Source organism: Sphingomonas sp. R86521 (genome assembly GCF_042466235.1).
Classification (GTDB): Bacteria; Pseudomonadota; Alphaproteobacteria; order Sphingomonadales; family Sphingomonadaceae; genus Sphingomonas.
This window is the reverse complement of sequence record NZ_JAXHBY010000001.1, coordinates 820,001-935,343: the sequence shown is the minus strand read 5'-3', so window position 1 is coordinate 935,343 and position 115,343 is coordinate 820,001. Positions and strand designations below refer to the sequence as shown.

The window sequence follows — 115,343 nt, the reverse complement described above, 5'->3', positions numbered from 1 at the left end:
CGGTCGCGACCATCCTGGTCAACCGCGGTACGCTCAAGATCGGCGACATCTTCGTCGTCGGTGCCGAGAGCGGCAAGGTCCGTGCGCTGGTCGACGACAAGGGTCGGCAGATCAAGGAAGCCGGGCCGGCGATGCCGGTCGAGGTCCTGGGCCTGTCGGGCGTGCCGCTGGCGGGCGATCCGCTGTCGGTGGTCGAGAACGAGGCGCGTGCCCGCGAAGTCGCGGAATACCGCAAGGGCGTGAAGACCGACAAGCGCACGACGTCGGTTCCGGCGAGCCTGGAATCGATGTTCTCCGCGCTCAAGGAAAAGCAGGCGATCGAGTATCCGCTGGTCGTCAAGGCGGACACGCAGGGCACCGTTGAGGCGATCGTCGGGGCGATCAACAAGATCTCCACCGACCTGATCAAGGCGCGCGTGCTGCATTCGGGCGTCGGTGGCATCACCGAGTCCGACGTCACGCTGGCCGGGGCTTCGGGCGCGCCGATTATCGGCTTCAACGTCCGTCCGAACGCCAAGGCACGCGAGATCGCCGAGCGTCAGAAGGTCGCGTTCAAATATTACGACGTGATCTACGACCTGATCGACGAGATCCGCGCCGGCATGGCCGGCGAGCTTGGGCCGGAAGCGTTCGAGACGGTGGTCGGCCGTGCCGAAATCCGCGAGGTCTTCTCGGCGGGCAAGCATGGCAAGGCGGCGGGTCTGCTCGTCACCGAAGGCAACATCCGCAAGGCGCTCAAGGCACGTATCACGCGCAACGACGTCATCATCTACCAGGGCGAAATCGCATCGCTGCGTCGCTTCAAGGATGATGTCGCGGAGGTCCGTGCGGGGCTCGAGTGCGGCGTGACGTTCACGTCGAACTTCGTGGATATCAAGGCCGGCGACGTCCTCGAGACGTTCGAAGTCGAGATGCGCGAACGCACGCTGTAAGTACTGCTCCCCCTCCCGCTCGCGGGAGGGGGCTGGGGGGTGGGCACCCGCCATCCACGGCGCGAGACGCTGAGGCCGGGAGCCCACCCCCGGCCCCTCCCGCAAGCGGGAGGGGAGTTTGAGTATTATGAAAACCGACACCAACGAAACCAAGATCGTCCGCGGGCTTCGCGTCGGCGAGCAGGTGCGTCACGCGCTGTCCGATATCCTCGCGCGCGGCGACGTCCATGACCCGGTGCTGGAAAAGCACATGGTCACGATCACCGAAGTCCGGATGTCGCCAGATCTGCGCCACGCCACCGCGTTCGTGAAGCCGTTGCTCGGCAAGGACGAGGCGATCGTGCTGAAGGCGCTGCGCACCAACACCGCGTTCCTGCAGCGCGAGTGCGCACAGCGGGTCCAGGCGCGGTTCGCCGCCAAGCTGAAGTTCATCGCCGACGAGAGCTTCGACGAGGGCACGCATATCGACCAGCTGCTCAAGCAGCCGGAGATCGCGCGCGACCTGACCGCCGACGAGGGCTAGGCGACCATCAGGCGCCGACCCCGTGCGATCAGCGCCCCGCAACTCGCCCAGAGGATAAGCGCACACGGGATGCCGGTCGCGGCATAGCGATCGACGGGGGGCAGCAGCAACGCGAGCGCCCCGACTGCGATCATCGCCAGCCCGGTCGCGTAATAGACTTGCACCGGGATCCCGCGCGCGAGCGGCAGGAAGTGCAGGCCGACGATGATCGCGAGGATCGGCACCGCGGCGTCGGGGATGCCAAGCTTGGGGCACAGCGTGAACGTCGCGAATATCGCGACCCCCTGGATGCTGCTCCAGATCGCGATAAGGCGCCCGATGCGTCGGCCTTCGGCCGCGGTTCGCTCGGGCAAGTCGATGCGGCTGGCCCAGCCGATCAAGCCCGCGGAGATCGCGATCGGTATCGCCATGGCCGGGAGTCCAAGCGGACTAAAACCGATCGCCCCCCATATCGCCGCAAAGACACCCAAAACCCAGATCGCGCCGCGCATATGTCATCCCCCTGAAAGACCCGGGCACGCTAGCGAAGGACGGGGCGCTGTCCAGCAGCGTCGATTGACTCGGCCATCGGTAAGACGCATCTTACCGACATGGGTATCGCCATCACCATGTCGTCCAAGGGCCAGATCGTCATACCCAAGGACGTGCGCGATGCGCTCGGCCTGAAGGCCGGCGAACGGCTCAGCCTCGAGCGCGTCGGCCGCCGACTGATCCTTGAGGTACCCGAAGAGACACGTGAATCGATCAGCTACGAGGAGTTTCGCCGGCGTATGCCGCGTTACGACGGGCCACCGATCGCGGTAGAGGACATGACGATCGACTGGAATTACGTTGCCGAACACGAAGGACCGGCCGAACGCGAAGAACGGGCTGAACGCGAAGAACGGCTCGACGGGGAGTGATCGCCGTCGACACGAATATCGTCCTGCGACTGATCTTGAACGATGATGCCGGACAGATCGAGGCCATCAGGGCGCTGATGAAACGCAACCGGCTGTTCGTGTCGTTGACCGTGTTGCTGGAGACCGGCTGGGTCCTGGAAAGCCGCTACCGGATGCCGCGACACGACGTGGCGGCGGCATTGGACGGTGTTGTTGCGCTGGAAGGGGTCGCGATCGGCCGACCGGCGCTCGCGGCCTGGGCGGTGGACCGTTATCGTGCCGGCGGCGATTGGGCGGACATGATCCACCTCGCCGCCGCGGCAAAGACCGACGGCTTCGCAACGCTCGACCGCCGCGTCATGCGCCACGCGGGTCCCGACTCCCCCATTCCCATCGAGACGCTCGCCTGATGGCCAAACTCTATTTCTACTACGCCTCGATGAACGCGGGGAAGTCGACCAACCTGTTGCAGGCGGACTTCAACTACCGCGAGCGGGGGATGGCGACGATGCTGTTCACCGCCGGCGTCGACGACCGCTTCGAGCACGGCACGATCACGTCGCGGATCGGGCTGTCGGAGGCGTCGATCGCGTTCGATGCGACTACCGATCTCGGCAAGTGCGTGGCGGATCGGTTGCGCCACGAACCGATCGCGTGCGTGCTGGTCGACGAGGCGCAGTTCCTGTCGGCGGCGCAGGTCGATCAGCTCGCGCATATCTGCGACGTGCTGGGCGTCCCGGTGCTGGCATACGGGCTGCGCACCGATTTCCAGGGCGCGCTGTTCCCCGGGTCGGCGCGGTTGCTGGCGATCGCCGACTCACTGGTCGAGATCAAGTCGGTGTGCGTGTGCGGGCGGAAAGCGACGATGAACCTGCGCGTCGATGCGCAGGGCCACGCGATTGCCGAAGGGCGGCAGACGGAGATCGGCGGGAACGATCGCTATGTCGCGCTGTGTCGGCGGCATTTCACCGAGGCTCTGGGGTAGCGCGAGTCCTACCCGCGTCATCCTGACGAAAGTCAGGACCCAGGGTACCGAACACCGTCTTTCCGGGCTCTGGGTCCTGACTTTCGTCAGGATGACGGACGGAGTCGGATTTGCTCTCGCCTCAATCAAACCGCTAGGGCCGGCGGATGCATGGATGGATCATTCTCGACAAGCCGCTGGGCCTGGGATCGACGCAGGGCGTCTCGGCGGTGAAGCGCGCGCTGCGGGCCGGCGAGTACGGCAAGTTCAAGGTCGGGCATGGCGGGACGCTCGATCCGCTCGCGACGGGCGTGCTGCCGATCGCGGTCGGCGAGGCGACCAAGCTTGCGGGGCGGATGCTCGACAGCGACAAGGTGTATGATTTCACGGTGATGTTCGGGGTGCAGACCGACACGCTGGATGCGGAGGGGGTGCCGGTAGCGACGTCGGATGTGCTGCCGACGCTGGCGGCGGTCGAGGCGGTGCTGGCGCAGTTTACCGGGCCGATCGCGCAGGTACCGCCGGCGTATTCCGCGCTGAAGGTGAATGGGGCTCGGGCGTATGACCTGGCGCGGGCGGGGGAAGAGGTGGTGCTCGCGAGCAGGAACGTGACGGTGCATTCGCTTCTCCGTCACCCCGGACTTGGTCCGGGGTCCACCGTTCCACGAGCGCCGGAGCATGCGGAGGAGTGGACCCCGGACCAAGTCCGGGGTGACGGAGTGGAGCGGGATGGGCCCCTGCCCCACTCCCCCCTGGACGAGGTCACCCTCACCGCGCATGTCTCGAAAGGCACCTACATCCGCAGCCTCGCGCGCGACATCGCGCTGGCGCTCGGCACCGTCGGCCACGTCACGATGTTGCGGCGGACCAAGGCCGGTCCGTTCGACCTCTCGTCGGCGATATCGCTGGACAAACTGGCCGAACTCGGGCATTCGCGCGCCCTAGACGACATACTTCTGCCCTTGAGGGTGGCGCTGGACGACATCCCGGCTCTCTCCCTCACCCCCGATCAGGCAGGAGCGCTCCGGCAGGGGCGCGTCTTGGTCGGGATCGCCGCAGACGATGGCCAATACTTCGCCGAACTGGAGCATGTTCCGGTCGCGCTGGTGGAGGTCGAGGACGGCAACGTCCGCATTGTCCGCGGTTTCAATCTATGATGTCGAGGACGAAGAATTCATGACGATTACCGCAGAACGCAAGACCGAACTGGTCAAGATCCACGCACGCGCCGAGGGCGACACGGGTTCGCCCGAGGTCCAGGTCGCGATCCTGACCGAGCGGATCAAGAACCTGACCGAGCATTTCAAGGGCCACAAGAAGGACAACCACTCGCGTCGTGGTCTTCTCATGATGGTCAACAAGCGCCGGTCGCTGCTGGATTATCTCCGTCACAAGGACGGCCAGCGGTACCTGGACCTGATCGCCGCACTCGGCCTTCGCAAGTAATTCGGACGGCTCCCCTCGGGGGGCCGTTTTCGTATATAGGGTTGTTCTCCCGCGAAGGCGGGAGTCCAGACTGGGCCCCCGCCTTCGCGGGAGAACAGGAAGTGCCAGGACACAATTCGGTGGACTGGTCAGAAGCGACAACTCGCTTCGAACCGCCGCGGGCCGGCTAAGCCCGCACATAGGCCCCAAACGCATCTGGCGTTTGGAGTGAAGGAAAAAGAATGTTCGATACCAAGACCGTAAGCGCCCAGTGGGGCGGCAAGACGCTGACGCTCGAGACCGGCCGCGTTGCTCGCCAGGCTAACGGCGCAGTCCTCGCCACCCTCGGCGAGACCGTCGTTCTGTGCGCCGTGACGGCTGCACGGACCGTCAAGGAAGGGCAGGATTTCTTCCCGCTCACCGTCCATTACCAGGAGAAGTTCTCCGCGAGCGGCCGCATCCCCGGCGGCTTCTTCAAGCGTGAGCGCGGCGCGACCGAAAAGGAGACGCTGACCAGCCGTCTCATCGATCGCCCGATCCGTCCCCTCTTCCCCGAGGGTTTCTACAACGAGATCAACGTGATCTGCCAGGTTCTGTCGTATGACGGCGAGAACGAGCCGGACGTCCTCGCGATGGTCGCCGCCTCCGCAGCCCTGACGATCTCGGGCGTGCCGTTCATGGGCCCGATCGGCGCAGCCCGCGTCGGTTACGTCGATGGCGCGTACATCCTCAACCCGACCCTGGAAGAAGCCAAGGCTGGCGATCTCGACCTCGTCGTCGCCGCCACCGGCCAGGCCGTGATGATGGTCGAATCGGAAGCCAAGGAGCTTTCGGAAGAGATCATGCTCGGCGCCGTGCAGTTCGCCCACAAGGCCTGCCGCGAAGCCGCCAATTTGATCATCGATCTGGCCGAGAAGGCTGCCAAGGATCCTTGGGAAATGGCCGAGCAGGCTGATCTCTCGACCGCCAAGGACAAGTTGAAGAAGCTGATCGGCAAGGACATCGCCGCCGCCTACAAGGTGACCGACAAGTCCAAGCGGTCCGACCTGCTGAATGCCGCTCGTGCGAAGGGCAAGACGGCATTTGCCGATGCGTCCCCGCAGGACCAGATGGCAGCCGGCAAGCTGATGAAGAAGCTGGAAGCAGAGATCGTCCGCGGCGCCATCCTCAAGGACGGCACCCGCATCGACGGCCGCACCACCACGCAGATCCGTCCGATCGAGGCGATGGTGCACTTCCTCCCGCGCACGCACGGCTCGGCGCTGTTCACGCGCGGCGAAACGCAGTCGATCTGCACCACCACGCTCGGTACGCGCGATGCGGAGCAGATGATCGACGGCCTCAACGGGCTGTCGTACGAAAACTTCATGCTGCACTACAACTTCCCTCCCTATTCGGTCGGTGAAGTCGGTCGCTTCGGTGCGCCGGGTCGTCGCGAAGTCGGTCACGGCAAGCTCGCATGGCGCGCGCTGCACCCGGTGCTGCCGACCAAGGAAGAGTTCCCGTACACGATCCGCGTCCTGTCGGACATCACCGAGAGCAACGGCTCGTCGTCGATGGCGACGGTTTGCGGCGGATCGCTGAGCATGATGGATGCGGGCGTTCCGCTGAAGCGTCCGGTGTCGGGCATCGCGATGGGCCTGATCCTCGAGGGCAAGAACTTCGCGGTTCTGTCGGATATCCTCGGCGACGAGGATCACCTCGGCGACATGGACTTCAAGGTGGCTGGCACGTCCGAGGGCATCACCACGATGCAGATGGACATCAAGATCGCTGGCATCACCGAGGAGATCATGGGCAAGGCGCTGGCGCAGGCCAAGGAAGGCCGCGCGCACATCCTGGGCGAGATGGCCAAGGCACTCGACCACACCCGTGAGGAACTGTCGGCGCACGCACCGCGCATCGAGAGCTTCCAGATCGACAAGTCGAAGATCCGTGAAGTCATCGGCACCGGCGGCAAGGTGATCCGCGAGATCGTCGCGCAGACCGGCGCCAAGGTGGACATCGACGACGAGGGCGTGATCAAGGTGTCGTCGTCCGACCCCGCGCAGATCGAAGCTGCGATCAAGTGGATCAAGGGCCTCGTCGAGGAAGCCGAAGTCGGCAAGGTCTATGACGGCAAGGTCGTCAACCTGGTCGATTTCGGGGCGTTCGTGAACTTCATGGGTGGCAAGGACGGTCTCGTCCACGTGTCCGAAATCAAGAACGAGCGCGTCGAGAAGGTGTCCGACGCCCTGACCGAAGGCCAGGAGGTCAAGGTCAAGGTGCTAGAGATCGATCCGCGCGGCAAGGTTCGCCTGTCGATGCGTGTCGTCGACCAGACGACCGGCGAAGAGCTGGAGGACACGCGTCCTGCACGTGAGCCCCGCGAGGGTGGTGACCGTGGTCCGCGCGGCCCGCGTCGTGACGGCGATGGCGGTCGTGATGGCGGCGGCAATGGCGGCGGCGGCGGTGGCCGTGGTCCTCGCGGCGAAGGCGGCGGCGGTGATCGCGGCTCGCGTGGCCCGCGTCGTGACGGCGACGGTGGCCGTGATGCGGCCGGCGGCGGTCGCGAAGGCGGCGGTCGCGGCCCGCGCCGTGACGGTGGCGGCGACCGCGCCCCCCGTCCCGAGCGTGCGGAAGGCGGCGAGAGTTCGGGTTCCGAGCTGCCGGCCTTCCTGACCAGCGATCGCGACTAAGCCATCGCCGCACGGCGGTAATGGTAAGAGGGGCTCGGGAAACCGGGCCCCTTTTTCGTGGCAGGCTCGCTTTGCCGCGATCCGGTCCGATACGCTGATTGATATCGGAGCTAAGTTGCATGCCCGACCTTCGAACCGATAGGGCGCCCATTCGCAAATCTGTCGTACGCGTAGCGCAGGCCGGAGCAGGCTGGATAATCAGGGCCGATGCTTAACCTTTACATCATGCTCGCATCCTAGACGTGGTCGCTGGCAACGGGTGAGGCGCAGTGGCGCGAGGCGACGACGACAATTATATTCCGCAACTCAGTGGTATTCCTGCTGCCGGTCGGGACCGGACGTGGCGGGCTTCCTTAGGCAAGATGGCGTTCGCCATAGCGGTATTCGCGGTCGTCTTCGGTGGCGGGACCTTCCTCATGCAGTCCCGTGCCGCGATGCGCGCGGCGTCTGCGACTTTGCCTGGCCGCGGCGTCGTCGACCGCTGTAGCGTCTGGTTCATCGGCAGTTCGTCGATCCACAAATGGGCGACATTGGCGAGCGACATGGCACCGCTGGCGGTGCGCAATCGCGGCGTCAACGGGGCGATGATGCCCGAGTTGATCCAGATGGCCCGCAACGAACCACGCGAGGTCCCCCCGCGTGCAATCGTGTTCTACGCGGGCGAGAACGATATCGCCAACGGCGCCCGCGCAGTCGACGATCTGGCCAGCCTGCGCGCGTTTCTGGCCCTGAAGGCGCGCCGCTGGGGTACGATCCCGGTGATCGTCGTCGCCTTGAAACCAACCCCGACGCGGTGGGGCAATCTTCCCGAGCAGACCGTTTTCAATGACGCGGTGGGTACCCTCGCGGCGCAGACGCGGGGATTGACCTTCGTCGACATCGTCCCGCTATTCCTGGTGGATCACCGTCCAGGCGCCTTCTACGTCGACGACGGCATTCACCTCAATCCGGCTGGGTACGCGCGATTGACCGCGGCGATCCGCCCCGCGCTGGATGCCGTACTTCGGGATGCTCCGATGCCGGGCTGCGACCGCGCGGTGCTCGCCGCTCAATCCAGCGCGTGGCGGTGACGGTAAGCGGCTCCGCAATGATAGCGCCGATCCTGCCACCCATGGGTGGCAGGATCGAAGGCCTGGCATTCTGGCGGGCGGTTTTGATGCTGGCCGGTGTCGTACTGCATGCGGTGATGGGCCTCGAGAATATTCCAATCCTGTGGGCGATACCCCTGATATCGCATGCCTTCAGAATGGGCAGCTTCATGCTGATATCCGGGCTGCTCTGTGGTCACGCGCTTGCACGCCGGTCTTCGCCGCTCGTGTGGCTGGGGCGACGGAGCGTACAGATCGGCGTGCCCTTGCTGGTCGGCCTGCTGACGGTTTGCCCGCTGCTCGGCATGATGTTCGGTAATCCGCCGGATAGGCCGGGCTGGCCCTTCCCGGTGGCGCATGACTGGTACCATTTGTGGTTTCTCGTCGCCTTGCTCGCCTATGCGCCCCTGAGCTACGCACTCCACCAGCTTGACCGCCGGCAGGACATCGTGGGCGCGATCGACCGTGTCCTGAACGAGGACCGACTTGGCAGCTCGCGCTGGGTGCAGACGGCAATCCTGTTCGGCACGGCGGCCGCCTGTTACACGCTGATGGCCATCACGCGCACGATGCTGGCGGGCTATATCGATTCGCCCTATGGGCCGGCGCTGGCGCAGGTCTCGCTGATGACGGGGTACGCACCCTTCTATCTGCTGGGGTTCCTGCTGGCGCGCTCACGCAACCTATGCCGCGCCATGACCCGTTCCGCGTACGCGCCCATCGTCATCCTGTTCGCCGTGGGTGGCCTGTACGCAATCTGGTTCGGGGCGATCGGCGCGACGGTCGATCCGACGCGACGGATCATGATCGACGACTTGGTCGAGATGATCGGAATGTCCGTGTGTCCGGTCGCGGCGTCGGTCCTCATCCTGCGGTCGGCGATCGCGATGCCCGCCGTGCCGCCGCTCGTAAAGCGCCTGTCCGCGGCGTCGTTCACGATCTACATCTTACATTTTCCGATAATCGTCGCGACGAAGATCGTGCTGCTCGATATGGCCTGGAACCCCTATACGAAGTTCGCCATCGCGATCGCGTCGGGTACCGTCATCGCGTATGCGGTGCATGTCATGCTGATCGAACGGTTTCCCGTGATGGCGTTCCTGGTCAACGGGCGACTTCCCGATACCGTCAAACCTGCGTTGCCGATTGTAGTCTAGAACTTCGGCGGCTGATACCGACGATGGAGCATCGCTCGTGTCCGTTCGGGTTCGGTAGCGCGACAGCAACGCCGCAACCGTGTCGACGCGCCGAATTCGTGAGGCTGGTGGGGAGCTTCTGTTGCTCGGTGCTCCCCGTACCGCCGGTGTCCACTTCTGTTGCCCGGTGTGGCCCGAACCGCGCTTTCGTCCGTATAACCTAGGTCGTTAGACCGTCAGTTATGCGGCAATTGCGAGTGCTTCGTTATCGTTGGCACTTGTGTATGGGCCGTTGCGGTGGTCCCATTCCGAGCGAAACATAGCGTCGTTGAACACACGTCGATCCTAGTTCGACCCCGTCATCGTCCCCCTCTTGCGAAGGGGGCGGTGGTGGAGTCGCCGGGTACTGCCCCCGGGTCCGCTGTGTCTATGACACGCCACGGTTTATCGCCATAGCCGGCGGAGGAAGTTTCCCCCATCGGCATGACCGATATAGGCACGCACCGCGCAGATGAAAAGCCCGCCTTTCGCTCGCCATAAAGGCCGTGCATAGCGCCGGTCATCATGTTGACCCAGCGATCCCGTTACGCGCTCCGCGCGATGATATTCCTGGGCGGTGCGCCGGCCGGAAGCCCACCGATCCCGATGACGCGGATCGCCGCCGAGGCGAACGTCCCGCGCAAGTTCCTGGAACTGATTCTAGCCGACCTGCGCGAGGCGGGGCTGCTGCACAGCCACCGCGGCAAGATGGGCGGATACTGCCTGTCGCGGCCGAGCCACCTGATCTCGTTGGGCGAGATCATCCGCGTGATCGAGGGTCCGCTGGCGCTGGTGCCGTGCGTCAGCCGGACCGCCTATCGCTCGTGCGGCGACTGCAAGAGCGAAGCCGATTGCGCGATCCGCCACGCGATGATGCGGGTGCGCGACGAGACTGCACGGATCCTCGACGGCACCAGCCTGGCGGACGCGAACGCCGACGAGCTGGTCGCGGCCTGAGACAAAAGTTCGTCACCCCAGCGAAGGCTGGGGTCTCCCGTTACGCGCGCGCACCCTGGCCGCACGAGACCCCAGCCTTCGCTGGGGTGACGGATCGATCAGGGGCGCGACTTCAGTTCGTCGCGGATCTCGCGGAGCAGGGCGATCTCGACCGGCTCGGGGGCCGGCGGCGTCGCCACTTCTTCCTCGCGCCGCAGCCTGGCCGTCTCGCGCTCGATGATCGCCGACGCGCGGTTCACGACGCGCAGGATCATGAAGATGATGAACGCAACGATCAGGAAATTGACCAGCTGCGTCACGAACGCGCCGTAGCCGATCAGCGGGACACCGGCCTTTTTCAGCGCGACGTAATCGGTCGACCCGCTCAGCGCCGCCGGGATTGGCCCCATCACGAGGTAATAGCTGGAGAAATCGAGCCCGCCGAAGATCTTGCCGATGATCGGCATCAGGATGTCGTCGGTCAGCGAACTGACGATCTTGCCGAATGCAGCGCCGATGATCACCGCGATCGCCAGATCGAGCACGTTGCCGCGCATCACGAACGCCTTGAATTCCTTGAGCATGCCCGCCCTCCCCGATGACGCCCCGACGCTAGCCGCCGATTTCGGTTTCGCCAAGCCGCCCGGCTGTCCTATGATGCTAGTACAGGCAGTCTGGAGAGCCCCAATGCACAAGTCCCTCGTTCGGTTCGGTGTCGTCATCGCAGCGTCGGCGGCCCTGGGCGGCTGCGGCATCAACAGCATCCCGACCTCCGAAGAGACCGCCAAGGCGCGCTGGGCGGACGTGCAGAACGAGTATCAGCGCCGCAGCGACCTGATCCCCAACCTGGTGGCGACCGTGAAGGGCTATGCCGCGCAGGAGAGCAAGGTGCTGATCGGCGTCAGCGAGGCGCGGGCGCGGGCCGGATCGGTGCGGCTGAGCGGCGACGACCTGACCGACCCCGCCAAGGTGCAGAACTATGCCAATGCGCAGAACGGGTTGACCGTCGCGCTGAGCCAGCTGCGGCCGTTGCAGGAACAATATCCGGACCTCAAGTCGAATGCGAACTTCCTCGCGCTGCAGAGCCAGCTGGAGGGGACCGAGAACCGCATCACGATCGCGCGGCGCGACTACAACAGCGCGGTGCAGAGCTACAACACCACGATCCGCACCTTCCCCGCGGCGGTCGGCGCGAAGATCTTCTACGGCGCGAAGCCGATGGTGCCGTTCCAGGCGACCACGCCCGGCGCCGAGACCGCGCCCAGCGTCAGCTTCGGCAACGCGAGCTGACGCCGATGTGGCGGTTCGCCCTGCTGCTGGTCGCGACCGTCGGCGGGATCGGCACGGCGGACGCACAGACCTTCCCGAAATTCACCGGGCTGGTGGTCGATGCGGCGAACGTCATTCCCGACGATCAGGAAGCCGCGCTCAACACCCGGCTGCAGGAGCTGCAGAAGACCACCGGCAACCAGCTGGTGGTTGCGACGATCCCGAGCCTAGAGGGCTATGCGATCGAGGATTACGGCTATCGCCTCGGGCGCGCCTGGGGTGCCGGGCTGAAGGACCTCAACAACGGCGCGATCCTGATCGTCGCGCCGAACGACCAGAAAGTGCGGATCGAGGTCGGCTATGGCCTGGAGCCGGTGCTGACCGATGCGGTTTCGAGCGTGGTGATCAACCAGCAGATCCTGCCGCGGTTCAAGGCGGGCGACATGGCGGGCGGGATCGTCGCGGGCGCCAACGCGGTCGCCGACCAGCTCGCACTGCCCGACGCCGAAGCGCGTGCGAAGGCGACCGCGGCGGCAGCGCAGTATGACAAGACGCATCGCACCCAGGCGCAAAGTGGCGGCGGAGTACCGTTCGGGCTGATCTTCTGGCTGATCGTGCTCGCGGTCATCGTCGTGCCGATGATCGGACGACGCGCGCGGGGACGCCGGTACGGCGGAGGCGGCGGCGGCAGCAGCTGGCCGATCGTGCTGTGGAGCGTCGCCAACGAGATCGGTCGATCCGGCGGAGGCGGTAGTGGCTGGAGCGGTGGCGGCGGCGGTAGCGATAGCGGCGGAGGAGGCTGGATGGGCGGCGGCTTCACCGGCGGTGGCGGCGGATCGTTCGGCGGCGGCGGCGCATCGGGGAGCTGGTGACATGCGACTGAGCAATCTCGATCACGACCGCGTCACCGCCGCGGTACGTGCGGCCGAGCGCGACACCGACGGCGAGATCGTCACGATCGTCGCGGCCGGGTCCGACCCCTATCACGACGTCTCGCTGCATTATGCGGTACTGGCGATGCTGCTGGTGCCGGCGTTGCTCGCGTTCCGGCCGGCGATCGCCGAGGCGGTCTATGCGCGTGTAGACCCCTGGGAGCAGCCGCCGGCGGGCGCGCTGTTCGGGATCGTGCTGATCCTAATGGTGCTGGTGTTCCTGCTGGTACGGCTGGTGCTCGCGCATGCTCCGCTCAGGATCGCGGTGACCCCCGGCCCGACCAAGACCCGGCGGGTGCGACGCCGCGCGCTGATGCTGTTCCGCGCCGGCGCCGAGAAGCGCACCAAGGGCGCCACCGGCGTGCTGTTGTACCTCTCGATCGCCGAGCGCCGTGCGGAAATCGTCGCGGACGACGCGATCCACAGCCGCGTGCCGGCGGAAACCTGGGGCGAAGCGATGGCGGCGGTGCTCGCCGGCGTCCGCGACGACCGCCCCGGCGACGGCATGGCGGATGCGGTGGCGCGGATCGGCCTGGTCCTGACCGAACATTTCCCGAGGAGCGGCAAACCCGTGAACGAACTTCCCGACCGATTGATCGAACTGTGAGCGAGACCGTCTGGCAGGGCCGCTATCTGACCGTCCAGAAGGAAGGGTCGTGGGAATATGCCGCGCGTGCCGGGGACATCGCGGCCGCGGTGATCGTCGCGATCGACGACGGCCATGTCCTGCTGGTCGAGCAGTACCGCGTCCCGATCGGCCGCAACTGCCTCGAACTGCCGGCGGGGCTGGTCGGCGACGAGACCGCGGGCGAGAGCGTCACGGTCGCGGCCGGGCGCGAGCTGGAGGAAGAGACCGGCTACCGTGCCGAGCGGATCGAGGATCTTGGGGTGTTTTATTCCTCGCCGGGGATGACGTCGGAGTCGTTCATGCTGGTGCGGGCTTCGGGGCTGACCAGGGTCGGGGCTGGCGGCGGGGACGCGCAGGAGAATATAACGGTGCACCGGGTCGCGCTGGGGGATGTGCCGGCGTTCGTGGCAGCGAAGCGCGCTGCGGGGGTGGCGGTGGATGCGAAGATGGTGCTGATTTTGGCGGGGTCGATTCTGTAGGGGCCACCCTTGATCACGTCCCCCTTGGCACCACCCCGGCGGCGGCCGGGGCCCAGTTGGGAAGGCCGCTGTAACAGCGCGCTTTCCTTCACCACATACGTCCCCCAACTGGGCCCCGGCCTCCGCCGGGGTGGTGTTGGGGTTTGGGGGTTCGGTCGTTCGGTCGTTCGGGTTAGCGCGCGACCCAAACCTTGTTCCCCCGCGAAGGCGGGGGCCCAGGCTGGGCCCCCGCCTTCGCGGGGGAACAAGCTTACTGTGGGGCAGTCGGGGCGGTTTGGTCAGAGCCCGCTCACCCCTTCCGCCGCGTCTCCCAACCCTTCTTCGCAGCAGCAGACCGATCCGCCGCACTCCGCGCGCCGGCCTTCCGCCCGCCCCGCTCAGCGGAAGCATGCGTATCCGGCCTCCCACGACCCGAGCCGGACTTGTTGCCGCCCCCAGAATCCTTGTTGACCGTCGCCCAGGCGCGCGCTTCCGCCTCGTCCTTGGGAACGCCGCGCTCCTCATAGCCTTGCTCGATATGCTCGGCCTTGCGCTTCTGCTTGTCGGTGTACGCGCTTTTGTCACCCTGCGGCATCATGGCTCTCCCGTCTGGAGCAGCCACAACGCGCGAGGGTTAGCGGCCGATCCAGTCCGCGAGTTCGGTCGCGACCTGGTTCGCGGCCTGGTTGATCCCGGTCGCCGCCGATGCCGCATCGATCGTCGTGATCGGCACCCGCGCCTCGAAGCGGTGCTTCTCGACCGTGGTCTTGCCGGCACGGGTCAGGGAGGCATCAAACGTCACCACCGCTTCGCGGGTGGTCGCGTCGAGGCCGAAGTTGCGGAGTTCGCCGGCCAGCTGCGCGCTGGGATCGCCGACCGACTGGATCGTCGACAGCACCACCAGCCCGGTACGCGCCGCGATCGTGTCGGACGACAGCCGCGCGAACAGCCGCGCCGGCGGTTCGGCCCATTGCGCGTTCGGGACGTAGGCGATGCTGGTCGGCGTCGCCTGTACCGGCACGCGCGCGGTCGCCAGCGCCATCGGCGTGGTCGGGACCTGGATGGTGATCGACTTCGCGACCGCCGAATCCTGGTTCTGGCCGACCGGCAGCACCGACTGGCTGGTCAGTGTCAACAGCGTGGGCGGCGGTTTCGCGCCGAAGCTGATGCAGCCGGCCAGCGGGAGCATGGCGATCAGGATGAGTGGTGTCTTCATGGCGTGCCTCACTTACCCTTGTAGTCCGGGAGCTTCTGCTGACCGATCAGCGAACTCGCCCCCTGCTGGTCGACCTTTTCCGCGACCGACGACAGCGCCGCCGCAGTGGTGCGCAGGTCGTGGACAAGACGGTTGGCCTCGGGGATCGTCGTCTTCGAGAACGCCTGCAGCCCCGGCCGCGCATCGCCGATCGCGGCGTTGAGGGTATCCGCGCTGGTCTGCGCCGACACGATCGCCTTGTTGAGGTTCGCCATCGCCGGCTTGACGTCCTCGGAGAGCACGCCGTTGGTGGTCTTTGCCAGCACCCCGAACTGCTGCGCCGCGTCGCCCGCCTGCTGGATCGCGACGCGGGTCTGCGCCAGCGTCGCCGCGATCTCGGGTCCGCGATCGGCCAACGCGTTGGTCAGCCGGTTGGTGTTGTCGAGGATGCCGGCGATAGACGCCTGGTTGCGGTCGGTCAGCAGGCCGGTCAGCCGCTCGGTCAGCGTCGACAGCCGCTCGAGCAGCTGCGGCGCGGAATTGAGGATCGCGCCGAGACCGCCGAGCTTGGTCGGGATCACGGGAACGCCGTACGGGCACTCGGTCGGCGTGCGGACATCGGGGCAGCCGATCGCGGGCGCACCCTTGCGCGCGCCGTCCAGCGAGATTTGGCTGACCCCGGTGAAACCAACGCCGGAGATCGATGCGGTGGTACCCTGCAACACCGGCGTGTCTTCATTCACGCTGATGCGGACGCGGACGAACTGGGGATCGTTCTTCCACAGCGAGATCGCCTTGACCTGCCCCGAGGGCACGCCGGAGAACGTCACAGCAGAACCCCGCGCGAGACCGTCGACCGACTGGCGGAAGAAGATGTCGTATTCCTTCTCCGCGGTGCCGCCGAGCCGCGCGATCCACACGGTGAAGAGCGCCAGCACCGCGAGCAGGATCAACACGATCGCTCCGACGAGGACATGGTTCGAACGGGTTTCCATCAGCGTGCCTCAGACTTGATCGACGCCTGTTCGGCGGCGTGATGTTCCTGCGTCGCGACCGCGGCGCGACCGCGCGGTCCCTTGAAATATTCCTCGATCCACGGATGGTCGAGCGCGATGAGTTCGTCGATCGTCCCGACTGCGATGACCTTCTTGTCGGCCAGCACGGCGACGCGGTCGCAGATCGCGTACAGCGTATCGAGGTCGTGCGTGATCAGGAACACCGTCAGGCCCAGCGTCTTCTGCAGCGACTGGGTCAGCGTATCGAACGCCGCCGCACCGATCGGGTCCAGGCCCGCGGTCGGTTCGTCGAGGAACAGCAGTTCGGGATCGAGCGCGAGCGCGCGCGCTAGGCCGGCACGCTTGCGCATGCCGCCCGACAGCTCGGCGGGATATTTCGGCGCGGCGTCCGCCGGCAGCCCGGTCATCACGACCTTGTACCCGGCGATCTCATCGAGCAGCGCCTGGTTGAGATCGGGGTAGAACTCCCGCAGCGGCACTTCGACGTTCTCGGCGACGGTCAGCGTCGAGAACAGCGCGCCGCCCTGGAACAGCACGCCCCAGCGCTTGCGGATCTCGACCGCCTCGGTCTCGTCGCGGTCGATGTTGGATTCGCCGAACACGATCACATCGCCCTCGTCGGGACGCTGCAACCCGATGATCGAGCGCATCAGCACCGACTTGCCGGTGCCCGAGCCGCCGACCACGCCGAGAATCTCGCCGCGCCGCACTTCGAGGTCGAGGCCTTCATGGACCACCGAGTCACCGAAGCTGTTGCGCAGCCCCTTCACCGAGATGACGATGTCGCGGTCGTCTTTCACGTCCTGTTGCGCCATCAGTTCCACCCCAGCCAGGTGAAGAACACCGCGAAGAACGCGTCGAGCACGATCACCAGGAAGATCGCCTGGACCACCGCAGAGGTGGTGCGCTTGCCGACCTGCTCCGAATCGCTCTCGACCAGCATGCCCTGGAAGCACCCGGCGACCGCGATGATCGCACCGAACACCGGCGCCTTGATCAGGCCGACATACAGGTCGGTAATCGGGACGACCTCGCGGATGCGCTGGACGAAGGTGATGGGCGGCACGCCGATCGTGACCCACACCAGCAGGCCGCCGCCGATCAGCGCGATCATCGATGCGTAGAAGCCGAGCAGCGGCATCAGCAGCACTGCGGCGAGCGTACGTGGCAGGACCAGCGCCTCTAGCGGCGAGACCCCGATCGTGCGCATCGCGTCGATTTCCTCGGTCAGCTTCATCGTGCCGATCTGCGCGGCGAACGCCGAACCCGATCGCCCTGCGACCATGATCGCGGTCATCAGCACGCCCATCTCGCGCAGCGTCAGGCGGCCGACCAGGTTGATCGTGAACACCTCCGCGCCGAACTGGCGAAGCTGCACCGCGCCCTGCTGTGCGATCACGACGCCGATCAGGAAGCTCATCAGGCCGATGATCGCCAGCGCCTGGACGCCGACCGATTCGAATTGCTGCACCACCGCATCGAAGCGGAACCGGCGTGGATGACGGATGACCGCCAACAGCGCGAGTGTGGTCGCGCCCATGAAGCCGACCAGTCCGTACATCGTGCGGAAGGTAAGGACGACAGCATCGCCGATCTCGCCAAGCACGCGGTTGAACGCGTTGGTCTTGACCGGGCGCAGCGCGATCGGCTGATCCGCGGCGACGACCTGGTCGAACAGGTGCTGGTCGTTCTCGTCCAGGCCTTCGATAGTGGCGTCGTTGCGGGCGGCGAAGCGGTGGACGACCCAGGCGCCGATGGTGTCGATGCGGTCGACCCCGCTCAGGTCGACGCGCTTGACGGCGCCGCCATCGACGGCCTCGAGTCTATCAGGCAGATTGCCAAGGCGGGCCAGCGACAAATTGCCGGTGAACCGCAACGTTCCGCCATCGGCGGTGTCCTGCTGGAAATCGGCCATAGCGCTCATCGCGGGCACCTTTGCGGCAAAGTCGCTGGATCGGCAAGGCGAATGCGGCGTAAGTTGAAGCGATGACCACACGCCTAGCCATCTACGACATGGACAAGACGATCACGCACGCGCCGACCTGGACGCCGTTCCTGATCCACACCGCCAAAAACCGTGCGCCGTGGCGCCTTGCGCTGATCCCGTTCGCCGGGTTTGCCGCCGCCGGCTATGTCGCGCGGCTGATCAGTCGGGGACGGCTGAAATACGTGATGCAGCGGATGATGCTGGGTAAGCAGATGACCGAGGCGGAGGAACGCCGCGCGGCCGATGCGTTTGCCGACCGGGTGATGGCGGACCGGGTGTTCGCAGGCGCGCTGGCGCGGATCGCCGCGGATCGCGCCGCGGGATACCGGCTGGTGATGGCGACCGCGTCGTACCGATTCTATGTCGAGGCGATCGCCAAGCGTCTGGGTTTCGACGCGGTGATCGGCACCGAGAGTTTGCGCGGACCGGATGGGCAACTGCTTGCAGGGATCGATGGCGAGAATTGCTACGGGCCGGCGAAACTGCGGATGATCGAGGCTTGGATGGCGCGCGAGGGGATTTCGCGGGAGGAGGCGCATGTGCGGTTTTACTCCGACCATGTGTCCGATGCGCCGACCTTTGCGTGGGCGGACGAGCCGTTCGCGGTTAATGCGCATGGGCCGCTGAAGCTGCTTGCCGCCGCGAAGGGGTGGCCTATGCCGGATTGGGAGCGGTAGTTCATCGGCACCGTGGTCGGAACTACCTAACTCCTTCGTCGCCCCGGACCTGGTCCGGGGTCCATCGTTCCGCGAACTCGGTGGTCCGGGGTTTGCGGAACCATGGATGCCGGAACAAGTCCGGCATGACGAAATCGGGGTTACATCGTGACGTCGATCGCGTGGATCACGACGCCGACCAGTCCGCCGACCAGCGTGCCGTTGACGCGGATATATTGCAGGTCGCGGCCGACTGCGTTCTCCAGCCGGCGGGTGATGGTGTCGGCGTCCCAGCCGCGGACGGTTTCCGACACCAGCCGGACGATGCCGTCGCCGTAATCCGCCGCCACGCCGACGATCGAGCGCCGCACGAAGCGGTTGATGGTGTGGGACAGCCGGGGGTCGTGCTGCAGCGTCTCGCCCAGCTGGCGCAGGATGTCGCCGAGCTTGCCGTTCATCGCCCGCTCGGGCTCGCGCGCGATGTTCAGCAGTGCACCGCGGGCCTGTTCCCACAGTCCGTCGAGCCAGCGCTGCATCGCGGGATTGTCGAGCAGCTCGCTTTTCATCGCCTCGACCCGGGCACGGACGCGGCGGTCGTGCTGGAGGTCCCAGGCGAGGCGGTCGAGCCCTTCCTCCAGCTTTAGTCGCAAGGGATGCTCGGGGTTGTCGATCATCTCGGTCAGCAACTTGTCGAGCCCGTCGATCAGCTTGTCCGCGACCGTGGTGTCGAGGCCGGTCCAGCGCAGGATCGAACCCGCACGGTCCTTGACCATCGCGCGGATCAGGTGATCGTTCGACGCCAGCGCCTTGGCCGACCAGCGGATGCCGCCTTCCAGCAACGGCGTATGGCGCCCCTCGGCGATCGCGGCGTTGAGCAGCTGGCCGAGGATCGGTGACACCTCGGTCTGGCGCAGCCGCGCGCCGATGCCGGCCTTGACCATGCCGCCGAGCCGTGCGGGATCGAGGCCTTCGAGGACCTGCGCGACCATCTTCGAGGCGCCCTGGCGGAAGCGCCCCCCTGCCCCCTCCGGCGGATCGGTCAGCCAGCGCGCGATCGCGCCGGCAACGTCTAGGCGCCGCATCCGCCGTGCGATGACGACGGGGATCAGGAAGTTGTCGCGGAGGAACTGCGCCAGCGTGTCGCCGATCCGGTCCTTGTTGCGCGGCACGATCGCGGTGTGGGGAATCGGCAGGCCGAGCGGATGCCGGAACAGCGCGGTCACCGCGAACCAGTCGGCGAGCCCGCCGACCATTGCCGCCTCGGCAAACGCGCGGACGAAGCCCCAGCCGGGATGCACCGGCACGAGCGACCGGCTGACGAGGAATACCACCGCCATCAGCAACAGCAGGGCGGTGGCGACGATCCGCATCCTGACGAGTGCGGGCGGAGCGGCTTCGGCGGCCGGGCGCGCGCGGGGGAGTATCATAGCTTCAACAATCCCCGAGCGCGGGGATTGTTCAAGCTTGATCATTCGGCGGGCTGGGTCGAGTCGCCGAGCTTTGGCGTCGCAGGCGCGAGCGCCGGGCGCGCTGGGGGGCCTTCGATCACGGCGCCGCCGTCGCCGGGGCGATAGGTGATCAGGCGGCTGCCGAGACGGCGCCCGATCGCGCGTTCGACGCCGACCGCCAGGCTGAACCCCGCCGGGACGATCAGGAGCGTCAGCAGCGTCGACAGCGTCAGCCCGCCGATCACGGTCACGCTCATCGGCGCGCGGAACGATCCGTCGCCGGTGATCGACAGCGCGGTCGGGATCATCCCCGCGACCATCGCGACCGTGGTCATCACGATCGGCAGCGCACGTTTGTGCCCGGCGTCAATGATCGCCTCGGTCTTGGGCATCCCCTTGCCCATCTGCTCGAGCGCGAAATCGACCAGCAGGATCGAGTTCTTGGCGACGATGCCGAGCAGCATCAGCAACCCGATATACACCGCCAGCGACACCGACATCCCCGCGATCCACAGCGCCAGGCACGCGCCCAGCGGTGCGAGGAACAGCGAGCCGAGGTTGACGAACGGCGGCAGGAAGCGGCGGTACAGCAGCACCAGCACCGCAAACAGCAGGAAGAAGCCCGACGTCACCGCGAGGATGATGTTGGTGACCAGCTCGGCCTGCATCTTCGACTGGCCGACGCTCAGCCGGCTGACGCCCATCGGCAGATGCTGCACCGAATAAAGCGCATCGATCTGCTTCTGCGCATTGCCCTGCTTGACCCCCGGCGACAGGTCGGCGCCGATCGTCAGCTTGCGCTGCTGTGCGTTGCGGTCGATCTGCGTCGGGCCAGCGCCGAAGCCGATTTCAGCGACGACCTTCAACGGCACCGACCCCCCGGTCGAGGTCGTCACCGGCAGGTTCTCGATCGTCGACAGCCGCTCGCGCGCGGTCGCGGCGAGCGCGACGCGGATCGGAATCTGCCGGTCGTTGAGCGAGAAGCGCGCGCTGTTCTGGTCGATGTCGCCCAACGTTGCGATGCGGATCGCGTTGGACAGCGCGCTGGTGGTCACGCCCAGATCGGCGGCGAGGTCCATCCGCGGCCGGATGACGATCTCGGGCCGTTGCAACCCGCCTTCGGTGCGCGGCGCCTGCAGCGAGCGCAGCTTCGACATCTCCTCGACGATGCCGTCGGCGGTCTTCGCCAGCAGCACGGGGTCATCGCCACCCAACGTCAGGCTGATGTCGCGCGAGCTGCCGCCCCAGCCATTCTGGTTCTGGAACGAAACCCGGGCGTCCGGGATCAGCGCGAGCTGCGGCGCCAGCCCACGTTCGAACTGCACGCTGGTCTGCTTGCGATCGTCGGCGAGCTGCGCGGTTACCCGACCACGGCCGACGAACGCGCGCTGATAGACCGAGGTCACGATCGGCTTCTGCCGCGCGAGCAGATTGGCGACGCGCGTCGTGACGGCCTCGCTCTGTTCGAGAGTCGAACCCGGCGGCATGTCGATCGTCACCGTGCTGCGGTCGTTGTCCTGCTGCGGCTGGAACTCCTGCGGCAGCTGCATGAAGATCGCGACCGTGGCGACCAGCGCGCCGAGGCTGATCAGCACGATGTAGAAGCGATGATCGAACATCCGCGCGAAGACCCGCCGGATGCCGCCCTTCGCCCGCGCACGCTCAACACCCGTTTCATCGAGCGTCCAGTGCAACACGCGCATATAGGCGCGCATGACCCGCCCGTCGGGCGCATCGCCGTGGCCGAAGGGTTTCAGGAAATAGGCCGCGATCATCGGCGTGATCAGTCGCGCGACCGCGAGGCTCATCAGCACCGATGCGACCACGGTCAGGCCGAAATTCTTGAAGAACTGGCCCGAAATGCCGGGCATCACCGACACCGGCAGGAACACCGCGACGATCGACATCGTCGTCGCCAGCACCGCGAGGCCGATCTCGTCGGCGGCGTCGATCGATGCCTGATAGGCGGTCTTGCCCATCTTCATGTGCCTGACGATGTTCTCGATCTCGACGATCGCATCGTCGACCAGCACGCCTGCGACCAGGCTGAGCGCCAGCAGCGTCATGCCGTTGAGGCTGAACCCCATCAGGTCCATGAACCAGAAGGTAGGGATCGCCGACAGCGGGATTGCCAGCGCAGAGATCGCGGTGGTCCGCCAGTCGCGCAGGAACAGCCACACCACGATCACCGCGAGCACCGCGCCCTCGATCATCGCGTGGATCGCGGTCTCATATTCCTGTTCGGTATATTTGACGCTGGTCGACAGCAGCTGGAAATGCACGCTCGGGTTGCGGACCTCGAGCTCCTTGAGCTTCTTCTCGGCCTCGCGGAACACGGTGACGTCCGACGCGCCCTTCGAGCGCTTGAAGTCGAAACTGACGACCTGGTGGCCGTTGAACGCCGACCGCGACGTCTGCTCGGCGTAAAGATCGCGGACGTCGGCGATGTCGGCGATACGGATCGTGCGACCGGCACCGACGCTGATCTGGGTCTGGCCGAGCTGATAGGCGTTCTTCGCGTTGCCGAGCACGCGGACCGCCTGTTGCGATCCGGCGATCTCGGCCTTGCCGCCGGTCGCGTTGACGTTGACCGCGCGCAGCACCGCGTTGATCGCGTTGGCGGTCAGCCCCTGCGCCTGCAGCTTGACCGGATCGAGGATCACGCGGATCTCGCGGCTGACGCCGCCGTTGCGCTCGACCCCGCCCATACCGGGGATCGAGAGCAGTTCCTTGCTGACGGTGTCGTCGATGTACCAGCTGAGTTGCTCGACGGTCATGTCGCTGGTGATCGCGGAGAAATTGGCGATGTCGTTGTCGGTGGTGTCGACCCGGCCGATCTGCGGCTCGAGGATACCGTCCGGCAGGTCGCTGCGAATCTGGGTGATGGCGTCGCGAAGGTCGTTGACCGCGCGGTCGATCGGTGCGCCGATCTTGAGCTGGACGACGGTCTGCGAGCTGCCCTCGGTAACGGTCGAGCGGATCTCGTCGATGCCCTGCAGCGTGCGCGCGGCGGCCTCGACGCGCTTGGTGACCTGAGTCTCCAGCTCGCTCGGCGCAGCGCCGGGCTGGCTGATCTGGACATAGGCGACGGGGAAATCGATGTCGGGGTCGTTGTTGACGTCCATCCGCATGAAGCTGACGATCCCCGCCAGCGTCAGCGCGATGAACAGCACGATCGGCGGGACCGGATTGCGGATCGACCAGGCGGAGATGTTGCGGAAGTTCATCGGCCTAGCTTTCCATCTTGCGGACGATCGGCTTGACCTTCTGACCGGGTGTCAGGAAGGCGGCCGCGGCCATCACCACGCGCTCGGTACCGGCGAGCCCGCTCTTTACCGAAACGCCGGCATCGGTCGTCTGCCCGACGACGATGTCGCGGCGCACCGCCTTGTTCGCGGCGTCGAGGACGTACACGAAATTGCCGCGGGTGTCGCTCTGCACCGCCGATTCGGGGAGCAGTGGCGCAGCACTCGACCCGCTCTGGATCGAGGCGGCCGCAAAGCCGCCGGGGCGGAGCGCCGCGTCGTAGGTCAGCGCGACGCGTGCAATGCCCTGACGGGTCGTCGGATCGATGATCGGCGAGACCTGCCACACTTCGCCGGCAAAGCTCCGCACCGAGCCGACCGGTGTCACGGTGGCACGCGCGCCGGTTTTCAGCCCGGCGAGATCGCTCTCGCTCATCATGGCGCGCAGCTCCATCTGTCCGCCCATCGCCATCCGGAACAGCACGCCGGACCCCGAACTGACGATCTGGCCCGGCTCGACGCCGCGGGTAAGCACCAAGCCGGCGGCGGGGGCGCGGATATCGAGGCGACCGTTGCGCGCACGCGCCTCGGCCAGCGTCGCCTGCGCGACCTTCACGCGCGCCGATGCGGCGTCGCGAGTCGCGGCCTTGCGTTGCAGGTCGGCCTTCGAGATGAAACCGCGGTCGACGAGCTGCTGGGCGCGATCGAGTTCGGCCTGCGCGATCGATTCGTCGGAGCGTGCGACGTTGACCGATGCCGCGAGACTCGCCGCGGTCTGCGTCTGCACCGAGCGATCGACCGTGGCCAGCACCTGGCCGGCGGCGACCCACTGGCCGGGTTCGACCAGCACGCGCGTGACCATGCCGCCCTCGCCCGCCACGCCGACCGGCATTTCGCGGCGCGCGGCCAGCGTTCCGGTGGTCGAGATGGTGCGATCGATGGTCTGGCGACCGGGCACGACGACGGTGACGCTGGGGACGCTTTCGGTGACCGGGCCGGTGGGCGCGGCCTTCTTGTGGCCGAAGACATAGGCCGCGATCGCGATCGCCAGCACGACGACGATCACCGCGATGATGATGTTGCGGCGGCGGTTCGACGGTGGCGGCGTCAGATCGCTCAGCAGCACCTGCTCGTCACTGCCACTGATCGTCTGGGTCTCGTAATTCATGCGCGTCGCCATCCCCGTCCGAATCGCGGCGTTCGACACCCGTCGTCGCCTAGATCCCAAGCTGTGTTATCTGAATAGGTCACCGCGCTCAAGCCCCGGTGCGCGGCCGCCGAAGTCATGCAACGAATTTGGATATCCCACAACGTTCAGCTTGCGTTGACCTGCCGTCGCCCAAGACCGCATGTACTGTGTTACCGGGAGAGCAAAATGAAGACTGTATCCATTATCGGCGCACTTGCCGCACTGCCCCTCGCGGTTGCCGCGACTGCACAGACCACGCCCAGCGTCGCGCCGATGGTACCGGCGACCGGCACCGTACTCGACGTGACCGCCGAGGGCCGCACCACGCGGGTGCCTGACGTCGCGACGATTCGCGCCGGCGTGGTCAGCCAGTCGGCGACCGCCGCGGCCGCGCTCAGCGACAATGCGCAACGCATGACCAAGGTGCTGGCCGCCCTGAAGCGCGCCGGCGTCGCCCCGCGCGACATCGCCACCGCGACGGTCGGGCTGAGCCCGCAATACCGCTATGCCGACAACCAGCCGCCGGTGATCACCGGATACCAGGCGACCAACAGCGTCAGCGTGCGCTTTCGCGACGTCGCGAAATCGGGCGCGATCCTCGACGCGCTGGTCGGCGAGGGCGCGAACCAGATCGACGGGCCGAACCTGTCGATCGACCAGCCCGATGCCGCGCTGGACGAGGCACGGGCGGATGCGATCAAGCGCGCCAAGGCGCGCGCGGACCTGTACGCGAAGGCGGCGGGTATGCGCGTGACGCGGATCGTGTCGATCGCGGAGAATGGCGAGAACGCCGGCGGATCGCCGCCGCCGATGGTCTTCATGGCCCGCGCGGCAATGGCCAAGGACAGCACGCAGATCGCCGCGGGCGAGAAGGACGTCACGGTCACGCTGTCGGTGCGGTTCCTGCTCGACTGAGCTGTAAGTAGCGGTCCTGCAGGGACGTCGGAGCGCTGGTTCGCTGGCGGCCTTCGTCTCTTGCGGGACCGCGTAGACTGAAGTTTCCAATGCCGAGTGCGATTGCTCCAAGGTGCGGTGGCAATCGCAGGTTGCCCGCCCTGGTACCGGCGTGATCGTCATGATGGTCGATTCGTCCTGGGGCAAGGTCCCAGCGCGTTGCACCAAGTAACCCATTCGTCGGGTGCTGACGAATGACGGTCATCGATGATCGGGCAAAAGTAGATAAAGGGTTGGCGGGCGGGCCGGAACGCGGCAACACACTGCGGCCGCAACTGGAAGGCGCTTGCCGCCGACCGGAATCGTCAGGGGGAAACAGCTTGAACACGATCACCGAAAGCGAACAGTCGAACGTCGAGCGTATCGCGCCGCCAAACGTTGATATCCGCGCGACCGTCGATCAGATGGAGAAGATCGCGCAGTACACGCCGCTGGCGATCCTGGCTTTGCTGGTCGGATTTCCGGTCATCAGCGGCATCCTGCACGGCTCGATCGGCGGGGCGTTGTTCATCGGCTTCATCATGTTCATCGTCGCCGGGTTCGTCATCAAGATCGTCAATGCGGTCGTGATCGGACCGATGCAGACGGTCCGCTACAAGCGCGCCGCGACGACGCTAGCAGGACAGGTGCAGGCGTTGCCGACCCCGACCAGCCTGTGGCGGTCCTGGTGGACGGGGGCGCCGGGCGCGCTGGCGATCACCCGCGATGGTCATGTCGTCATCGTCGATCGCTCGACCGACTATTCGCAGCTGTGGCTGGGCCAGGGCCAGATCGTGAACGTCAGCGTCGAGCGCGAGGCGACCCAGATTACCAACACCAAGCATGGCGGCCGCTTCACCTTCGGCGGCGCGTCGAGTGGTGGCCTGTTCGGCGGGTACACCACCGGGGGCCGGTCGAAGTCGACCACCACCACCGTCGAGACCGCATTCCTGGAAATCCGCTATCAGCTGGAACGCAACGGATCGGTCTACACCTCGGTCATCCCGTTCAGCGCGGATCGCCGCGGCGCCGACGAACTGTGCGCGGCGATCACCCGGATCGAGCATGGTAACTGATATCGCTACGCTGACCTTCGGCCGTACGATCCCGGCCGGTGGGCGGATCGGGTCGTGACGATCTCGCGACGCGAGGCGTTGGCCGGAGCACTGGCCGGCGGGACGATCGCGTTGTCGCCCGACATCGCGGTTGCACAAACGCCGGCCGCGCGCGTGCCTGCCCTGCCCGCGGCCCCGCCGTATCGCCGCGGGTTCGACGGGCAGCGGGTGTCGGATCTCGGCGATGGCCGGTTCCTCAACCCGCTGCTCGCCGGCGACCGACCGGATCCCGCGATCCTGAAGGACGGCGCCGACTATTACATGACGTTCAGCAGCTTCGACAGCTATCCGGGGCTGACGATCTGGCACAGCCGCGACCTGGTCAACTGGAGCCCGCGCACCGCGGCGCTGACCCGTAACATCGGGTCGGTCTGGGCGGTCAGCCTCGAGAAGCACCAGGGCCGCTATTACCTCTATATCCCGGTCAAGGCGCGGCCCAACGCGATATACGTCATCCACGCCGACTCGATCGACGGGCCGTGGAGCGACCCGATCGACCTGAAGCTGCCCAACCATATCGATCCCTGCCACGCGGTCGGCGAGGATGGCAGCCGCTGGCTGTTCCTGTCGGGCGGCGACCGCATCCGGCTCGCCGCCGACGGGCTGTCGACGGTCGGCGCGGTCGAGCACGTCTATGACGCATGGCATTACCCCGAGGACTGGGACGTCGAGGGTTTCGCCGTCGAGGGTCCCAAAATCCACCGCCACGGCGGCTGGTTCTACATGGTGACCGCGGTCGGGGGCACCGCGGGGCCCCCGACCGGGCACATGGTGATCGCGGCGCGATCGCGGTCGATCAACGGGCCGTGGGAACAGCATCCCGGCAACCCGCTGGTCCGCACCGTCTCCACCGACGAGAAATGGTGGTCGCGCGGCCATGCGAGCCTGGTCGAGGCGCCCGATGGCAGCTGGTGGTCGGTCTATCACGGCTATGAGAACGGCTTCTGGACACTAGGTCGCCAGGCGCTGCTCGATCCGATCGAATGGACCGCCGACGGCTGGTTCCGGATGAAGGGCGGCGACCTGTCGCAGCCATTGCCCAAGCCAAAGGGCGGCCGCGCCGGCCCGCACGGCCAGCCGCTATCTGACGCCTTCCATACTCTGGCGCTGGGTTCGAAATGGAATTTCTTCCGCCCCGCCCCCGACGAATCGACACGTGCTCGGGTCGAGGGCGGTGCGCTGATCCTGCAGGGCCGCGGCACCGCGCCGGTAGACAGTTCGCCGTTGCTGCTGACCGCTGGCGACCAGGCCTATGAATTCGCGTGCGACATCGAGATCGCGCCCGGCGGCACCGCGGGGCTGGTGCTGTTCTACGACGACAAGCTGTATTGCGGACTGGGTTTCGACGAGAAGGCGTTCGTCACGCACCAATACGGCATCGAACGCGGCCGCCCGGCCAATCCCAACGGTCGCCGCATGACAATCCGGATCGCCAACAAGCGGCACATCGTCGCGATCCACACCAGCGGCGATGACGGCGCGACCTGGAAACGGTTCGATCGCGGGATGGAGGTGTCGGGCTATCACCACAATGTCCGCGGTGGGTTCCTGATGCTCAGGCCGGGCCTTTACGCAGCCGGCCCCGGCGAGGCGAAGTTCCGCAACTTCCGGTTCCGCGCGCTGCCCGACGCGACGTAGCGGCGCGGGATCGGATTGGGGCGAGTTCGTCCGCCTTCCCGAACGATCGACGTACAACAGGTGACAGCGGTTCGCTTTGGCCTGACACTGCGTGCGCCCACCGGGAGAGCGACGATGATCCGACATTGCCATCACAGCCTGCGCCGTCCCGTCCGGTCGCTGCTCGCGGGCAGTGTCGCGCTCGTTTCGCTGGTAGCCGCACCCGCGCTGGCCGCGCCGCTCGCGAGCCTCGATCGCAACGGCAGCGTGGTGTCGATCGAGCCCTATGCGCCAAACATCGTCCGCGTGACGATCGCGCTCGATCGCGCGCTGGCCGATGCCCCGCCCGGAGATGGCCCCAACGCCAAGCCCGATGCCACCGGCTGGACGCATCGCAGCGATATCGGCGGCGACGTATTCGCCTCGGCCGCGTTGAGCCTGACCGTCGCGGCCCAGCCCTGGCCGAAGGCGCCGAGCCAGATGGAGCGGTATTTCGTGCCGTCGCTGCCCCCCGTCTCGCTGTCGATCAAGGCGCGCGACGGTCGCGAGATTGCGCGGATGACCGGCTGGGAACTCGCACCGCACACCGTCAACGGCGAGAAGACGTTCCGCGTCGGCGCCAGTTTCGCGGTGCAGCCGGACGAGCATTATTACGGGCTTGGCCAGAACCAGGAGGGTATGCTCGACCTCAAGGGCCGCACGATCGACTGCCGCCACAATTACGACGCGCCCGCGGGCGAGACCGTCTGCGTACCGTTCATGGTCACCAACAAGGGCTATGGCATCGTCTGGGACAATCCGTCCGCGACCATCGTCTCGCCGGGCCTGCACAATGCGACGCACTGGCAGTCGAACGTCGGCGAACGCGTCTCGTTCTTCGTCATCACCGGCGACACCACCGACGATATCTATTCGGGCTATGCCAGGCTGACGGGGGCTACCCCGCTGCCCCCAAAGGCGGCGTTCGGGCTGATCCAGTCCAAGGCGCGGTACGAAACGCAGGCCGAGCTGCTCGCCGTCGCACAGGGCTATCGCAAGCGCGGGTTGCCGCTCGACGTGATGGTGCTCGACTGGTTCTACTGGTCGCGGATGGGGCAGCTGGACATCGACCACAGCTATTTCCCCGATCCCAAGGCGATGAACGCCGTGCTGAAGTCGATGGGGATGCATTCGATCATCAGCGTGTGGCCACGCTTCGAACGCGAATCGCGCTATTACGACATGCTAGGCGCGAAGGGCTGGCTGCTCCACGACAAGGACGGCAGTGTCGTCGACGGCCTGCCGATCCGATCCGACCGCGCGGGCGCGCTGCTCGATTCGACCAATCCCGACGCGCGTGCCTGGTACTGGGACCGGCTGCGCGACAATATCGCCAGCCAGGGCTTCGACTGGTTCTGGCTCGACGAGACCGAGCCCGACCTGGTTCCGGACGGCCATTTCTTCTCGATCGGCTCGGGCGATCGCTACCACAACCTGTACCCGCTAGTGCACACGACCGGGGTCGCGGAAGGGTCGGCGCGCGACCGCCCCGATTTTCGCAACCTGATCCTGTCGCGCGCCGCCTATCTCGGCACGCAGCGCAACGGTGCGCTGTTCTGGTCGTCGGACGTCCAGTCGACCTGGGAGGCGCTGCGCCGTCAGGTCCCGGCGGGCCTTGGCTTCACCGCGACCGGCATGGCGTATTGGAGCAGCGACACCGGCGGCTGGCAGTGGCCGAACGGGCCGAAGGCGGTGCATCCGGTGTTGATCGATCCGGCCGGCGCGACCGCGATGGCGCCGAGCTATGCCGACTATCCCGAACTGTTCACGCGTTGGTTCGCATACAACAGCTTCACGCCGACGCTGCGGATCCACGGCCAGCGCCCGGGAACGGCGATTTGGGAGTATGGCGCTGCCGCCGAACCCGTGCTGACGAAGTTCCTCAAACTGCGCTACGCTTTAACCCCGTACATCTATTCGCTCGGGCGCCAGACCTATGAGACCGGGCGGCCGTTCATGCGCGCGCTGTTCATGGACTTCCCCAACGACCCGAAGGTCGCCGAGATGGGCGACGAATACATGTTCGGCCCGGCCTTCCTGGTGGCGCCGGTCGTCGAACAGGGCGCGACCAGCCGCAAGGTATATCTGCCCGCTGGCGCCGACTGGTATGACTATTGGACGGACAAGCACTTCACTGGCGGCCAAACGATCGACGTCGCCGCCCCGATCGACCAGATCCCGCTGTTCGTCCGCGCCGGATCGATCGTGCCGATCGGCGTGCAGGTCCCGAGCACGGCTACCCGCCAGCCCCTGGAGAGCATCCGCGTCTATCCCGGCCGCAGCACCAGCTTCGCGCTGTACGACGATGACGGTGTCACCAATGCCTACACGCGAGGCGGCGGGACGACGGCGACGCTGCGCTGGGATGACGGCGCCAAACGGCTCAGCAGTTCCGCCGCGCTCCCGACCCGGCAGGATCCCGGCAAGCTGATGCACCTGGTCACGGCTCGGTAGCGGCGCTGCACGGGTACGCAGGGACTGTCGGTGGCTCGCGGATATTCGCCGAGGGTCGACGTGCGACCTTCCGCCGGTCGCGCAACGATGCTCTAATCATCCGATGATCATCACCCGTGTACCCACGCTGCTCATCGTGTTCGCCGCGTTCTCGGCGGCGCCGCTCGGCGCGCAATCGACGTTCGACCAGGTCGATCCGATGATCGGCACAGGGGGCGAGGGCCACACCTTTCCCGGCGCCGTCGCCCCGTTCGGCATGGTGCAGCTCAGCCCCGACACCGATACCGACCACGTCATCCGCGACAGCTACAAATGGGCGGCGGGATACCGCTATTCCGATCCGACGATCGAAGGCTTTTCCAGCACGCACTTCTCGGGCGCGGGGCATTCCGATCTTGGCGATTTCCTGGTGATGCCGGTGTCGGGCAATGTCGTCCCGCTCGAACCCGGCGATGCAGCCAAGCCCCGGTCGGGATACCGCTCGCGCTTCAGTCACGCGAGCGAGGTCGCCGCGCCCGGGTACTACGCCGTCACGCTGGACGATCCCGGCGTTCGCGCCGAGATGACCGCGGGGACGCGCATCGGCGTGCATCGCTATACCTTCGCAGCCGGCAAGGCGGCGCATCTGGTGCTGGATATGCGATCGTCGCTGTACAATTATCCGGGCAAGGTGTTGTGGTCGTCGCTCCGGTTGATGCCGGACGGCACGCTGGTCGGCGGCCGCGAGACGCGCGGCTGGGCGCCGGATCGGAAACTCTATTTTGCGATGCGCTTCTCGATGCCGCTCGCCGGGCACGCGTTCGTCAGCACCGAGAAGGATGTCGTCTATCGCGGGTTCCAGGGTCCGGGACGCGGCACCGACGAGGTCGCCGAACGATCGGGACGCGCGCTGGTCGCACGGCTCGATTTCGGCACGCTTGCCCGGCCGCTCGAGGTGACGGTCGCGATCTCGTCGGTCGACGAAGCCGGTGCGGTCGCCAACCTCGCCAGCGAACCCGGCAATTTCGACGCCGTCCGCACCCGGACCACCGCGGCATGGCGCAGCGCGCTGGATGTGCTCAAGCTGCGCGGCGCACCCGCGATGCAGAAGAGCGTCGCCACAGCGCTGTACCACAGCCTGCTTGCGCCTTCGGTCGCGGGCGATGCCGATGGCCGGTATCGCGGGCCGGACAATCAGGTGCACCAGGCGACCGGCTACGTGTTCCGATCGACCTTCTCGCTATGGGATACGTTCCGCGCCGAGCACCCGCTGCTGACCCTGGTCCAGCCCGCCAGCACCACGACCGACGTCGTGCGATCGCTGGTCGCGAGCCGCGAGGACAGCCCCGACGGCATCCTGCCGGTATGGCAGTTCCAAGGGCGCGAGACCTGGACGATGATCGGCTATCACGCCGCGCCGGTGATCGCCGATGCCTATCTGAAGGGGATCCGCGGGTTCGATGCCAACGCCGCGCTCGACGCAATGATCGCGAGCGCGACCTACGCGCCGTACGGGGGCCTCGGCGACTATATGAAGTTCGGTTACGTCCCGATCGACCGCGAACCCGAAGCGGCGTCGAAGACGGTCGAATATGCCTATGACGACTGGACGATCGCCCGGATGGCGAAGGCGATGGGGCGCAACGACGTTGCCGCGACGTTCGAGAAACGCGCGCGCAACTGGCGGAACAGCTTCGATGCGAAGACCGGCTTCGTCCGCGCACGCAAGGCGGACGGCAGCTTCCGCACCCCGTTCGATCCGACCGCGATCAATTACGGATCCGACTATACCGAGGGCAACGCGTGGCAATATAGCTGGTTCGTACCCCAGGACCAGGCGGCGCTGACCACCGCGCTGGGGGGCGATGCGGCCACCGTCGCCAAGCTCGACTCGATGTTCGACTACGACAATTCGAAACTGGACTATAGTCACGCCGAGGACATCGCCGGGCTGATCGGCCAGTACATCCATGGCAACGAGCCGAGCCATCATGTCGCGTATCTCTACAATTATGCCGGCGCGCCGTGGCGCACCCAGTCCCGGCTGAAACAGATCGTCGAGAGCCAATATCATCCGACACCGGACGGCCTGGCCGGCAACGACGACCTGGGCCAGATGTCGGCGTGGCTCGTCTTCACGGCGATGGGCTTCTACCCGGTGACGCCGGGCAGCCTGGAATATGTCATCGGCCGGCCGTTCCTCGACCGCGCGGACCTGACGCTGCCCAACGGCAAGCATCTGGTCATCGTCGCGGACCGGCTCGACGACCGCCATCCGTATGTCGGATCGGTCAGCCTGAACGGCAGCGCCGTCACGAACGGGTATCTGCGTCACGACCAGATCATGGCCGGCGGCGAGTTGCGGTTCGCCATGCAGGCGGCGCCGAACAAGACCTGGGCTGCTCGACCGGCGGATCGACCGTTTTCGAGCAGCGAGCGGCGATAGGTCTCAATCCGGGAGTTCGGCCGCAAAGTCCGGGACGCCGCGAGCGCGGCATTCCGCCATCACGTCCCTTCAGCAAGGGGATGAAGCACATGGCGTTCCGTATCCAGGGTCTCGATCCGCACCAGTTCAGCCATCTGGTCGGGCTCTCCGACACGGCGCTGACCGAGTATGGCGCCAGGCGCTGCGTGGTCGACGCCAAACCCGGCTTTCCCGACCGCATCGAGGTCCGCGATCTCGACATCGGCGAGACCGCGATCCTGCTCAATTTCGAGCACCAGCCTGCGGATACGCCGTATCGGTCGCGGCATGCGATCTTCGTCCGTGAAGGCGCGGCGCACGCGCTGGACGTGGTCGACATCGTGCCCGAGGTGCTGCGTATCCGGACGATCTCGCTGCGCGCGTTCGATGCCGAGGGCACGATGATCGACGCAGATCTCGCGAAGGGTACCGCGCTCGTACCGCTAATCGCGCGGCTGTTCGACAATGCCGACACGGCGTATTTGCACGCCCATTATGCCAAGCGCGGCTGCTACGCGGCACGCATCGTCCGATCGTGATGCGCGGCGTAGCAATCGACGCTAACGCGTGTACGCTCTGGCAGGTCAAGACCAACGCCGGTTAGCGTTCCGCATTCGGCGGCGCATGATGCCTGCTCGAAAAGGAAATTCCGATGCCGGCCCTGGACGGAAAAGTCGCGCTCGTGATCGGTGGCGCCCGCGGCATCGGCGCCGCCGTCAGCCGCAGGATGGTCGCCGACGGCGCGGCAGTTGCGATCGTCTATCTCAGCCGGTCGGAAGACGCCGAGGCCCTTGCCGGCACGCTGACGGTAGCCGGCGGCTCGGTCCTCGCCATCCAGGCCGACGTCAGCGATGCGGCCGCGCTTGCGGATGCGATGGACCGGGCGTTCGCGCATTTCGGCCGGCTCGACGTCCTGGTCTGCGTCGCGGGCACGGCGATCGTCGGGCCACTCGACGCCTACGCCGACGATGCGTTCGATCGGATCTTCGCGTTGAACGTGCGTGCGCCGTTCGACGCCGCGAGGAAGGCCGCGACGATGATGGTCGACGGGGGGCGGATCATCACGATCGGCAGCATCGTCGCGGATCGCATGCCGGGCGCCGGCGGCACGCTGTACGCGGCCAGCAAGTCGGCGCTGGGTGGCTTGACCCGCGGACTGGCGCGCGACCTTGGCGAACGCGGGATCACCGCCAACCTGATCCAGCCCGGCCCGATCGACACCGAACGCAATCCCGCGGATGGCCCCAACGCCGAGGCGAACCGCTCGCCGCTCGCGATCAAGCGGCACGGGACGCCGGACGAAGTGGCCGCGCTGGTCGCCTATCTCGCGTCATCCGAAGCCGCGTTCGTCACCGGTGCGGTCTATAATATCGACGGTGGCTGGAGCGCCTGATCGTCGCGGCTTGGCGGAAAGCGCATCGACAGCTTACGGGTAGCAGCCTGTAACAGTTGCCGAACGGACCAGGATGCCCCTTACGATCTTCAGACCCATCCTGGCCGGCGCGCTCCTTCCCGAACGGCTGCTCGGCTGTCTCGGCGCCGTCGCCTGCATCGCGCTGACGATGGTGGTTTGCGGGCAGTTCCTGCCGGTGTCCGACATGCCCGTCATCGTCGCGCCGCTGGGCGCGTCGGCGGTGCTGATCTTCGCGGTGCCGTCGAGCCCGCTGGCACAACCCTGGTCGGTGATCGGCGGCAACACGATCTCCGCGCTGGTGGGCGTCGCGGCCTATCATGCGATCCCCGACCTCTTCGTCGCGGCCGGCGTTGCGGTGGGCGGCGCCATCCTCGTGATGTCGCTGCTCCGCTGCCTGCACCCGCCCGGTGGCGCCGCCGCACTGACCGCGGTGATCGGGAGCGCGGGCATCCACGCGGCCGGCTATGCGTTCGCGCTGGCGCCCGTCGCGATCAACTCGGTCGCCCTCGTCCTGCTCGCGATACTGTTCCACCGCGCGACCGGGCGATCCTATCCGCACCGTGCCGCGCTGGCGCCGGCCGCGATCGCAGCGGAACGGACCGCCGCCGGGTTCCATCCCGACGATATCGACGCCGCGCTGGCCGACATGCACGAAAGCTTCGATATCAGCCGCGAGGATCTCGAGGTGCTACTCTCCCGGGCCGAGTTGCACGCCCGCGCACGCGGTACCGGCGGGCCCGCCTGACCAGGTCCTGTGGCCCTTCGGCGCGCAATGTGGTGAAAGGCGCGGATGAGAGCATTCGACGACCTTTCGGAACGCGAGATCCTCGCGCTGGCAATCGCCAACGAGGAGGAGGACGGGCGCATCTATGCGGATTATGCCGAGCATCTGCGCGAGCATTATCCCGATAGCGCACGGCTTTTCGACGATATGGCCGCGGAGGAGGATGAGCATCGTCGCACGCTTATCGACCTGTATGTCGAGCGGTTCGGGCGGCATATCGCCTATATCACGCGACGGGATGTGCGCGGCGCGCCGGCGCCCGCATCGCCGCGCACCACCATGCTGAAGGGCATCGACGCGGTGCGCGCCGAGACCACGCGGATGGAGCGCAACGCCAGCCGCTTCTACCGCGAGGCCGCCGATCGCAGCACCGACGCACCGATCCGCAAGCTGCTGGGCGACCTCACCTCGGCCGAGCTCGACCATCTGCGCACCGCCGGCGAGATCGAGGCGGAGCGGCTGCCCGGCGACCGCCGTGCCCGCGAGGACGAGGAGGCGCATCGCCGGTTCGTGCTGCAGATCGTCCAGCCCGGACTGGTCGGGCTGATGGACGGATCGGTCTCGACGCTGGCGCCGGTATTTGCAGCGGCATTCGCGACGCACCTGCCGTGGAACGCGTTCCTGGTCGGGATGGCGGCGAGCATCGGCGCGGGGATCAGCATGGGCTTCGCGGAGGCGCTGGCGGACGACGGCAAGCTGTCGGGACGCGGCGCGCCGCTGTTGCGCGGGCTGGTCTGCGGCGCGATGACAACGGCGGGGGGCATCGGCCATACGCTGCCGTTCCTGATCGCCGATTTCTGGACCGCGATCGTCGTTGCCGCGGTCGTGGTGGTCGTCGAGTTGAGCGCGATCGCCTGGATTCAGTACCGCTACATGGATACGCCGCCGCTGTCGGCGGCGGCGAAGGTTATGCTGGGCGGTGCGCTGGTGCTCGCCGCGGGGATCCTGATCGGGAGCGGCTAACCAGGGAAGGTCACAGGCCGATCGCGAGCCGGAGCGTAATCGTCCGCGGGCGCACCGGCACGGTCTGCGTCGTGCTGTCGAGCGTGAACGGATTGCCGAAGCCGAAGCTGTTGCCGCGGCTGTCGAGCAGGTTGGTGACGTCGATCGACCAGCGCCGCGTCCCCGCCTCGATCGAGGCACCGGTGTCGACCGTCGCGTAATGGCCCGCCGGGCGATCGAGCAGCGGATCGAAGCTCAACCGCGTGCGGCCGATATAACGGGTCGCGGCATAGACCTGCGCGGGCCGGCCGCGGACATCGAAACTACGCGACGCCGCCAGCCGTAGGGAGAGGTCGGGCACCACTGGCAACCGGCGATCGTCGTCGACCGGCGTCGTGGCCCCCGAGGTCAGGCGGATCGAGTTCAGGCGGGCGCGCTGCAGCGTGGTGCCGAAGTCGATCGTGACCGGCGCAAGGTCGAGCCGACCGCCGAATTCCACACCGTAATTGGTCGCGTTGCCGGCATCGACGGTGCCCAGCAGGCCGTCGGCGCCGACGGTATCGCTGCGCAAATGCTCCCATGTCGACCCAAAGATCGCGCCGTTCAGGGCAAGACGGTCGCCGGCAGCGCGAATCCGCCATCCCAGTTCGAGGCTCTGCAGTTCATCGCCGGGAATCCGGCGATCGCCGACCGGCGCCGCGCGGCTGACTCCCGCGGGGCGGACCGCGCTCGCATAGCGCAACCAGACCAGGCCGAGGTCGTCACGGTGCCAGCTGAGCGTACCGCTGGGCGTCACCCCCAGGCGATACGCCCGCTCGCGGTCGGGACCCTGTTGCTCGAGATGGCTGGTGGTCGAGAAGGCGCGCAGCCCGAGCTTGAAGTCGAGCCGTTCGCTCAGCCGCTGGGTGCCCTCGGCGAACAGCGCGGCGTCGGTGACGTCCTCCTCGTCCTGGCGCGCGGCGATGGCGGCGCTGCCGACCGAGGCGAACCGACCATCGAGCCGGCTGGTCGAATGCAGGATCGTCGCGCCGACGATCCACGGATGGCGCGCGGTCTGGTCGCTGACCCGGATTTCCTGCGACAGCAACTGCGCCGAGCGGTCCTCGATATAGGCGAGCGGCGCCGGAACCCCGCGCGCCGGCGCGAGCACGCTCGCGTCATAGGTGCTGCCGAATTGCTGGTCGACGAACGCCGTCGTCGCCTGCGCGTTGAGCCTGCCGATCGGTCCCTCGACGGTCAGCGTCGCGGACACGAAGTCGTTGTCCTGCGGCTCGGCGATCCGGGTCGCGCGCGACAGGCCGCTGGTTGCATATTGGCTGTCGCGCGCGTCGATCCACTGCGCGACACCGCCCAGCGTCGCATGCCAGTCGCCGACTTCCCAGCGCAGCGCGGCGCGGCCGCCGGTCCGGTGTATCCGGTTGACGTCGCGGCGGCCGCGCCCGGTGTCGTCGATCCAGCCGGGCATCGTCTCGCTCCAGGTCGAGGCGCGCAGGCCCAGCGTTCCCGGCACGATGGGCACGTTGACGATTCCCTCGACCGCACCGCCCAGCGCGCCGTTGGTGATGCCGGTACCCTCGATTGCCGCGCTGCCGGTGAAGCGATCGAGATCGGGCGCGACCGTGACGATGCGGACGACGCCGCCCAGCGCACCGGTGCCGTACAGCGTGCCCTGCGGCCCGCGCAGCACCTCGACCCGGTCGATATCGACCAGCCGCAGGTCGGGATCGGGCGCGGCATAGCCGATCCGCGCGTCGTCGAGATACAGGCTGACCAGCGACTGGCTGGTGCCGTTGAACGCGCTGTCGGCGACGCCGCGCAGGAAGATGCGGTCGCGGCCCGGCCCGAGATTGGTCGAGAACGCGCCATCGGTGGTCGCCATCACGTCGACCAGCCCGCGCCGCCCCGCCAGTCGGTCGAGCACCGGCCCGCCGGCGACGCTGATCGAGGCGGGCAGGTCGGAGAGGCGTTCGTCGCGCTTGCTGGCGGTGACGATGATGTCGCCAACGGCGAGGTCCGGCATCGTCGGGACACGGCGGAAGAGCGACCGCCGGGGCTTCTGCGGAACCGGCTCGATCCGCCAGGTGGTCGCGTCGATCCTGACCGCGTGCAGCTGGCTGTGCTGGAGCATCTGTCGCAACGCATCGCCGACGCCGCGCGCGCGGTCGATCTGCCGGATACGCAGATCGGGGAGCGCACCCGCCATCCCGATCGAAATGCCACTTTGCCGCGCGAGCGAATCAAGCGCCGATCGCAGCGTGCCGGCGGGGATCGTCAGCCGCGGCCGTGCCTGCTCAGCGTGGGCCGTCTCAGCGTGGGCGGGCGTCCAGGTGCACCACGCCGCCGACGTTACGAGCGCGTATCGGCAGCACCGCGCGAAGCTGATCGACGAGCCGCGATCCATCACCAATCGTCAATACCCCGGAGAAACGCAGATCCGCCGCCGACGGATCGACCATCAGCGGGGCGTCGGCATACCGCGATATGTCGGCGGCAACCAGCGTCAGCGGCGCGCCGTCGTAATCGAGCCGTCCGTCGGTCCAGTCCGACACGCGCGCCGGATCGACCGTGCGCCGTTCGGCGATCTGCTTCGACGGTGTGATATCCAGGCTTTGTCCGGCGTGCAGCGTCGTCGTGTCCGCCGCCGACCCGCCGACCGGGGTGACGCCGACCGCGCCCTCCGCAACCGTGACTGCGACGCGGCCCTGCGCGCTGACGACATCGAACCGCGTGCCGATATCGCGGACTTCATAGCCGCCGGCGCGCACCATCAGCAGCCGTGACGGATCGTGGCGCACCGCAAAACTCGCCGCGCCGTCGGCGATCTCGATCACCGGGCTGGTCCCGCCGCTGACCGAGACGCGCGATCCCCGGTCGATCTGCATGTGGCTGCCATCGGCGAGGGTGACCGCGCGCGTTTCACTGCGCCCGGTGGTGTAGAGTTGCTCCGCGGTTTCGGCCGAAGGCACCGCGAGCAGCACCGCGAGCCCCGCCGCCAGTGCGCCGCCGGTGCCGAGCGCGGCCCAACGCCAGCGGCCGGATCGTGCCGGGATTGCCATCTCGGAGACCGTATCGTCGTTCGCCGGCATCGCCGCGGCAATCGCGGGCGCGGCCTCGCCGATCTCGGCGTCGAGCAGCGCAATCCGGTCATAGGCCGAGCGATGCGAGGGGTTGGCATCGAGCCAGGCGCCGAACGACTCCCAGTCCATATCAAGCGAATCGAGCCGCGCATGCCAGGAGGCCGCGTCGTCGATCGCGATGCGTGCGTCACTCATGCTGCCCTCCTTTCCCTGCTCGGTTGATATCCGCCCGATGCATAGACGCCGCCACGGTCGGCGCACCGCAGTTGCTTGTGCCGATCAATCATCGAGCGCCTTTCTAAGGTGCCGGAGCGCGACCGCGACGTGCTTTTCGACGGCACTGCGCGATATGCCCAGTTCGGCGGCGATCTCGGCATGCGAGGCGCCGTCGATCCGATGCCGCCGGAATACGCGCATCGCGCCTTCGGGTGGGCCCGACAGCACCGCGGCCAGCCGCGCGATGCGCTCGCGCCCGACGACCGCATCGAACGCCGAGGGTGCGTCGTCGACCGCCTCTCCGCCGGCGACGGAGGTCGTCACCTCGACATAGCCGGCGTCGCGCCGCTGCCGGCGCCCGCCTGCGCGGACCCGGTCGAGCACAATGTTCATGCCGACGCGGTGCAGATAGGCGAGCGGGTTGGCGATCGGACCCGGCGCAGGCTCGGCGACGTGCAACCAGATCTCCTGGACGACATCCTCGGCCTCCGCGACGCTGCCGGTTCGTCCGGTGAAGAACCGGACGAGCTGCGCGCGGTTGGCCGCGAGCACCGCGGACAGGCCGGCGGGCGGTATCGTATCGGCGTCGGCTACGTCACGGCTCCGCGGTTCAAGTGCAGCGCCTTGGCCGCTTGGGCATAATGCCCTTGTGCGAACGGTAAGTCGCCCCTGAAATCTATCGCGTCAGGCGGCGCGCCGATCGGCGGGACGCAGCGGCCAGATCAGGATCAGCACGACGATCGCGACCGCCAGCACGCCCGAGGCATTCGGGCGGCTGAACGCCAAGCCGCCATGATCGAGCGGCTTGTCGAGGAAATCGCCGACCGCGGCACCGAGCGGCCGGGTCAGGATGAACGCGGCCCAGAACAGCAGCACGCGGTCGACCGCGGTCCACAAATACAGCGCGGCTATGATCGCCAGCATCGCCCCGAACACGATCGCGGCGCCGCCATAACCGAGCCCGCCGGTATCCGCGGTCCAGTCCCCGAGCGCGGTGCCCAGGGTCTGTGAGAAGGTGATCGTGATCCAGTAGAACAGTTCCGCGCGCGGCTCGTGCACGGTCGCGACCGACACCGATCCCAGCACGCGGTGCCACAGCAGCAGCGACGCCGCGACGCACGCCAGCAGGATCAGCGATCCGCCCGGATAGCCGATCCCGAGCGACCGCGTCGCGAAGTCGGCCATCGTCGTGCCCGCCGTGGTCGATGCGATGATCGTCGCCCAATAGAGGAACGGGCGATAGCGCGATGCCGCGACCTGCCGCCATACCAGCACCACGAGGATCGCGGCGAAGATCGCGGTGCCGACGAGATAACCGAGGTTCATCGACATGCTGACGGTGTCGCCCGCGGTCTCGCCGAGCGTGGTCGCCAGGATCTTGATGATCCAGAACACCAGAGTGACCGCCGGAACCTTCGACAGCATCGCGCGGTCTCGTTCGCTCACCGGGTCGATCGTCCCAGCAAGCCGCAGAGGCGGACGATCAGGACTGCGAGACACAGCAGCGCGCAGGCGGGGATGGCGAGATAGAAGCTCGGACAGGCCAGCGCGGACCGGTCCCCTGCCCGGCACCGTCGGCCGTCGCCGCTGAAATCGCAGGCCTTGGGCTCGCCCGGCTCTACCGTCGGGTGCGGATCGGCGAGCACGGCGGCGGGGATGGCAAAGGCGATCGCGGTCATCGGCATGATCCTTCTCTCCTCGTGGCGGCACCGCTGGCATAGAGCGCGAGCAGTGCGTCGAAATGGTCGTCCATGGTGCGGACCTTGGGGAAGTGTGGCGCGATCGGACGCGCCCGGGCGACCGCCAGGATCGCGTCCGCGGCACTCTGCGCGTCGCCCGAGCGATAGGTCACGCCACCGCCACCGCGCGCGAGGTCGGCGGCACCGCCGCGATCGGGCGCGATCAGCGGGCGGCCGGAGGCGATCGCCTCTGCCGCGACGAAGCAGAAGGTCTCAGCCTCGCAGCCGTGGATCACCGCGTCGGCGCTCGCCATCATCCGCGCCAGTGCGGCGCGATCGGTGGTAGGCTCGATCAGGCGGACATGCGGATTGCCGTCGATCGCCTCGACCACCGGGCGCTGGCGCGATCCGCCGCCGACGATCACCAGCCCGACCGGCACCTGCGCACCCGCCAGCGTCGCGGCCTGCGCGACCATCGGCCAGCGCTTCTCGGGCGCGTGGCGTCCCACCCCGATCAGCAGCAGCGCATCTTCGGGCAGGTCGCACAGCGCGAGCATCGCGCGCCGCGCCTCGGCATCGCGCAGGCTCGGCGAGAATTGCCCGGGTTCGACCCCCATCGGATCCGTGACGACTTTCCGCAGGCCGCCATCGCGCAGCCGCTGGGTCAGGCTGTCGCTGGCGCTCACCACCACGTCGAAGCGCTGGTCGAGCCGGCGCAGGTGACGCCAATACCAGTCGAACGCGCGGTCGATCGTCCGCGTCGACGCCACCCCCTCGAACCAGCGATAGGCATAGGCCGACAGCGGATCGGCATGCGCGACCAGCGACAGTCGCGCGCTGCTGCGGCGTTCGCCGCGCCAGTCTGCCACCATCGACGCGCTCCGCCACGGCGACGACACCTCGATCAGGTCGGCGTCCTCCTCGTCGAGCACCGCATGCAGCGCGGAGCGGTCGGCGAAATAGCGATACGAGCGATCGAGCGGAAACCGCGGCGACCGCACCCAGCGGATCTTCGCATGCGGGCCGCGACGTTCCTCGCCGTCATGCTCGCCGGGCGCGACGACGACGACCTCGTGGCCGCGCTCGGCAAACGCGATCAGCTTGCGATCGACATAGGTGCGCACCCCGCCGCCGCTGGGCGTGTAGAAGGCGCAGACATCGACGATCTTCATGATGCGCGCCCCCCCTCGGGCAGCAGATCGGCATAGCGCCCGACGGTGCGCCGTGCCGACAGCGATCGGATGGTCCGGTCGATAGACTTCATCAGCGACTCCTTGGTGACGTCGCCGGGATGCACCGCGACCCGAAGCGTCGGCAGCCAGTCGGGCAGCGCGCGGGCGGCGGCGGCGACCGCTAGCGAGCTGGCAGTCCGCGCGGTCGACCGGCTGGCCCAAGTCACCACCGGCCCCTTGGCGACGACCGCGCCGCTGGCGGGTTGCCAGACCCGGAAATGATCCTCGGCGAGCGCGAAATCGCAGGCCTTCAACGCTTGGTGGGCGCCGGCACCATAGAGCCAGGCGGGGGCGATGAAGCCCGCGACCGGACGCTCGATCGCATCCTCGACCAGATCACGCCCGCGCCGCATGCGGTCTTCGGCTTCGTCCGCGCTGAGCCCCAGGAACTCGCCCTCGCCCGCGGTCATGTAGCGTGCCTTGATCGCCGCGGCGGCGCCGGCATGCGCGCTGGTATCGCGGTGGAACCAGCCGTGCAGGAACATCTCGACGCCGGCATCGGCCCAGCCGCGCAGCCGCCGGGCGAACGCCGGCGCGCGATCCAGCGGCGCCGCGCCCCAGTGATCGGGTACCACCAGCATTGCGAACCGCGGCCCGCCCAGGATCGCGCCGATGGTCTCCGCCAGTCGCTCGATCGGATCGGCAAACGCCGGCGAGACATCGTGGATCGACACGATAAGGCGCCGGTCGGGCAGGCGCCGGACGGGCGGCGCCTGCGATGCGCGGTCGTTGGAATCTGTCATGTATCGTCCCGAAAGCCGCATGCCCCTGCATGCCTCGGTGACGGCACTGCGGGGGCCGATCCGCAGTCCGGGCGAATTTTTTCTTCGCCGTCCGCGCCCGGGCTGCGGATGCCGCGGCGCGGCGGCGTCGAAGGGCCATGACAAAATCGGGTTCGTTTGCTGCCGCGACCCTGCGGCACCATCTCTACCGGACGATGGCAAGGATCGGCGCCGCATGAGCGACGCGCTGAACCGGACCATGCCGTCCGCCGTCGCGCTCCCGCTGAAGCCAATGGCGATCCACAAGGGTCTGGTCGCCCGCTGGCTGACGCCGTTGCTGTCCGCCGCGATCCTGATTGCCGCGCTGTGGCAGCTGCGCCACCTGGACGTCCGTGGCGTGATCGCGATGGTGCCGCGGTCGCCGCTGTTCTGGCTGGTGTTCGCCGCCGGCTATCTGGCGATGCCCGCGAGCGAGTGGGTGATCTATCGCCGGTTGTGGAGCCTGCCCGGCAAGGGCTTCCTCGCGCTACTGCGCAAGCGGATCAGCAACGAGATCGTCGCGGGCTATTCGGGCGAACTCTATTTCTATGCCTGGGCGCGACGCCACGCGACGATGGTCGGCACGCCGTTCGGGGCGATCAAGGACGTTTCGATCCTGTCCGCGGTGGTCGCCAATGTCTGCACGCTGGCGCTTGCCGCCTTGAGCTGGCGCGCGCTGGTCGCCCTGAACCTAGGTACCGATGCCCGGGTGATGATCCTGTCGGCCGCCAGCATCGCGCTGCCGTCGCTGGTCGCGCTGGGCCTGCGCAAGCGGCTCTTCAGCCTGCCGCGCGCCGAGCTCGGCCGGATTGCGGTGATCCATCTGCTGCGGATCGTCGCGACCACGGTGCTCGCCGCCGCGCTGTGGGCGGTGACGCTGCCCGCTGCGCCGCTCGCCTGGTGGCTGGTGCTCGCGACGCTCAGGATGCTGGTGTCGCGCCTGCCGCTGATCCCCAACAAGGATATCGTCTTCGCCGGTCTGGTCGCCTTCACTGTCGGGCAATCGTCGCAGGTGACGGCGTTGCTGACGATGATCGCCGCGCTCTGGCTGATCACCCATCTGCTGCTCGGTGCGATCCTGGCCGCCGTCGAAATCCTCCATCCGGAGCGTACGCAGTGATCCTGCCCCTGATCGGCATGCTTGCCGCCACCCTGCCCTCCACGCCGACGCTCGGGACCGAAGCGGCGCGGTGTCGACCGCACGAGACCGGACCCGCGATCGTCGTGACGGTCGCCGGCCTGAAGGACCGGGTCGGCCGCGTGCGGGCGGAAATCTATCCAGCGGTCGAGGGCGATTTCCTTGCCGATGACAACGTCCTGATCGCGCAAGGCAAGACCTTCCGCCGCGCGGTGATCGCGGTACCGTCGTCCGGCGCGACGCAATTGTGCCTGCGCGTGCCCGGCGAGGGCGCCTATGCGCTCAGCGTCGTCCACAGCCGTACCGGCGGCCATGGTTTCAGCCTGCTCCACGACGGCATCGGCTTTGCCGGCAATCCGCGGCTCGGCCACTCGAAGCCCGACGTCGCGCAGGCGCGCATCGTCGCGCATGCCGGCCTGACCGCGACGACGGTGGTCATGAACTATCGCAGCGGACTGTTTTCGTTCGCACCCCTCAAGCACTGATCCGGCCAGGCGTCGAAAGAGCGCCCGCAGCGTCAGTTACAGGTGCGGTTCGTGCTGCACCGCGGCGTCTGCACAGATATCCCGGTAACAGGAGCGCGGACGGTGTCGGTACGGATCGGAAATGTCGGGCTTTGCGCGATCGCGCTGGTTGCCTGTGCGGCGCCTGCGATCGCCAGCGATCCCCAGCGGACGGTGTCGGTGCTGACCTACAATGTCCACGGCCTGCCCTGGCCGGTCGCCGAGGATCGCTCGGTGTCGCTATCCGCGATCGCGGCGCAGTTCCGCGCGATGCGGGCCGCACACCGCCAGCCCGATATCGTTGCGTTGCAGGAAGCGTTCGTGCCCGATGCCAAGGCGATCGGGATCGCGGCAGGGTATCGCTACATCGCGTTCGGCGCCCCCGCCGAGGCCGCCGCGGACGCCACCACCGCGAACGACCGGCGCTTCGTGGCCGAGGGCAGCATGTTCCGCGGCGAGCGCGTCGGCAAGCATGTCGGGAGCGGTCTGGCGATCTTTTCCGACTACCCGATCCTGGCGGTCCGCCGGGTCAGCTATCCGGTCTGCGCGGGCTATGACTGCCTCGCCAACAAGGGCGCGATGGCGGCCCTGATCGCGATCCCCGGCGTGGCCCGGCCGGTCACCGTGATCAATACGCACCTGAACTCCAACGGCGCGACCGGGGTGTCGCAACCGCGCGCGCTCTATGCCTATCGGCGGCAGATCGACCTGCTCAGCAGCTTCATCGGATCAGTCGCGCGGCCCGAGACCAGCATCCTGGTGGCTGGCGATTTCAACGTCGGAAAGGACATCGCACGCCGCCGCTATTTCGCCGAGCACATGTTCGGTGGCCCGGTCGCGCTGACCGGCGGATCGCTGCAATGCCGGATGTCGCGAGCCTGCCTGGTCAGCCAGCCCGCCGATATCGCGATATCGACCGGCCGCGCCAAGGACTGGCTGATGTACCACGCCTCGAACGCGCTCTCGATCCGCCCGCTCGGCCTCAGCGCCCCGTTCGGCCGCGATGCCGCGAACGCGATGCTGTCGGATCATATCGGCGTCATGCTCACCTATGCGCTGGGCAACGTCGGCATTCGAGCCAAACCGTTGCTCGCCCTCGCGGCCCGCTGATCTGCAGCAGCCTTTGGTCATCCATCCAGTGCACTGGCCGTCATCCGGCTAGGCGCTCCGCCAGGAAGTCGACGAACGCTCGGACTCTAGCGGGAGTCTGGGTGCCACCGACGAACACCGCGTGGATCAGTTCGACGTCGCCGGGATTATAGTCCTCCAGGATCGGTACCAGCCGTCCGGCGGCGATGTCGTCGACCACGCTGAACGCGCCGACGCGCGCGATGCCGACGCCGGCGGCGGCGAGCTGGCCGAGTGTGTCGCCGTTGTTGGCTTCGACATTCCCCTTCACCTGCAACACGGTGTCCTGACCGCCGCGGCGGAACGGCCAGATCGGTTCGGCACGGCGAAAGTTGAAGTTGAGGCAATTGTGAGCGTGGAGGTCCTCGGGAACCGCCGGAATACCGTGGCGCGCGAGATAGTCCGGGGCGGCGACGATCACGCGGCCGCTCTCGCCGAGCTTGCGCGCGGTCAGCAGGCTGTCGGCGAGCGCGCCGAACCGGATCGCGACGTCCGCCTGCCCGGCGGCGATATCGACGATGCCGTCGCTCAGCGCGATGTCGATCAGGATGTGCGGGTAGAGCGCGGCGAACGCGCCGAGCAGCGGCACGACGCACAATCGCCCATGCGACAGCGCCGCGCTGATCCGCAACCGGCCGCGCGGCGCGCCCTGGTCGGCAATTTGCCGTTCGGCATCGTCGAGGTCGGCAAGGATACGACGCGCGGTCTGCAGATAGGCCTGCCCCTCCGCCGTCGGCGCCAGCGCCCGCGTCGACCGCAACAGCAGGCGCACGCCGAGCCGCGCCTCGATCCGATCGATCGACCGAGCGACTGCGGACGGCGTCAGGCCCAGCATGCGCCCGGCGGCGGAAAAACTGCCCTCGCGCATCACCGCCGCGAAGATCTCCAGCGACCTGGCACGATCGGCGCCCATCGCCACCTTTGCGTCCATATCAAAAGTCCTTGGCGGCACCGCCTGGTTATCGGCGCTGCCGATATGGACCATCTATGCTTCAGGACAGCAGTTAGGAAGCGCGCATGGACTATCGGCAACTGGGATCGTCGGGACTGCGCGTTCCGGCGTTGAGCTTCGGCACCGCGACCTTCGGCGGCACGGGCCCGTTGTTCGGCGCCTGGGGCCGGAGCGACGAGACCGAGGCACGACGGCTGGTCGACGTCTGCCTCGAGGCGGGCGTCACGATGTTCGATACCGCCGACGTCTATTCCAACGGCGCCTCCGAAGCGGTGCTGGGCGCGGCGATCAAGGGTAGGCGGGATGCCGTGCTGATCTCGACCAAGACCGGGTTGCCGATGGGCGACGGGCCGCAGGACTGGGGCGCGTCGCGGGCGCGGCTGATCGGCGCGGTCGAGGCGTCGTTGCGCCGGCTCGGGACCGATCATGTCGATCTGCTCCAGCTTCATGCGTTCGATGCATTCACGCCAGCTGAAGAGGTGATGGGGACGCTCGACACGCTGATCGTCGCGGGGAAGGTGCGCTATGCCGGGGTCTCGAACTATCCCGGCTGGCAGCTGATGAAGGCGCAGGGCATCGCCGATCGCAATGGCTGGCCGCGGCTGGTCGCGCACCAGGTCTATTATTCGCTGATCGGCCGCGCCTATGAGGCCGACCTGATGCCGCTCGGCGCCGACCAGGGCGTCGGCGCATTGGTGTGGAGCCCGCTCGGCTGGGGTCGACTGACCGGCAGGATCGGACGCGACCGCCCAATCCCTGCGGGCAGCCGGCTGCACGATACCGAACAGTTCGCGCCGCCGGTCGAGGCCGAGCAGCTGTACCGCGTGATCGATGCGCTGGAAGCCGTCGCGGCCGAGACGCGCAAGAGCGTGCCACAGGTCGCGATCAACTGGCTGCTGCGCCGGCCGACGGTCGCATCGGTGATCATCGGGGCACGCAACGAGGCGCAGTTGCGTGACAATCTGGGCGCGGTCGGCTGGGCTTTGTCGCCCGAACAGGTTGCGGTACTCGATGCAGCCAGCGCAATACTGCCACCCTACCCCCATACCCCGTATCACCAGCAGGAGGGCTTTGCCCGCCTGAACCCGCCGTTGGTCTGAGGACGCCCATGTTGAAATTCAATCCAGGCCTGCTGGCGCTCGCGATCGGCGCGTTCGGTATCGGCGTCACCGAATTCGCACCGATGGGGCTGTTGCCCGTCATCGCCAGCGATCTCGGCGTATCGATCCCGAGCGCGGGGCTGCTGATCAGCGCATATGCGCTTGGCGTCGTGATCGGTGCGCCGCTGATGACGCTGACGACCGGACGCGTTCCCCGGCGGATGCTGCTGATCCTGCTGGCCGGCATCTTCACCGCGGGCAACGTGCTGGCGGCGTTGTCGGGCAGTTACGGCATGTTGCTCGCCGCGCGCGTCCTGACCTCGTTCAATCACGGCGCCTTCTTCGGGGTCGGCTCGGTCGTCGCCGCCAGCCTGGTCCCGGCCGAACGCCGCGCGGGTGCGGTGGCGGCGATGTTCATGGGGCTGACGATCGCCAATGTCGTCGGAGTACCGCTTGCGACCTGGGCGGGCGAGCATCTCGGCTGGCGGGCTTCGTTCTGGGGCGTTTCCGCGCTCGGCGTCGCGACGATGGTCGCGCTCAGGCTGACCCTGCCGCCGCTGCCGGCGCCGACGGACAGCAATGCTATGGCGGAGTTGCGGGTGCTTACGCGTGGCCCGGTGCTCGGCGCGCTCGGCCTGACCGCGGTCGGGGCGAGCGCGATGTTCACCGTGTTCACCTACATCACGCCGATCCTGCGCGAGGCGACGCATGCCTCGCTCGGCTTCGTGACCGCGATGCTGGTGACCTATGGAGTCGGGCTGACCGTGGGCAACTGGCTGGGCGGCCGCTATGCCGATCGCTCGGTCGACCGCACGCTGATCGTCACGCTGACGCTGCTCGCGGTGATCCTGGTCGCGTTCGCGGCGCTGATGCCGTTCAAAGTGCCGACCGCGATCCTGGTCTTCCTGTGGGGCGTCGCCAGCTTCGCCCTGATCCCGCCGCTCCAGGTTCGCGTCATGCATGCGGCCGCGGACGCGCCCAACCTGGCGTCGGCGATGAATATCGGGGCGTTCAACCTGGGCAATGCGATCGGTGCCGCGCTGGGCGGCGGGGTGATCGCGGCTGGCCTGGGCTATCCCGCCGTGGCGCTGGCGGGTGCTGGGGCCTCGGTACTGGGCCTGGTCGCGGTCATCGTCAGCGTCCGCAGCCAGTCCAGGCGCGATGGCACAGAGACGCCGATCGGCGAACGAGTCGCAGGCAAAACGGCCTAGCGCACGACGCACCGGGTGATGCGTAAGCTGGGACAAGGCAGAATGGAATGCAGCGCTGGCACCAACTGTTCCGACGGTCACGTACCTTGGCTTTCGTTCAATTCGGTAATTTCAACCGCGTATTCGCCCAGCCGCTTTGCCGAACGGCCTGGACCGCGGCGGCTCTCCACGGGTCGCACCCTGTGCTAAGGGCACTGCCTTCAAGCAGCGGACGTCGACCAACAGAGGCGGGAGCGACGATACGACGACGGGGTACGGGTTCAGTTCGGCCGTGCTTGTAAACAGTTGCCGCATCGCCAGAAGCCACGGATTCGTAAACGTCAGGTCGCCAACGCCGGTACGATCAACGGTACCATCAACTTCGGCTCGACGAGCACGGCGAGTATGCCATGCGACTGCTTCATCGGTCGCGGCGGCGCGGCGAATGGTGACGTTCGCATGGGCGGCGGCGATGTCCGCGGCACCTATATCGCGCAATCGTCGGCGGTGTTGCCGGCGCAACCGGGACGTTTTCGGCTTCGAAACCTTCCGGTATCGAACCAGCGTCAATGCGTAGGGCACGAACGCGCCGCGTGCGAACTTCGAAGCTGTGGGCTAAGAGGTTGCGAGCGGCACGGGTTCGCGTCGACCAGCCCGGTGCGGCCACCGTACCGTTGAGCTTCTCGGGCACCGGAACGATCGACTTGGCCACCAATGTCGCCGTGGCCGACTAGCCGTTGATTGATGCCTCGACACTAGCTAGCCGCAATGGTCTGGTCTGGTAGACCATGTTCGCGTCAACGCCCGCACGAGCGCCAGCCGCGGAACGTCGACATCCGGCGGGGTGGCCAGCGAAAACTTAGCTCGTGCTCGGCACCGGCACCCCCACGTCCAACGTTAAGAATTCGGCCACGATCAGCGGCGGCGCCAAACCGATGGCGAGACCGATCAGATGACGCGGCGTCGCACCGTCCGCTACGCCAGTTCTACAAGAGTGTAGACAAAGACCGTCGGTGAACTGGTATGGGCGATGTTGCCGAACGGTACGTGGGCTGACGTTTATGTTATATGGGCGTTGTCGTGATAACAGATTCACCTTGATCCAATGTCGGCACCCAACAACTCCACTCGACGTGTGGAATCAGATCGTATTGCTATTTTTATCCTTTTTGTTTCGATTCAATCGCTAACCTCTCTATAAACTGAAGATATATACTATTTCTTGATTGATCGTCGTTGAGATGACTTTGTATATTGAAATGGCGGTGCGCGTCGGGACGGACTTAGGCAAACTTACGCAGCATTTGTATTCGCATGCGTTGGAATATAGATCGCTTCCTTCGATGGTATCTGAGCGGCTGTTTTTGCATCGCTTGATGCGCCTACCAACTACCGGTATTTGCCATCGACGACCAAGGCTCAGCAGGATCTAGACGACCGTCCTGCAGCAGTTCGATCGAGATGCCGTCGGGGGTGCGGACGAAGGCCATGAAACCGTCGCGCGGCGGGCGGTTGATCGTCACGCCTGCATCCATCAGCCGCTGACAGGTCTCGTAGATATTGTCGACGCGGTAGGCGAGGTGGCCGAAATTGCGGCCGCCGGTATAGTCCTCCGGATCCCAGTTGTGGGTGAGTTCGACCTCAGCCTGTTCATCGCTGGGCGCCGCCAGATATATTAGCGTGAACCGCCCTTTTTCGCTCGTCATGCGTCGGGTCTCCTTCAAGCCGAGCAGCTCGAAGAAGCGGATGGTGGCGTCGGGGTCGGTCACCCGGACCATGGCATGGAGATATTTCATGCCCCATTCCTAACCCCGTACGCAGGCAGGCAGAACCTCCGAAAAAATCATGGCGCGATGCGGCGTACGCTCAGTTCACCGCTGGCGGCGAGACGCCGGGACGCTGCATGTCAGCGGTGGTCTCGCGGCCGTTACCGTACAACCGACGCCATTCCTCCGCGGTGTGACAGATCTTTTGGACCCGGGCGAGCGTACCCGTATCGACCTGTCGACGGCATTTCATCGTTGGTTTCGCAACTTCGGTCGGGGGTGTCACCGGTGTTGCCTGCAGCAGCATCGCCGCCATCGCCATGCCTATCACGAGCACCTCCTATTCGCCGAAATCGGTCTTGAAACCATGGCCGCGCAGCCTGTCGGTGGTCGCGAAGAACGTCGCGACCATCGCGCGCTCATCGTCGCAGAGATGCGGGTTCCAGGCATCGAAGATCAGGATCGCGCGGACTTCGTCGCTGTCGTTCCAGGCCTCATGCTCGATGGTGTCGTCGAAGACGAACGCGCGACCGACCTCCCATTCGCGCGTCTCGCCGCCGACGCGAAAGCCGCAACCCGGCGGTACGACCAGCGGCAGGTGCACGGTCGCGCGCATGTTCGAGACACCGGTGTGCGGCGGGATGCGCGTATGCGGACGCAGGACCGAGAACAGCGCGGTCGGCGCGCGTCCCGGCAATTGCGGCAAGGGCGACGCCGCCAACGCGGCGGCGGTCGCCGGGCAACGCGCGCAAACCGCCTCGTCCCGTACCCCGTGTCGATACAGATGCAACGCGCTCCAGTCCGAAGACCCGTCGAGCGGCGACCAGCGGTTGTCGGGCGTGCCCGATGGCATTTCGACATAGGGGCGAAACGCGGCGGCGGTGCCGTCCTGTGCGTACAGCCGCAGGAATTCGTCGCGGATCGCCGACGTCTGCGCCTCGATGTCGGCCAGCCACGGAAATTGATCGCGGGCGAAGAATTCGTCGGCGGGGAGGAAGGGAATGTGCAGCCCCGAGCATTCGTTGACGTAGATTCGTCGCCCGCCCAGCATCGCGTCGATCCCGGTCGCCACCCGGCGTCGTGCGGTCGCGTCGTGGTCGACCGCCAGCGCGGTGCCGACCGCGTCCGCCAAATGCCGGGTCCGCGCCGCGACATAGGCAGCGGCCTTTGCGAGGATCGGCCCTAGCGCGACGGGCTTGTCGGTCATCATATGGCCGACCGCCAATACCGCGGACCAGCGTGCGGCAGCCTCGGCATCCTCGCCGCATCGTTCATGCAGTTCGGCGAGCCGCACCAGCGCCATCAGGTGGCGTTGATCGCAGTCGAGTGCCGCAAGCAGCGCGGTTCGCTCCAGCACCCGATCGCCCACCGCGCGCGCTGCGGTGGCGAGATTGATCCGCAACGCTGGCGCCTGGGGATCCGCCTCCGCAGCGCGACGGAAGAACCCGATCGCAGCATTCGGGTCGTCGGCGAGCGCGACCATGCCGCGGCCGTTTAGCGCGATGGCATGGTTCGGCTCGACCGCCAGGATCCGGTCGAACAACGCCGCCGCGACATCGCCCCGCGCCCGTTTCGCCGCATCGAGCAGGCCGGCCACGTCGGTTGAGGAAACATCCATCGGCGGAGCATATCCACAAAAGGGCCGGGCGGCGTATCGAAACGCCGCCCGGTATCAGCTTGGTGGCTTAGAACGTCAGTCGCGCGCCGAACGAGAAGCGCCGACCGAGCGAGTCGTAGGTCGAGGGATAGGTATTGCCGCTGTTGTATTCGACCACGCCGATGCTGCCACCGACGAAAGGAGGCTGCTTGTCGAAGACGTTGTTGACGGTGACGGTGAATTCGAAGCTCGGCTGGACGCGGAAGCGGATCGAGGTATCGAAGTAGTTGTAGGCCGGGATCTTGCCGTAATCGGCAAAGGCGTTCCCGTTGGCGACGACGTCGAGCGGCTCCTGCTTGACGGCGTCGATGTGGCGCCACTGCACGGAGAGATCTGCGGCCCCGTAGGTGAAGGTCGTACGCTGGTTCCAGTAGAATTCGGGCTGGATCGACCCGCTATAGCCGCAGTTCGCGCTGTAATAGCCGACGCACTGGCGGTTGACCGAGGTCGGAGTCGCCTGGAACTCCTGCTTGTGCGTCCAGTTGCCCAGGAACGACAGGTTGATGATCGCCTCGCCGATGCTGTGGCGATAGTTGACGCCCAGATCGATACCGTCGGTCTTCAGGCGGCCGAGGTTCGACAGGCCCAGGAACAGGCCACCGGTGGTGCCCGCATCGCCGTCCAGCGCGCCGGTCTCCGGATTACGCCGGATCTGCGTGCAGACGCTGCTTGCGGCGCTCGCCGCAGTGAGGCCCGCGAAGCAGTTGTCGATCGCGTCCTGCGCGGTCGGCGAGGTGATCGCGTCGCGGATCTTGATGTTGTAGTAATCGACCGTGACCGTCAGCGACGGAATGATCGGCGGCTGGAGGACGACACCCAGCGTATAGGTGGTCGCCTTTTCCGGCTGGACCTGCAGGTTACCGCCGCTGGTGGTGTTCGGCTGGCCCGACGATGGATCCTGGATGCTGCCGATGGTGAACGCCGGCGCCCCCTGCCCCAGGCAGACCGCGGTCAGCGCGGCATTGCCGACCGGCTTGCGGCCCGAGCACGGATCGATCGCGAGCGAACCGAGCCCGGTCGAATTGGGTTCGAACAGTTCGTTGATGTTGGGCGCGCGGACGGCGCGCTGGTAGACGCCGCGCAGCTTGATCGCGTCGATCGGCGTCCAGCTGCCGCCGACCTTCCACGACGTGGTGTTGTACGACGGCGAGTTGGGTGCCGTGATCGAGTAATGCGACTGGCGGATGCCGGTCTCGAGCGTCAGGTCCTGGATGCCAGGCTTGTTCTGGACCAACGGCGCGATGATTTCGCCGAAGCCCTCGACGACCTTGTAGCCGCCCTCGAACGGGGTGATCGCACCGCCTGCGCCGCCCAGTTCGCTGGGGTTCTGCGCCAGCGAATCCGCCTCCTGTGCCGCCTTGTACTTGCGGTATTCGGCGCCCGCCGCGAAGCTGATGGGCTTTGCGGCCATCGGTACGGCAAAGCCGAAGTCGCCGTTGATCTGGCCGCGCGCCTGCGCGAGCGAGGTCGTGATCCGGCTGGTCGCGGGCACGCGGAGGTAGGCGGCCTGCGCTTCGGTGATGGCGCCGCTCGAGCCGAATACGTTCAAGGGGACGCAACCGGTCGCGCCGCTGAGGCAGGTGTTGGGATTGGTCGAGAGCAGGGCGTCGCGAACCCGCGACAGGCTCACATAGTTCTGTTGCGCGTGGTAATTCTCGCTCTCGCCGTAACTGCCGGCGATGTCGTAGCTGACGTGATCGGTGATATCGCCGCGGACGCCGCCGCGGAAGTCGAACACCTGCGTCTCGTAGCGATCGACGCGCGGGCCGACATCGGTGGTGCGGATGCGCAGCTGCGTGCTGAACGTCCGGTAGTTGGGATCGCTGGCGTTGGTGGCCACAGCGCCCGCCGCGCACTGTGCCGCGGTGATCGTCTGGATCCCGGCAAGCGCCGCGTTGAAATCGTTGTTGGCGCAGAAGGTCGCGCGGGCCGCCGCTGGCAGATACGGGTTCGATAGCGGGATCGCGACGTTGGCGGCGAACACCCCGGACGGTGCGACGATGGTCTGGACGACGTTCTTCGAATACATTGCGCGGCCGTAGACTTCGATGTCGTCGGCGACGTCGTAATGCGCCGCCGCATAGGCGTTGTAACGTTCGAACGGCGTCTGGAAGATGTTGTATGGATTGTAGTTGAACGGCTGATACGGCGCGACCAGCGCACCGGTGGTCGGCTGCAGCTGGCGCGTGCCGAGCGAGCCGACGCTGAACGACGCCGGGAGCGAGGTGCCCGAACCGCCCTGTGCGCCGCTGTACGAATCAATCTGCGTGCTCGAGAAGCCGCGCGCGCCCTGATAGACCGGATCGGCCTTTTGATAGCCAAACGAGAGGACTGCATTGCCCTTGTCGTCGGCGAAGTTGCCTCCCATCGTGACGTCGCCGCGGAAATAGCGTCCGTCGCCGCGATCGTTGAGCTGGTAAGAGGCAGCAGCCTCCAGCCCGGAGAAATCGGAGCGGGTGACGAAGTTGACCACGCCGGTGATCGCGTCCGCGCCGTACGTCGTCGACGCGCCGCCGGTCAGCGTGTCGACGCGCTCGACCAGCGCGAGCGGGATGTTGTTGAGATCGACGCGCCCGAACAGATCAGCCGGCGCGATACGGTTGCCATCGAGCAGCACGACGTTGCGGAAGTTGCCGAGCCCGCGAAGGTCGACATAGAAGGAGCCGGCGCCGCCGTTATTGACCGCCGAGCCGATGCTGGGCACCGCGCCGGGAAGCGTGCGCAGGATTTCCTCTGCGGTGTTTGCCTGCCGCAGCCGAATTTCTTCCTTGCCGACGATCGATACCGGTGCCGAGCTGGCGATGCTGGGATCGCGCATCAGCGTACCGGTGACGACGACATCGCCGCTGCTGCTGGCCTCGTTCGGTGCGCTTTCCTGCGACTGGATGCCGGGGGCGGGCGAGCCGGGCTCGGTCGAACCGACGTCTGCCGCCGGTGACGTCTGGGCCAAGGCCGGTGCGCTCGCACCGATGATCCCGACAAGGGTGGTGGCCAGTAGATAACGACGGATACGAGCAGACATGCGAACCCCCTTAGTGGTTTTGCGAAGCAACGGTCTCAGCTTGCCCTCCCAGGCCGGTCATCCGATCTTCGTCGGAATGTAACGCAAGCGTAACTTGCATCAGGCAGAATCGGAAACGGTGAGTCTGTTCCGCGCAGACCAAAAGAATCTCCCGATCATGAGTTTTACGCACGGCTGTTGCAGCGCGGCATTATCCATTGCGGCGCGCGCGCAATCCTTCGCCGAGCACGTTGACGGCGATCATCGTCAGGAAGATCATCACGCCCGGCGGGATCGACATCCACGGCGCGCTGACCAGCCAGGGTGCGGCCTGATTGAGCAGATTGCCCCAGGTCGGCATCGGCGGCTGGATGCCGAAACCGAGGAACGACAGCGCGGATTCGAGCATGATCGCGCCGCCGACGGCGATCGTCGCGGACACCGCAATGGCGCCGACCGCATTGGGCAGGACATGGCGGACGATGATCCGCGCCGGCCCGGCGCCCAGCGTACGTGCGGCGGCGATATAGTCGGCGGTGCGGATCGACCGGACGTGCGCGCGCACCAGCCGCGCGGCGCTGGTCCAGATCAGTGCGGCGATCAACAGGATGAGCAGGACCGGGCTTGGCCGGATCAGCCCTGCGACGACCAGCACCAGCGGCAGCGCGGGAACCGAGAGCATGACGTCGGTGAAGCGCATCAGGACCTGGTCGACCCAACCTCCGAAATAGCCCGACAGCGCCCCGAACACGGTCCCGATCCCGGTCGCGACCGCCGCACCGGCAAGGCCGACCGCGAGCGAGATGCGGCCGCCGTACAGCAACCGGGTCAGCACATCGCGACCCAGTTCGTCCGTCCCCAGCCAATGCGCCAGCGATGGCGCGCGCGGTTCGCCGAGCAGCGCGAGCGACTGTTCGTCATACGCATAGGGCGAAAGCCACGGCCCGAGGACCACGGCCGCGGCGATCAGCGCGAGCAGGACAAACCCGGTCGTCAGCGCGCCGGGCCTGGAAAACCGCGGGCCGATCCGGCGGGCGCGCACTTCGTCGGCGGCGATCAGGGCGACATCAACCATTGCGCAACCTCGGGTCCAGTGCCGCCTGCAGCAGGTCGCCGACGATGTTGGCCAGGATCACGGCGGCGGACCCCATCATCAGCACGCCCATCAGGACCGGATAGTCGCGGCCGTCCATGCTCTGGACGAACAGGCTCCCAATCCCCGGCCACGCGAACACCGCTTCGGTGATCACCGCGCCCGAGATCAGGCTGGCGAGATCGAGTGCGATGATGCTGATCGCGGGGACGATGGCGTTGCGCAGCGCGTGGCGGACCAGCACTTCGCGCTCGCTCAGGCCCTTGGCATAGGCGGTGCGGATATAGTCGCGCGACAGCACGTCGATCATCCCGGCGCGAATATAGCGCGTCCAGCCTGCGGTGGTGACGATCGCCAATACCGTCGCCGGCATCACGATGTGCGCAACTCCGTCGACGAACGAGGTTTCGCCGATCGTCTCCATCCCCGCAGACGGCAGCCAGCCGAGCCGGACCGAGAAGAAATACTGCAGGACCAGCGCCAGCCAGAAGGCCGGCATCGACAGCCCGCTGAGCGTCGCGGCATCGATCGTGCGGTCGATCCAGCTGCCAGCGCGCGCCGCGGCGAGCGTCCCGAGCGCGAGCGACGCGACCAGCGCCACCGCCATCGCCGCAGCACCGAGCTCGATCGTCGGCCCGAGCCGTTCGACCAGTTCGGTTAGCACCGGGCGGCCGGTGCGGATCGAGAAGCCCCAGTCGCCGGTCAGCATCGCCTTCAGCCACAGGCCATATTGCACCGGCAACGGCTGATCGAGACCATAAGCCGCGGACAGCCGTGCGAGTGCGGCGGGCGTCACCGAGGGGTTGTCGGCATAGACGTCGAGCGGACCGCCCGGCGCCAGATGGACGACGAGGAACAACAGCAGCGAGATCCCCAGCAGCAGCGGGATCGCCGACGCCAGCCGGGTCAGCAGCACGCGCGCGCTCATGCCGTCCACCGCCAGAACGCGCTGCCGACGAACGGCGTCATGTTGGTCGGGTTGGGCGTGAAGCCGGCGAGTGCGCGGCGCTTGGTCACGACCGCGACGTTGCTGGTGAGCGGGACGCTGGGCAGGTCGTGAAGCAGGATCCGCTGCATCGCGAACGCCGCGCGCTTGCGTTCGCCGGGGTCGAGCGTCCCCTCCATCCGGGCGAGCACGCGGTCGAGCGCGGGGTTGCTGTAGCCCTGCCCGTTGTTCGATCCCCTGGTCGCATAGAACCGGCTGTAGATCGGGTCGGCGCCCGTCACCCAGGTCGCGTAGTTGATGTCGTATTGCCCGGTGTAGCGGGCCTGGCGGTACGAGACGCCGGTCTTGTTGTCGGCATAGGCGTCGATCCCGACCGCCTTGAGCTGCGCGATGATCACCTGTTGTGCGAGTTCGTCGTTGCCCTTGCCGGCCTGCGCCAGGAAGCGGAAGCGCAGCGGCTTGCCGTCGCGTCTGCGTACGCGGGTACCGACATAGCCGGCGGCCTCGAGCAGCGCGCGGGCCTTGGCCGGGTCATAGGCGATCTCGGTCGCGTCGGGATCGTAGAAGTCGAACACCGGGACGACCGGCGACTTGATCGGCGCGGGGAAGCCGCCTTGCGCCCGCACCAGCGGTTCGCGGTTGATCGCATGCGCGATGGCGAGCCTGACCTGGCGATCGGCGAGCATCGGGTTGCGGAAGTTGAAGTCGAGATGCTGCCACGACAGCAGCGGCGCGCGGAGCAGTTCGACCCCGGGCAGGCCGCGCATCTGCTTGGCCTGATCATACGGCGTCTGCGTCACGAGATCGAGTTCGCCGGACCGGATCTGCGTCAGCAGGGTGTTCGAATTGGGGATGATCTTGAAGATCAGCTTGTCGAGATAAGGCAGCCGCCGCCCGCTTGCGTCGTGACGCCAATAGCCGGGGAAGCGTTCGGTCAGCACGTACTGCCCGCGCTTGAACGCGGTGACCATGAACGGACCGGTGCCGATCGGTCGTTCGTTATACGATGCGGTGTTGAGGTCGACCCCTTCGAGCAGATGATGCGGCAGGATGCCGAAGGTGAACAACGTGGTCGCGAACGTCGGGCTGACCGCGGCGTAGCGGCAGATCACGGTGAGCGGATCGGGCGTTTCGATCGCGGCGATCTCTTCGGTGCCGTCCTTGGACTCGGCGATGAAGGCGGGGTTCTTGACCGCGCGCCAGGTGAAGGCGACGTCGGCGGAGGTGAACGGGTGGCCGTCATGCCACAGCACGCCGGGCCTGAGCTTGTAGGTGATCGTCATGCCGGCACCGTCGCGGACGATGCCGCCATTCTCGAGCGTCGGAACCTCGGTGGCGAGCACGGGGACGTAGCGGGCATGTTCGTCGGGTGCGAGCAACCCCTCGACCACCGCGGCCTCGACATCGCCGAGGAAGCCGGTCGAATAGACGTTGAGTGTGTCGAGGTCATAGGTGAGCCCGACCACCAGCGTGTTCGACGCACGGCCGCTGCGCACCCGGCCGCAGCCGGCGAGCGCGGTCGCCCCCGCGCCTGCCAGCAGCGCGCGGCGCGTCCAGGTGGCGGGGTCGTTCACGCGATCAATAGCCGCGGTCGAGGTCGACGACATGCGCCGGGGTCTCGCCACGCTCCCATGCCCGGACGCTGTCGGCCATCACCGAGACCGCGGTGGCGACGTGCGTGGGTGCGGCGACGTGCGGTGAGACGAGGACGTCGTCGCGCTGCCAATAGGGATCCTCGGCAGGCAGCGGTTCGGTGCGGAACACGTCGAGCGCGGCGCCGCTGAGTTGCCCGGCGTCGAGCGCGGCGAGCAAATCGGCATCGACGATCGCCGCACCGCGCCCGCCATTGACCAGGAACGCGCCTCGCGCGAGCCGGGCGAGCAGCGCGGCGTCGATCAGGTCGGTGGTGCCGGCGGTCGCGGGCAGCAGGCTGACGAGGAAATCCGCGCCTGTGACCGCGTCGGCCAGCGCGTCGGCGCCGGCGAAGGTGGCGATGCCGGGCAGGTCGCGCGGCGTGCGGCTCCAGGCGCGCACGGAAAAGCCAAGCGTCGCGAGCATCGTCGCGACCGGGCCGCCGAGTGCGCCGGCGCCCAGAACCGTGACGATGCGCTCGTGCGCGAGCTTTTCCGCGGCGGGCTCCCAGACGGTGCGCTGCTGCTTGCCGCGATAGGCGAACAGGTTGCGGTGCCACGCCAGCACCTGCGCGGCGACCCATTCGACCATGCCGTCGACCAGCCCGGGATCGACCATGCGGACGATCGGCACGCCGGCGGGGACTTCGCCGGATGCGATCAGATGCTCGACCCCGGCGTTGAGGCTGAGCACGAGTTCAAGTCCGGGAAGCGAGGCTAGCAACCCCGGCAGCGGACGGCCGACGACCGCATAGGCGACCGGCGATCCGTCCTCGGGGATCGAAGTGACGATACGGTGATCGGGCAGTTCGGCGCGGAAACGCTCCGCAAAGGCGTCGGCATTGGCGCGCGCGGCGACCAGCATGGTTTTCATCAGGGGTTCCGTGGTCATGAGAGCGTCAGTTCGTGCTGGCGGATGCAGGCGGCGCGGTGGCCCTCGACCGGTCCTTCCAGTGGCGGGATGGCGTCGGCGCAGGCGTCGATCGCGTACGGGCAGCGGGTGCGGAAGACGCAGCCCGACGGTGGCGCCATCGGGCTGGGCAGTTCACCGGCGAGGACGGTGACGGCGCGGCGCTGCGATGGATCGACCTCCGGCGCGGCATCGAGCAATGCCCGCGTGTAGGGGTGCCGTGGCGCGGCGAAGATGTCGGCGACGCGGCCGACCTCCATCACCCGGCCGAGATAGAGCACCATCACGCGGTCGCAGAAATAGCCGACCAGCGCTAGATCATGCGAAACGAACAGCATGGCCAGCCCGAGGTCGGCGCGCAGGTCCGAGAGCAGGTTGATGATCCCGGCCTGCACCGAGACGTCGAGCGCGGAGACCGCCTCGTCCGCGACGATCAGCTCGGGGCCGACCGCGAGCGCACGCGCGATGCCGACGCGCTGGCGCTGGCCACCCGACAGCGCACGCGGGTATTTCGCGGCCGCCGAAGCCGGCAGGCCGACGCGGTCGAGCAACGCCGCGACGCGGTCGGCGCGATCGGCGCGGGTACCGATCGCGTGAAGCTGCAGCGCCTCGCCGATCGCCGCGCCGATCGTCATCGCCGGGTTGAGGCTGGAGGTCGGATCCTGGAACACCGCCTGAAGACGCCGGCGGATCGCGCGCATCCGCCTCGGCGTCGCGCCGACCAGCGGCTCGCCGTCGAAATGGATCGCGCCCGTCGTCGGCGCGGTGAGGCCGAGGATGGCGCGGCCGAGCGTGGTCTTGCCCGATCCGGATTCGCCGACGATGCCGAGCACTTCGCCTGAATCGATGTGGAGCGAGACATCACTCAGCGCCTGCACCACCGGCGTCCGCCGCCAGCCGCGCCGCGAGCCCGGAAAATGCACCGACAGATCGGCGACGTCGAGCAGCCGGGTCACAACTCGTTCCAGCGCAGGCAGCGCGATGCGCGGTCGGGCGGGATCGGGAAGAACGGCACCGGTCCACCGCGGCAGTCGTCAATGCGCAGCGCACAGCGTGGCTCGAATGCGCAACCGGGGGGCGGATTGCCGGGATCGATCACCTGCCCCGGTATCGCGCGTAGCCGCCCCCCGCGCGACGGTTGCGGAAGGCTGTCAAGCAGGCCGCGCGCATAGGGGTGGCGGGGCCGCGCGAATAGCGCCCCTGCCCGCGCCTGTTCGACGATCCGGCCGCCGTACATCACGCCGACACGGTCGGCGATCTCGGCGACTACCGCCAGGCTGTGCGTGATGAACAGTACCGCCATGCCGCGTTCGCGCTGCAGCTTCGCCAGCAGCCGCAGGATCTGCGCCTGCACCGTGACGTCGAGCGCGGTGGTCGGTTCGTCTGCGATCAGCAGGCGCGGACGGCAGGCGAGCGCCATCGCGATCAGCACGCGCTGGCGCATGCCGCCAGAAAGTTCGTGCGGATAGGCGGCGGCACGGGCACGCGGGTCGGGGATCTCGACTTCCGCCAGCGCCGCGATCACCGCGGTGTCGATCTCCGCGCGCGACCCGCCGACGTGACGGCGCAGCGCCTCCGCGATCTGCGCGCCGACAGTCTGCACCGGGTTGAGGCAGCTCATCGGTTCCTGGAAGATCATCGCGATCTCACGCCCGCGGATCGCCGCCAGCGCCTTTGTCGGCAGCGTGAGCAGGTCGCCCGCGCCATCGAGCGTCACCGAACCGCCGACGCGCGCGCGCCGTGCGTCGAGCAGCCGCATGATCGCCAGGCTGGTTACCGACTTGCCCGATCCGCTTTCGCCGACCAGCGCATAGGTTTCGCCCGCGGTGATCGTCAGGTCGATACCGTGCAACGCGCGGATCGTGCGACCGTCGCTCGCGACGAAATCGACCGTCAGCCCGCGAACGTCGAGTATCGGCGTGTCGCGGACGCGCTCGTTCATTTCAACAACCCTGCGCGCGCCATCTCCTCGCCGGCCCAGGCGACGGGGATATGGCCATAGCCGATCAGCGTGTCGTGGAACGCGCGGGTGTCGCCGGTCCAGCGACGGCGCAGGTCGAGGATCTGTTCGGTGCCGAGCCAGTACATCAGTCGGGTGCCTGGCAGCATGACGTTGCGGGTGACTTCGCCGGCGACGCGCGCGGGGGCGAAACCGGCACGGTCGCGGTAGAAGGCGGCGGCTTCGTCGGGCGACCATTCGCCGGTGTGGAGCCGGATGTCGACCAGCACGCTGGCGGCATTGCGGCGTTGTTGCTGGAGCAGGAACAGGCGTTCGACCGGCGAGTAGAAGCCGGGCGCTTCGTCGATCAGGTCCTGGACGTAGCAGGCCCAGCCCTCGACCATCGTGCCCGCCGACAGGAACGCGAGGCCCAGCGCGCAATCGGTGCCGGCGACGCGGGCCAGCTTCGAATGCGCCGCGCGGGCGCGTGCATTCTGGGTGTGGTGGCCGATGCTGCCGTGATGGACGGCATGGATAAGCTTGACGTTGATCGTCGAATTGGCGCGGAGATAGGCGGCGCTGTCATCGCCCGGCGGTGCGATCCAATAGGTGCTGCCGTTGCCTGCGGCCAATGCCGGCGGCGAGCGATAGGGCAGGAAATACAGCGGACCGGCGACGTCGCGCCATTCGGGCGCGAGCCAGCGATAGTCGAGCGCATAGTCCCGCGCGGGCGTGACCAGTGCGGCGCCGTCGTCCATCGCACGCGCATCCAGCGCGCGGACGAGGTCGAGCACCGCTTCGGGAGACGCCGGCCCGATCTCGGCAAGCCCGGCGACCTGCTCTTCCCAGGTCTTCGACGGATCGATCCGCGCCGCCATCTCGACGAGTTGCACACCGAGGTCGTCGAACGCGGCGTCGGCGCGGCGGAGCGCCTCGTCGACGCCGAAGTCGAGGCCATGCGCCTCGCGCATCAGCGTCTCGATATACTGCCGGCCGGCAGCCGCGGGGCGGTCGGCGACGTTGTCGAGCGTCGCGGCGAACGCTTCGAGCGCCAACGCGGCGCGGGCAGCCGGAGCATTCCAGGACGGATCGTGATCGGGATGCAGCGGCAGGCCGTCGCGCAGGAACTTGGCGGTCGCGACCGCTTCGCTTCGCGCGCGCGCGGTTACGGCGGCAGGCGCCGCGGCATCGGCGAGCCGGGCGCGCGCGTCGGACAGGAAATTGGGCAATGCGGCCAGCCGCGCCTGCACCGCGGACCGCGGCGTCGGGCGGCCGCTCGGCAACAACAGGCCGATGATCGCGAACGCCGCCTCACCGGTGTACCAGGCTGGATTGTCGAACCGCGGCAGGTGATCGAGCCCCGCCCCGGTCACGCGCAACTGCGCAGTCGCCAACCGCCGGTCGAGCCGCTCGCCCAGATCATCCGGGTCCGTAGGCGTCGCGCCGATCAGCGCATAGAGCCGCGCGATCCCGGCCCGCTCGGCATCCGCAGCACCGGCCGATGCATCGGGCAGGCGATCGTCATACCCGGCCAGCCCCATGAAACTGGCATCGACCGGGCGGAACGTCGCGTGGTGCGCGAGATAGGCGTCGGCGATCGTTTGCGTCACGCCTCGCCGACCTTCACCCAGCGGCGCTCGGTATGCGCGCGGACGATCGCGTCGACGATCTCCTGGCTCTTGGCGCCATCGTAGAAGGTGCATTCCTCGGGACGGTCCTCGAGAATCTCGTCGGTGAAATAGCGGATCAGGTTGCGGTAATAGAGTTCGGGCCACGGCGTCGCGAGCGTGGTGCCAGGCGGCAGTACGTCATCACCGAGCTCAACCTTCGCGAACTCGACCGAGTTCGGCGCCGCGCGGTGCAGCGTCTCGGCCACCCCGTATTCGGAGATCAGCCGCGCGACCGCGGCGCCCTTCGATCCATAGACGCGGATTTCGACGCCCGGATAATTGCCGACCGCGACATAGCTGGTCTGCAGCATGCCCTGTGTGCCGCCGGCATATTCGACCAAGGCGACAGTGCCGTCCTCGACCTGGAACCGCTGTCGTCCTTCGAGCCCGCGGATCAGCCGTTCGGGGACGTAGTTGCTCATCGTGCTGACGACAGAATCGAACTCACCGCCGATCCAGCGCATCAGGTCGATCAGGTGCGAGCCATAGCCGACGATCGACGCCGGGATCAGCCGGTCGCGTGGCGAATTCACATCGAACTGGCGCAGCTCGAAATCGGGGTCGAGGAACTGCGAATTCTGTTCGAAGCCGTGAATGTGGAAGATCTCGCCCAGCTCGCCGCTCGCTACCCATTCCTGCAACCGCCGGATCGCGGGCGAATAGCGAAAGGTGAAGCCAAGCTTGGTGCGGACGCCGTTCGCCTTGGCGCGCGCCGCCGCCTCGAACGCGGGTGCGGCCTGGGTATGGAGCGGTTTCTCCGACAGCACATGCTTGCCGGCGTCGATCGCCGCGAGGCTGAGCGGCAGGTGCGTCGCGGTCGGCGTGCAGACGTCGATCATCTCGATCGTCGGATCGGCGAGCATCTCGCGGTAGTCGGTATAGACCGCGCCGGCACCGAACTTCGCCGCCGCCGCCTCGGCACGCGCGCGATCGGTGTCGCAGATCGCGACCAGCTCGACGCCGTCATGCGCGACGAGCCCCGGCAGATGCGCCTTGTCGGCCCAGGCGTGCGCGCCGATCAGGCCGACCTTGAGTTTGCGCGTCATGCCGCTGCACCCTCGATCTCGAACATTTCAAGGCTCTCGGGGCTGTGGACCTGGCCATAGAGATAGGCGTGGAACGCGGTGCGATCGCCGGTGCCGACGCGTTCGCGAACGCGGCGGACGCTCTCGTTGCCAGCGAAATAGGAGGGGACGAACGGTCCGCGGAACGGGTGGCTCGCCATCCGCAGCCGGCCCTGGACCCAGGCTTCCTGGCCGCAACCGACGGTGCGCATGTACTCGCCGACGCTGTCGGCGGCCTCGCCTTCTTCCATCAAACGCCAGGCGGCGGTGGTCTGCACCGCGCTTTTCAGCGAGCGGAGCGCGAGATGGATTTCGTCGTCGCGATCCTCGATCCAGTCGATCAGTTCGACCGCCTGATCGCCGATCCCTTCCTGGACGCAGCCGGTGACGCCGTTGGTCGTGCACAGCAGCGCGTCGGCGGGCGAGCGTCCGGCATCCACTTCGGCGCGGGTATAGAGCAACTGCGTCGAGTGGCCGGGGAACACCTCGTGTGCGACCAGATGCTTCAAGGCTGCCCGCGTGAAGGCGTTGTCGACGTTGAGGTCCATGCGCTTGTCGATGAAACCGCATCGCGCCGTGAACGGCACGTTGCGCAAGGGGTTCAGCTGCATGTCGTAATCGCCGGTGTCGAAGATCATCGTCGCGGTGCGCGCCTTGGCGATGCCCATCAGTTCGCGGAACGTCGCCTCGAGCTGCTCCGACGGGATCGCGCGCGCTTCTTCCCAAGCCTCGACACGCTGGCGCAGGTCGCCGCGGACGAAGCCGGAATCGGTCAGCGCGCGATCGAGCTGATCCGATAGTTCGGCGACGCGCGCCTCGGCGGTCGGCGCGGGCTCGGCGCCGACCAGATCGCGGACCTTTTCGGCATAGCTCATCTGCTCGCCCGAGAAGAGCCGGGCTGCGGTCTTCACCGACTTCACCATGCTGGTCAGGAACACGCCGCGCGCATCGGTCGCGGTCACGTCGGGCCGCGCGGCAAGCGCGTCGAGGTCGGCGAAGATGTCCTCCCACGCCGAATAGGCGCGCGGTGGCACGACGTCGTCGCCGATGTAGATCGGAACCAGCCCCTCGCCGTCGAGCAGGCTGTCGCCCTGCGCCCGCTCCCGCTCGAATTGATCGATTCCCATAGTGACGGCGGTCAATTCGAAGCCGGTATCGCTGGTTTTGGCCGTCATGTCGCAAGATTCCGAATGGCTGTGGTTGTTCGGAGTCTATGGTGCGTTGCGGCAATCGAACAGCGGAAATTGCAGTTTGATGACGGCGTAAAACTCATGTCCCGGCGATATTTGAGCACTGGCGCGATCGCGGGCGCACACCGCATGATGGACCATGACCAGCACAGACCCCGCCGCCCGCTACCTCCGCGACCCAGGCCCCAAGACCAGCGTCCGCGGCGTGTCCGCCGCGTGCAGCACCGACAACGCGATCGTGACCGAGACCATCCTGGACACGATGCGCGCCGGTGGCAACGCCATCGATGCCGCGATCGCCGGGTGCATGGTGCAGGCGGCGGTCGAGCCGTTCATGACCAACCACACCGGCACCGTCAGCCTGCTCTATCGCGAGGCTGCGACCGGGCAGTTCCACCAGCTGCACAGCGCCGGCACTTTCCCGGAAGGCCTTGCCCCGTTCCGCCCAATCCCCAAGATGGCGAGCGGCTATGCGCGGCTGCCGCCATCGGCCTGCATCCCCGGCTTCATGCCCGCGATGAAGGCAATGCATGCCCGGTTCGGGACGCGCGACTGGGCAAGCCTGGTCGAACCCGCGATCCGCTGGGCGGAGGACGGCCATGTGGTGTCGTCGTTCGAATATGCGGTGACGGTGTCCGAACAGGATTTCATCACCTATTTCCCGGAAGGCCGGCGCTTCTATCTGCCCGGCGGCTATTACCCCACGGTCGGCGAGCGTTTCCGCAACCCGGCGCTGGCGCGGACGCTACGCGGTGTTGCGGCCGATGGGCCCGATCACATGATTACTGGCGAATGGGCGTCGGAGTTCGTTGCGCATGCCAATCGGATGGGCTGGCCGATCACGCGCGCGCACATGACGCAGAACCCGCCGCGCTGGATCGAGCCACTGCGGCTTGCTCATGGCGAGCATGAGATCGTTACGCTCGCCCCACCCGAACAACAGGGTGTGTTCCTGTCGATGGTGCTGGGAATCCTCGCCGATCTGGGCATCGCGAACATGACGCCGGGCTCGGCGGAGCATCTGTTCGCGATGGCGCATGCGCTGCGGCTCGGGCTATATTTTTGCGGCTTCACCGGGGATCCGATCGTCGCGCGCTACGACATGGCGCAGCTGCTCGACGGCGATTTCCACCGCTCGCTGGCACGGCTGGTCCGCGGGATGCGGCCGAACGTCGACCTGACCGAGCATCTGCGGCTGGTGCGCGCGCCGGGGCTACGCGCGGACGAGCACGGCCTTGCCGGCATCCCGTCGCATGACGCGCAGACCAAGCAGCCGTCGGGGAGCTGCGAACTGAGCATTGTCGATGCGCAGGGCAATTGGGTGCAGATGATGAACACGCTGCAGTCCGGCGGCATCCCCGGCGCGGTGGTCGGCGGCGTGCCGATGGTCGGATCGCATGTGACCTTCGCGGGCGTCACCGGGCATTTCGACATCAAGCTAGTGCCGGGTGCGCGGCTACGGACGATCGTCGGCAATACCTTCGTCACCAAAAACGGCGAGCCGGTATTCGGGCTTGGCACGCCGGGCAACGTGTTCTGCACGGTGCCGCAGGTGCTGACGAACCTGCTCGATTTCGGAATGGACCCGTATGAGGCGATCGCCGCGCCGCGAATGCTGCAGCTCGGTGAGGATGGCGGGTTGGTGATCGAGGACCGGATCGCGCCGGACGCGCTCGACGGGCTGGCGCGGATGGGCGTGCCGGTGTCGGTGATGCCGCCCTATGACTGGCACATGGGGTCGTTCCAGATGTGCTACCGCGACGCCGACGGCGCGCTGTGTGCGACAGTCGATCCGCGGCGGTGCGGCGAGGCCGGCGGGTTCTGATCTATCCTCCCCCGCCAGGGGGAGGACAGGAAGTCTAGACCTGCTCCGGCGCGGTCGGCGACTGGCTTTCCTCGAGCAGCCAGTCGCGGAACGCGCGGTTCTTGCTGAGGTCGCGGCGCGCGGTCGGGCAGATCAGGTAATAACCGCCATCGTAGATTGTGTTGCGCGCGAACGGCACCATCAGCGCACCGGTGCGCAGCTCGTCGTCGATGAGGAAGCGCGGCAGCAACGCGACGCCCAGCCCCGCCACCGCTGCCTGGATCAACATGAAGAAATGTTCGAAGCTCGGTCCGTCGGGATCGAGATCGGCGAGCCCGGCGTCACGCAGCCACTGCGCCCAGGCCAGCGGCCGCGTGGTATGCTGGAGCAGCACATGATCGCGCAGGCTCGCCGGATCCTCGGGGACGATCCCCCGCGTGAGCAGTTCGGGGCTGCACACCACCACCATGTCCTCGCGCAGGCCGAGCCGGTACGACACCGCGTCGGGCCAGTTGCCGTCGCCGAACCGGATCGCGAGATCGATCCCCTGCGCGCTGAAATCGACACTGCCGTCGCCCGCGGTCAGGTTCAGCGTGATCTTCGGATGCGCCTTGGCGAAGCGCGACAGTCGCGGGATCAGCCAGCGCGTTCCGAACGTCGGCAGCACGCCGACCCGCAACACGCCGCCGCCGCGCTCGAACGCCATCGCCTGCAGCGTCGCCAGCTCCATGCGATCGAGCGCGTCTTTCAGCTCGGCGGCATAGACGCGCCCTTCCTCGGTGAGCTCAAGGCGCCCGCGCGTGCGCATGAACAGCGGGCCGCCGACATATTCCTCCAGGATCCTGACCTGCCGACTCGCCGCGCTCTGCGTGACGTTCAGTTCGCCCGCCGCATCGGTGAAGCTCATGCACCGCGCGACCGCCTCGAAGGTGCGCAGCGCGGTCAGGGACGGAAGCAGACGCCGTCGCATCTCAGTGCAAATAACTCATGATGGGCGTACTTTAGAGCGACTGTTTCGGCCGTGGCAATTGGTTAAACGCAAGCATCAGGATTTCTTCTCAAGGTCACCATGACGCCCTTCCATCTAGCTTTTCGTATCGATGACATCGAATCGACACGCGCCTTCTACGGCGGGTTGCTGGACTGCCAGACGGGCCGCGAGACCGGAAACTGGATCGACTTCGATTTCTTCGGGCACCAGATCTCCGCGCATATCGGCCCGCGACCCGACACCATCCTACAGACGCTGGTCGGGGGCATCGAAGTGCCGCTGGCGCATTTCGGTGCGGTACTGCCATGGGAGACGTGGCAGGCGTTGGCCGAGCGGCTGACGGATCGGGGGGCAGAGTTCGTGATCACGCCGCAGGTTCGCTTTGCCGGCGAACCCGGTGAGCAGGGCACGTTCTTTGTCCGCGACCCATCGGGCAATGCACTGGAGTTCAAGGCTTTCCGCAACGCGGCGAGCATGTTCGACGCGACGACCACGGCAGGAGCGCAATCATGAAGGTCACGATCATCGGCGCCGGCGCGATCGGCGGCCTCGCAGGGGCTTTCATGGCCAACGCCGGACACGACGTCGTCCTAGTGGATCGCTGGGCCGAGCATATCGACGCGATCAAGCGCGACGGCCTGTTCATCGACGGCATCCGCGGCGAGATGCGCATCCCCGTCCCCGCCGCGCACCCGCACGAGCTGACCGGCCCGCTGGAAGCGGTGCTGATCGCGACCAAGTCGCAGCACACGATCGAGGCGCTACAGCAGCTGTTCCCGCTGTTCGGCCCCGACACCTTCGTGGTGTCGTTCCAGAACGGCTTCAACGAACCCGGCATCGCCGATGCGCTGACCGCAGCCGGTCTTGGCGGGCGCGAGCAGGTGATCGGATCGATCCCGAATTACGGCGGCGCGCTGGTCGATCCGGGGCATCTCGAATTCGTCCATGAAGGCCCGATCCAGCTTGGCGAGATGGATGGCAGCGACCGCGAACGATTAAAGACGCTGGCTGGCATGCTCTCGGCGCTGACCGATGTGCAGCTGTCGTCGAACATCTGGGGGCAGATCTGGGCGAAGGAGGTGTATTCGGCGCAGGTCGTGTTCTCCGCGCTCGCCGATGCCCGCATTCACGAGACGCTCGGCAACCCGCGCTATGCCCGCACCGCCGGCGCCGTGGTGCGCGAGGCGCTGGAGATCGCGGACGCCAACGGCATCGTCGTCGAAGCGTTCGATTTCTTCGACCCCGCCAATTACCGCCCGACGACGCCGGCCGACACGCAGAAGCTGCTCGCCAACGTCGACCACGCGATCTGGCTGCTCAAGAAGGACCAGAAGCCCGGCGGCCATGCCTTCCGCAAGAAGGGGTCGGGGATCTGGTGGGACATCGTCTATCGCAAGCGCCAGTCCGAAGTCCGCTCGTCGAACGGCAAGCTGATCGATCTGGGCAAGGCAGTGGGCGCCGACACACGGCTGAACGAACGGCTCTGCACGATGATCTACGAGATCGAAGACGGCAAACGCAGGCTCGGGTTCCATAATTTCGATGAGCTGGAAGAGTATGCGGCGAGCATCGGCAAGACCCTTCCCTGATGGACGGGCGAACCTCGATCAAGCGATCCTTGCGGACGCTATCGGCGTAGAGCCAAAGAGCCGTTGGCCTGCAGGGTACTCAGATGTCAGCGGTGCCACGCCGAGAGGACCGCTGGCGCAAGCTCTTGGTCAAGGGACTCAAGGCCGGCGCCGTTGCGGACAGCGCACGCGCCAGGCTTGCCACTAACACGACCGTGGCCATTACGAGGTGCCGCCTGACACCGCTCGAATCGAGCGAACTGAGTCCAAACTTTAGAAATCAATTTCAAACTATGACGCGGCCATCTGGACCAGCCAGAACGGGACCTGAGCGCATAGCCATCGTTGACTCAACGCCGTCCATATATATTACTTTATGCAAAGGCTGGATGAACCGGTCGGCATGCTGGCAGGGGATGAGCGATGAGCAAGCTTGGGACGTTCAAGGCTGGGGTTCTGGCGCTGCTGGTATCGAGTGGATTGACAATGCCGGCCGCCGCGCTCGCGCAGGCGAGCTATGACAAGGACGACAGGATTTTCCGGCTGGACGGCGGCGATGTCACCTATGCCTTCAAGATCAACATCCTAGGCATTCTCCAATCGGTGTATTGGGGCAAGCGGCTGCCGGATCGCGCGCCGCTGGCTGCTCCCGAACTGTCGGGGTTGAGCGGGTTCGACGTGACTACCAACGTCGTGCCGCAGGAATATGCCGGGCAAGGCGGCGGGCTGTACGCCGAGCCGGCGTTGAAAGTGACCTATCCGGACGGCAACCGCGATCTGGTGCTGCATTACCGTAGCCACACTGTTTCGGGCGATACCATCCAGGTGACGCTCAGCGATCTCGATCGGCCGCTGTTCGTGACGCTGAGCTATGCGATCGACCGTGCCACCGGGGTGGTCGCGCGGTCCGCGGTGATCGAGAACCGCGGCGTCGGCGATGTCCGCGTCGACCAGGCGGCGGCGGCCGGGCTGACGCTGCCGGTCGCCTATGACTATCGCCTGCACTATTCGACCGGGCGCTGGGCGGCGGAATGGACGCTGCAGAACCGTCCGCTCACCGCCGGATCGACGGTATTGGAAAGCCGTCGTGGCTCGACCGGCAGCCAGAACAATCCGTGGTTCGCGATTACCCGCGCGACCACGACGGAGGAGGATGGCCCTGCCTGGATCGGTGCGCTGGCGTGGAGCGGGTCGTGGCGACTGAGTTTCGATCAGGACGTCACCGGGCGGATCCGCATCGTCGGCGGCTATAATCCGTTCGATTTCGCCTATCGGTTGAAACCGGGAGGCACGCTGTCGACGCCGACCTTCTATGTCGGTTTTTCCGATCAGGGCCGCGGCGGTGCGTCGCGGTTGTTCCATGCGTTCCAGCGCGACCGGATCCTGCCACGGCACGGCGGCAAGGTGCCGTTGCGCAAGGTGCTCTACAATAGCTGGGAAGCGACCGAATTCGACGTCAACGAGGCCGGACAGATCGCGCTGGCCGAACGCGCCGCGACGTTGGGCGTGGAGCGGTTCGTGATGGACGACGGCTGGTTCGGCGCCCGCAACAACGACCGTGCGGGACTGGGCGACTGGACCGTCAACCCGACCAAATTCCCCAACGGCCTCACCCCCCTGATCAACCGCGTCAAAGCGTTGAAGATGGATTTCGGGCTGTGGGTCGAACCGGAAATGATCAACGAGGACAGCGACCTGTTCCGCGCGCATCCCGACTGGGCGATGCAGTTCAAGGGTCGCCCGAGAACGCAGGGGCGCAACCAGCTGGTCCTCAATCTGGCGCGCACCGATGTCCGCGACCATGTCCTGGCCGCGCTCGACGACCTGCTGACCAAGAACGACATCGCGTTCCTCAAATGGGATTATAACCGCAACTGGTCGGAGCCGGGCTGGCCCGATGCCGACGTCAACGACCAGCAGACCATCTATGTCGCGTATGTCCGCAACCTGTACTGGATCATCGACGAACTGCGGAAGCGTCATCCCGGGGTCGAGATCGAAAGCTGTTCGGGCGGCGGCGGACGGGTCGACCTCGGCATCATGGCGCGCACCGACCAGGTCTGGCCGTCGGACAATACCGACCCGCTCGACCGCCTCTCGATCCAGGACGGCTACACCCAGGCCTATGCGCCGGGCGCGATGATGGCGTGGGTGACCGACAGCCCGAACTGGGTGAACAAGCGGCAGACGCCGCTGTCGTTCCGGTTCCTGTCGGCGATGCAGGGTGGCCTGGGGATCGGCACCAACCTGAACAAATGGCAGGATTGGGAATACCTGATCGCACGGCGCTACGTCGAATCGTACAAGCGCATTCGGGCGACGGTGCAGCAGGGCCAGCTGTACCGCTTGAACCGCGCCAGCGACGCGGACCGGCGCTGGACCAACCTGTATGTCGCGGCGGATCGCAGCCAGGCCGCGCTGTTCACGCTGATCGGTTCGACGCAAAAGCTGGATGTCATGCCGACGATCGCGCTGCGGGGCCTGGATCCGACCGCGCAATACCGTGTCGAAACGATGGACGGCGCCGCGCTGCCCGCGACGATCCCGGCGAGCGCCAGCGGCGCCTATTGGATGAACCACGGCCTGGACGTCACGCTGCAGGGCGATTTCCAGGGGGTGGGGTTCATCCTGACCCGCACGCACTGAACGCGAAAGAACACGATCCTGGTAAAGTTTCGGTTCACCGTAAAATTTCGCTAGACACCCCATAATGTCATATTTATTCATCGAGGCACAAAAATAAGCATAGGGGAGAGTCGTTGTGAAAAAGCTGCGTCGACCAATCGTTGCTCTGTTGTCCGGAGTAGCCCTCGGCATCCTGGCCTTGCCCGCCGCAGCCCAATCCGGCGCCCCCACCCCGCAGCCAGGCGGCGCGCAGATCGATCCCGCCGCCGCGACGACTGCCGTCGCAACTGACGAGGGTGGCGACGTCGTCGTCACCGGCATCCGCGCCAGCCTGGCCAATGCGCTGGAGCTCAAGCGCAACACCATCGGCGTCGTCGACGCGATCTCGGCGAAGGACATCGGCAACTTCCCCGACGCCAACATCGCGGAATCGCTGCAGCGCATCACCGGCGTCTCGGTCGATCGCGTCAACGGCGAAGGGCGCGGCATCACGGTTCGCGGCCTGGGGCCGGAATTCAACACCGTGCTGCTCAACAACCGCCTGTTGTCGACCGAAGCGGGCGGACGATCCTTCTCGTTCGACATCCTGTCGTCGGAGCTGATCACCGGCGCCGAAGTCTATAAGTCATCCGAAGCCCGGTTGCAGGAAGGTGGCATCGGATCGACCGTCATCCTGCGCACCGCGCGCCCGACCGATCGCGCCGGCATGCACTTCGCGGGCACCGTCGCCGGCCGCCACGACAATACCTCGGACAAGGTCACGCCGTTCGCGTCGGGCGTGCTCAGCGGATCCAACGCCGACCGGACGTTCGGCGCACTGTTCAGCTTCGTCTACGACAAGCGCAAGTTCGCGCTGACCAACATCAGCACCGATGGCTGGATCACCGGCCAGACCATCGACACCAATGGCGACGGGATCAAGGACCGCAGCGGCGTGGCGCTGCCGCGCACCACCAACTTCACCGCGACCAACAGCACGCGCGAACGGATCGGCGGAACCTTCGCGGCCGACTGGAACGTGTCCGATACGCTGAAACTGAAGCTCGACGCGCTCTACACGCAGCAAAAGGTGCAGAGCCGCACCAACCAGCTCGGCTATTATACGGATCCGGACCGCATCACGTCGGCGACGGTCAACGCCAACGGCACCGCGACGCAGTTCGTCGTGCTGCCGGCCACCGCAACGGCGGGGCTGGCGTCGGACAACATCGTATCGACCTCGCCACAGGACGCGCGGACCTATCAGATCGGCGTCAATGCGGAGTGGAAGCCGACCGCCGACCTGACGCTGGTGTTCGATGCCGCCCATTCCAACTCGCGCGATGCGGCGGATCAGCTGTTCTACGTCGTCGGCACGCGCCAGGTCGGCGTCACCCCGACCTTCACGCTCGATGGCCCCAACGGGCTGCCGTCGATCACCAACACCCTCGCCACCAACGACCGCACCGCGCCGCGTCTGCATTGTTGTTCGGAGCGCGGCGGGCGCAATGGCGACACCGTCAACCAGGCGACTTTCGACGCGACCTGGGACTTTGACGGGCTGCTCGACAAACTGCAGGGCGGCGCGCTGTTCACCAATCGCAAGAAGATCACGGTGTCGCGGGAATCGCCGGAACCGCTCGGCTGCTTCTATTGCGGCTATCAGGCGGTGGCGCCGGGCAGCCTGTTCACCGACTTCAGCGCCAACGTGCAAGGCCGCGACCTGACCTGGCTCGATTACGATGCCGCCGCGCTCGCGCAATATTACGGGTCGGCGGCGGCGGTGAACCAGGTCGGCGGCAATTCGCAGGCGGCGATCGACGCGCGCAATCGCTTCCTCGCGGTCTATGCCGGGAACAACAACAGCCTGGACCCGATCGATCGCGACCGGGGATCCGGCACGGTGCGGGAAAACACCTATGCCGGGTACCTGCAGGCGGCGTTCGGCGGTGACATCGGTACCAACCGTCGCTGGTCGGCGATGGCGGGCGCGCGGCTGGTCCACACCGATCTCTATGCCACCGGCTATTCGGTCACGCTGACCAACATCATCAAGAACCCGGCCGATCCAACCTCCGCGGTCCCGGTCTACAGTCCGACGGTGCCGGTCGATGCGCGCAACAACTACACCTACCTGCTGCCGACGCTGAACTTCCGGCTCGACATGAGCGATGCGCTGGTGCTGCGACTGGCGGGGTCGCGCACGCTGACGCGGCCGACGCTCAGCCGGCTGGGCCTGTCGCAGGACTTCACGTTCCGGCCGCCCAACTCGAACACGATCAGCGGTGGCAATCCGTATCTCAAGCCGTTCCTGGCATGGAACGCCGACGCATCGGTCGATTATTATCTGAGCCGGACCAGCTATTTCAGCCTCGCCGGGTTCTACAAGAAGCTCGAGAACTTCATCATCTCCGGGCAGCAACCGGAGGAATATTTCGGCCTGACGTTCCTCGCCAACCGCCCGTTCAATTCGCAGAAGGGCGAGGTCTACGGGCTGGAAGCGGCGGTGCAGAGCACGTTCGACTTCCTGCCGGCGCCGTTCAACGGGCTAGGCGTGACCGCGAACTACACGCTGGTGAAGAGCTCGATCCGGTTCGACCCGTCACTCAGCAACCAGACCTTCAACGTCGAGGGCCTGTCGGATACCGCCAATTTCGTGATGTTCTATGAAAACGACCTGCTGCAGGTCCGCGGTGCATACAACTGGCGTGCGCCGTTCCTGCGCCAGACCTTCGGTCCGCAGAGCGAGCCGGAGAACATCTTCGGCTACAGCCAGATCGATCTCAGCGGATCGATCAAGCTGAACTCGAATATCTCCTTCTATGCCGAAGCACTGAACGTCACGAACGAGAAGTTCCGCAGCTATTCGCGCTTCAAGGAGCGGTTGATCACGGTATCCGATCAGGGCCGCCGCATCACCGCCGGCTTCCGCGTCAACTTCTGATGCCGGCGACACCACCCCGCATTCGTGCCGGACGTGCGAATGCGGGGTGGTTACAGCATTTTATGATGCCCGATGCCGCAATGACTGACCGCGCGCGCCGCGATATGACCGTGCTGACGCTCCGCGCGCCGAACGGGATTACCGTGCGGCTGACCAATCTGGGTGCGACGCTGATGGGGATCGAGACACCCGATCGCGCGGGGCGGTTCGCCAACATCATGCTCGGCTATGCGGACCCGGCCGACTATCCGGCGGCAGGAGGGCCGGACCCCGATGCCTATCTCGGCGCGACGTGCGGTCGCTATGCCAATCGCATTGCCGGCGCGACATTCATGCTCGATGGCGTGCGATACCAGCTGAGCGCCAACGAGGCGCCGAACCACCTTCATGGCGGCGAGCGTAATTTCCACGAGGTGATCTGGCAGATCGTCGTGGCGGACGATCGTCGCGTCGTGCTGTCGCATCACAGCCCGGACGGCGACCAGGGCTATCCCGGTGCGCTCGACGCGGTCGCCACTTTCACGCTCGGCGACGACGGCGAACTTGCCATCGTCTACACCGCCACGACGACGCGACCGACCCATGTCAACCTGGTGTCGCACGGCTATTTCAACCTGTCGGGCGATCCGCGCACATCGACCCTGGACCATCGCCTATGGATCGATGCCGCCGAGATCCTGCCGATCGATGCGGCCGGATTGCCGACCGGAGAACGACGCGCGATCGCCGGATCGGCGTTCGACTTCACCGTTCCGCGGATGATTGGATCGCGGATCGACGACGACCCGCAGGCGCAAGGCGGGCAAGGCTACAACCACAATTATGTCCTTGGTGGCGCGGGAGTCCGAGAGGTCGCGCGGCTCGAGCATCCGATCAGCGGCCGCAGTCTGGCGGTTTCGACCGATCAGCCCGGGCTGCAGCTGTACAGCGGCGATTTCCTGGGCGGCAGCTTTGCGCCGCGGTCGGGAATATGCCTTGAGGCGCAGCACTGGCCCGACAGCCCCAACCGGGCGGATTTCCCGAGCACGCGGCTAGACCCCGGCGCGACCTATCGCAGCGAGACGCGGTTGCGCTTCGGGCTGTCCTAGAGCCGCGCCATCCGGCCGGCATCCGCCACCATTTCGCTGCCGCTAATGAACCGCGCGTCGTCGGAGGCGAGGAAACGCGCCAGCGCGGCGATATCCTCGGGCCGACCGATATCGGCCGGATCGATGACTTCCGCGCCGGACCGGATGTTGGGGCTGTCGCGGAGCATCGCGGTATCGATCGCGCCGGGCAGGATCGCGTTGCAGCGGATACCGCGATCCCGGCCCTCGATCGCGGTCGATCGGGTCAGGCTGACCAGCGCGGCCTTGGACGCCGCATAGGACGCCACCATCGGCGAGGTGCGGATGGCGTGGACCGAAGCGATGTTCACGATCGCGCCGCCCCGCGGCATGTGCCGCAGCGCGTGGCCGGTCAGCAGCGCCGGCGCGACCAGGTTGACCGCCATCAGCTGCTGCCAGTCGGCGGCGTCGTGCGCCTCGATCGGCTTGAAGATCATCATGCCGGCGACGTTCACCAGCATGTCCCAGCGGCCGAAGCGTTCGAGCGTGGCGTCGACTGCGGCGGCGAGCGCGGCGGGATCACCGACGTCGCAGCCGATCGGCAGCGCGTCACCGAGGCCATCGAGCGCCATGCCGTCCGCAGCGCGGTCGACCAGCGCCAGCGCGGCGCCGGCGTCCGCGAACGCCCGCGCCACGGCGAGGCCGATGCCGCCCGCGGCACCGGTGATCAGCGCGACCTTGCCGGCGAAGGGCGTTACCATTCGCGGAGCGACCCATCGCGTCCGCGCCACACCGGATTGCGCCAGCGATGCGGCACGCGCGCCGCATCGCGGACCCGGGCTTCGTCGATCGTGACGCCCAGCCCCGGCCCTTCCAGCACGGCGACGCTGCCGGCGGTGACCTGCAGCACCTCGGGGTTGGTGATATAGGTCAGCAGGTCGGCATCCGGCTGGTTGTAGTGGATGCCGAGCGACATCTCCTGGATCACGAAATTGGGCGTCGCGGCGGCAAGCTGGAGGCAGGAGGCCAGCGCTAGCGGGCCGAGCGGGCAATGCGGGGCGATTGCGATATCATACGCCTCTGCCATCGCGGCGATCCGTCGCCCCTCCGAGATACCGCCGGCATGGCTGAGATCGGGTTGCGCGATATCGATCGAGGCCGCCTCGAAAAACGGCTTGAAGTCCCAGCGCGAGAACAGCCGTTCGCCCAGCGCTAGCGGGACGCTGGTCTGCGCCGCGACCTGTGCGATCGCTTCGGGCTGCTCGCTCAGCAGGACCTCCTCGATGAACAGCGGCGACAGCGGTTCGAGCGCCTTGACGATGCGGCGCGCCATCGGCTTGTGGACGCGGCCGTGGAAATCGACGCCGACGTCCATCCCGGTGTCGCGCACCAGCCCGAGGCGTTCGACCGCCGCGTCGACCGCCGCCGGACCCGACAGCCAGTCGATATCCTCGGTCCCGTTCATCTTGACCGCATCGAACCCCTGTTCGCGCCGGGCGAGCGCCGCTGCGGCGACATCGCTCGGCCGATCGCCGCCGATCCACGCATAGACGCGGATCCGGTCGCGCACCCGCCCCCCCAGCAGATCCGCGACCGGCACGCCGAGCGATCGGCCGCGCAGGTCCCACAGCGCCTGGTCGACGCCGGAGATCGCCGACATGAACACCGGTCCGCCGCGGTAGAAGCCGAGCCGGTACAGCATCTGCCAGGCGTCCTCGATCCGGTTGGCGTCGGCCCCGATCAGCCGGTCGCGGACGACTTCGAACGCGCCGACTACGGCTTCGGCATGGCCCTCGAGGCTGGCTTCGCCCCAGCCCACCGCGCCGTCGCTCGTTTCGATCCGCACGAACAGCCATCGCGGCGGCACAAGGAAGGTTTCGATCGCAACAATCTTAGACATTCTGGGTATCGCTCCGGTCGGTCTCTTTGAAACGCAGGCGGAGCCGTGGCAGCCGCCCATCCTGCCGCAGGCGATCGGCGACGACTGCAAGCAGCAATATCCCCCCGCGCACGACATATTGATAGAAAGTCGGGACGTTGAGCAGGTTGAGCGCGTTCTGCGCCGCCCCCATGATGAACACGCCGATGATCACCCCGCCCATCGTGGCGAGGCCGCCGGACAGCGAAACGCCGCCCAGCACGCACGCCGAGATCACCGCGAGTTCCAGCCCGACGCTGGTGTTGGGCTGGCCGCTGGTGATCCGCGCCGCCAGAATGATCCCGGCGAGCCCTGCGACCAGTCCCTGCAGGGTGAACACGATGATCCGGACGCGGGTGATCGGCACGCCCGCAAGCCGCGCGGCCTCGGGATTGCCGCCGATCGCAAGGATGTTGCGGCCGAACACGGTCGCCTTCAGGATTACGCCGAACACCGCGAAGCTGACGATCATCGACCAGATCGGCCAACTCAGCCCGAACACCCCGCCCGATCCAAGCTCGTAGAATCCCTGCAACCCGATCGCGACGCTTTCGCCGCCCGACGCCAGGAAGGCGAGGCCGCGCACCACCTCCATCATCGCCAGCGTCACGATCAGCGAATTGACCCTGAAGCCCGCCACCAGCACGCCGTTGACGAACCCGACCATCGCGCCGCCCGCGAGCCCGGCCAGCACGCCGATCGCGATGCTCCCGGTCGCGCTCATCCCGACCGCGGCCAGCACGCCCGACAGCGCGACGATCGACCCCACCGACAGGTCGACCTCGCGCATCGCCAGCACCAGCATCATCGTCGCGGCGATCGTACCGACCAGCGTCACCGACAGCAGCAGCCCGCGCAGATTGCGCAGGCCGAGGAAGTCGGGGACCAGCAGCGACAGCAGGCCGACCAGCACCGCAAGCAGCACCAGCGGCCCGAAACGTTTCAAGAGCGTGCGCGAGGTCATGCCTGGATCGTGTCCTGATTGTGCGGGGATTGCGTGGCGGGGTCCGAACCGGGGGCCTGTGGCAGAGCGAGCCGGAGCAGCCCGCCGGGCGTCGCGTCGGCGCGCGACACGAGCCCCGCCAGCACGCCTTCGCGCATCACCGCGATGCGGTCCGCAACGCCCAGCACTTCGGCCATGTCGCTCGATGCGAACAGCACCGTCCCGCCGTCCTCGGCGAACCGATAGATGAGATCGTAGATTTCGCTGCGCGCGCCGACATCGATCCCGCGGGTCGGTTCGTCGAGCAGCAGCACGCGCGCCCCGGCCCACAGCCAACGTGCGATCACCGCCTTTTGCTGGTTGCCGCCCGACAGCGACGCGATCGTCGTCTCGGCACCGGGGGTCTTGATCCGCAGCCGCGCGATGAAGTCGTCCGCCCCGTCGCGCTCCTCTCGGGTGCGCAACCAAGGCGTCGCCCCGGTCAGGTTGCGCCAGGCCAGCGCCAGGTTCTCGCGGACCGATGCCAACGGCACGATGCCCTCTTCCTTGCGGTCCTCGGGACATAACGCGACGCCCGCCGCGATCGCCGCACGCGGGTCGCCGGCGCGAACCATGTCACCGTCGATCCGGACCGTGCCGGCATCGGGCGTAACCGCACCATAGATCAGCCGGAACAGTTCCGAGCGCCCCGCCCCGACCAGACCGAACAGCCCCAGGATCTCGCCCCGCGCGACATCCAGATCGACCGGTGCAGCGATGCCGTGCCCGGCGAGCGCGCGGACCTCGACCATCGGCGATCCCAGCGCGCGCGGCCGATAGCCATAGACGTCGCTGATCGTGCGGCCCGCCATCGCTCCGACGAGGCGATCGGCGTCGTCCGCGGTGACCGGCGCCAAGTCGAGGACATTGACGCCGTCGCGCAGCACGGTCGCGCTGTCGGCGAGCGCGTACACTTCCTCCATGCGGTGGCTGACATAGATGATCGCGCAGCCGCCGGCTTTCAGGTCGGCGATGATCGCCATCAGCCGTTCGGTCTCGCGGACGCTCAGCGAACTGGTCGGTTCGTCGAACGCGATGACCTTGGCGTCGCGAAGCAGCGCACGCCCGATCTCGACCATCTGCCGGCGTCCTATCGAGAGGTCGCCGAGCCGCGTATCGGGATCGATCGCCTCGCCGAGCCGGTCGAGCACCGCGATCGCCCGCGCGCGCAACGCGGCACAGTCGACGAACCCGGCGCGCGCCGGCAGCATCCCGAGCATCAGGTTCTCGGCCACGCTCAGCTCGGGAAAGAGCTGCAGTTCCTGATGGATGATCGCGATACCAGCATTCTGGCTGTCGCGGGGCGAGGCGAACCGGCGCGCCACGCCGTCGATCCGCAGTTCGCCGCGATCGGGCACGTATTGGCCCGCCATGATCTTGAGCAAGGTCGACTTGCCGGCGCCGTTTTCGCCGATCAGCGCGCGGACTTCCCCGGCGGCAACCGTGAAGCTCACCGCGTCTAGCGCCACCACGCCGGGAAAGATCTTGCCGACATCGTGGAAGGCGATCGCCGCGGTCATGCCATCGTCTCACGTGCCAGCACGGCGCGGAAGTTGTCCCGGTTCATCAGCGTCCCACTGGTCAGCACGGTTTCGGGCGGGCGACGGCCCGTGACGATCCAGCGATACATCGCCGCGCTGGTGTCGTAGCCATGACGCCGCGGGCTGAGCAGCACGGTCGCGAAGAACCCGGTCGGACGCGCCTTGGCGAGTTCGGCGATGGCGGCTTCCGACCCGCCGATGCCGATCCCGATCAGGCTGGATTGCGGCAGCGACAGTCCTTCGGCAGCGCGCACGCCGCCCACCACGGTCTCGTCGTTCAATCCGATGATGATCCAGCGATCGATCTGCGCGCGCGCCGTCAGGACCGGTGCCGCCGCGGTGAACGCGCCTTCGGTGTCGGTGGTGCGCTGGGGCGCGTCGAAGACTTGGGTGTAGCCCTCGCGACGCAGCGCGGTGACCGCCCCTGCGGTTCGCTCGCGCCCGGTCTCGAGGCTGTCATAGGCGATCCGCAGGATACCGGTGGCCGCAGGCGCCCAGCCGCGGCGACGCGCTTCCCGGGCCGCGGCGGTGCCGGCGACGTCGCCGATCGCGAGTGCCGAGATGCCGACATGCGGGATGCCCGCGATCGGCGCACCGCCGGGGCCGGACAGCCGATCGTCGACCGACATCGCCTTCATGCCCGTATCGCGCGCGAAATTGGCGATCGCCGGTCCGAGCCGCGGGTCGGGCGCGCAGATCACGAAGCCGCTGGCATAGCGGGCGTACAGTGTGTTCAGCGCCGACAGCACGCGGTCGCCGTCCTCGGCCCCGATCTCGATCAGCGAGAAGCCATAGGTCCGCGCGGCGGCGCGGGCGAACCGCCACTCGTCCTGGAACCATTGCTCCTGCGGCATCTTGACGATGAAGCCGATGCGCACGTCCTGCGGGCGCGACGCGCATCCCGCGACCGCAAGTCCACCCGCGGCTGCCGTGCCGCCCAGCATGGATCTGCGCGTAATCCGCATTGGCCGTCGTGCCCCTCGCTCTTCGCCAAATTGACGTCATTCCGATCGAAGCTATTTAAGTCATATATATTAGATGGGAAGCAGAATTTGCATGGCATCTTGCAAACATCGGCCACGCGGGGGCTGCCCGGGCAATGCATCGATCGGGTGAACACCACTCCGCCTGTCCAGCTACGACGTCGCGGCGCATGGCGCTTTGGGCGCGATGGGGATAATCACGACCGTATGTTGAAGAGCGACAAGACCCTCACCGGCGCAGGCGACCGGCCGTCGATCGCGGACGACGTGCGCCAGCTCGACGATGGCCGCAACCTGACCGCGAGCATCGTCAACGACCTGGGGCTTGCCATCGTCACGCAGACCTATCGCCCCGGCGCACCCTTTCCGACCGAAGCCGAGCTGTGCCTGAGTTATGCCGCGAGCCGGCCGGTGCTGCGCGAAGCCGTCAAGATGCTGACCGCGAAGGGACTGTTGCTGGCGCGCAAGCGGGCCGGCACGCTGGTCCAGCCCGAGGCCAGCTGGAACCTGCTCGACCCCGATGTGCTTCGCTGGATGCTGCAGCGCGCGTTTTCGATCGACCTGCTGATCGATTTCACCGAAATCCGCATGTCGATCGAGCCGCGCGCCGCATCGTTGGCGGCGCATTCCGCCAGCGGTCCGCAACGCCGCGCGATCCTCGACGCGATCGAACGCATGTTCGCGGCGGACCGCGGCGAGGAGGATGCGCTGGAAGCGGATATCGCGTTCCACATCGCCGTGCTGGAGGCGAGCAACAACCGCTTCATGCGACAGTTCACCGGGCTGGCCGAAACGACCCTGCGGTTCTCGATCCGGCGTACCAACGAGTACAAGGGCGTGCCGCGGGCGAGTGCGCTCGACCACAAGAAAGTTGCTGACGCGATCGTCGGTGGGCGCGCGCAGCTGGCGGGAACGCTGATGAGCAACCTGATCCGCGGTGCGCTAGATCTGTTGCTCGTCGCCGGCAATCATCCGCTGCGCCCCTGATCCATCGGCGGGTCACGGGACGCCGCATGGCGTGCCCGGATGCGGTGCGGTTCGCGCAGCGACGGTCGGGCGCGCCTCGCCCGGGTGATAGGGTCGTCCGGCCGCGCTGGCATCGAGGATGATCGGTCGCAGCTCGCCGCTGGCGTACCGCCCGACCTGATCGTCGAAATGCACCGAGGCCGGATCGCCGCTCTCGCCGCCCGCGGACACCGCCCAGGCACGCACGACGGGACCGAATTCGACGACGGCGACGAAGCTGTTCCCGCTGGTGCCGTACAGGCAGCGCTGCCCCGACTGGCGCTCCACGCCGAATGACGCGAGCGAGCCGAAATTGCCCGATGTGAAGCCGATCGGTTCGCTGGGCGCGCGGTCGTCGAACCGCGGCGTGACGCCGCCGTCGAGGCGCTGGAAGCGATTGATCCGCCCCCATGCGACGCGCCAGCTGCCGAGATCGCGTTGCATCCGCGCGATCGCCGCATCGAGCGCCGCGACCCGGTCGCGGTTGGCGGTGCGGGTCGCGAGATAGGCGAAGATCGGCATGTTCGCGGCGGCGGCCTTTGGTCCTTCGCTCGCCCACAACGCCTCGCCCCAATGCACTGCCAGCGTAGTCGGTTCGGACGCGGTGCCCCAGCGGCGATCCCATCCGGTCAGCATCGCCACCGGTGCCGCCAATCGCGTCCGCAACGCGTCGCCGGTCGGCAGGGCGTCGAACCCGGCCTTGAGCAACGGGATCTGCTGGTCGAACAACGGCAGGAAGCTGTCGAACGCGGTGCGGGTCAGCGTCTGCGGCGAATACAGCGTACCCTTCGACAGCAGCGCCGTCGCATGTTGGCCGCGCGGATTTTCGCCGAGCTTGTCCATGTAGCGCGGGAAATTCGCCGCCTTGGGGCTGTCGGCGCCCGCCGCGGTCCAGGGCGCGTTATTGGTGTTGACCACCCAGCCCGTTGCGGGGCGAATCACGGTGGGCAGGTCGCGCAGCGCATGCAGACCGTGCCGGTCGGTCGCCGGATCGCTGCCGTCGACCGGACGCGTGTAGTCGAACCGATCGTCGCGGATCGGCACGAACTGCGGATGCAGATAGGCGATCGTCCCGTCCGCCGCGGCGAGGATGGTGTTGTTCGAACTGTTGGCCTTGCGATCGGACACCGCCAGATACGCCGCGAGCGTGGTGGCGCGCGTCCTGAGATAACTCTGTTCGAGCGCAGCACGCGGCGCGTTGAGCATCGCGACCGCGATCCAGCGCCCCTTGTCCTGCCGGATGATCGGCCCGTGATGCGTCGCCAGCACGGTAAAGCGCCGAGTGGCGACGACGCCGTCGGGCTGGCGCACGCCGATCGCCACGAAGCGCTGCCGGATCGGCCGCCAATCGGTGCCATAGCGATAGGACAGCCGTCCGCCGCGCCGCGCCACCTCCACCGCGAACTCGTCGATGTTGTCGACGCCGCTCGACGTGTGCATCCAGCCGAGCCGCCGGTTGAACCCCTGATAGACGAAGAACTGCCCCCAGGTTGAGGCGCCATAGACGTCGAGACCCTGCGCGCTCGTCACCTGCTGTTCGGCGCGGAAGAAGAACGAGGTGTGCGGATTGATCCACAGCAACGGGTGCCCGTTGGCGCTGCGCGACGGGCCGATCGCGATGCCATTCGAGCCCCTGGGCTCGATCAGACGCCCGGCACCTGCCAGCCGGGCCGCCAGCCTGACCGGCGGCGGGGCTGCCCCCTGCCCGCCGTAAAAGGATTCGAGCGCGGCAAGGTCGACGCCGGTCTCGATATCGCCACCGATGCTGCCTTCCGAAAAGGCGAGCGCCATCCAGGGTTCGAAGTGCGTGATCCGCCGCGGATGCACCGCGGGATGCGTGGCGAGATACTGGTTCAGCCCGGCGGCCCAGGCATCCATCAACGCGCGCAGCCACGCCGGACTGCGCCGGTATTCACCCGGCAACGCATCGAGATCGAGAAACAGCCGCTGCCGCAGATCGGCCCACAGCGCAGGACTACCCTCGGTCTCGGCAAGCCGGCCCATCGCCGCGAGGTAATTGTGTTCGATGCGCGGGAAGTCGTCTTCGGCCTGCGCGTACATCATCCCGAACACCGCATCGGCATCGCTGGTGCCGCGGATGTGCGCGATGCCGTACGCATCGCGTGCGATCGTCACGTTCGATGCGTATGCCGGGGTACGTCCGGACGCCGATGTCGCCGACGTCGCCGACGCCAAGTACAGAGTCGCGACCAGACCGAGTGCTGCGGCTGTCTTACCCATGAATGCTCCCCTTTGACACATTCATAAGTCATATATATTCTTGTCGGCAAGACCATCATCGTGGAAGCCGACCAACATGACCATCGCTCTTCGCCAGGTTGCCATTCCCGACTTCGGTCCGATCGCGGCGCCGCCGGCCTTGCCCCCGGAGACCTACGCCGCGCGGTGCGACGCTGCGCTTTCCGCGGTCGGCACCGACTGGCTGGCGGTCTATGCCGATCGCGAGCATCTGGCGAACGTGATGTTCCTGGCCGGCTTCGAACCGCGGTTCGAGGAGGCGCTGCTGCTGCTCGGCCCGGACGGGCGTCGCGTGCTGATCACCGGCAACGAATGCGAATCCTATGCCGCCTTGTCGACGCTGCCGGACCTGGACGTGCTGCTGTCGCAGACGATGAGCCTGCTCGGGCAGGATCGCAGCAAGGCGCCGCGCCTGACCGACGTGCTCCGCAGCGCCGGGCTTGGTCGCGGCGACCGGGTCGGCGTCGTCGGCTGGAAATATCTCGACAGCGATGAATGGGAGGAGGGCGAGGCGCCGAGCTTCGTACCGGCGATCTACATCGCGGCGCTGCGTAGCGTCGTCGGGGCAGCCCTCGTCAACGACGTCACACCGGTGATGCTGCATCCCGAACACGGCCAGCGATCGATCATCGATGCAGACCAGATCGTGATCTTCGAGGCGGCGGCCGCGCGCGCGTCGGAGATGGTCTGGAACGTCGTGAAGGGCACGCGGCCAGGCGACCTCGAACGCGATGCCGCGCTGAACTTCGGCTATCGCGGCGAGCCGATGAACGTCCATCCGATGCTCGCGACGGGTAATGCCGCGGGGGGTGCGGTGATCGGGCTGGCGAGCCCGGGGTGGCGGCGGATCGCGCAGGGCGACGGCGCCTCGACCGCGGTGGGTCTATGGGGCGGACTGACCGCCCGCGCCGGGCTGGTCGACGATGCCAACGACGATTTCGTCGCGACGGCTGCGGCGTATTTCGCCGGGCTGGTGCGCTGGTATGCGCTGGCCGACATCGGCGTTGCGGGCGGCGATATCTACGCCGGTGTCAGCGCGACGCTGGCGGAGGGCGGATTGCGCTCGCTGCTCAATCCGGGTCATCTGACCGGCCACGAGGAATGGTCGCACACCCCGATCCGCCCGGGGTCGACCGATCGCATCCGATCGGGGATGCATATGCAGGTCGACATCATCCCGACGCCAATGCGCGATGGCTGGGCGCTCAACTGCGAGGATAGCGTGGTGTTCGCCGATGCCGCGCTGCGCGCCGATATCGCCGCGCGCTATCCGGCAATGTGGGCACGGATCGAAGCGCGTCGAGCGTTCGTCCGGACCGAACTGGGAGTCGCGATGGCGGAGTCGGTGTTGCCGTTGTCGTCGATCCCGCTGTGCCTCGCGCCGCTGTGGTTGCGAAGCGATCACCTGCTGGTCCAGACCTGACCCGGCCGCAGCCTAGAACCGCTTCACCAGCGTCGTCTGCCCCGTCTTGATGCGGTATTCCACCGGACGCGCCGGGTCGACGGTCTGCGACCATGTCGCCCCCGAGTACAGCCGTTTGGGTGGCAGCGCGCGGCAATCCTTGCCGCTCGAATCGCATTGCTTGCCCTCGTACAGCTCGACGTTGGTGGTGCCGGCATTCGTCAGCGCGATGCTCGTACTTGAGCGGATACCGTTGACGGTGCCATCGAGGACACTGGGCCGGACCATCACCAGCACATCGTACCCGACCAGCAGTTTCAGCGCCGTGGTCTGCGCGACGACGTCGCCGGCGACGGGCTTGATCGTTACCCGGTAGATTCGTTCGTGCATCGTCCGCGGCGCGATTGCGGCGATGCGGATCAGTTTGCGTTCGCCGGGCTCCAGGATCATGCGTTGCGGCGTGACGAGCAACCCGAGGACGGCGGGATCGGGACTGGCGACGCGGCGTTCACCGGGCTTGCCGGGATCGACGATCTCTGCGGGATCGGCAACGACGTAGATCCGTTCGGAGCCGGTGTTCGATGCCTCGACGTCAACCCTGGGCGGCGCACCGGGCGGCAGGTCGACCACCATCTGGCTCAGTACGAGATCGGCCGAGGCTGGCCCCGCAAGCATCGTCGCGCCGAGTATCGCTGCCAGCGTCTTTACCGCATTACGCATGTCTGTCCTTTCGACCGTGTCATCGTGCCGCATCGGCCATCATCGTACCGGAAACCGCGCGCGGGCAAACCAGGGTCCCGAGCGCGCGATAGCCGTTGGTGTCCGCACCGCCCGCGGTCGGTGCAAGCGGCAGGCGGCAGGTCCTGCCGTCGGCCGCTTGGACTTTCGCGACCGCGTTGGCGCCTGCCTCGATCTGGAAATAGCCGTTTTCGTCGGTGTTGCCGATCGCGCCGGTGACATACACCGCGGCATTCGCCACCGCGGTGCCGTCGGGCCAGACGATCCTGCCGAACGTCGCCACCACCCGCTGCGCCGACCATGTCACCCGCGCGACGTTGCCGGGATAGAGGCTGACCTGGCGCGCGTCGCCGTCGACGCGGACGATGTCGGTGCCGGCGGGGCGAAGCCGCACGGTGTACCGGCGATAGGCGGGCATCGCGATCGACAGTTGCGCGCCGGCGTGGACGGTCCCGCGCGGCGCATTGTCGACCAGGACCTCGAACGGCGTACCCTTTGCAGCGCCATCGACGGACACGACGATGATGCTGTCGTTCTGGTCGCGGCCCTGCAGCGCGAAATGCCCGCGCATCACCGCGGCGGTGGTCTGGAAATTGAAGCTGTATTGCGTGGCGCCGTTGTCGCCCGCGATCGGCTGCGCGACATCGACGGATACGGCGGCCTTCGCCGTGCGCAGGTCGGCGCGGCCACGCACCAGGGTCCCCTCGACCTCGCGCTCGACGCTCCCCGCAACCGCGGCGTCGCCGCCAAGGACATGATCGTGCTGCCAGGACGCGGCTACCCCGCCGACGAAGGCGGTACCGTCGTTGTAGCCGGTCCCCGAGATACTGCGCGCGCCCGCGGTTGCCGACACCGACGTGTGCGACCGCAGCCTCTGGAAACTCAGGCCGATCGAGGCCGCCTTGCCCTGGTTGGACAGCGTCATGTCGCCGCGCAGCGACATCTGGATGTCGCCGCGCGCAATCAACGGCCAGAACACGCTCGGGCCGATCGCATAGCTGCGCCCGGTACGCCGATCACGGCGATAGGATCCGGTCAGCCCGATCTGCCCGGGCTTCAGGTCGTAGCTGATCGTCCCATTGAGCTGCGCAAACGACCCGGTGTCCAGCTGCGCTGTGCGATCGATCGGCGCGATCGCCGACGGATAGCGATCATAGCCAAGCGGGATCAGCGGCTTGTCGCCGCGGCTCCAGATCCGACGCGCGTCGATGCTGTAGTTGAGGCGTGCCGCTCCCGACGAGCTCGCCTGCAGCAGCACGCCGGTATCGCCGCGGACCGAACCGAGCCCGGCCAGACGCACCTGCGCCGCCGAGGTGAGCCAATACCCGCCGAGCTCGAGTATCGCGGTCTTGTCGGTGCCGATCAGCGTCGCATCCAGCGCGAGATGCGCGGTGAAACGCTTCGCTAGACCCGCCTGGTAGAACGGCGTCCGCGTGACCGCGATCGGCGTGCCGCGGCGATCCTCGCCCAGTAGGCCGGCATAGGCAAAGAAGACCGGTTCGCCGATCGCCGCGACCGCGGCATTCTTCGTAAAGAACCGGCGTTCGTCGCGCTGATTGCCGCCCGATTCCTGGATATGCAGCACGACCTCATAGGCGCCATCGGGCAGACCCGACGTGTCGAGCGTCTGGTTGCCGGCGACATAGTTGCGCGAGGTCAGCAGCCGGCCATCGCGCAAGATGTCGACGCGCGCCGGGATCGCGAGCGAGACTACCAGCGGCGTACCGGCGATCATGGTTCGATCGAGGCGGGTGTCGACCTGGCTCTGCACCCCTGCCCCGACCAGCCGGCGCCGCCCGATCAGGTCGATGCCCGGCACCCACAGCGCGCCCGCCGAATAGCGCAACCCTGGCCGGTCGAGTTCGCCGACGAGCGAATCGACGGATAGCCCATAGGCCGAGGAATAGGACAGGTCGTTGCGGATCCGCCCGGCGCCGAGGCCGAGGATCGCACGGTTCGAAAAGCCGTAATCGGCGTCGCCACCGGCACCGGCGACGGTGCCGCCAAACTGATCGACCAGCGACACGCCGGCATCGGGCGCCGGCAGATATTCGCGGGTCGCCGCCGCATGCACGACCATCAACCGCGGATTGACGAACAGGTCGATCCTGAAGCGCCGTTCGTCGAAGATAATGCCGGCGACTACAGGCTGCAAAATGCCACATGCGCTGTGATCGCCCCCCCCGTCACCACCGCCATCGGCGGGACAGGCGAGGCGAGCGTGGGTATCGAGATCGGGTGCCGCGAGCGCCGCACGCACGGCAACCTGATCGGTCAGGTCGGGGATCAGCGCAACGACCGCGTCGGGATCGAGGAAGGTCAGCCCCCCCGACAGATAGCGCACTCGCGCCTGGCCGACCGCGCGCCCCCCGACATAGATATCGGCGACCGCGAGTTGCGGTTGGAGCAGCGCGTCGAACCCGACCGGCTGGCCGACGGTCACGCGTGGCGCCGCATTGTTCGCCTTCGCCACCGCATGCGACGTGGAACTCAGCAGGCCGGTCAGCGACGCTGCGACCAAGGTCGCTCGCCGGCCCCGACCCGACCGCCTTTGAAGGACACCGGGCTGATCCATCGACGCTGCTATTCGGCGGCGATGACGAGCGTGAGCGTACCGGTATAGCTGCCCGCGGTCGCCTTGCCGAGCTCGGTAGCCCGCACCAGCACGATCAGGCTTGCCGACGAGGTGATCAACAGCGAACAGGTCTCGTCCACCGTCACCGCGGTCAGCCCGGTCAGCGCCTGGCCCGGAACCAGCGCGGAGCCGCTGCTCTGGTTGGCCGATCCATTCCACTGCACCTCGTACGGCAGCGGCGCGCCGCTACCCGCAAGAGTGAACGCACCGCCTGAGCCGCTGCCGGTCGCCCGGACGTTGTAGTGGCCGCTGAGACTCTGGACATAGGCACACACGGTCTGCGCGCGCGACAGGTCGCTGGTCGTCGTCGACAGCGCGCCGAAATCTACATCGGACAGCTTGGTCAGGCGTACCCGCTGCGCCCCCGCCGGGGATAGGCTACATAACCCGGCCAAGGCTAAACCGAAGGCTGTCTTAACCATCCCGGCAGGAAGCGCGCGCATCGCCAGAACCCGTCGCCGAGTCTCGTCCTGTGCTTTAAGCCGGCGACACGAGGAGCGTCAGCGTGCCCGTATAGGTCGTCAGCGACGCCATGGTTGCGAGCTGCGTGGGCGCGATCGTGACGATCAGGCTCGACGTCGTCGTCGGGCCGGTCAGGCACGTCGGTACCGTCGCGGTCGAAACGAAGCCGGTCGAAACGGCCGCCGGTGCCAGCGCGGTACCCGATGACTGCCCCGTCGTCTGGTTCCACTGCACGGCATAGGACACTGGGGCGAGCACGCCGGATGTCAGTGTGAAGGCGCCGGCGGTGCCGCTGCCCGACGCGGTGATGGTATACCCCTTGGTCGCGGTGTTGCTCCACACGCAGTTGCTCTGCGAGCTGACAGCCTGGGCGTTGGGCTCGACACTGCCGAAAGCGACGTCGGTCAGCCCGGTGATCTGCACGCGACTCGGAACTTGAACGGTGATCGTGACGGTGCCGGTCGAGGTAGCGCCGAGCGTTCCCTGCGTCGGCGCAGCGAGCGCAGGCGCCGCGACCAGCGTCGATGCTGCGCCCAACGCCAGCAGACCAAACCGGACCGGGGGGATCGCGGACTGAGTTCTGCCAGCAACGTTCATGGTCCGGCCTGTCCGGCCGAGTGTCAGCATCAGCAGATCGACAACATTATACATCGAAATGGTTTTTCCTGAAACAAGACGCATGGCAACCTCTCCGCTCGAATACATCAAGCTACAGGCCCGTGCCCACAGCTGATCATCAACGCGAAATATGAACAAGACGCGGTTGATCGGAACAATACTCCCACGTGCAGGTTAACGAATCCTATACTCCTACTGCGTCTGTTCCCACTTTTTGATACATCTGATAACAGTTGCAATAGTATTCATTGTGGTTGTTTTTACTGGGTGTGCACTTCTCAAATATATTCTTACTCCAAATTTTGTGTATCCTGTGGTCGCCCATGTGCGTTACGCGGTCGAACCCTACCGGCCGACGCATAGCTACGCTGGATATGACGAGATTGATCTTAACCCCTCGCCGCACGATGCAGTTTATACGTTGAGTAGTTGAGGCCAGTGAACGGAAGGCCCAGCCATGCTACAAGCGCAGCGGGAGTATCTTTTTGTCAATCTGACGGGTCGACTAAGTGACGCTCAAATTGAAATAATTGTCGACAACAGCGTAGCCGGACGCGAACTTTTGGCGCGTCTTCCTTCGCCTGAACCACGGCATCGCTTCTCTCCGCCCTCAGAGCCTAAGTGGCTGACTTTCGCTCGGTCGAGCAAAATTCTTTTTTTTGGAACTTGGGCGGCGCACGTCGCCGACAGAGCCGGTCCGCGTAGCGATCGGTCTGGCAGACGGTCACCAGAAGCCGACGCTTGCCACTAGGCCCTAGGGCCCATCAAAACCACGCAACGGCCGACGTGTCTACGTACTTCACGTCGGTTCTCCCGCACCGGCGAAAGTCGCAAGCTGCCTCCTTGGGAGCGTTGGCGCGTCCCTACTATCGGGAGCGGACGGTGAACCGACGACAGCTGCTGGTTGGTGCGGGGGCGACCGTCCTGGTTGGCGGCGAGGCGGCCTATCTTCTCTACCGGGAGGCGAAGGCCGCGTCCGACTACGCAGCCCGGGCCGCCGCCCTTCGCGCGCCTTTGGCCGATACGCCGGGTGCGCATGATCTCATTCGCTATGCGACTCTCGCGCCGAACGGCCACAACACGCAACCTTGGCGCTTTCGTATCGGCGAACGGCGGATCAATATACTGCCCGACTATTCGAGACGGACCGCGGCGGTCGATCCGGACGACCACCATCTTTTCGTGAGTCTTGGCGCGGCGGCGGAGACCTTGTCGTTGGCGTCGGCGGCGCGGGGTCTGCCCGGCATGGTCGCGTTCGATCCGGGGAGCCGGGGTTCGGTCGCGGTCCACTTCGACAGGGCGCGGCCGAGTCCCTCTCCACTGTTCGACGCCATCGCCAGGCGGCAATCGACGCGTGCGGCGTATGACGGTCGGCCAGTCCCGACGCGCGACCTCGATATGCTGGTGAGGGCTGCGGCGGTTCCGGGTGTGGATCTGGTCCTGCTTACCGATCGGCATCGGATCGATCGCCTGAGCGACCTCGTCCTCGCCGGCAATACTGTGCAGCGGACCGATGCCGCGTTCGTCCGCGAGCTGAAATCATGGCTGCGGTTCAATCCGCGACAGGCGCTGCGGAGCGGCGATGGGCTCTACAGTGTTGCAAGCGGCAATCCCGCGCTGCCCGGCTGGCTAGGGCCGCGAGCGTTCGACTGGGTCTCGACGGTGCGATCGGAAAACCGGGCTTATGCCGGCCAGCTGCGATCGTCGGCGGGGGTGGCTGTGTTCGTCGGGGCGGGCGAAACCGCGGCGGACTGGGTTGCGGTAGGGCGCGCGTGCCAGCGCTTCGCGCTCCAGGCCACCGCGCTGGGACTGAAGCACGCCTTCGTCAACCAGCCGGTCGAGGTCGCTACGCTGCGGCCCGATCTGGCGGCGCTGATCGGCGCGCGCGGCCGGCGGCCGGATATCGTGATGCGGTTCGGCTATGGTCCGACGCTGCCCTGGTCGCTGCGGCGATCGGTGGATGCGGTGATCGTGGCATGAGCCGGGCCGCCCCCCTGCCCGCTGCCGTGATCGATCTCGCGATGCGCCTGGGCGTGCAGCCGGCGGACCATCCGCCCCGCGTCCGCCTGACCCAGACCGGGCGGATGAAACGATCGCTCGAGTCCGAGTCCTGGATGGCGTTCAAGGCCTCGCAGACCATCGCGACGCACCGATGTGGGTTCGACTGGCACGCGAAAGTCGGGCCGTTCGGGCTTTTCTCCGGACGCGATGCGCTGGAGGATGGCGACGGCCGGTTCGACATTACCGCGCTCGGCATCATTCCGCTCGCGCGCGCGCGAAATACGCCGGCGCTCGTGCGCGGCGAGTTGATGCGCTACCTCGCCGAAATCGCGTGGGCGCCGCATGCCATACTCCACAATCCTGAACTGCATTGGCGCGTCGACGGCCCGTACACGCTGGCGGTCAGCGCTGGTGACGCGGAAACGGCGTCCGAAGTGATCCTAGGCCTGGATACTGACGGACGGATAGCGACCGCCTTCGCGCCCGATCGCCCGCGCTCGGCGACTGCTCCGATCCTGCCGACGCCGTGGCATGGTCGGTTCTCCGACTATCGGCTGGTCGACACGATCTGGCTTCCGATGGCGGCCGAGGTCGCGTGGACCCTCCCGGCGAAGGATGTCGTCTATTGGCGGTGTCGCGTGGAGAGCTGGCGCGCGGACGCCGAACGATCGCAGCATCACGAGACGTCAGGAACACAATGAGCCGCATTGCGAACCACAGCCTGCGCGACAGGATCATGAGCGCCGACGACGCCGCGTCGCTGATCGCGTCGGGATCGACGGTCGGGCTCAGCGGGTTCACCGGTTCCGGCTATCCCAAGGCGGTGCCGATGGCGCTCGCCGCGCGGATCGAGGCGGAGCATGCCGCCGGCAACCCGTTCCGGATCCGGGTCTGGACCGGCGCCTCGACCGGGCCCGAACTCGACGGTGCGCTGGCCAAGGCGGACGGCATCGAATTCCGCCTGCCCTATAATTCCGATCCGATCGCGCGCGAGAAGATCAACCGCGGCGAGATGGAGTATTTCGACATGCATTTGAGCCAAGTCGCGCCGATGGCGTGGCAGGGCTTTCTCGGGCCGCTAAATACCGCGGTGGTGGAGGTGTCGGGCATCCGCGCCGACGGATCGCTGATCCCGTCGTCGTCGGTCGGCAACAACAAGACCTGGCTCGACCGTGCCGACCAGATCATCCTCGAGGTCAATCGCTGGCAGAATCCCGCGCTGGAGGGGATGCACGACATCTATTACGGCACCGCGCTGCCGCCGCACCGCGTACCGATCCCGCTGGTGCGACCCGACGACCGGATCGGCGACGCCTATTTCCGCGTCGATCCCGCCAGGATCGTCGCGATCGTCGAGACCGAGGCGCCCGACCGCAACCTGCCGTTCGCCGCGCCCGATGCGTCTGCCCACGCGATCGCCGGCCACCTGATCGAGTTCTTCGCCCACGAAGTCGCGCGAGGGCGCCTGCCCGCCTCGCTGCTGCCGTTGCAGTCGGGCGTCGGCAACATCGCCAACGCGGTACTGACCGGCCTCGTCAACGGGCCGTTCGACGCGATGACCTCCTATACCGAGGTGATCCAGGACGGGATGCTCGACCTGCTCGATTCCGGCAAGCTGCGGATGGCGTCAGCAACCGCGTTCTCGCTCAGCCCCGAGGCGGCGGCGCGGTTGAATGCCGACATGGGTGCCTATCGCGACCGCATGATCCTGCGCCCGCAGGAGATCAGCAACCATCCCGAACTGATCCGGCGGCTCGGCTGCCTGGCGATGAACGGGCTGATCGAGGCGGATATCTATGGCAACGTCAATTCGACGCACGTCATGGGCTCGCGAATCCAGAACGGCATCGGCGGATCGGGCGATTTCGCGCGCAACGCCTATGTCTCGATCTTCATGACGCCGTCGACCGCGAAGAACGGCAATATCTCCGCGATCGTGCCTCAGGCGAGCCATGTCGATCATATCAGCCAGGACGTCCAGGTGCTGGTCACCGAGCAAGGCCTGGCCGACCTGCGCGGGCTGAGTCCGAAACAGCGCGCTGCGGTGATCATCGAGAACTGCGCGCATCCCGATTATCGCCCGGCCCTCGCGGATTATTACCGGCGGGCGCGCGAAGGTTCGTACGGACAGCAGACCCCGACACTCCCGGGCGAGGCGTTGTCGTGGCACCAGCGGTTTCTCGATACCGGCACGATGCGGATGTGACGCGCCTGCGCCGTCATCGCAGGCGGTCGCGGAACTCCGCGAGGCGCGTCCGATAGCCATCCGCGTCGCCATATTCGAGGAACTCGTAATAGCGGTGGAGCGGATCGCTGACGCGGAGTGCGTGCTTGATCGGGCACCAATATTGCTCGGTCCGGCTGCTGACTTCGCGGACGAACCCGACCAAGCCGTTGGCATAGGCGCAGAACGCGCAGTTGAGCGCCTCGATGCGGTTCAGATACCCGAGGTGCGCGCGGTCGAACAGGATGTAGTCGCGCCGCCGCACCCGCGCGATGCCGTATGCCCGGAAGCAGATCGCCTGATACAGGCTGACCCACGCATCGACGATCAGCAGCGGCACGATCAGCGAATAGATCACCGGCGCGGTGACGATCGAGACCAGATCGGAGCGCGCGACGAAGCGCAGCACCGACATCTTCAGCCGCCGCTGCGCATCGAGCACGCCGTGTTCGAATCCGACGATCCGCCCGGTGATCTCGACGCCGAGCGCGCGCCGCCGGCGCTCGATCTCGCGGTCGAGTTCGCCCTGCAGCCGGACGATCTCGTGCGCCAGATCCTGCATCCGCTGGATGTCGATCGTCATGCGGTCTCCTCGACGGGCGGAGATCGCCCTTTGCAGCCAGCCTAGCCCGCGCCGACCGGCGCGATAGCGTCGGAAACTACGTGTTTCCCGACGCTGCGACGGCGCGGGCTTTGTCGGTAGGCCCGAGGTACAATCGCAAAGGATATCAGGATGGTCGACCTCGTCATGGAGCATGCAGGCGTCACGCCCACGGCACCGAGCGTGTCGTGGAGCGCCGACCTGACGACGCGCGACGGCTATGTGTTCCACGTCCGCCCCGCCTCGCCCGCCGACGAACCCGCGCTCGGCGCGTTCTTCGACCATGTCGACAAGGAGGACCTGCGGTTCCGTTTTCTCAGCGCGATCAACACGGTCGGCCACGACCAGCTTCGCGCGCTGGTCACGGTCGATCACGAGCATACCGAGAATTTCCTCGCCTTCGATCCTGCCACCGACCGGATCGTCGCGACGGCAATGCTGGCCGCCGACGAGAGCCGGATCCACGCCGAAGTCGCGATCGCGATCCGCACCGATTTCAAGCGCCGCGGGATCAGCTGGACGCTGCTCGATCACATCGCGGCGTTCGCCCGCGCGAAGGGGATCACGACGCTCGAATCGATCGAGAGCCGCGACAATCACCAAGCGATCGACCTGGAACGCGAACGCGGCTGGATCGCGTCGGCCTGCCCGGGCGACCCGGCGTCGATGATGCTGCGGCTGACGCTGTCAGCCTGACATCCCCCGCGCTTGGGTCAGCGCCTCGGCATAGGTCGAGGTGCTGACGATCGGGCCGAGTCGGGCGCGGGCGAGCATCGCGGTAGGTTGCGCGGCCATCCCACACAGGATCACGCGCGTATGCGTGGTCGCGGCTCGCCGCAGCAGTTCGGCAATCGCGGCCACACCGCTCGCATCGAGCATAGGTACGCGCTCCAGCCGCAGGATCAGGACGCGGGGGACGCTGCCCAACCGGCGATAGGTGTCCATCAGTCCGGCGGCGACACCGAAGAAGAACGGTCCGTCGATCCGGAACATCTCGACGCCGTCGGGCAGCGCACCGCGGTCGGTGAGCGCATCGTCATCGGGGCCTGTGATCGCGACCGTCTCGCTCATCCGCGCCATGAACAGCAGCGCGGCGAGCGTCACGCCGACGCCGATCGCGACCGTCAGGTCGACGAGTACCGTGAGGCCGAACGTCAGGAGCAACACCGCGCGGTCGCCGTTGGGCATCCGCAACAGGCCGACGAAGCGCTCCTGCTCGCTCATGCCCCAGGCGACGACGAACAGGATCGCCGCCAGCGCCGCCATCGGCACGAACGCCATCAGCCGCCCGCCGAACACCACGAACAGCAGGACGAACACCGCGTGGAGCATGCCCGCGACCGGGGTCCGCGCGCCGGCCTTGATCGTGGTCGCGGTGCGCGCAATCGCACCGGTCGCGGGCAGCCCGCCGAACAGCGCGGAGGCGATATTGGCGATGCCTTGCGCGACCAGTTCCTGGTTCGATCGGTGGCGCGATCCGATCATCCCGTCGGCGACGACCGCGGAGAGCAGCGCCTCGACACCCGCAAGAAACGCGATCGTGAACGCCGATGGCAGCACCACCTGGATCCTGGCCAGCGTCCAGATGGGGAATGCTGGCATCGCGATCCCGCTTGGCATATCCGGAAAGCGCGAACCGATCGTCGCGACGTGCGCGCCGCTGGCGATGACGACGACCGAGGTGAGCAGGACCGCGACGAGGAACCCGGGCACGCGTGGTGCGACGCGCTTGAGAATCAGGATGACGGCAAGTGCGCCCATGCCGACTGCGACGGTCGGGCCGTCGATGGTGCGGATCGCGCCGGCATAGGCCAGCCATTTCGGGATGAAGTCGGCTGGAACCGCGGCCATGCCGAGCCCGAGGAAATCGCGGACCTGGCTCGACGCGATGATTACCGCGATACCCGCGGTGAAGCCGGTGACGACGGTGTAGGGGATGAACCGGATCAACGCCCCGAGCCGCGCATAACCTGCGACGATCAGGATGATGCCGGCGAGCAATGTCGCCAGGATCAGGCCGTCATAGCCGTGCCGTGCGATGACGGTGAACACCACGACCACGAACGCGCCGGTGGGTCCGCCGATCTGGACGCGCGATCCGCCGAGCGCCGACACCAGGAAGCCTGCGACGATCGCAGTGACGAGTCCCTTGTCGGGTGACGCGCCACTGGCGATGCCAAGCGCCATCGCCAAGGGCAGCGCGACGACCGCGACCGTCGCGCCGGCGATCGCATCGGCGCGCAACGTCGCGAGCGAATAACCTTCGCGCAGCGTCGTGACGATCTTCGGGACGAAGGCGGTCATTGGCGCCGCTGCCAGACCGCGCCCGCATGCTTGATCGCTTCGGTGGCGAACACGATCCCGACTACGGCGACGAACATCGGTACCAGCGCAAGGCTGCACGTCGGACGGCGAGTCGTCATGGCGGGAGTCCGATCAGCTTTCCGAAGGCTGCGGTCGAGCCATGACGAGTCCGCGCCAGATGACAGCGCGTCCATTCAGGCGATTTCGAGCATGTTCTCGACCTTCACCGCGCCCGGTGCCGCCCAGGCGGTGCGTTCGGCGACGCTCCGGTCGTGCGGGGAATCGACCGAGCCGGTGAGCCGGACCGTGCCGCCGTCGACCGACACCTTGATGGTGTCGCCGTCGAAGAACCACGAGCGGTGCAGCGCGGTGCGGATGTCGTTGCTGACATCGGTGACATCGACCCGCGGCTTCAGCGTAATGTGGCTGACCACGCCGACGACGCCCGCGAGCGGCCGCACCGCTGCTTCGGCTGCATCCTTCTGGAAATGCCAGCGCACTTCGCCGCGCAGGCTGACCCAGCCGTCCTCGACCTGCGCCGTGATGCTGTCGTGCGGGACGGTGGTGTCCCAGGACAGTCGCTCGACGATCGCACCGGCGATCGCTTCGTCGCCGCGCCTGAAGCGCTCGTCGAGGTGCACTTCGATCTCTTCCGCGACCGCCTTGACGCCCTCGACGCGCGCGGCGGCGCGTTCGGCAGCGAATTTCGCGGCATAGCTGCCGGCGTGGCCGCTGAGCGTGACGACGCCGTTGTTCGCGGTGACGCCGATATGCCCGGCCGGGACGCTGGGGTCCCAGTTGAGTTCGGCGAGCACGGCTTTCTGCAATCTGGCGTCGTGGGGCATGACACTCTCCTCAAGCGACGCGGGGAGGCCCGGCCGATGATCGCAAGCCTATCGCCTCGCCCGATCGCGGACAGCGTCGGGAACTACGCAGCCGGCGCTTATGCGTAATTCCCGATCCTTTCCCGCCCCCGCCCGAACGCCGACAGATCGGGAAAGAGGGAGACCGCGCGTGACCTATTCGACCCTGATGGTGCATCTGGATGGCGGCCGCGCCAACGCTGCGTTGCTCGACGTTACCGCAACGCTTGCCGACCAGTACGGCGCCGCGGTGATCGGTATCGCCGCATGCCAGCCGGTCCAGATCGGCACGTTCGATGGCTATCTCGGCGGCGACTATGCGGTGATCGAGCGCGATATCGTCGACGGCGAACTGGCCCGAGCCAAGACCGAATTTCACGCCCATGACCGGCTGGCGCACCATGTGCTCGAATGGCGATCGATCCCGACGCTCGTCAACATCGCGCACGTCGTCGCGGAGAATGCGCGCTCAGCCGATCTGGTCGTCACCAGCGCGGGGCCGGGCTTCGCCGATCTCGCCACGCACGCCGACACCGGCGACCTCATCCTGCGCGCGGGCCGGCCGGTGCTGGTGGTTCCCGAAGGCGCCGCCACCGCGACCTTCGCGACCGTGATGGTCGCGTGGACCGACACCCGAGAATGCCGTCGCGCGATCAGCGATGCGCTGCCGATGCTGAAGGCGGCCGACCGCGTCGTGATCGTCGAAGTCGCGATCGACGCGATCGATGCGCGCAAACCGATCGACGACATCGCCGCCTGGCTCGCGCGCCACGGCGTCGATGCGGACAAGATCGTCGCGCGAATGAAGGGCACCAGCATCGACACGCTCGCGGGAATCGCAGACGATATCCAGGCCGATCTGGTCGTCGCGGGCGCGTATGGGCATAGCCGGATCCGCGAATGGACGTTCGGCGGGATCACCCGCGACCTGCTGTTGCGCAACCGCCGCTGCGCGTTGCTGTCGCACTGAGCCATGACCGCGTTCGCACGCCACAAGTATCTCGGCCCGGTCATTGCCGCGAACCGAAGACTAGTCGTCGGCGCTACGATCCTGTCGGCGATCGCGATCATCGAAGGACTATTAGCATTTGGCGGGCGCTTCGCTTAACATGCGTCAGGTTTTGCACGAGGGCGTCGTATCCGTGCCCCGAGGCGAACCGGATCAGTGTGTCGAACAAGGCCCGCGTCTCAATGACTTGCCTCTGCGCTCCCCGAGCTACCGCACCGCCCGCATGATCGCGTCGTCGTCTCCGCACGATCCCGGATCCCACGCTGTGGCGCGCGGCGATGCGGCGTTGGCGGAGGAACTGGGGCTGCTGATCGACGGCGCCACCACCTATGCGATCTACATGCTCGATCCCCGCGGCCGCGTGACGATCTGGAACCGCGGTGCCGAACGGATCAAGGGTTGGGCCGAAGCGGAGATCATCGGCCGCGATTTCGCGATCTTCTATCCCGCCGACGATATCGCCGCGGGCAAACCCGCATCCGACCTCGCCCGCGCGCACGCCGACGGCCGGGTCGAGGAAGAAAGCTGGCGGGTCCGCAAGGACGGCTCCGAATTCCTCGCGCACGTCACCATCACCGCGCTCCACGACGACGCCGGCGCGCTACGCGGGTTCGGCAAGGTGATCCGCGACATCACGCACGAAAAGGCCGCCGAGGCCGCGATCGTCCGCCGCGAACATCATCTCCGCTCGATCCTCAGCACCGTCCCCGACGCGATGATCGTGATGAACGAGAATGGCATTGTCGCGTCTTTCAGCGCCGCCGCCGAGCTGGTCTTCGGCTATGGGGCGCACGAGGTGATCGGCCAGAACGTCGCGATGCTGATGCCGCAGACCGAGGCCCGCGACCACGACGCGCACCTGCGGAAGTACCGGCATACCGGCGAGCGCCACGTGATCGGCAACGTCCGCCTCGAACGCGCGATGCGCAAAGGGGGCGAGACGTTTCCGATCGAACTCGCGGTCGGCGAGGCATCGATCGCAGGCGAACGCATCTTCACCGGCTTCATCCGCGACCTCACCAACCGCCACGCGACCGAACGCCGGTTGCAGGAGCTCCAGTCCGAACTCGTCCACGTCTCCCGCGTCAGCGCGATGGGCACGATGGCCTCGACGTTGGCGCACGAGATCAACCAGCCGCTGACCGCGATCGCCAATTATCTCGAGGCGACGCGGGCGATGATCGCGGACAACGACGATCCGCTTTTGGTGGATGTGGCCGAGGCGCTGGAGCTGGCGGCGGCGCAGTCGCTGCGGGCGGGCACGATCGTCCGGCGGCTGCGCGCGTTCGTCGATGGCGGCGATACCGGGTTCCGCGACGAACCGCTCGACCTGCTCGTCGAGGAAGCGACTAGCCTCGGGCTGCTCGGCGCGCGCGAGGCGGGGATCGCGGTCGTCACCACCGCGCCGCCGGGTCCGGTGATGGTCCGCGTCGATCGCATCCAGATCCAGCAGGTGCTGGTCAACCTGATCCGCAACGCGATCCAGTCGATGGCGACATCGCCCAGCCGGACGCTGGCGATCGCCACCGCCCCCGAGCGTGAGGGCTGGATCGAGATCACCGTCGCCGACACCGGCACCGGCATCGACGCGGCGGTCCGCGCGCGCCTGTTCGAGGCGTTCGCGACCACCAAGGAGGACGGCATGGGGCTGGGCCTGTCGATCTGCCGGACCATCGTCGAGGCGCATGGCGGGCGGATCTGGGCGGACGGCGTCGCGAGCGGCGGCACCGCATTCCATTTCACCGTCCCGCTCGCCGTCGTCCCGGACTCAGGCGCCAACCATGACTGACACCTTGAGGACGGTGCACATCGTCGACGACGACGAGGCGATCCGCCAGTCGGTCGGCTTCCTGCTGCGCAAGGCGGGGTATGCGGTCGAGAGCTATCCTGCCGGCACGCAGTTCCTGAAAGCCGTCACGCGCGAGTCGCGGGGGTGCGTGCTGCTCGACGTCCGGATGCCCGATCTCGACGGGTTCGCGGTGCAGGCGCGCCTCGCGCAGACCGGCATCGCGCTGCCCGTGATCATGCTGACCGGGCACGGCGACGTCACGCTGGCGGTCCGCGCGATCAAGGCCGGTGCGATCGAATTCCTCGAAAAGCCGTTCGAGCGCAGCGCCTTGCTCGCCGCGATCGAGACCGCGCTGGCGCATGCCGCACGATCGGACCGCGAACATCTCGCCGCCGCCGATGCGCTCGTCAGGCTCGCCGCGCTGACCCCGCGCGAACGCGACGTGCTCGACGGCATGGTGCTCGGCCGGCCCAACAAGCTGATCGCCTACGACCTCGACATCGCCACGCGCACGGTCGAGGTCCACCGCGCCAACCTGATGGAGAAACTCGCGGCGCGCAGCCTGTCCGACGTCCTCCGCATCGCGTTTTCGGCGGGGTTGGGGGAAACCACCGAACCGGTCTGAGCCCCCCCCTCACGCCCCTCGCCTTCTACGTACAGACGCGACGACGTGCGCGTGTCATCGAGGGTCGAGAAGGACCGCTTGATGACCGACCAGTTTCCCCAATCGCATGACGGCATCGGCATTTCGCTGGTCGATGGCGACCCCGCGATCCGTCGCGCGCGCCAGATCATGCTGATGTCGGAACGCTACGACGTGCGTGCCTACGCGACCGGCGCGGCGCTGCTCGCAGACCCGAGATCCCGCGACGTCCCTTGCATCGTCGTCGATATCGACGGCGGCGGCGGCATGGACACGCTGCACGCGATGCGCGCGGCGGGATGGCGCGGCAAGGCGATTCTGCTCGATGGCGGCCTCTCGCCCCCCGCCCTGGTCCACGCCGCCGAACGCCACGGCGACCGCATCCTCGACCGCACCACCGGCGACGCCCCCTCCTCTCCGCAATCGCCGCCTCCATCGACCGCGGCTGGTCCGGCTGGAACGCGGAAGGGTAAGCGCGGCGGTAGGTAGTTCCCGATTCTGGCTCCACGGCTACCGGATCGTACGGTTGGCCACGCTCCCTTACCGAGGATCACGACATGAAATTCAGCCATTCGATCGTCGCCGTGTTCGACGAGCACGCCCAGGCCGATGCCGCGGTGAAGGCGCTGGCGGCGTCGGGGTTCGGGCTGCGGCGGTTGAGCATCGTCGGCAAAGGCTATCACAGCGACCAGGTCGCGACGGGGTTCTACAACAGCGGCGACCGGATCCGCTTCTGGGGCTCGCGCGGTGCGCTATGGGGCGGCCTATGGGGGCTGTTCATGGGCGGGCTCTACGCAACCGTTCCCGTGGTCGGCGGGGTCGTGCTGCTCGGGCATCTCGCCGCCACGGTGATCACCGCGATCGAGGGTGCTGTGATGCTCGGCGGCACCGGCGCGCTGGTCGCGGCGCTCGTCAGTCTCGGCATTCCCGAGGATTCAATCGTCACCTACGAGACCGATATCGCCGCCGATGGCTTCCTAGTCATGGCGCACGGCAGCGCGGCGGAGATGGAGCGCGCCAAGCTGGTGCTCGATCCGCTCAACCCACGTCGGATCAATGTCCATCATGACCACAGCAATGCCTCGCCGCATGCGCAGCTGACCGGCGAGTTGCCGATCGCCGAGCCGGTCGTCTGACGCAGGACACGGCATCGTTCTGGACCCGGTCGGCCGATGCGCTGCTGGCCGATCTCGGGACGTCGCGTGACGGCCTGACTGCGGCGGAGGCGACGCAGCGTCTCGCACGCTATGGTCCGAACAGCGACAGCGCGGAGACGCATACCGGCCCTGTACGGGCAATTGCGCGGCGGCTGCTCGAGCCGTTGTCGCTGATCCTGCTCGCCGCCGGTCTGGTGTCGGCGGCGACCGGCGATGCGGTCGGCGGGTCGATCATCGTCGTGATCCTCGGCTTCTCGGTGCTGCTCGACACCTATCAGGAGGGGCAGGCGGTCCATGCCGCGGCGATCCTGCGCCAGTCGGTTGCCGTTTCCGCACGCGTCCGCCGCGACGGCGCATTCGTCGCGGTTGCGATCGAGGCGGTGGTGCCCGGCGACATCGTCGAGGTTCGCGCCGGCGACATCATCCCCGCCGATGCGCTGATCCTCGACAGCACCGCATTCACCGCGAACGAGGCCGCGCTGACCGGCGAGCCGTATCCGGTCGACAAGCGCGCCGGTAGCATCACCGCGACGAACGCGGCGGAAGCGTCGAACGCGCTGTTCCGCGGGGCGATCGCGCAGACCGGCGCCGCGACCGCTCTGGTCGTCGGCACGGGCCGCGCGACGCTGTTCGGGTCGGCCGCCGCCGCGCTGGCGACCGCCGCCGCGCCCTCGCCGTTCGAGCGTGATCTCCATGCGTATGGCTTGTTGACGACGCGGCTGACGCTGGCGCTGGTGGTGATCGTGCTGACGGCCAGCATCTTCCTCGGCCGGCCACTGCTCCAGTCGCTACTGTTCGCGGTCGCGCTCGCGGTGGGGCTGACGCCCGAACTGCTGCCGATGATCACCACCGTGACGCTGTCGCGCGGCGCGCTGCGGATGGCGAAGCGCAAGGTGATCGTGAAGCGGCTCGCGTCGATCCACGATCTCGGTGCGATGACCATATTGTGCACCGACAAGACCGGCACGCTGACGTCGGCGCAGATCAGCCTCGCGCGGAGCATCGGCGCCGCGGGTACGGACGATCCGGAAGCCGCACGGCTGGGGGCGATCGCCGCGGCGCTCGGCGGCGATCGCGGCGCGCTCGATACCGCGTTGGTGATCGCATCGCCGGATGCGGCGAAAGGCTGGACGCTGGCCGCACAGAGCGTGTTCGACTTCGACCGCCGGCTTGGGACGGTGCTCGCGACGGGTGCAGGCGGTACGATCCTGATCACCAAGGGCGCGCCGGAGGCTGTGCTTGCCGGATGCGCTGTGAGCGAAGCCGACCGCGCCGCCGTCCTCGCACAGGTCCGCGCGCTCGCCGAACAAGGCCAGCGCGCCATCGCGATCGCCTCCCGCCCATGGACCGGTCACACGCATGCACCGACTCCGGACGACGAAACCAACCTCGTCTATGCCGGGCTCTGCGCGTTTGCCGACCCACCGAAGGCAACCGCCCCCGCCGCCGTCGCACGTTTGCAAGCCGCGGGGATCCGGCTGAAGATCCTGTCGGGCGACGACCCCGTGGTGGTCGGTCGCCTCGCCGGACTGGTCGGCCTCGCCACCTCGCGCGTGCTGTCCGGCGCGGACATCGCCAAGCTGAGCGACGACGCGCTCGCCGTGCAGGTCCGCGACATCGACGCCTATGGCCGACTCGCCCCCGACCAGAAGGCACGGCTGGTCCGCGCACTCCAGGCCGGCGGCGCGATCGTCGGCTATCTCGGCGACGGGATCAACGACGCGCCCGCGCTGAAACTCGCCGATATCGGCCTGTCGGTCGCCGGCGCGGCCAGCGTCGCGCAGGCGTCGGCGGACATGATCATGCTCGACAGCGATCTGGGCGTGGTCGCGGACGGCGTCGAGGAGGGGCGGCGGACGTTCGCTAACATCCTGAAATACGTCCGGATGGGGGCGAGTTCGAACTTCGGCAACATGCTGTCGATGGCGGCGGCATCGCTGTTCCTGCCCTTCCTGCCGATGCTGCCGACACAGATCTTGCTCAACAACCTGCTCTACGACGTGTCGGAGATCGGCATCCCGTTCGACGGCGTCCGCGCCGAGGCGGTCGCGCGGCCACAGGTGTGGAGCATGCCCGCACTGATCCGCTTCGCCGCCGTCATGGGCCCGCTGTCGTCGGCGTTCGACCTGCTGACGTTCGCGGGGCTCTCGCTCGTCTTCCACGTTGCGGCGCCCGAGTTCCGCACCGCCTGGTTCCTCGAATCGATGGCGACGCAGATCCTGGTGATCTTCGTGATCCGCACCAACGGACGGCCATGGGCGGACCTGCCGCGGCCGGCGCTCGCGCTGTCGTCGCTGGGCGCGCTGCTGGTGGCGATGGTGCTGCCGTTCACGCCGGTCGGCGGCTGGTTCGGCTTCGTCGCGCCGCCGCTCGTGGTGGTGGCGAGCATCGGCGGCGTCACGCTCGCCTATCTGGTGCTGGCCGAATTGCTAAAGACATTCCTGTTCGAGCACCGTCCCACCACGCTCGCCCGGCGCTGAATGAGCCTGGAGAGCCTCTGGCGCGGTGCGTTGCGCCATATCGGCTGGGTGCTGGGTCTCGCCGTGATCGCGATCGTGGTCGGCGCGGTGCTGCGGATCGGCGATCTGCACGCGTTCGCTTCGATGCTCGAAGATGCACATCCCGGCTGGCTGCTGGTCGCGCTGGGCTTGCAGGCAACCACCTATGCGAGCGTCGCGGCGGGTTGGAAGATCGTGCTCGCCCAGACCGACACGCCGCAACCGCTGCGGCGGCTCTATCCGATCGCGGTCGGCAAGCTGTTCGCGGACCAAGTCATCCCGGTCGCCGGCATGGGCGGCAACATGTTCCTGGTCGACCAGCTGGTCGCGCTCGGCGTGAAGCGCGGCAATGCCGTCGCGACGCTGCTGGTGGCGATGATCGGCTTCTACGCGGTGTACGGGGTCTGCGCGCTGGCGATGCTGGCAGTGCTGTGGATCAAGGGGCTGGCGTCGATCTGGATCGCGGGGTTCGTGCTCGTATTCCTGGTCATCGCGACCGTGATTCCCGGGCTGGCGCTTTGGATCCGCCGGCGCGGGCGGCGCCCCGTCTCCCCGAGCCTTGTCCGGTTCGCGAGTATCCGCGCGCTGGTCGGTATCGTCGGCGAGGCTCCGAAAAGGTTGCTGGTCGACCGCCGACTGATCGTCCGGGTCGCGGGTGCGAACGGCGTGGTCTTCCTCGCCGATGCGGCCAGCCTGATGGTGTGCTTCCTCGCGCTTGGCCAGCCGGTCGGCTTCCCGGTCGCGTTCGTCGCGGTGATGACCGCATCGATGATCGCGACGCTCGGCCCGATCCCGCTCGGCCTCGGCACGTTCGAGGCGGGCGCGACCGGCATGCTGGCGCTGATGGGGGTGCCGGTCGAGGCGGCGCTCGCCGCGACGTTGCTGCTGCGCGTGTTTACGCTGTGGCTGCCGCTAATCCCCGGCTTCGGGCTGATCCGAGGCGCCCTGCGGACCAAGGCCGAACAACATCGCGCCTAGCAGGCGAGCTTGAGCGTCAGGCGCGAGCGCGGCATTGCCGGACGCAAGACGCGCAAGCCGACCGACCGGTCCGACCGAGGCGCCCGCGATGCGAATGTGAGCGGCGGCTCCGCGATCAGGCACTCCAGCTGCGCAGCGAGCGTCGCCAGCGTATCGGCATAGAGCCCTGCGAGCGTCTCGTGCGCGACTCGCGCGCACGGTCCCGCGGCGGCGGCGGCCATGACCTGCGTGGCGGCCAGGCGGCGCTGGAAATACAGCATCTCGGTGTGGATAGCGTTCATCACCAACTCCCCCGTCCGCCCCCATGCCGCACGATGCAGACATGGTCCGGGCCGATCGATGGTGGGATCGTAGCGCGCGGTCGGCGCGACGTCGGGACTCGGAAAGCACGTAGGCGCGGGCTCGATCAGGCCAGCGCGGCGGCGTGGCCCGCGATCTGCGCGTCCTCCTGCGACGGGAAAATCCGGATTTCGAGCCCCGGGAACCAGGCGAGACCTGCACGGATTGCCTGAGCGGTCGGCGCATCGTTCTCGCCGATTCCGCCGGTCAGCACGAGCATGTCAGCGCCACCGAGCGAGGCGATCATCGCCGCGATCTGCTTGCACACCGAGCGCTCGAACATGCGGAGCGCGAGGTCGGCGTCATCGGTCGCGGCAGCGCGGAGGATGCGCATGTCGCCGGACAGGCCGGAGACGCCTGTCATCCCCGATGCGTGATCGACGAGCGCCGCCAGCGCATCCGCCGCCAGCCCCTTCTCGCGCAGTAGGTACAGCAGCACGCCCGGATCGAGATCGCCCGCCCGCGTCGCCATCATCACGCCGCCGGACGGAGTCAGCCCCATGCTGGTGTCGATCGATCGACCGTCGCGTACCGCGGTCACGCTCGCGCCGTTGCCAAGATGCGCGATCACCAGCCGGCCGGGCAGGTGATCGCCGAGCTGGCTGACGATCGACTCGCAGGACAGGCCGTGGAAGCCATAGCGCCGCACGCCGCTCGCCCGATACGCGCGCGGAATCGGCAGCGTCTGCGCAACATCAGGCATCCCCGCATGGAACGCGGTATCGAAACACGCCACCTGCGGCAGGCCCGGATAGCGCGCCTGCGCCACGCGGATCAGTGCCAGCGACGCCGGCCCGTGCAGCGGCGCGAACGCGCACGCCGCCTCCAGGTCCGTCATCACCGGATCGTCGATCCGGCAATGCGCATCGCGGTGTGGACCGCCGTGGACGATGCGGTGGCCGATCACCGTAGGCGCGGGCCACCCTCGCAACGCCGCCTCGATCGTGTCGAAGAAGCGCGCGTGATCGTCGGTCCCTTCAATGGTGCCGCCGACCAGCAGGACGGGCGCCGTCTCCACCGCATACAGCCCGTACTTCAGCGATGACGACCCGCTGTTGAGCGCGAGAACTACGACCATTGCCAATCACGGACCTCCGGCAGGTCGTCGCCCTGCTCGGCGATGTAGAGCTTGTGGCGCTCCATCGTCGTCCAGTAGCGCGCGGTCTCGCGCGGCACCCGGTCCCGCAACCGCGGAACCCGCTCGATCGCGTCGAGCGCCAGCCGGTACCGATCGAGATCGTTCAGCACGACCATATCGAACGGCGTCGTGGTCGTCCCCATCTCCTTGTACCCGCGGACGTGGATATTGGCGTGGTTCCCGCGCCGATAGGTCAGCTTGTGGATCATCGCCGGATAGCCGTGGAACGCGAAGATCACCGGCTTGTCCGCCGTGAACAGCGCATCGAACTCGCGCTCGTCGAGCCCGTGGAGATGTTCGGAGCGCGGCTGCAGGCTCATCAGGTCGACGACGTTCACCACCCGAATCCGGATATCGGGCACGTACGCACGCAGCATCGTGACCGCCGCCAGCGTCTCCAGCGTCGGCACGTCGCCCGCGCACGCCATCACCACGTCGGGTTCGGGATCATCCCCCGCCCAAGCCCATATCCCGGCACCCGCGGTGCAATGCCGCACCGCCGCGTCGATCCCTAGCCATTGCCACTCGGGCTGCTTCCCCGCGACGATCACGTTCACATAGCCGCGACTGCGCAGGCAGTGATCGCCGACCGACAACAGGCAGTTTGCGTCGGGCGGCAGATAGATCCGCGCGACGTCCGCGGTCTTGTTCGCGACGTGATCGATGAACCCCGGATCCTGGTGCGACAGACCGTTGTGATCCTGCCGCCAGACATGCGAGGTCAGCAAGTAATTAAGCGACGCGATCGGCCGCCGCCACGGGATCGTCCTGGTCGTCTTCAGCCACTTGGCATGCTGGTTGACCATCGAATCGACGATGTGGACGAACGCCTCGTAGCACGAGAACAGCCCGTGCCGCCCGGTCAGCAGGTACCCCTCGAGCCAGCCCTGGCAGAGATGCTCGCTCAGCACCTCCATCACCCGACCGTCCGGCCCGAGATGCTCGTCGACCGCCTCGACCTCCGCCATCCAGACCTTCCCAGACACGTCGTACACGTCCGCCAGCCGGTTCGACGCGGTCTCGTCGGGGCCGAACAGCCTGAAGTTCACCGTTGCCAGATTGAGCTTCATCACGTCGCGCAGATACCGCCCGAGCACCCGCGTCGCCTCCGCCTTGACCCTGCCCGGCGTCTCCACCGGTACCGCGAACTCACGGAAATCGGGCAGCGACAGCGGCACCATCAGCTCGCCGCCATTGGCATGCGGGTTCGATCCCATCCGCCGATGCCCGGTCGGTGCGAGCGACGCATACTCGTCGAGGAACTTGCCGGTCGCGTCGAACAGCTCCTCGGGCCGGTAACTCCGCATCCACGCCTCGAGCTGGCGCAGATGCTCGGGATCCTTGAAGTCCGCGATCGGTACCTGGTGCGCGCGCCACGTCCCCTCGACCGGCTTGCCGTCGACGAATTTGGGCCCGGTCCAGCCCTTTGGCGTGCGGAACACGATCATCGGCCAGCGCGGTCGCTCCGGCGTCACACCCTCGATCCGTGCCGCCGCCTGGATCGCCTGGATCTTTGCCAGCGCCTTGTCGAGTGCCGCGGCGAGTTGCTGGTGGACCGCCGCAGGATCGCTGCCGCCGACATAATAGGGCTCATGCCCATAGCCGCGCAGCAACGCGTCGAGCTCATGCCCGTCGATCCGCGCAAGGATCGTCGGGTTGGCGATCTTGAAGCCGTTGAGATGCAGGATCGGCAGCACCGCACCGTCTCGCGCAGGGTTGAGGAACTTGTTCGAGTGCCAGCTCGCCGCCAGCGCACCCGTCTCCGCCTCGCCGTCGCCGACCACGCACGCGACGATCAGGTCCGGATTGTCGAACGCTGCGCCATAGGCATGCGCCAACGAATAGCCGAGCTCGCCACCTTCGTGGATCGATCCCGGCGTCTCGGGTGCGACATGGCTCGGGATTCCGCCGGGCCACGAGAATTGCCGGAACAGCCGGTGCATGCCGCTGCGGCTCCGCTCGATCGCCGGATAGCGTTCGGTGTACGAGCCCTCCAGATATGTGTTGGCCACCAGCCCCGGCCCGCCATGCCCGGGCCCGATGACGTTGATCATGTCGAGGTCATGCTCGACGATCAGCCGGTTGAGGTGGACGTACAGGAAGTTCAGCCCCGGCGTCGTCCCCCAATGCCCGAGCAGCCGCGGCTTGACGTCGGCGATCGTCAGTGGCCGATCGAGCAACGCATTGTCGCGCAGGTAGATCTGCCCGACCGACAGGTAATTCGCCGCCCGCCAATACGCGTCCATCCGGCGCAGCGTGTCGGGCGACAGCGGGTGCGCCTTGGTGGGCATGGGCGTTGCAAGATCGACCATCTTCAGCTCCCGAAATCGAGGACGACGCGCGAGGCGACCTGGCCATGCTCGAGGCGGTCGAAGATGGCGTTGATCGCGGACAGCGGCTGCAGTTCGATATCCGCCTTCACCTTGCCATCGGCGGCAAAGGCGAGCGCCTCGGCCATGTCTTTCCGCGTCCCGACGAACGATCCGCGCACGGTGATGCACTTCGCGACCACGTCGAACAGCGGCATCGGAAAGTCGCCCGGCGGCAGGCCGACGAGCACGCACGTCCCCCGGCGTCGCGTCATCGCTACGCCCTGACTGAACGCGGTCAAGGAAGGTGCGGTGATTAGCAGGCCGTGTGCGCCGCCCCCCGTCCCGTCCTTCAGCGCCGCGATCGCATCGGGCTTGCGGGCGTCGATCAACAGTTCAGCGCCCAGCGTCTTGGCATGCGCTAGCTTGCCGTCGTCGACATCGACCGCGGCAACGCGCAACCCCATCGCCTTGGCGTACTGCACCGCCAAATGCCCCAGACCACCGACGCCCGAGATCGCGACCCACTCGCCCGGCTTCGCGCCGGTTTCCTTGATACCCTTGTAGGTGGTAATGCCCGCGCAGATGATCGGCGCAGCCTCGACCGCGGACAGGCCGGCGGGAATATGCGCGACGTAATTTGGGTCAGCGATGATATATTCCGCGAACCCGCCATTGCGCGTGTAGCCGCCGAACTCCGCGTCGGCACACACGGTCTCCCATGCAGACAGGCAGTATTCGCAATGCCCGCACGCGGAGTACAGCCACGGCACGCCGACCCGATCGCCCAGCTTGACGATCGTCACGCCCACGCCGACCTCGACGACGACGCCGATCCCCTCATGCCCAGGAATGAACGGTGGTATCGGCCTGACAGGCCAGTCGCCCCGCGCCGCGTGGAGGTCTGTGTGGCACACCCCGCACGCCTCGGTCTTGACGACGATCTGCCCCGGCCCGGCGACCGGCACCGGCATCTCGCGCAGGGTAAGTGGCGCGCCGAACGCCTCTACGACGGCGGCTTGCATCATACGGGTCATGGACGGTCCTTGAAGATGCGGGAGTCTATGCGCCATCACTTGAGCAAGGAAACAGACCCAGACAACGTGCAGGTCATGTACACCCGATGCCCCCACGCGAACCGCGTCATAAAGGGCCCCGCAATGGTATATTGAAAACCTGGACGGATCGGTCGAAACAGGATCACTGCCTGCCACCTCCCCGTCGCAACTCGGTCGCCAAAAACCATCCTTCCTTCTTCGCCAAGGGGCGAGAGTATCTGCAAAGCCGCAACGGGAAGCGGCATCATCAAACAAGTATCAGGTGAGGAAGGCTTATTCCTCGATTGCGATGAGAGTGACCCTCGGGAATTACGTAGTACGCACCCGTAACGGCGTCTTTCGGCGAGTATCTCCGCACCGACCCACGGAACACAGGCTCGCGAAATTTGGGCACCGTCAGCCAGCAATGGCGATGTTCGAGGTCTGCTTGCATCCCAAATGCAACAAAGCCCCGGGAGCGTGAGCTCACGAGGCTATGTATGTTGTGTGTTGGGTGAAGTTTGGTTGCGGGGACAGGATTTGAACCTGTGACCTTCAGGTTATGAGCCTGACGAGCTACCGGGCTGCTCCACCCCGCGACACTTCGCTGTGGCGAAGGAGGGTAAGAGACGTTGTGAATGGGTTCAGATGATGTGCTTTGCATGTCGCACGGGCTTCAATGCCTGGCGACGACCTACTCTTCCATCGCTTGAGCGATAGTACCATTGGCGCAGGCGGGTTTCACGGCCGAGTTCGGAATGGGATCGGGTGGGACACCGACGCTATAGCCACCAGGCAATGGAGCCGGTGCGACATGCGTGCACGTTATATCTGGGGTACCCCGTCTTTGCCTTTCGGCTGTGACGGGGCTCTTAAAATCGACGACCGTGCATGGTTGTAGTGGTATTTGCACCAATCCCTCGACGGCGAGGGGATTGGGAATCTGGCGTTCGACTTGATTATCATCCGCACCGTAATGCTTCGCTGGTTGCCCAGTGTTGTCATTGATGGTGGAACTCTCAAGCGCGAATAGAGCAATTAGTATCGGTTAGCTCCATGCGTTACCGCACTTCTACATCCGATCTATCAACGTCGTGGTCTCCGACGGCTCTATGAAATCTTATCTCGAGGGAGGCTTCCCGCTTAGATGCTTTCAGCGGTTATCCCGTCCATACATAGCTACCCTGCTGCGCTCTTGGCAGAACGACAGGTACACCAGAGGTATGTTCAACCCGGTCCTCTCGTACTAGGGTCAACTCCTCTCAAATTTCGACGCCCACGGCAGATAGGGACCAAACTGTCTCGCGACGTTCTGAACCCAGCTCACGTACCACTTTAATTGGCGAACAGCCAAACCCTTGGGACCTGCTCCAGCCCCAGGATGTGATGAGCCGACATCGAGGTGCCAAACAACCCCGTCGATATGAGCTCTTGGGGGTTATCAGCCTGTTATCCCCGGCGTACCTTTTATCCGTTGAGCGATGGCCCTTCCACGAGGGACCACCGGATCACTATGACCGACTTTCGTCTCTGCTCGACTTGTCAGTCTCGCAGTCAGGCGGGCTTATGCCATTGCACTCTAACAGACGGTTTCCGACCGTCCTGAGCCCACCATTGCGCGCCTCCGTTACTCTTTAGGAGGCGACCGCCCCAGTCAAACTACCCGCCACAGAGGGTCCCTGATCCAGCTAATGGATCGAGGTTAGACATCAGAAACAAACAGGGTGGTATTTCACCTATGGCTCCACATCAGCTGGCGCCGATGCTTCAAAGCCTCCCACCTATGCTACACAGTTTCTTCCTAATGCCACTCTGAAGCTGCAGTAAAGGTGCACGGGGTCTTTCCGTCTAACCGCGGGTACTCCGCATCTTCACGGAGAATTCAATTTCGCTGAGCATGTCCTGGAGACAGTGGGGAAGTCGTTACGCCATTCGTGCAGGTCGGAACTTACCCGACAAGGAATTTCGCTACCTTAGGACCGTTATAGTTACGGCCGCCGTTTACCTGGGCTTCATTTCAGAGCTTGCACCCCTCCACTTAACCTTCAGGCACCGGGCAGGCGTCAGGCCCTATACGTCGTCTTGAAGCCGACTTAGCAGAGCCCTGTGTTTTTGCTAAACAGTCGCTACCCCCTGGCCTGTGCCCCCCATAAGAGCTTGCGCTTATATGGGGCCTCCTTCTTCCGAAGGTACGGAGGCAATTTGCCGAGTTCCTTCAGGACACTTCTCTCAAGCGCCTTGGTATACTCTACCTGACCACCTGTGTCGGTTTCGGGTACGGTCTATACGGTGGGGCTATTTCCTGGAACCATTTCGAAGCCTGACCAATCCGATAAGGTCAGACAACACACATGATCCGTCACACACCACCAGGCCCACGAATATTAACGTGGTTCCCATCGACTACCCCCTTCGGGCTCGTCTTAGGGGCCGGCTCACCCTGCGCGGATTAGCCTTGCGCAGGAACCCTTGGTCTTTCGGCGAGAGGGCATCTCACCCTCTTTATCGCTACTCATGTCTGCATTCGCACTTCCGATACCTCCACGACCCATTACCAGATCGCTTCAACGGCTTACGGAACGCTCCGCTACCGCGTACCACATAAGTGGCACACCCTAAGCTTCGGCACGTATCTTGAGCCCCGTTACATCTTCGCCGCAGGACCTCTTGTTTAGACCAGTGAGCTGTTACGCTTTCTTTAAAGGATGGCTGCTTCTAAGCCAACCTCCTGGTTGTTTTGGAAG

At 66.8% G+C, this 115,343-nt stretch carries 100 protein-coding genes, 1 tRNA gene, 2 rRNA genes and 1 other RNA gene (2 of these 104 running past the window's edge); 50 read left to right on the top strand and 54 right to left on the bottom strand.

Features of this window, described 5'->3' with window-relative positions; translation table 11 throughout:
- Nucleotides 1-932, top strand: the 3' end of a protein-coding gene (gene infB / locus SJY20_RS04455) for a translation initiation factor IF-2 (protein WP_380785395.1). It extends 1,879 nt beyond the left edge of the window; only the last 932 of its 2,811 coding nucleotides appear in the window; its start codon lies beyond the left edge, outside the window; its stop codon occupies nt 930-932.
- Between the two features lie 127 nt (nt 933-1,059).
- Nucleotides 1,060-1,455, top strand: coding sequence for a 30S ribosome-binding factor RbfA (rbfA, locus tag SJY20_RS04450; protein WP_380788556.1), 396 nt, complete (start codon nt 1,060-1,062; stop codon nt 1,453-1,455).
- On the opposite strand, the gene SJY20_RS04445 is transcribed toward rbfA, so the two are convergent.
- A complete protein-coding gene (locus SJY20_RS04445; RefSeq protein WP_380785394.1) occupies nt 1,452-1,865 on the bottom strand; it encodes a DUF7010 family protein in 414 nt (137 codons plus the stop codon). The genes rbfA and SJY20_RS04445 overlap by 4 nt on opposite strands.
- A 180-nt stretch (nt 1,866-2,045) precedes the next feature.
- Here SJY20_RS04445 and SJY20_RS04440 point away from each other — a divergent pair, with 180 nt between their 5' ends.
- The 8 genes from SJY20_RS04440 (at nt 2,046) to SJY20_RS04405 (ending at nt 9,648) form a co-directional block, all read left to right on the top strand.
- Entirely contained in the window at nt 2,046-2,357 is a 312-nt protein-coding gene (locus tag SJY20_RS04440) for an AbrB/MazE/SpoVT family DNA-binding domain-containing protein (protein ID WP_380785393.1), read from the top strand.
- The gene (locus SJY20_RS04435; RefSeq protein WP_380785392.1) at nt 2,354-2,746 is read left to right on the top strand and encodes a type II toxin-antitoxin system VapC family toxin; all 393 of its coding nucleotides are present in this window, start codon (nt 2,354-2,356) and stop codon (nt 2,744-2,746) included. The genes SJY20_RS04440 and SJY20_RS04435 overlap by 4 nt, the downstream gene beginning before the upstream one ends.
- The gene (locus SJY20_RS04430) at nt 2,746-3,321 is read left to right on the top strand and encodes a thymidine kinase (RefSeq protein WP_380785391.1); all 576 of its coding nucleotides are present in this window, start codon (nt 2,746-2,748) and stop codon (nt 3,319-3,321) included. The genes SJY20_RS04435 and SJY20_RS04430 overlap by 1 nt, the downstream gene beginning before the upstream one ends.
- Nucleotides 3,322-3,467: 146 nt before the next feature.
- Nucleotides 3,468-4,457, top strand: a complete 990-nt coding sequence (gene truB / locus SJY20_RS04425) for a tRNA pseudouridine(55) synthase TruB (RefSeq protein ID WP_380785390.1) — start codon at nt 3,468-3,470, stop codon at nt 4,455-4,457.
- Between the two features lie 19 nt (nt 4,458-4,476).
- Entirely contained in the window at nt 4,477-4,746 is a 270-nt protein-coding gene (rpsO, locus tag SJY20_RS04420; protein ID WP_380785389.1) for a 30S ribosomal protein S15, read from the top strand.
- Nucleotides 4,747-4,967: 221 nt separating this feature from the next.
- Nucleotides 4,968-7,403 carry a polyribonucleotide nucleotidyltransferase gene (gene pnp / locus SJY20_RS04415; RefSeq protein WP_380785388.1) on the top strand — a complete coding sequence of 812 codons (2,436 nt, stop codon included), beginning with the start codon at nt 4,968-4,970 and terminating at the stop codon, nt 7,401-7,403.
- Nucleotides 7,404-7,765: 362 nt separating this feature from the next.
- Entirely contained in the window at nt 7,766-8,473 is a 708-nt protein-coding gene (locus SJY20_RS04410; protein WP_380785387.1) for a GDSL-type esterase/lipase family protein, read from the top strand.
- Nucleotides 8,474-8,490: 17 nt separating this feature from the next.
- Nucleotides 8,491-9,648 (top strand): acyltransferase family protein, encoded by a 1,158-nt coding sequence (locus SJY20_RS04405; RefSeq protein WP_380785386.1) that lies wholly within the window; start codon nt 8,491-8,493, stop codon nt 9,646-9,648.
- 145 nt (nt 9,649-9,793) lie between these two features.
- On the opposite strand, the gene ssrA is transcribed toward SJY20_RS04405, so the two are convergent.
- Nucleotides 9,794-10,149, bottom strand: a transfer-messenger RNA (tmRNA) gene (gene ssrA / locus SJY20_RS04400).
- A 42-nt stretch (nt 10,150-10,191) separates the two neighbouring features.
- Between ssrA and SJY20_RS04395 the strand changes: the two genes are divergently transcribed.
- Nucleotides 10,192-10,623, top strand: coding sequence for an RrF2 family transcriptional regulator (locus SJY20_RS04395; RefSeq protein WP_380785385.1), 432 nt, complete (start codon nt 10,192-10,194; stop codon nt 10,621-10,623).
- A 98-nt stretch (nt 10,624-10,721) separates the two neighbouring features.
- Here the strand turns inward: SJY20_RS04395 and mscL are convergent, their stop codons facing one another.
- Nucleotides 10,722-11,186, bottom strand: coding sequence for a large conductance mechanosensitive channel protein MscL (mscL, locus tag SJY20_RS04390; RefSeq protein WP_380785384.1), 465 nt, complete (start codon nt 11,184-11,186; stop codon nt 10,722-10,724).
- Nucleotides 11,187-11,289: 103 nt separating this feature from the next.
- Between mscL and SJY20_RS04385 the strand changes: the two genes are divergently transcribed.
- Genes SJY20_RS04385 through SJY20_RS04370 form a run of 4 tightly spaced genes read left to right on the top strand, consistent with a single transcriptional unit; the run spans nt 11,290 to nt 13,910 of the window.
- Nucleotides 11,290-11,892, top strand: a complete 603-nt coding sequence (locus tag SJY20_RS04385) for a LemA family protein (RefSeq protein WP_380785383.1) — start codon at nt 11,290-11,292, stop codon at nt 11,890-11,892.
- A 5-nt stretch (nt 11,893-11,897) separates the two neighbouring features.
- Nucleotides 11,898-12,743, top strand: coding sequence for a TPM domain-containing protein (locus SJY20_RS04380; protein WP_380785382.1), 846 nt, complete (start codon nt 11,898-11,900; stop codon nt 12,741-12,743).
- Nucleotide 12,744: 1 nt separating this feature from the next.
- The gene (locus tag SJY20_RS04375; RefSeq protein WP_380785381.1) at nt 12,745-13,410 is read left to right on the top strand and encodes a TPM domain-containing protein; all 666 of its coding nucleotides are present in this window, start codon (nt 12,745-12,747) and stop codon (nt 13,408-13,410) included.
- Entirely contained in the window at nt 13,407-13,910 is a 504-nt protein-coding gene (locus tag SJY20_RS04370) for an NUDIX hydrolase (protein WP_380785380.1), read from the top strand. The genes SJY20_RS04375 and SJY20_RS04370 overlap by 4 nt, the downstream gene beginning before the upstream one ends.
- Nucleotides 13,911-14,199: 289 nt before the next feature.
- Here SJY20_RS04370 and SJY20_RS04365 read toward each other — a convergent pair whose 3' ends face one another.
- The 5 genes from SJY20_RS04365 to SJY20_RS04345 are packed head-to-tail and all read right to left on the bottom strand — an operon-like array spanning nt 14,200 to nt 18,024.
- On the bottom strand, nt 14,200-14,484 hold the full coding sequence (locus SJY20_RS04365; RefSeq protein ID WP_380785379.1) for a plasmid stabilization protein: 285 nt from the start codon (nt 14,482-14,484) through the stop codon (nt 14,200-14,202).
- Between the two features lie 39 nt (nt 14,485-14,523).
- Nucleotides 14,524-15,105 (bottom strand): ABC-type transport auxiliary lipoprotein family protein, encoded by a 582-nt coding sequence (locus SJY20_RS04360; RefSeq protein ID WP_380785378.1) that lies wholly within the window; start codon nt 15,103-15,105, stop codon nt 14,524-14,526.
- Nucleotides 15,106-15,113: 8 nt separating this feature from the next.
- The gene (locus tag SJY20_RS04355; RefSeq protein ID WP_380785377.1) at nt 15,114-16,079 is read right to left on the bottom strand and encodes an MlaD family protein; all 966 of its coding nucleotides are present in this window, start codon (nt 16,077-16,079) and stop codon (nt 15,114-15,116) included.
- On the bottom strand, nt 16,079-16,915 hold the full coding sequence (locus tag SJY20_RS04350) for an ABC transporter ATP-binding protein (protein ID WP_380785376.1): 837 nt from the start codon (nt 16,913-16,915) through the stop codon (nt 16,079-16,081). The genes SJY20_RS04355 and SJY20_RS04350 overlap by 1 nt, the downstream gene beginning before the upstream one ends.
- Nucleotides 16,915-18,024 (bottom strand): ABC transporter permease, encoded by a 1,110-nt coding sequence (locus SJY20_RS04345; protein ID WP_380785375.1) that lies wholly within the window; start codon nt 18,022-18,024, stop codon nt 16,915-16,917. The genes SJY20_RS04350 and SJY20_RS04345 overlap by 1 nt, the downstream gene beginning before the upstream one ends.
- 62 nt (nt 18,025-18,086) lie before the next feature.
- Between SJY20_RS04345 and SJY20_RS04340 the strand changes: the two genes are divergently transcribed.
- The gene (locus SJY20_RS04340; RefSeq protein ID WP_380785374.1) at nt 18,087-18,764 is read left to right on the top strand and encodes an HAD family hydrolase; all 678 of its coding nucleotides are present in this window, start codon (nt 18,087-18,089) and stop codon (nt 18,762-18,764) included.
- A gap of 140 nt (nt 18,765-18,904) precedes the next feature.
- On the opposite strand, the gene SJY20_RS04335 is transcribed toward SJY20_RS04340, so the two are convergent.
- From SJY20_RS04335 to SJY20_RS04325, 3 genes are read right to left on the bottom strand one after another with little or no spacing between them, the layout of a single operon-like run.
- On the bottom strand, nt 18,905-20,170 hold the full coding sequence (locus tag SJY20_RS04335; RefSeq protein ID WP_380785373.1) for a DUF445 domain-containing protein: 1,266 nt from the start codon (nt 20,168-20,170) through the stop codon (nt 18,905-18,907).
- Nucleotides 20,171-20,211: 41 nt separating this feature from the next.
- Nucleotides 20,212-23,418 carry an efflux RND transporter permease subunit gene (locus SJY20_RS04330; RefSeq protein WP_380785372.1) on the bottom strand — a complete coding sequence of 1,069 codons (3,207 nt, stop codon included), beginning with the start codon at nt 23,416-23,418 and terminating at the stop codon, nt 20,212-20,214.
- Between the two features lie 4 nt (nt 23,419-23,422).
- Nucleotides 23,423-24,604 (bottom strand): efflux RND transporter periplasmic adaptor subunit, encoded by a 1,182-nt coding sequence (locus tag SJY20_RS04325; protein ID WP_380785371.1) that lies wholly within the window; start codon nt 24,602-24,604, stop codon nt 23,423-23,425.
- A gap of 207 nt (nt 24,605-24,811) precedes the next feature.
- Between SJY20_RS04325 and SJY20_RS04320 the strand changes: the two genes are divergently transcribed.
- The 9 genes from SJY20_RS04320 to mbfA all read left to right on the top strand — a co-directional run bounded on the left by SJY20_RS04320 (nt 24,812) and on the right by mbfA (nt 36,387).
- On the top strand, nt 24,812-25,540 hold the full coding sequence (locus tag SJY20_RS04320; protein ID WP_380785370.1) for an SIMPL domain-containing protein: 729 nt from the start codon (nt 24,812-24,814) through the stop codon (nt 25,538-25,540).
- Between the two features lie 359 nt (nt 25,541-25,899).
- Complete coding sequence (locus SJY20_RS04315; protein ID WP_380785369.1) at nt 25,900-26,634, top strand: hypothetical protein; 735 nt, start codon at nt 25,900-25,902, stop codon at nt 26,632-26,634.
- Between the two features lie 54 nt (nt 26,635-26,688).
- Nucleotides 26,689-28,311 (top strand): family 43 glycosylhydrolase, encoded by a 1,623-nt coding sequence (locus tag SJY20_RS04310; protein WP_380785368.1) that lies wholly within the window; start codon nt 26,689-26,691, stop codon nt 28,309-28,311.
- A gap of 114 nt (nt 28,312-28,425) precedes the next feature.
- The gene (locus tag SJY20_RS04305; RefSeq protein ID WP_380785367.1) at nt 28,426-30,783 is read left to right on the top strand and encodes a TIM-barrel domain-containing protein; all 2,358 of its coding nucleotides are present in this window, start codon (nt 28,426-28,428) and stop codon (nt 30,781-30,783) included.
- Nucleotides 30,784-30,886: 103 nt separating this feature from the next.
- A complete protein-coding gene (locus SJY20_RS04300) occupies nt 30,887-33,208 on the top strand; it encodes a GH92 family glycosyl hydrolase (RefSeq protein ID WP_380785366.1) in 2,322 nt (773 codons plus the stop codon).
- Between the two features lie 89 nt (nt 33,209-33,297).
- Nucleotides 33,298-33,765, top strand: a complete 468-nt coding sequence (locus SJY20_RS04295; protein ID WP_380785365.1) for a DUF1203 domain-containing protein — start codon at nt 33,298-33,300, stop codon at nt 33,763-33,765.
- Nucleotides 33,766-33,878: 113 nt separating this feature from the next.
- A complete protein-coding gene (locus SJY20_RS04290; RefSeq protein WP_380785364.1) occupies nt 33,879-34,619 on the top strand; it encodes an SDR family oxidoreductase in 741 nt (246 codons plus the stop codon).
- A gap of 73 nt (nt 34,620-34,692) precedes the next feature.
- The gene (locus tag SJY20_RS04285; RefSeq protein ID WP_380785363.1) at nt 34,693-35,385 is read left to right on the top strand and encodes an HPP family protein; all 693 of its coding nucleotides are present in this window, start codon (nt 34,693-34,695) and stop codon (nt 35,383-35,385) included.
- A 45-nt stretch (nt 35,386-35,430) separates the two neighbouring features.
- The gene (gene mbfA / locus SJY20_RS04280) at nt 35,431-36,387 is read left to right on the top strand and encodes an iron exporter MbfA (RefSeq protein WP_380785361.1); all 957 of its coding nucleotides are present in this window, start codon (nt 35,431-35,433) and stop codon (nt 36,385-36,387) included.
- 10 nt (nt 36,388-36,397) lie between these two features.
- On the opposite strand, the gene SJY20_RS04275 is transcribed toward mbfA, so the two are convergent.
- The 7 genes from SJY20_RS04275 to SJY20_RS04245 form a co-directional block, all read right to left on the bottom strand.
- A complete protein-coding gene (locus SJY20_RS04275; RefSeq protein ID WP_380785360.1) occupies nt 36,398-38,767 on the bottom strand; it encodes a TonB-dependent receptor in 2,370 nt (789 codons plus the stop codon).
- The gene (locus tag SJY20_RS04270) at nt 38,673-39,638 is read right to left on the bottom strand and encodes a FecR family protein (protein WP_380785359.1); all 966 of its coding nucleotides are present in this window, start codon (nt 39,636-39,638) and stop codon (nt 38,673-38,675) included. The genes SJY20_RS04275 and SJY20_RS04270 overlap by 95 nt, the downstream gene beginning before the upstream one ends.
- An 84-nt stretch (nt 39,639-39,722) precedes the next feature.
- Entirely contained in the window at nt 39,723-40,211 is a 489-nt protein-coding gene (locus SJY20_RS04265) for an RNA polymerase sigma factor (protein WP_380785358.1), read from the bottom strand.
- Between the two features lie 132 nt (nt 40,212-40,343).
- Nucleotides 40,344-41,084, bottom strand: a complete 741-nt coding sequence (locus SJY20_RS04260) for a hypothetical protein (protein ID WP_380788554.1) — start codon at nt 41,082-41,084, stop codon at nt 40,344-40,346.
- A gap of 17 nt (nt 41,085-41,101) precedes the next feature.
- Nucleotides 41,102-41,344, bottom strand: a complete 243-nt coding sequence (locus SJY20_RS04255; protein ID WP_380785357.1) for a hypothetical protein — start codon at nt 41,342-41,344, stop codon at nt 41,102-41,104.
- Nucleotides 41,335-42,510, bottom strand: a complete 1,176-nt coding sequence (locus SJY20_RS04250) for a glycosyltransferase (protein WP_380785356.1) — start codon at nt 42,508-42,510, stop codon at nt 41,335-41,337. Before SJY20_RS04250 ends, SJY20_RS04255 begins: the two co-directional genes overlap by 10 nt.
- On the bottom strand, nt 42,507-43,313 hold the full coding sequence (locus tag SJY20_RS04245) for a DUF2334 domain-containing protein (RefSeq protein WP_380785355.1): 807 nt from the start codon (nt 43,311-43,313) through the stop codon (nt 42,507-42,509). Before SJY20_RS04245 ends, SJY20_RS04250 begins: the two co-directional genes overlap by 4 nt.
- A gap of 214 nt (nt 43,314-43,527) precedes the next feature.
- Here SJY20_RS04245 and SJY20_RS04240 point away from each other — a divergent pair, with 214 nt between their 5' ends.
- The 3 genes from SJY20_RS04240 (at nt 43,528) to SJY20_RS04230 (ending at nt 46,082) form a co-directional block, all read left to right on the top strand.
- Nucleotides 43,528-44,451 carry a hypothetical protein gene (locus tag SJY20_RS04240; RefSeq protein WP_380785354.1) on the top strand — a complete coding sequence of 308 codons (924 nt, stop codon included), beginning with the start codon at nt 43,528-43,530 and terminating at the stop codon, nt 44,449-44,451.
- A complete protein-coding gene (locus tag SJY20_RS04235; RefSeq protein ID WP_380785353.1) occupies nt 44,448-44,954 on the top strand; it encodes a DUF2141 domain-containing protein in 507 nt (168 codons plus the stop codon). Before SJY20_RS04240 ends, SJY20_RS04235 begins: the two co-directional genes overlap by 4 nt.
- A gap of 102 nt (nt 44,955-45,056) precedes the next feature.
- On the top strand, nt 45,057-46,082 hold the full coding sequence (locus tag SJY20_RS04230; RefSeq protein ID WP_380785352.1) for an endonuclease/exonuclease/phosphatase family protein: 1,026 nt from the start codon (nt 45,057-45,059) through the stop codon (nt 46,080-46,082).
- Between the two features lie 40 nt (nt 46,083-46,122).
- Here the strand turns inward: SJY20_RS04230 and SJY20_RS04225 are convergent, their stop codons facing one another.
- Nucleotides 46,123-47,031 carry a LysR family transcriptional regulator gene (locus SJY20_RS04225; RefSeq protein WP_380785351.1) on the bottom strand — a complete coding sequence of 303 codons (909 nt, stop codon included), beginning with the start codon at nt 47,029-47,031 and terminating at the stop codon, nt 46,123-46,125.
- An 86-nt stretch (nt 47,032-47,117) separates the two neighbouring features.
- Between SJY20_RS04225 and SJY20_RS04220 the strand changes: the two genes are divergently transcribed.
- Both SJY20_RS04220 and SJY20_RS04215 read left to right on the top strand, forming a co-directional pair.
- Nucleotides 47,118-48,152, top strand: a complete 1,035-nt coding sequence (locus SJY20_RS04220) for an aldo/keto reductase (RefSeq protein ID WP_380785350.1) — start codon at nt 47,118-47,120, stop codon at nt 48,150-48,152.
- 11 nt (nt 48,153-48,163) lie between these two features.
- The gene (locus tag SJY20_RS04215; RefSeq protein WP_380788552.1) at nt 48,164-49,363 is read left to right on the top strand and encodes an MFS transporter; all 1,200 of its coding nucleotides are present in this window, start codon (nt 48,164-48,166) and stop codon (nt 49,361-49,363) included.
- Between the two features lie 1,361 nt (nt 49,364-50,724).
- Here the strand turns inward: SJY20_RS04215 and SJY20_RS04210 are convergent.
- From SJY20_RS04210 to SJY20_RS04150, 13 genes are all read right to left on the bottom strand, one after another.
- Entirely contained in the window at nt 50,725-51,138 is a 414-nt protein-coding gene (locus tag SJY20_RS04210; RefSeq protein WP_380785349.1) for a VOC family protein, read from the bottom strand.
- Between the two features lie 70 nt (nt 51,139-51,208).
- Nucleotides 51,209-51,439, bottom strand: coding sequence for a hypothetical protein (locus SJY20_RS04205; RefSeq protein ID WP_380785348.1), 231 nt, complete (start codon nt 51,437-51,439; stop codon nt 51,209-51,211).
- A gap of 9 nt (nt 51,440-51,448) precedes the next feature.
- The gene (locus SJY20_RS04200; RefSeq protein ID WP_380785347.1) at nt 51,449-52,726 is read right to left on the bottom strand and encodes an aspartyl/asparaginyl beta-hydroxylase domain-containing protein; all 1,278 of its coding nucleotides are present in this window, start codon (nt 52,724-52,726) and stop codon (nt 51,449-51,451) included.
- Between the two features lie 67 nt (nt 52,727-52,793).
- Nucleotides 52,794-55,787, bottom strand: coding sequence for a TonB-dependent receptor domain-containing protein (locus SJY20_RS04195; protein ID WP_380785346.1), 2,994 nt, complete (start codon nt 55,785-55,787; stop codon nt 52,794-52,796).
- Between the two features lie 190 nt (nt 55,788-55,977).
- The gene (locus SJY20_RS04190; RefSeq protein ID WP_380785345.1) at nt 55,978-56,841 is read right to left on the bottom strand and encodes an ABC transporter permease; all 864 of its coding nucleotides are present in this window, start codon (nt 56,839-56,841) and stop codon (nt 55,978-55,980) included.
- Complete coding sequence (locus tag SJY20_RS04185; RefSeq protein ID WP_380785344.1) at nt 56,834-57,787, bottom strand: ABC transporter permease; 954 nt, start codon at nt 57,785-57,787, stop codon at nt 56,834-56,836. Before SJY20_RS04185 ends, SJY20_RS04190 begins: the two co-directional genes overlap by 8 nt.
- On the bottom strand, nt 57,784-59,379 hold the full coding sequence (locus tag SJY20_RS04180) for a peptide ABC transporter substrate-binding protein (RefSeq protein WP_380785343.1): 1,596 nt from the start codon (nt 59,377-59,379) through the stop codon (nt 57,784-57,786). The genes SJY20_RS04185 and SJY20_RS04180 overlap by 4 nt, the downstream gene beginning before the upstream one ends.
- A gap of 4 nt (nt 59,380-59,383) precedes the next feature.
- The gene (locus tag SJY20_RS04175) at nt 59,384-60,310 is read right to left on the bottom strand and encodes a 2-hydroxyacid dehydrogenase (RefSeq protein ID WP_380785342.1); all 927 of its coding nucleotides are present in this window, start codon (nt 60,308-60,310) and stop codon (nt 59,384-59,386) included.
- Nucleotides 60,311-60,324: 14 nt separating this feature from the next.
- Complete coding sequence (locus tag SJY20_RS04170) at nt 60,325-61,302, bottom strand: ABC transporter ATP-binding protein (protein ID WP_380785340.1); 978 nt, start codon at nt 61,300-61,302, stop codon at nt 60,325-60,327.
- Nucleotides 61,299-62,288 carry an ABC transporter ATP-binding protein gene (locus SJY20_RS04165; protein ID WP_380785339.1) on the bottom strand — a complete coding sequence of 330 codons (990 nt, stop codon included), beginning with the start codon at nt 62,286-62,288 and terminating at the stop codon, nt 61,299-61,301. Before SJY20_RS04165 ends, SJY20_RS04170 begins: the two co-directional genes overlap by 4 nt.
- Nucleotides 62,285-63,895 carry a DUF885 family protein gene (locus SJY20_RS04160; RefSeq protein ID WP_380785338.1) on the bottom strand — a complete coding sequence of 537 codons (1,611 nt, stop codon included), beginning with the start codon at nt 63,893-63,895 and terminating at the stop codon, nt 62,285-62,287. Before SJY20_RS04160 ends, SJY20_RS04165 begins: the two co-directional genes overlap by 4 nt.
- The gene (locus SJY20_RS04155) at nt 63,892-65,001 is read right to left on the bottom strand and encodes a Gfo/Idh/MocA family protein (RefSeq protein WP_380785337.1); all 1,110 of its coding nucleotides are present in this window, start codon (nt 64,999-65,001) and stop codon (nt 63,892-63,894) included. Before SJY20_RS04155 ends, SJY20_RS04160 begins: the two co-directional genes overlap by 4 nt.
- Nucleotides 64,998-66,194, bottom strand: coding sequence for a hypothetical protein (locus tag SJY20_RS04150; protein WP_380785336.1), 1,197 nt, complete (start codon nt 66,192-66,194; stop codon nt 64,998-65,000). The genes SJY20_RS04155 and SJY20_RS04150 overlap by 4 nt, the downstream gene beginning before the upstream one ends.
- A gap of 154 nt (nt 66,195-66,348) precedes the next feature.
- Here SJY20_RS04150 and SJY20_RS04145 point away from each other — a divergent pair, with 154 nt between their 5' ends.
- The gene (locus tag SJY20_RS04145) at nt 66,349-68,034 is read left to right on the top strand and encodes a gamma-glutamyltransferase family protein (RefSeq protein WP_380785335.1); all 1,686 of its coding nucleotides are present in this window, start codon (nt 66,349-66,351) and stop codon (nt 68,032-68,034) included.
- A 34-nt stretch (nt 68,035-68,068) separates the two neighbouring features.
- Here the strand turns inward: SJY20_RS04145 and gcvA are convergent, their stop codons facing one another.
- Entirely contained in the window at nt 68,069-68,983 is a 915-nt protein-coding gene (gcvA, locus tag SJY20_RS04140) for a transcriptional regulator GcvA (protein WP_380785334.1), read from the bottom strand.
- 99 nt (nt 68,984-69,082) lie between these two features.
- On the opposite strand from gcvA, the gene SJY20_RS04135 reads away from it, so the two are divergent.
- The 5 genes from SJY20_RS04135 to SJY20_RS04115 all read left to right on the top strand — a co-directional run bounded on the left by SJY20_RS04135 (nt 69,083) and on the right by SJY20_RS04115 (nt 77,208).
- Nucleotides 69,083-69,517 (top strand): VOC family protein, encoded by a 435-nt coding sequence (locus SJY20_RS04135; protein ID WP_380785333.1) that lies wholly within the window; start codon nt 69,083-69,085, stop codon nt 69,515-69,517.
- The gene (locus SJY20_RS04130) at nt 69,514-70,593 is read left to right on the top strand and encodes a ketopantoate reductase family protein (protein WP_380785332.1); all 1,080 of its coding nucleotides are present in this window, start codon (nt 69,514-69,516) and stop codon (nt 70,591-70,593) included. The genes SJY20_RS04135 and SJY20_RS04130 overlap by 4 nt, the downstream gene beginning before the upstream one ends.
- Before the next feature lie 402 nt (nt 70,594-70,995).
- Nucleotides 70,996-73,218 (top strand): alpha-galactosidase, encoded by a 2,223-nt coding sequence (locus SJY20_RS04125; RefSeq protein WP_380785331.1) that lies wholly within the window; start codon nt 70,996-70,998, stop codon nt 73,216-73,218.
- 148 nt (nt 73,219-73,366) lie between these two features.
- Nucleotides 73,367-76,120, top strand: a complete 2,754-nt coding sequence (locus SJY20_RS04120) for a TonB-dependent receptor (protein WP_380785330.1) — start codon at nt 73,367-73,369, stop codon at nt 76,118-76,120.
- An 80-nt stretch (nt 76,121-76,200) separates the two neighbouring features.
- Nucleotides 76,201-77,208 (top strand): aldose epimerase family protein, encoded by a 1,008-nt coding sequence (locus tag SJY20_RS04115; protein WP_380785329.1) that lies wholly within the window; start codon nt 76,201-76,203, stop codon nt 77,206-77,208.
- Here the strand turns inward: SJY20_RS04115 and SJY20_RS04110 are convergent.
- The 5 genes from SJY20_RS04110 to SJY20_RS04090 are packed head-to-tail and all read right to left on the bottom strand — an operon-like array spanning nt 77,205 to nt 82,551.
- A complete protein-coding gene (locus tag SJY20_RS04110) occupies nt 77,205-77,927 on the bottom strand; it encodes an SDR family NAD(P)-dependent oxidoreductase (protein ID WP_380785328.1) in 723 nt (240 codons plus the stop codon). The genes SJY20_RS04115 and SJY20_RS04110 overlap by 4 nt on opposite strands.
- Nucleotides 77,921-79,066 carry a galactonate dehydratase gene (gene dgoD, locus SJY20_RS04105; RefSeq protein ID WP_380785327.1) on the bottom strand — a complete coding sequence of 382 codons (1,146 nt, stop codon included), beginning with the start codon at nt 79,064-79,066 and terminating at the stop codon, nt 77,921-77,923. Before dgoD ends, SJY20_RS04110 begins: the two co-directional genes overlap by 7 nt.
- Entirely contained in the window at nt 79,059-80,048 is a 990-nt protein-coding gene (gene araH / locus SJY20_RS04100) for an L-arabinose ABC transporter permease AraH (protein WP_380785326.1), read from the bottom strand. The genes dgoD and araH overlap by 8 nt, the downstream gene beginning before the upstream one ends.
- Nucleotides 80,045-81,586, bottom strand: coding sequence for an L-arabinose ABC transporter ATP-binding protein AraG (araG, locus tag SJY20_RS04095; protein ID WP_380785325.1), 1,542 nt, complete (start codon nt 81,584-81,586; stop codon nt 80,045-80,047). The genes araH and araG overlap by 4 nt, the downstream gene beginning before the upstream one ends.
- The gene (locus SJY20_RS04090; protein ID WP_380785324.1) at nt 81,583-82,551 is read right to left on the bottom strand and encodes a substrate-binding domain-containing protein; all 969 of its coding nucleotides are present in this window, start codon (nt 82,549-82,551) and stop codon (nt 81,583-81,585) included. Before SJY20_RS04090 ends, araG begins: the two co-directional genes overlap by 4 nt.
- Nucleotides 82,552-82,797: 246 nt before the next feature.
- Here SJY20_RS04090 and SJY20_RS04085 point away from each other — a divergent pair, with 246 nt between their 5' ends.
- A complete protein-coding gene (locus tag SJY20_RS04085; protein WP_380785323.1) occupies nt 82,798-83,577 on the top strand; it encodes a FadR/GntR family transcriptional regulator in 780 nt (259 codons plus the stop codon).
- A gap of 12 nt (nt 83,578-83,589) precedes the next feature.
- On the opposite strand, the gene SJY20_RS04080 is transcribed toward SJY20_RS04085, so the two are convergent.
- A complete protein-coding gene (locus SJY20_RS04080; protein ID WP_380785322.1) occupies nt 83,590-85,836 on the bottom strand; it encodes a penicillin acylase family protein in 2,247 nt (748 codons plus the stop codon).
- A 76-nt stretch (nt 85,837-85,912) separates the two neighbouring features.
- Here SJY20_RS04080 and SJY20_RS04075 point away from each other — a divergent pair, with 76 nt between their 5' ends.
- Nucleotides 85,913-87,277 (top strand): hypothetical protein, encoded by a 1,365-nt coding sequence (locus SJY20_RS04075; RefSeq protein WP_380785321.1) that lies wholly within the window; start codon nt 85,913-85,915, stop codon nt 87,275-87,277.
- Nucleotides 87,278-87,289: 12 nt separating this feature from the next.
- Here SJY20_RS04075 and SJY20_RS04070 read toward each other — a convergent pair whose 3' ends face one another.
- The 4 genes from SJY20_RS04070 to SJY20_RS04055 form a co-directional block, all read right to left on the bottom strand.
- Nucleotides 87,290-87,976, bottom strand: coding sequence for a hypothetical protein (locus SJY20_RS04070; protein ID WP_380785320.1), 687 nt, complete (start codon nt 87,974-87,976; stop codon nt 87,290-87,292).
- A gap of 19 nt (nt 87,977-87,995) precedes the next feature.
- Nucleotides 87,996-90,515: a TcfC E-set like domain-containing protein gene (locus SJY20_RS04065; RefSeq protein WP_380785319.1), complete on the bottom strand. Its 2,520-nt coding sequence runs from the start codon at nt 90,513-90,515 to the stop codon at nt 87,996-87,998.
- Between the two features lie 62 nt (nt 90,516-90,577).
- A complete protein-coding gene (locus tag SJY20_RS04060) occupies nt 90,578-91,051 on the bottom strand; it encodes a hypothetical protein (protein ID WP_380785318.1) in 474 nt (157 codons plus the stop codon).
- A gap of 55 nt (nt 91,052-91,106) precedes the next feature.
- A complete protein-coding gene (locus SJY20_RS04055) occupies nt 91,107-91,742 on the bottom strand; it encodes a hypothetical protein (protein WP_380785317.1) in 636 nt (211 codons plus the stop codon).
- A gap of 849 nt (nt 91,743-92,591) precedes the next feature.
- On the opposite strand from SJY20_RS04055, the gene SJY20_RS04050 reads away from it, so the two are divergent.
- The 3 genes from SJY20_RS04050 to SJY20_RS04040 are packed head-to-tail and all read left to right on the top strand — an operon-like array spanning nt 92,592 to nt 95,916.
- Nucleotides 92,592-93,689, top strand: coding sequence for an Acg family FMN-binding oxidoreductase (locus tag SJY20_RS04050; protein ID WP_380785316.1), 1,098 nt, complete (start codon nt 92,592-92,594; stop codon nt 93,687-93,689).
- Entirely contained in the window at nt 93,686-94,411 is a 726-nt protein-coding gene (locus tag SJY20_RS04045) for a DUF6544 family protein (RefSeq protein WP_380785315.1), read from the top strand. Before SJY20_RS04050 ends, SJY20_RS04045 begins: the two co-directional genes overlap by 4 nt.
- Complete coding sequence (locus SJY20_RS04040) at nt 94,408-95,916, top strand: acetyl-CoA hydrolase/transferase family protein (protein ID WP_380785314.1); 1,509 nt, start codon at nt 94,408-94,410, stop codon at nt 95,914-95,916. Before SJY20_RS04045 ends, SJY20_RS04040 begins: the two co-directional genes overlap by 4 nt.
- Nucleotides 95,917-95,929: 13 nt before the next feature.
- On the opposite strand, the gene SJY20_RS04035 is transcribed toward SJY20_RS04040, so the two are convergent.
- On the bottom strand, nt 95,930-96,517 hold the full coding sequence (locus SJY20_RS04035; RefSeq protein ID WP_380785313.1) for a hypothetical protein: 588 nt from the start codon (nt 96,515-96,517) through the stop codon (nt 95,930-95,932).
- A 150-nt stretch (nt 96,518-96,667) separates the two neighbouring features.
- On the opposite strand from SJY20_RS04035, the gene SJY20_RS04030 reads away from it, so the two are divergent.
- Nucleotides 96,668-97,231, top strand: a complete 564-nt coding sequence (locus tag SJY20_RS04030) for a GNAT family N-acetyltransferase (RefSeq protein WP_380785312.1) — start codon at nt 96,668-96,670, stop codon at nt 97,229-97,231.
- Here SJY20_RS04030 and SJY20_RS04025 read toward each other — a convergent pair.
- The 3 genes from SJY20_RS04025 to SJY20_RS04015 all read right to left on the bottom strand — a co-directional run bounded on the left by SJY20_RS04025 (nt 97,223) and on the right by SJY20_RS04015 (nt 99,684).
- The gene (locus SJY20_RS04025; protein WP_380785311.1) at nt 97,223-98,839 is read right to left on the bottom strand and encodes a SulP family inorganic anion transporter; all 1,617 of its coding nucleotides are present in this window, start codon (nt 98,837-98,839) and stop codon (nt 97,223-97,225) included. The two genes, SJY20_RS04030 and SJY20_RS04025, sit on opposite strands and share 9 nt — an antisense overlap.
- The gene (locus SJY20_RS04020; RefSeq protein ID WP_380785310.1) at nt 98,836-98,958 is read right to left on the bottom strand and encodes a hypothetical protein; all 123 of its coding nucleotides are present in this window, start codon (nt 98,956-98,958) and stop codon (nt 98,836-98,838) included. The genes SJY20_RS04025 and SJY20_RS04020 overlap by 4 nt, the downstream gene beginning before the upstream one ends.
- 75 nt (nt 98,959-99,033) lie before the next feature.
- Nucleotides 99,034-99,684 carry a BON domain-containing protein gene (locus tag SJY20_RS04015; RefSeq protein ID WP_380785309.1) on the bottom strand — a complete coding sequence of 217 codons (651 nt, stop codon included), beginning with the start codon at nt 99,682-99,684 and terminating at the stop codon, nt 99,034-99,036.
- 169 nt (nt 99,685-99,853) lie between these two features.
- Here SJY20_RS04015 and SJY20_RS04010 point away from each other — a divergent pair, with 169 nt between their 5' ends.
- From SJY20_RS04010 to SJY20_RS03975, 8 genes are all read left to right on the top strand, one after another.
- On the top strand, nt 99,854-100,672 hold the full coding sequence (locus SJY20_RS04010) for a universal stress protein (protein ID WP_380785308.1): 819 nt from the start codon (nt 99,854-99,856) through the stop codon (nt 100,670-100,672).
- Nucleotides 100,673-100,675: 3 nt separating this feature from the next.
- A complete protein-coding gene (locus SJY20_RS04005) occupies nt 100,676-100,810 on the top strand; it encodes a hypothetical protein (protein WP_380785307.1) in 135 nt (44 codons plus the stop codon).
- A gap of 124 nt (nt 100,811-100,934) precedes the next feature.
- Nucleotides 100,935-102,500 carry a PAS domain S-box protein gene (locus tag SJY20_RS04000; protein ID WP_380785306.1) on the top strand — a complete coding sequence of 522 codons (1,566 nt, stop codon included), beginning with the start codon at nt 100,935-100,937 and terminating at the stop codon, nt 102,498-102,500.
- Nucleotides 102,493-103,125: a response regulator transcription factor gene (locus tag SJY20_RS03995; RefSeq protein ID WP_380785305.1), complete on the top strand. Its 633-nt coding sequence runs from the start codon at nt 102,493-102,495 to the stop codon at nt 103,123-103,125. Before SJY20_RS04000 ends, SJY20_RS03995 begins: the two co-directional genes overlap by 8 nt.
- Nucleotides 103,126-103,206: 81 nt before the next feature.
- Complete coding sequence (locus SJY20_RS03990) at nt 103,207-103,632, top strand: hypothetical protein (RefSeq protein ID WP_380785304.1); 426 nt, start codon at nt 103,207-103,209, stop codon at nt 103,630-103,632.
- A gap of 68 nt (nt 103,633-103,700) precedes the next feature.
- A complete protein-coding gene (locus tag SJY20_RS03985) occupies nt 103,701-104,279 on the top strand; it encodes a DUF1269 domain-containing protein (RefSeq protein WP_380785303.1) in 579 nt (192 codons plus the stop codon).
- Nucleotides 104,276-106,780, top strand: coding sequence for a magnesium-translocating P-type ATPase (gene mgtA, locus SJY20_RS03980; protein WP_380788550.1), 2,505 nt, complete (start codon nt 104,276-104,278; stop codon nt 106,778-106,780). Before SJY20_RS03985 ends, mgtA begins: the two co-directional genes overlap by 4 nt.
- Nucleotides 106,781-107,776 carry a lysylphosphatidylglycerol synthase transmembrane domain-containing protein gene (locus SJY20_RS03975; RefSeq protein ID WP_380785302.1) on the top strand — a complete coding sequence of 332 codons (996 nt, stop codon included), beginning with the start codon at nt 106,781-106,783 and terminating at the stop codon, nt 107,774-107,776.
- On the opposite strand, the gene SJY20_RS03970 is transcribed toward SJY20_RS03975, so the two are convergent.
- The 7 genes from SJY20_RS03970 to SJY20_RS03940 all read right to left on the bottom strand — a co-directional run.
- Entirely contained in the window at nt 107,773-108,057 is a 285-nt protein-coding gene (locus SJY20_RS03970) for a hypothetical protein (protein ID WP_380785301.1), read from the bottom strand. The two genes, SJY20_RS03975 and SJY20_RS03970, sit on opposite strands and share 4 nt — an antisense overlap.
- Before the next feature lie 125 nt (nt 108,058-108,182).
- A complete protein-coding gene (locus SJY20_RS03965) occupies nt 108,183-109,193 on the bottom strand; it encodes an acetate/propionate family kinase (RefSeq protein WP_380785300.1) in 1,011 nt (336 codons plus the stop codon).
- Complete coding sequence (locus SJY20_RS03960; protein ID WP_380785299.1) at nt 109,184-111,565, bottom strand: phosphoketolase; 2,382 nt, start codon at nt 111,563-111,565, stop codon at nt 109,184-109,186. The genes SJY20_RS03965 and SJY20_RS03960 overlap by 10 nt, the downstream gene beginning before the upstream one ends.
- A gap of 2 nt (nt 111,566-111,567) precedes the next feature.
- Nucleotides 111,568-112,599, bottom strand: coding sequence for a zinc-dependent alcohol dehydrogenase (locus SJY20_RS03955; protein ID WP_380785298.1), 1,032 nt, complete (start codon nt 112,597-112,599; stop codon nt 111,568-111,570).
- A 522-nt stretch (nt 112,600-113,121) separates the two neighbouring features.
- Nucleotides 113,122-113,198 (bottom strand) — tRNA-Met (locus SJY20_RS03950).
- An 82-nt stretch (nt 113,199-113,280) separates the two neighbouring features.
- A 5S ribosomal RNA gene (gene rrf / locus SJY20_RS03945) occupies nt 113,281-113,395 on the bottom strand.
- A gap of 222 nt (nt 113,396-113,617) precedes the next feature.
- Nucleotides 113,618-115,343: ribosomal RNA gene (locus SJY20_RS03940) — 23S ribosomal RNA — on the bottom strand; it runs 1,069 nt beyond the window's last position.

Coding starts and splice junctions, on each gene's coding strand:
- SJY20_RS04135 (WP_380785333.1), top strand. CDS start 69,083: ATGACGCCCTTCCATCTAGCTTTTCGTATCGATGACATCGAATCGACA.
- SJY20_RS04175 (WP_380785342.1), bottom strand. CDS start 60,310: ATGAAAACCATGCTGGTCGCCGCGCGCGCCAATGCCGACGCCTTTGCG.
- SJY20_RS04005 (WP_380785307.1), top strand. CDS start 100,676: ATGACCGCGTTCGCACGCCACAAGTATCTCGGCCCGGTCATTGCCGCG.
- SJY20_RS04030 (WP_380785312.1), top strand. CDS start 96,668: ATGGTCGACCTCGTCATGGAGCATGCAGGCGTCACGCCCACGGCACCG.
- SJY20_RS04285 (WP_380785363.1), top strand. CDS start 34,693: ATGCCCCTTACGATCTTCAGACCCATCCTGGCCGGCGCGCTCCTTCCC.
- SJY20_RS04060 (WP_380785318.1), bottom strand. CDS start 91,051: ATGGTTAAGACAGCCTTCGGTTTAGCCTTGGCCGGGTTATGTAGCCTA.
- SJY20_RS04085 (WP_380785323.1), top strand. CDS start 82,798: ATGTTGAAGAGCGACAAGACCCTCACCGGCGCAGGCGACCGGCCGTCG.
- SJY20_RS04330 (WP_380785372.1), bottom strand. CDS start 23,418: ATGAACTTCCGCAACATCTCCGCCTGGTCGATCCGCAATCCGGTCCCG.
- SJY20_RS04335 (WP_380785373.1), bottom strand. CDS start 20,170: ATGATACTCCCCCGCGCGCGCCCGGCCGCCGAAGCCGCTCCGCCCGCA.
- SJY20_RS04380 (WP_380785382.1), top strand. CDS start 11,898: ATGTGGCGGTTCGCCCTGCTGCTGGTCGCGACCGTCGGCGGGATCGGC.
- SJY20_RS04350 (WP_380785376.1), bottom strand. CDS start 16,915: ATGGCGCAACAGGACGTGAAAGACGACCGCGACATCGTCATCTCGGTG.
- pnp (WP_380785388.1), top strand. CDS start 4,968: ATGTTCGATACCAAGACCGTAAGCGCCCAGTGGGGCGGCAAGACGCTG.
- SJY20_RS04325 (WP_380785371.1), bottom strand. CDS start 24,604: ATGAATTACGAGACCCAGACGATCAGTGGCAGTGACGAGCAGGTGCTG.
- SJY20_RS03995 (WP_380785305.1), top strand. CDS start 102,493: ATGACTGACACCTTGAGGACGGTGCACATCGTCGACGACGACGAGGCG.
- SJY20_RS04185 (WP_380785344.1), bottom strand. CDS start 57,787: ATGAGCGCGCGCGTGCTGCTGACCCGGCTGGCGTCGGCGATCCCGCTG.
- SJY20_RS04045 (WP_380785315.1), top strand. CDS start 93,686: ATGAGCCGGGCCGCCCCCCTGCCCGCTGCCGTGATCGATCTCGCGATG.
- SJY20_RS04110 (WP_380785328.1), bottom strand. CDS start 77,927: ATGGTAACGCCCTTCGCCGGCAAGGTCGCGCTGATCACCGGTGCCGCG.
- SJY20_RS04405 (WP_380785386.1), top strand. CDS start 8,491: ATGATAGCGCCGATCCTGCCACCCATGGGTGGCAGGATCGAAGGCCTG.
- SJY20_RS04430 (WP_380785391.1), top strand. CDS start 2,746: ATGGCCAAACTCTATTTCTACTACGCCTCGATGAACGCGGGGAAGTCG.
- SJY20_RS04070 (WP_380785320.1), bottom strand. CDS start 87,976: ATGCGTAATGCGGTAAAGACGCTGGCAGCGATACTCGGCGCGACGATG.
- rpsO (WP_380785389.1), top strand. CDS start 4,477: ATGACGATTACCGCAGAACGCAAGACCGAACTGGTCAAGATCCACGCA.
- araG (WP_380785325.1), bottom strand. CDS start 81,586: ATGACCGCGGCGATCGCCTTCCACGATGTCGGCAAGATCTTTCCCGGC.
- SJY20_RS04365 (WP_380785379.1), bottom strand. CDS start 14,484: ATGCCGCAGGGTGACAAAAGCGCGTACACCGACAAGCAGAAGCGCAAG.
- SJY20_RS04270 (WP_380785359.1), bottom strand. CDS start 39,638: ATGAGTGACGCACGCATCGCGATCGACGACGCGGCCTCCTGGCATGCG.
- SJY20_RS04360 (WP_380785378.1), bottom strand. CDS start 15,105: ATGAAGACACCACTCATCCTGATCGCCATGCTCCCGCTGGCCGGCTGC.
- SJY20_RS03965 (WP_380785300.1), bottom strand. CDS start 109,193: ATGGTCGTAGTTCTCGCGCTCAACAGCGGGTCGTCATCGCTGAAGTAC.
- SJY20_RS04305 (WP_380785367.1), top strand. CDS start 28,426: ATGATCCGACATTGCCATCACAGCCTGCGCCGTCCCGTCCGGTCGCTG.
- SJY20_RS04445 (WP_380785394.1), bottom strand. CDS start 1,865: ATGGCGATACCGATCGCGATCTCCGCGGGCTTGATCGGCTGGGCCAGC.
- SJY20_RS04260 (WP_380788554.1), bottom strand. CDS start 41,084: ATGCTGTCGAAGGTTCCGGCGGTCACTCTGGTGTTCTGGATCATCAAG.
- SJY20_RS04125 (WP_380785331.1), top strand. CDS start 70,996: ATGAGCAAGCTTGGGACGTTCAAGGCTGGGGTTCTGGCGCTGCTGGTA.
- SJY20_RS04130 (WP_380785332.1), top strand. CDS start 69,514: ATGAAGGTCACGATCATCGGCGCCGGCGCGATCGGCGGCCTCGCAGGG.
- SJY20_RS04275 (WP_380785360.1), bottom strand. CDS start 38,767: ATGGATCGCGGCTCGTCGATCAGCTTCGCGCGGTGCTGCCGATACGCG.
- SJY20_RS03970 (WP_380785301.1), bottom strand. CDS start 108,057: ATGAACGCTATCCACACCGAGATGCTGTATTTCCAGCGCCGCCTGGCC.
- SJY20_RS04320 (WP_380785370.1), top strand. CDS start 24,812: ATGAAGACTGTATCCATTATCGGCGCACTTGCCGCACTGCCCCTCGCG.
- SJY20_RS04395 (WP_380785385.1), top strand. CDS start 10,192: ATGTTGACCCAGCGATCCCGTTACGCGCTCCGCGCGATGATATTCCTG.
- SJY20_RS04290 (WP_380785364.1), top strand. CDS start 33,879: ATGCCGGCCCTGGACGGAAAAGTCGCGCTCGTGATCGGTGGCGCCCGC.
- SJY20_RS04015 (WP_380785309.1), bottom strand. CDS start 99,684: ATGCCCCACGACGCCAGATTGCAGAAAGCCGTGCTCGCCGAACTCAAC.
- SJY20_RS04295 (WP_380785365.1), top strand. CDS start 33,298: ATGGCGTTCCGTATCCAGGGTCTCGATCCGCACCAGTTCAGCCATCTG.
- SJY20_RS04210 (WP_380785349.1), bottom strand. CDS start 51,138: ATGAAATATCTCCATGCCATGGTCCGGGTGACCGACCCCGACGCCACC.
- dgoD (WP_380785327.1), bottom strand. CDS start 79,066: ATGTCTAAGATTGTTGCGATCGAAACCTTCCTTGTGCCGCCGCGATGG.
- SJY20_RS03990 (WP_380785304.1), top strand. CDS start 103,207: ATGACCGACCAGTTTCCCCAATCGCATGACGGCATCGGCATTTCGCTG.
- SJY20_RS04200 (WP_380785347.1), bottom strand. CDS start 52,726: ATGGATGTTTCCTCAACCGACGTGGCCGGCCTGCTCGATGCGGCGAAA.
- SJY20_RS04090 (WP_380785324.1), bottom strand. CDS start 82,551: ATGCTGGGCGGCACGGCAGCCGCGGGTGGACTTGCGGTCGCGGGATGC.
- SJY20_RS04345 (WP_380785375.1), bottom strand. CDS start 18,024: ATGAGCGCTATGGCCGATTTCCAGCAGGACACCGCCGATGGCGGAACG.
- SJY20_RS04025 (WP_380785311.1), bottom strand. CDS start 98,839: ATGACCGCCTTCGTCCCGAAGATCGTCACGACGCTGCGCGAAGGTTAT.
- SJY20_RS04080 (WP_380785322.1), bottom strand. CDS start 85,836: ATGGGTAAGACAGCCGCAGCACTCGGTCTGGTCGCGACTCTGTACTTG.
- SJY20_RS04040 (WP_380785314.1), top strand. CDS start 94,408: ATGAGCCGCATTGCGAACCACAGCCTGCGCGACAGGATCATGAGCGCC.
- SJY20_RS04375 (WP_380785381.1), top strand. CDS start 12,745: ATGCGACTGAGCAATCTCGATCACGACCGCGTCACCGCCGCGGTACGT.
- SJY20_RS04115 (WP_380785329.1), top strand. CDS start 76,201: ATGACTGACCGCGCGCGCCGCGATATGACCGTGCTGACGCTCCGCGCG.
- SJY20_RS04245 (WP_380785355.1), bottom strand. CDS start 43,313: ATGACAGATTCCAACGACCGCGCATCGCAGGCGCCGCCCGTCCGGCGC.
- araH (WP_380785326.1), bottom strand. CDS start 80,048: ATGACCTCGCGCACGCTCTTGAAACGTTTCGGGCCGCTGGTGCTGCTT.
- SJY20_RS04035 (WP_380785313.1), bottom strand. CDS start 96,517: ATGACGATCGACATCCAGCGGATGCAGGATCTGGCGCACGAGATCGTC.
- SJY20_RS04000 (WP_380785306.1), top strand. CDS start 100,935: ATGATCGCGTCGTCGTCTCCGCACGATCCCGGATCCCACGCTGTGGCG.
- SJY20_RS04020 (WP_380785310.1), bottom strand. CDS start 98,958: ATGACGACTCGCCGTCCGACGTGCAGCCTTGCGCTGGTACCGATGTTC.
- SJY20_RS04250 (WP_380785356.1), bottom strand. CDS start 42,510: ATGAAGATCGTCGATGTCTGCGCCTTCTACACGCCCAGCGGCGGCGGG.
- SJY20_RS04150 (WP_380785336.1), bottom strand. CDS start 66,194: ATGACGGCCAAAACCAGCGATACCGGCTTCGAATTGACCGCCGTCACT.
- SJY20_RS04410 (WP_380785387.1), top strand. CDS start 7,766: ATGGCGTTCGCCATAGCGGTATTCGCGGTCGTCTTCGGTGGCGGGACC.
- truB (WP_380785390.1), top strand. CDS start 3,468: ATGCATGGATGGATCATTCTCGACAAGCCGCTGGGCCTGGGATCGACG.
- SJY20_RS04440 (WP_380785393.1), top strand. CDS start 2,046: ATGGGTATCGCCATCACCATGTCGTCCAAGGGCCAGATCGTCATACCC.
- SJY20_RS04385 (WP_380785383.1), top strand. CDS start 11,290: ATGCACAAGTCCCTCGTTCGGTTCGGTGTCGTCATCGCAGCGTCGGCG.
- SJY20_RS04255 (WP_380785357.1), bottom strand. CDS start 41,344: ATGCCGATGACCGCGATCGCCTTTGCCATCCCCGCCGCCGTGCTCGCC.
- SJY20_RS04225 (WP_380785351.1), bottom strand. CDS start 47,031: ATGGACGCAAAGGTGGCGATGGGCGCCGATCGTGCCAGGTCGCTGGAG.
- mbfA (WP_380785361.1), top strand. CDS start 35,431: ATGAGAGCATTCGACGACCTTTCGGAACGCGAGATCCTCGCGCTGGCA.
- gcvA (WP_380785334.1), bottom strand. CDS start 68,983: ATGCGACGGCGTCTGCTTCCGTCCCTGACCGCGCTGCGCACCTTCGAG.
- SJY20_RS03985 (WP_380785303.1), top strand. CDS start 103,701: ATGAAATTCAGCCATTCGATCGTCGCCGTGTTCGACGAGCACGCCCAG.
- SJY20_RS03955 (WP_380785298.1), bottom strand. CDS start 112,599: ATGACCCGTATGATGCAAGCCGCCGTCGTAGAGGCGTTCGGCGCGCCA.
- SJY20_RS04220 (WP_380785350.1), top strand. CDS start 47,118: ATGGACTATCGGCAACTGGGATCGTCGGGACTGCGCGTTCCGGCGTTG.
- SJY20_RS04240 (WP_380785354.1), top strand. CDS start 43,528: ATGAGCGACGCGCTGAACCGGACCATGCCGTCCGCCGTCGCGCTCCCG.
- SJY20_RS04300 (WP_380785366.1), top strand. CDS start 30,887: ATGATCATCACCCGTGTACCCACGCTGCTCATCGTGTTCGCCGCGTTC.
- SJY20_RS04075 (WP_380785321.1), top strand. CDS start 85,913: ATGACCATCGCTCTTCGCCAGGTTGCCATTCCCGACTTCGGTCCGATC.
- mscL (WP_380785384.1), bottom strand. CDS start 11,186: ATGCTCAAGGAATTCAAGGCGTTCGTGATGCGCGGCAACGTGCTCGAT.
- SJY20_RS04190 (WP_380785345.1), bottom strand. CDS start 56,841: ATGGTTGATGTCGCCCTGATCGCCGCCGACGAAGTGCGCGCCCGCCGG.
- SJY20_RS04145 (WP_380785335.1), top strand. CDS start 66,349: ATGACCAGCACAGACCCCGCCGCCCGCTACCTCCGCGACCCAGGCCCC.
- SJY20_RS04055 (WP_380785317.1), bottom strand. CDS start 91,742: ATGTATAATGTTGTCGATCTGCTGATGCTGACACTCGGCCGGACAGGC.
- SJY20_RS04165 (WP_380785339.1), bottom strand. CDS start 62,288: ATGAACGAGCGCGTCCGCGACACGCCGATACTCGACGTTCGCGGGCTG.
- SJY20_RS03960 (WP_380785299.1), bottom strand. CDS start 111,565: ATGGTCGATCTTGCAACGCCCATGCCCACCAAGGCGCACCCGCTGTCG.
- SJY20_RS03975 (WP_380785302.1), top strand. CDS start 106,781: ATGAGCCTGGAGAGCCTCTGGCGCGGTGCGTTGCGCCATATCGGCTGG.
- rbfA (WP_380788556.1), top strand. CDS start 1,060: ATGAAAACCGACACCAACGAAACCAAGATCGTCCGCGGGCTTCGCGTC.
- SJY20_RS04195 (WP_380785346.1), bottom strand. CDS start 55,787: ATGTCTGCTCGTATCCGTCGTTATCTACTGGCCACCACCCTTGTCGGG.
- SJY20_RS04155 (WP_380785337.1), bottom strand. CDS start 65,001: ATGACGCGCAAACTCAAGGTCGGCCTGATCGGCGCGCACGCCTGGGCC.
- SJY20_RS04340 (WP_380785374.1), top strand. CDS start 18,087: ATGACCACACGCCTAGCCATCTACGACATGGACAAGACGATCACGCAC.
- SJY20_RS04355 (WP_380785377.1), bottom strand. CDS start 16,079: ATGGAAACCCGTTCGAACCATGTCCTCGTCGGAGCGATCGTGTTGATC.